The sequence below is a fragment of the Rhodococcus sp. P4_F5 genome (assembly GCF_056401315.1).
Genome location: NZ_JBFUJP010000012.1, coordinates 1 through 88144, shown reverse-complemented (window position 1 = coordinate 88144; position 88144 = coordinate 1). Strand labels below are relative to the sequence as shown.

83 protein-coding genes are annotated in these 88144 nt (G+C 70.2%); 20 read left to right on the top strand and 63 right to left on the bottom strand.

What is annotated here, in order from left to right:
- The 11 genes from AC1DU4_RS08180 to AC1DU4_RS08130 all read right to left on the bottom strand — a co-directional run.
- Positions 1 to 183: hypothetical protein (locus AC1DU4_RS08180; RefSeq protein WP_477838744.1), on the bottom strand; the 183-nt coding region annotated here is incomplete at its 3' end.
- Positions 184 to 248: 65 nt separating this feature from the next.
- Positions 249 to 1004, bottom strand: a complete 756-nt coding sequence (locus AC1DU4_RS08175; RefSeq protein ID WP_477838742.1) for a FadR/GntR family transcriptional regulator — start codon at positions 1002 to 1004, stop codon at positions 249 to 251.
- An 86-nt stretch (positions 1005 to 1090) separates the two neighbouring features.
- Positions 1091 to 1831 carry an ABC transporter ATP-binding protein gene (locus AC1DU4_RS08170; RefSeq protein ID WP_477838740.1) on the bottom strand — a complete coding sequence of 247 codons (741 nt, stop codon included), beginning with the start codon at positions 1829 to 1831 and terminating at the stop codon, positions 1091 to 1093.
- A complete protein-coding gene (locus AC1DU4_RS08165) occupies positions 1828 to 4680 on the bottom strand; it encodes an ABC transporter permease subunit (RefSeq protein WP_477838738.1) in 2853 nt (950 codons plus the stop codon). The genes AC1DU4_RS08170 and AC1DU4_RS08165 overlap by 4 nt, the downstream gene beginning before the upstream one ends.
- A 28-nt stretch (positions 4681 to 4708) precedes the next feature.
- The gene (locus AC1DU4_RS08160) at positions 4709 to 5941 is read right to left on the bottom strand and encodes an ABC transporter substrate-binding protein (protein ID WP_477838737.1); all 1233 of its coding nucleotides are present in this window, start codon (positions 5939 to 5941) and stop codon (positions 4709 to 4711) included.
- A 205-nt stretch (positions 5942 to 6146) separates the two neighbouring features.
- Entirely contained in the window at positions 6147 to 8126 is a 1980-nt protein-coding gene (locus AC1DU4_RS08155) for an acetoacetate--CoA ligase (protein WP_477838735.1), read from the bottom strand.
- A 36-nt stretch (positions 8127 to 8162) separates the two neighbouring features.
- Entirely contained in the window at positions 8163 to 9011 is an 849-nt protein-coding gene (locus AC1DU4_RS08150) for an HpcH/HpaI aldolase/citrate lyase family protein (protein ID WP_477838733.1), read from the bottom strand.
- Complete coding sequence (locus AC1DU4_RS08145) at positions 9008 to 9526, bottom strand: MaoC family dehydratase (RefSeq protein ID WP_477838731.1); 519 nt, start codon at positions 9524 to 9526, stop codon at positions 9008 to 9010. The genes AC1DU4_RS08150 and AC1DU4_RS08145 overlap by 4 nt, the downstream gene beginning before the upstream one ends.
- Positions 9523 to 10686, bottom strand: coding sequence for an acyl-CoA dehydrogenase family protein (locus tag AC1DU4_RS08140; RefSeq protein ID WP_477838729.1), 1164 nt, complete (start codon positions 10684 to 10686; stop codon positions 9523 to 9525). Before AC1DU4_RS08140 ends, AC1DU4_RS08145 begins: the two co-directional genes overlap by 4 nt.
- Entirely contained in the window at positions 10683 to 12713 is a 2031-nt protein-coding gene (locus AC1DU4_RS08135; protein WP_477838727.1) for an acetyl/propionyl/methylcrotonyl-CoA carboxylase subunit alpha, read from the bottom strand. Before AC1DU4_RS08135 ends, AC1DU4_RS08140 begins: the two co-directional genes overlap by 4 nt.
- Before the next feature lie 5 nt (positions 12714 to 12718).
- The gene (locus tag AC1DU4_RS08130) at positions 12719 to 14251 is read right to left on the bottom strand and encodes a carboxyl transferase domain-containing protein (protein WP_072842780.1); all 1533 of its coding nucleotides are present in this window, start codon (positions 14249 to 14251) and stop codon (positions 12719 to 12721) included.
- A 136-nt stretch (positions 14252 to 14387) separates the two neighbouring features.
- Here AC1DU4_RS08130 and AC1DU4_RS08125 point away from each other — a divergent pair, with 136 nt between their 5' ends.
- The 5 genes from AC1DU4_RS08125 to AC1DU4_RS08105 all read left to right on the top strand — a co-directional run bounded on the left by AC1DU4_RS08125 (position 14388) and on the right by AC1DU4_RS08105 (position 19400).
- Positions 14388 to 14996, top strand: coding sequence for an SACE_7040 family transcriptional regulator (locus AC1DU4_RS08125; protein WP_477838725.1), 609 nt, complete (start codon positions 14388 to 14390; stop codon positions 14994 to 14996).
- 60 nt (positions 14997 to 15056) lie between these two features.
- Entirely contained in the window at positions 15057 to 15698 is a 642-nt protein-coding gene (locus AC1DU4_RS08120; protein WP_477838724.1) for a maleylpyruvate isomerase family mycothiol-dependent enzyme, read from the top strand.
- Between the two features lie 154 nt (positions 15699 to 15852).
- Positions 15853 to 16653, top strand: a complete 801-nt coding sequence (locus tag AC1DU4_RS08115) for a CPBP family intramembrane glutamic endopeptidase (RefSeq protein ID WP_477838722.1) — start codon at positions 15853 to 15855, stop codon at positions 16651 to 16653.
- Between the two features lie 229 nt (positions 16654 to 16882).
- Complete coding sequence (locus AC1DU4_RS08110; protein WP_477838721.1) at positions 16883 to 18325, top strand: HNH endonuclease signature motif containing protein; 1443 nt, start codon at positions 16883 to 16885, stop codon at positions 18323 to 18325.
- Positions 18326 to 19070: 745 nt separating this feature from the next.
- A complete protein-coding gene (locus AC1DU4_RS08105; protein ID WP_072842775.1) occupies positions 19071 to 19400 on the top strand; it encodes a YnfA family protein in 330 nt (109 codons plus the stop codon).
- Positions 19401 to 19447: 47 nt separating this feature from the next.
- Here the strand turns inward: AC1DU4_RS08105 and AC1DU4_RS08100 are convergent, their stop codons facing one another.
- The 6 genes from AC1DU4_RS08100 to AC1DU4_RS08075 form a co-directional block, all read right to left on the bottom strand.
- The gene (locus AC1DU4_RS08100; protein ID WP_477838754.1) at positions 19448 to 20089 is read right to left on the bottom strand and encodes a YoaK family protein; all 642 of its coding nucleotides are present in this window, start codon (positions 20087 to 20089) and stop codon (positions 19448 to 19450) included.
- 164 nt (positions 20090 to 20253) lie between these two features.
- Positions 20254 to 21363 (bottom strand): NDMA-dependent alcohol dehydrogenase, encoded by a 1110-nt coding sequence (locus AC1DU4_RS08095; RefSeq protein ID WP_072842773.1) that lies wholly within the window; start codon positions 21361 to 21363, stop codon positions 20254 to 20256.
- A gap of 25 nt (positions 21364 to 21388) precedes the next feature.
- Complete coding sequence (locus tag AC1DU4_RS08090; protein WP_477838719.1) at positions 21389 to 22891, bottom strand: aldehyde dehydrogenase family protein; 1503 nt, start codon at positions 22889 to 22891, stop codon at positions 21389 to 21391.
- 86 nt (positions 22892 to 22977) lie between these two features.
- On the bottom strand, positions 22978 to 24648 hold the full coding sequence (locus AC1DU4_RS08085; protein ID WP_477838717.1) for a sigma-54-dependent Fis family transcriptional regulator: 1671 nt from the start codon (positions 24646 to 24648) through the stop codon (positions 22978 to 22980).
- A gap of 11 nt (positions 24649 to 24659) precedes the next feature.
- Positions 24660 to 26249, bottom strand: coding sequence for an AMP-binding protein (locus tag AC1DU4_RS08080; protein WP_477838751.1), 1590 nt, complete (start codon positions 26247 to 26249; stop codon positions 24660 to 24662).
- Positions 26250 to 26490: 241 nt separating this feature from the next.
- Positions 26491 to 27828, bottom strand: coding sequence for an MFS transporter (locus AC1DU4_RS08075; RefSeq protein ID WP_477838715.1), 1338 nt, complete (start codon positions 27826 to 27828; stop codon positions 26491 to 26493).
- 27 nt (positions 27829 to 27855) lie between these two features.
- Between AC1DU4_RS08075 and AC1DU4_RS08070 the strand changes: the two genes are divergently transcribed.
- A complete protein-coding gene (locus tag AC1DU4_RS08070; protein ID WP_477838712.1) occupies positions 27856 to 28404 on the top strand; it encodes a TetR-type transcription factor C-terminal domain-containing protein in 549 nt (182 codons plus the stop codon).
- Between the two features lie 99 nt (positions 28405 to 28503).
- Here AC1DU4_RS08070 and AC1DU4_RS08065 read toward each other — a convergent pair whose 3' ends face one another.
- The 18 genes from AC1DU4_RS08065 to AC1DU4_RS07980 form a co-directional block, all read right to left on the bottom strand.
- Positions 28504 to 28998, bottom strand: coding sequence for a hypothetical protein (locus tag AC1DU4_RS08065; RefSeq protein ID WP_477838711.1), 495 nt, complete (start codon positions 28996 to 28998; stop codon positions 28504 to 28506).
- Between the two features lie 58 nt (positions 28999 to 29056).
- Positions 29057 to 29938, bottom strand: a complete 882-nt coding sequence (locus AC1DU4_RS08060) for an alpha/beta fold hydrolase (protein ID WP_477838710.1) — start codon at positions 29936 to 29938, stop codon at positions 29057 to 29059.
- Between the two features lie 85 nt (positions 29939 to 30023).
- Positions 30024 to 30869 (bottom strand): mycofactocin-coupled SDR family oxidoreductase, encoded by an 846-nt coding sequence (locus AC1DU4_RS08055; protein WP_477838708.1) that lies wholly within the window; start codon positions 30867 to 30869, stop codon positions 30024 to 30026.
- 112 nt (positions 30870 to 30981) lie between these two features.
- Entirely contained in the window at positions 30982 to 31800 is an 819-nt protein-coding gene (gene eutC / locus AC1DU4_RS08050) for an ethanolamine ammonia-lyase subunit EutC (RefSeq protein ID WP_477838749.1), read from the bottom strand.
- 6 nt (positions 31801 to 31806) lie between these two features.
- A complete protein-coding gene (locus AC1DU4_RS08045; protein ID WP_477838706.1) occupies positions 31807 to 33216 on the bottom strand; it encodes an ethanolamine ammonia-lyase subunit EutB in 1410 nt (469 codons plus the stop codon).
- Entirely contained in the window at positions 33213 to 34646 is a 1434-nt protein-coding gene (eat, locus tag AC1DU4_RS08040; protein ID WP_477838747.1) for an ethanolamine permease, read from the bottom strand. The genes AC1DU4_RS08045 and eat overlap by 4 nt, the downstream gene beginning before the upstream one ends.
- A 155-nt stretch (positions 34647 to 34801) precedes the next feature.
- Complete coding sequence (locus AC1DU4_RS08035) at positions 34802 to 35377, bottom strand: DUF779 domain-containing protein (RefSeq protein ID WP_477838704.1); 576 nt, start codon at positions 35375 to 35377, stop codon at positions 34802 to 34804.
- Positions 35374 to 36399 carry an alcohol dehydrogenase AdhP gene (gene adhP / locus AC1DU4_RS08030; protein ID WP_477838702.1) on the bottom strand — a complete coding sequence of 342 codons (1026 nt, stop codon included), beginning with the start codon at positions 36397 to 36399 and terminating at the stop codon, positions 35374 to 35376. Before adhP ends, AC1DU4_RS08035 begins: the two co-directional genes overlap by 4 nt.
- Before the next feature lie 92 nt (positions 36400 to 36491).
- Positions 36492 to 38015, bottom strand: a complete 1524-nt coding sequence (gene adh, locus AC1DU4_RS08025) for an aldehyde dehydrogenase (RefSeq protein ID WP_477838700.1) — start codon at positions 38013 to 38015, stop codon at positions 36492 to 36494.
- 139 nt (positions 38016 to 38154) lie between these two features.
- Positions 38155 to 39471: a sigma-54-dependent transcriptional regulator family protein gene (locus AC1DU4_RS08020; protein ID WP_477838698.1), complete on the bottom strand. Its 1317-nt coding sequence runs from the start codon at positions 39469 to 39471 to the stop codon at positions 38155 to 38157.
- 87 nt (positions 39472 to 39558) lie between these two features.
- Positions 39559 to 41040: a mycofactocin dehydrogenase MftG gene (gene mftG, locus AC1DU4_RS08015; RefSeq protein WP_477838696.1), complete on the bottom strand. Its 1482-nt coding sequence runs from the start codon at positions 41038 to 41040 to the stop codon at positions 39559 to 39561.
- 5 nt (positions 41041 to 41045) lie between these two features.
- Positions 41046 to 42443: a mycofactocin biosynthesis glycosyltransferase MftF gene (gene mftF, locus AC1DU4_RS08010; RefSeq protein ID WP_477838694.1), complete on the bottom strand. Its 1398-nt coding sequence runs from the start codon at positions 42441 to 42443 to the stop codon at positions 41046 to 41048.
- Between the two features lie 25 nt (positions 42444 to 42468).
- Positions 42469 to 43155, bottom strand: a complete 687-nt coding sequence (gene mftE, locus AC1DU4_RS08005; protein ID WP_477838692.1) for a mycofactocin biosynthesis peptidyl-dipeptidase MftE — start codon at positions 43153 to 43155, stop codon at positions 42469 to 42471.
- A 37-nt stretch (positions 43156 to 43192) separates the two neighbouring features.
- On the bottom strand, positions 43193 to 44668 hold the full coding sequence (locus AC1DU4_RS08000; protein ID WP_477838690.1) for an MFS transporter: 1476 nt from the start codon (positions 44666 to 44668) through the stop codon (positions 43193 to 43195).
- Entirely contained in the window at positions 44665 to 45105 is a 441-nt protein-coding gene (locus AC1DU4_RS07995; RefSeq protein WP_477838746.1) for a MarR family winged helix-turn-helix transcriptional regulator, read from the bottom strand. The genes AC1DU4_RS08000 and AC1DU4_RS07995 overlap by 4 nt, the downstream gene beginning before the upstream one ends.
- 172 nt (positions 45106 to 45277) lie before the next feature.
- Positions 45278 to 46459, bottom strand: a complete 1182-nt coding sequence (locus tag AC1DU4_RS07990; protein WP_477838688.1) for a thiolase family protein — start codon at positions 46457 to 46459, stop codon at positions 45278 to 45280.
- Positions 46460 to 46656: 197 nt separating this feature from the next.
- On the bottom strand, positions 46657 to 47316 hold the full coding sequence (locus tag AC1DU4_RS07985; RefSeq protein ID WP_477838686.1) for a TetR/AcrR family transcriptional regulator: 660 nt from the start codon (positions 47314 to 47316) through the stop codon (positions 46657 to 46659).
- 26 nt (positions 47317 to 47342) lie between these two features.
- Positions 47343 to 48788, bottom strand: a complete 1446-nt coding sequence (locus AC1DU4_RS07980; protein WP_477838684.1) for an MFS transporter — start codon at positions 48786 to 48788, stop codon at positions 47343 to 47345.
- 141 nt (positions 48789 to 48929) lie between these two features.
- On the opposite strand from AC1DU4_RS07980, the gene AC1DU4_RS07975 reads away from it, so the two are divergent.
- Together AC1DU4_RS07975 and AC1DU4_RS07970 are read left to right on the top strand one after the other, a co-directional pair.
- Positions 48930 to 49502 (top strand): hypothetical protein, encoded by a 573-nt coding sequence (locus AC1DU4_RS07975; protein WP_477838682.1) that lies wholly within the window; start codon positions 48930 to 48932, stop codon positions 49500 to 49502.
- 86 nt (positions 49503 to 49588) lie between these two features.
- Entirely contained in the window at positions 49589 to 50176 is a 588-nt protein-coding gene (locus AC1DU4_RS07970) for a hypothetical protein (protein ID WP_477838681.1), read from the top strand.
- Between the two features lie 29 nt (positions 50177 to 50205).
- Here the strand turns inward: AC1DU4_RS07970 and AC1DU4_RS07965 are convergent, their stop codons facing one another.
- The 6 genes from AC1DU4_RS07965 to mftA are packed head-to-tail and all read right to left on the bottom strand — an operon-like array spanning position 50206 to position 56950.
- Positions 50206 to 52176: a mycofactocin system FadH/OYE family oxidoreductase 2 gene (locus AC1DU4_RS07965; RefSeq protein WP_477838679.1), complete on the bottom strand. Its 1971-nt coding sequence runs from the start codon at positions 52174 to 52176 to the stop codon at positions 50206 to 50208.
- Positions 52173 to 54089: a mycofactocin system FadH/OYE family oxidoreductase 1 gene (locus tag AC1DU4_RS07960; protein ID WP_477838677.1), complete on the bottom strand. Its 1917-nt coding sequence runs from the start codon at positions 54087 to 54089 to the stop codon at positions 52173 to 52175. The genes AC1DU4_RS07965 and AC1DU4_RS07960 overlap by 4 nt, the downstream gene beginning before the upstream one ends.
- Before the next feature lie 13 nt (positions 54090 to 54102).
- Positions 54103 to 55278 carry a pre-mycofactocin synthase MftD gene (gene mftD / locus AC1DU4_RS07955; RefSeq protein ID WP_072842755.1) on the bottom strand — a complete coding sequence of 392 codons (1176 nt, stop codon included), beginning with the start codon at positions 55276 to 55278 and terminating at the stop codon, positions 54103 to 54105.
- 12 nt (positions 55279 to 55290) lie between these two features.
- On the bottom strand, positions 55291 to 56508 hold the full coding sequence (gene mftC, locus AC1DU4_RS07950; protein WP_072842754.1) for a mycofactocin radical SAM maturase: 1218 nt from the start codon (positions 56506 to 56508) through the stop codon (positions 55291 to 55293).
- Between the two features lie 56 nt (positions 56509 to 56564).
- The gene (gene mftB / locus AC1DU4_RS07945) at positions 56565 to 56867 is read right to left on the bottom strand and encodes a mycofactocin biosynthesis chaperone MftB (protein ID WP_477838674.1); all 303 of its coding nucleotides are present in this window, start codon (positions 56865 to 56867) and stop codon (positions 56565 to 56567) included.
- Positions 56852 to 56950 (bottom strand): mycofactocin precursor MftA, encoded by a 99-nt coding sequence (gene mftA / locus AC1DU4_RS07940; protein ID WP_072842752.1) that lies wholly within the window; start codon positions 56948 to 56950, stop codon positions 56852 to 56854. The genes mftB and mftA overlap by 16 nt, the downstream gene beginning before the upstream one ends.
- Before the next feature lie 108 nt (positions 56951 to 57058).
- On the opposite strand from mftA, the gene mftR reads away from it, so the two are divergent.
- The 3 genes from mftR to AC1DU4_RS07925 all read left to right on the top strand — a co-directional run bounded on the left by mftR (position 57059) and on the right by AC1DU4_RS07925 (position 59734).
- Positions 57059 to 57694 (top strand): mycofactocin system transcriptional regulator, encoded by a 636-nt coding sequence (gene mftR / locus AC1DU4_RS07935; protein WP_477838672.1) that lies wholly within the window; start codon positions 57059 to 57061, stop codon positions 57692 to 57694.
- A gap of 168 nt (positions 57695 to 57862) precedes the next feature.
- Positions 57863 to 58540 (top strand): mycofactocin system transcriptional regulator MftR2, encoded by a 678-nt coding sequence (gene mftR2 / locus AC1DU4_RS07930; RefSeq protein WP_477838670.1) that lies wholly within the window; start codon positions 57863 to 57865, stop codon positions 58538 to 58540.
- A 138-nt stretch (positions 58541 to 58678) separates the two neighbouring features.
- Positions 58679 to 59734 (top strand): 2Fe-2S iron-sulfur cluster-binding protein, encoded by a 1056-nt coding sequence (locus AC1DU4_RS07925; RefSeq protein WP_477838668.1) that lies wholly within the window; start codon positions 58679 to 58681, stop codon positions 59732 to 59734.
- A gap of 30 nt (positions 59735 to 59764) precedes the next feature.
- Here the strand turns inward: AC1DU4_RS07925 and AC1DU4_RS07920 are convergent, their stop codons facing one another.
- Positions 59765 to 60538, bottom strand: a complete 774-nt coding sequence (locus AC1DU4_RS07920) for a DNA alkylation repair protein (RefSeq protein WP_477838666.1) — start codon at positions 60536 to 60538, stop codon at positions 59765 to 59767.
- Positions 60539 to 60648: 110 nt separating this feature from the next.
- Between AC1DU4_RS07920 and AC1DU4_RS07915 the strand changes: the two genes are divergently transcribed.
- Both AC1DU4_RS07915 and AC1DU4_RS07910 read left to right on the top strand, forming a co-directional pair.
- Positions 60649 to 61017 (top strand): SPW repeat protein, encoded by a 369-nt coding sequence (locus AC1DU4_RS07915; protein ID WP_072842749.1) that lies wholly within the window; start codon positions 60649 to 60651, stop codon positions 61015 to 61017.
- Between the two features lie 88 nt (positions 61018 to 61105).
- On the top strand, positions 61106 to 61732 hold the full coding sequence (locus tag AC1DU4_RS07910; protein WP_072842748.1) for a TetR/AcrR family transcriptional regulator: 627 nt from the start codon (positions 61106 to 61108) through the stop codon (positions 61730 to 61732).
- On the opposite strand, the gene AC1DU4_RS07905 is transcribed toward AC1DU4_RS07910, so the two are convergent.
- The 7 genes from AC1DU4_RS07905 to AC1DU4_RS07875 form a co-directional block, all read right to left on the bottom strand.
- Positions 61713 to 62486: a glutamate racemase gene (locus tag AC1DU4_RS07905; protein ID WP_477838664.1), complete on the bottom strand. Its 774-nt coding sequence runs from the start codon at positions 62484 to 62486 to the stop codon at positions 61713 to 61715. The genes AC1DU4_RS07910 and AC1DU4_RS07905 overlap by 20 nt on opposite strands.
- Entirely contained in the window at positions 62483 to 63040 is a 558-nt protein-coding gene (locus tag AC1DU4_RS07900) for a MarR family winged helix-turn-helix transcriptional regulator (RefSeq protein WP_477838662.1), read from the bottom strand. Before AC1DU4_RS07900 ends, AC1DU4_RS07905 begins: the two co-directional genes overlap by 4 nt.
- Before the next feature lie 108 nt (positions 63041 to 63148).
- Complete coding sequence (locus AC1DU4_RS07895; protein ID WP_477838660.1) at positions 63149 to 64234, bottom strand: thiolase family protein; 1086 nt, start codon at positions 64232 to 64234, stop codon at positions 63149 to 63151.
- 13 nt (positions 64235 to 64247) lie between these two features.
- Positions 64248 to 64688 (bottom strand): Zn-ribbon domain-containing OB-fold protein, encoded by a 441-nt coding sequence (locus AC1DU4_RS07890; RefSeq protein ID WP_477838658.1) that lies wholly within the window; start codon positions 64686 to 64688, stop codon positions 64248 to 64250.
- A gap of 9 nt (positions 64689 to 64697) precedes the next feature.
- Positions 64698 to 65921 (bottom strand): NAD(P)/FAD-dependent oxidoreductase, encoded by a 1224-nt coding sequence (locus AC1DU4_RS07885; protein WP_477838656.1) that lies wholly within the window; start codon positions 65919 to 65921, stop codon positions 64698 to 64700.
- A 135-nt stretch (positions 65922 to 66056) separates the two neighbouring features.
- Positions 66057 to 66566, bottom strand: a complete 510-nt coding sequence (locus AC1DU4_RS07880) for a twin-arginine translocation pathway signal (RefSeq protein ID WP_477838654.1) — start codon at positions 66564 to 66566, stop codon at positions 66057 to 66059.
- Positions 66563 to 67105 (bottom strand): hypothetical protein, encoded by a 543-nt coding sequence (locus tag AC1DU4_RS07875; protein WP_477838652.1) that lies wholly within the window; start codon positions 67103 to 67105, stop codon positions 66563 to 66565. The genes AC1DU4_RS07880 and AC1DU4_RS07875 overlap by 4 nt, the downstream gene beginning before the upstream one ends.
- Positions 67106 to 67200: 95 nt before the next feature.
- On the opposite strand from AC1DU4_RS07875, the gene AC1DU4_RS07870 reads away from it, so the two are divergent.
- From AC1DU4_RS07870 to AC1DU4_RS07850, 5 genes are read left to right on the top strand one after another with little or no spacing between them, the layout of a single operon-like run.
- Positions 67201 to 67689: an Asp23/Gls24 family envelope stress response protein gene (locus tag AC1DU4_RS07870; protein ID WP_477838650.1), complete on the top strand. Its 489-nt coding sequence runs from the start codon at positions 67201 to 67203 to the stop codon at positions 67687 to 67689.
- Entirely contained in the window at positions 67686 to 67982 is a 297-nt protein-coding gene (locus AC1DU4_RS07865) for a hypothetical protein (protein ID WP_477838648.1), read from the top strand. The genes AC1DU4_RS07870 and AC1DU4_RS07865 overlap by 4 nt, the downstream gene beginning before the upstream one ends.
- Positions 67979 to 68158 carry a DUF2273 domain-containing protein gene (locus tag AC1DU4_RS07860; RefSeq protein WP_072842739.1) on the top strand — a complete coding sequence of 60 codons (180 nt, stop codon included), beginning with the start codon at positions 67979 to 67981 and terminating at the stop codon, positions 68156 to 68158. Before AC1DU4_RS07865 ends, AC1DU4_RS07860 begins: the two co-directional genes overlap by 4 nt.
- Entirely contained in the window at positions 68151 to 69158 is a 1008-nt protein-coding gene (locus AC1DU4_RS07855) for a DUF6286 domain-containing Asp23/Gls24 family envelope stress response protein (protein ID WP_477838646.1), read from the top strand. The genes AC1DU4_RS07860 and AC1DU4_RS07855 overlap by 8 nt, the downstream gene beginning before the upstream one ends.
- On the top strand, positions 69155 to 69733 hold the full coding sequence (locus tag AC1DU4_RS07850) for a hypothetical protein (RefSeq protein ID WP_477838644.1): 579 nt from the start codon (positions 69155 to 69157) through the stop codon (positions 69731 to 69733). The genes AC1DU4_RS07855 and AC1DU4_RS07850 overlap by 4 nt, the downstream gene beginning before the upstream one ends.
- 155 nt (positions 69734 to 69888) lie before the next feature.
- Here AC1DU4_RS07850 and tuf read toward each other — a convergent pair whose 3' ends face one another.
- The 5 genes from tuf to AC1DU4_RS07825 all read right to left on the bottom strand — a co-directional run bounded on the left by tuf (position 69889) and on the right by AC1DU4_RS07825 (position 76319).
- Positions 69889 to 71079, bottom strand: coding sequence for an elongation factor Tu (gene tuf / locus AC1DU4_RS07845; RefSeq protein ID WP_477838642.1), 1191 nt, complete (start codon positions 71077 to 71079; stop codon positions 69889 to 69891).
- Between the two features lie 111 nt (positions 71080 to 71190).
- Positions 71191 to 73293 carry an elongation factor G gene (gene fusA / locus AC1DU4_RS07840; protein WP_477838640.1) on the bottom strand — a complete coding sequence of 701 codons (2103 nt, stop codon included), beginning with the start codon at positions 73291 to 73293 and terminating at the stop codon, positions 71191 to 71193.
- Between the two features lie 133 nt (positions 73294 to 73426).
- A complete protein-coding gene (rpsG, locus tag AC1DU4_RS07835) occupies positions 73427 to 73897 on the bottom strand; it encodes a 30S ribosomal protein S7 (protein WP_003941856.1) in 471 nt (156 codons plus the stop codon).
- Positions 73897 to 74271, bottom strand: a complete 375-nt coding sequence (gene rpsL / locus AC1DU4_RS07830; protein ID WP_072842735.1) for a 30S ribosomal protein S12 — start codon at positions 74269 to 74271, stop codon at positions 73897 to 73899. The genes rpsG and rpsL overlap by 1 nt, the downstream gene beginning before the upstream one ends.
- A 335-nt stretch (positions 74272 to 74606) precedes the next feature.
- Positions 74607 to 76319 carry a sulfatase family protein gene (locus AC1DU4_RS07825; protein WP_477838634.1) on the bottom strand — a complete coding sequence of 571 codons (1713 nt, stop codon included), beginning with the start codon at positions 76317 to 76319 and terminating at the stop codon, positions 74607 to 74609.
- 439 nt (positions 76320 to 76758) lie between these two features.
- Between AC1DU4_RS07825 and AC1DU4_RS07820 the strand changes: the two genes are divergently transcribed.
- Positions 76759 to 76887 (top strand): hypothetical protein, encoded by a 129-nt coding sequence (locus AC1DU4_RS07820; protein WP_255312488.1) that lies wholly within the window; start codon positions 76759 to 76761, stop codon positions 76885 to 76887.
- Positions 76888 to 77012: 125 nt separating this feature from the next.
- On the opposite strand, the gene AC1DU4_RS07815 is transcribed toward AC1DU4_RS07820, so the two are convergent.
- The 8 genes from AC1DU4_RS07815 to AC1DU4_RS07780 all read right to left on the bottom strand — a co-directional run bounded on the left by AC1DU4_RS07815 (position 77013) and on the right by AC1DU4_RS07780 (position 87229).
- Complete coding sequence (locus AC1DU4_RS07815; protein WP_477838632.1) at positions 77013 to 77630, bottom strand: TetR/AcrR family transcriptional regulator; 618 nt, start codon at positions 77628 to 77630, stop codon at positions 77013 to 77015.
- A gap of 374 nt (positions 77631 to 78004) precedes the next feature.
- Positions 78005 to 78802 (bottom strand): enoyl-CoA hydratase family protein, encoded by a 798-nt coding sequence (locus AC1DU4_RS07810; protein ID WP_477838630.1) that lies wholly within the window; start codon positions 78800 to 78802, stop codon positions 78005 to 78007.
- A 2-nt stretch (positions 78803 to 78804) separates the two neighbouring features.
- Complete coding sequence (locus AC1DU4_RS07805; protein ID WP_072842732.1) at positions 78805 to 79980, bottom strand: acyl-CoA dehydrogenase family protein; 1176 nt, start codon at positions 79978 to 79980, stop codon at positions 78805 to 78807.
- Entirely contained in the window at positions 79981 to 81972 is a 1992-nt protein-coding gene (locus tag AC1DU4_RS07800) for an ATP-binding protein (protein WP_477838627.1), read from the bottom strand. It lies immediately after the preceding gene.
- Positions 81973 to 81979: 7 nt separating this feature from the next.
- Entirely contained in the window at positions 81980 to 83578 is a 1599-nt protein-coding gene (locus AC1DU4_RS07795) for an acyl-CoA carboxylase subunit beta (RefSeq protein ID WP_072842731.1), read from the bottom strand.
- Positions 83575 to 84723, bottom strand: coding sequence for an acyl-CoA dehydrogenase family protein (locus AC1DU4_RS07790; RefSeq protein ID WP_477838625.1), 1149 nt, complete (start codon positions 84721 to 84723; stop codon positions 83575 to 83577). Before AC1DU4_RS07790 ends, AC1DU4_RS07795 begins: the two co-directional genes overlap by 4 nt.
- Positions 84720 to 86438, bottom strand: coding sequence for an acyclic terpene utilization AtuA family protein (locus AC1DU4_RS07785; protein ID WP_477838623.1), 1719 nt, complete (start codon positions 86436 to 86438; stop codon positions 84720 to 84722). The genes AC1DU4_RS07790 and AC1DU4_RS07785 overlap by 4 nt, the downstream gene beginning before the upstream one ends.
- Positions 86435 to 87229, bottom strand: a complete 795-nt coding sequence (locus AC1DU4_RS07780; RefSeq protein ID WP_477838621.1) for a TIGR03084 family metal-binding protein — start codon at positions 87227 to 87229, stop codon at positions 86435 to 86437. Before AC1DU4_RS07780 ends, AC1DU4_RS07785 begins: the two co-directional genes overlap by 4 nt.
- Before the next feature lie 411 nt (positions 87230 to 87640).
- Between AC1DU4_RS07780 and AC1DU4_RS07775 the strand changes: the two genes are divergently transcribed.
- Positions 87641 to 87784: a hypothetical protein gene (locus AC1DU4_RS07775; RefSeq protein WP_477838619.1), complete on the top strand. Its 144-nt coding sequence runs from the start codon at positions 87641 to 87643 to the stop codon at positions 87782 to 87784.
- A gap of 142 nt (positions 87785 to 87926) precedes the next feature.
- On the opposite strand, the gene AC1DU4_RS07770 is transcribed toward AC1DU4_RS07775, so the two are convergent.
- Positions 87927 to 88144 (bottom strand): hypothetical protein (locus AC1DU4_RS07770; protein ID WP_477838617.1); only part of this gene is annotated, 218 nt, incomplete at its 5' end.

Genomic DNA, 88144 nt, shown 5'->3' with positions numbered 1-88144 from the left:
CGCCGGCGCCGGCGCTGGCCGAGCGGCGCCCACCGGCGCCACCGCCTCCGCCGCCACCGATGCCCCCGCCGCCACCGATGCCCCCGCCACCACCGGAGCCCCCGCCGCCGCCGGAACCCCCGCCGCCGCCACCGGCTCCCGTCGTGGTGCCGGCAGCTCCGCCGCCACCGGCCCCGCCGCCACCGCCCGAGATCCGGGTGGAGATTCCGGGGCTGCCGCCGCTGGTGATCCCGATCCCGTGACCTGGCCTAGGACAGCACCTCGACGAGCGTGGTCTCCGAGTCGCCGATCATGTACTTCTCGATCGCGTCGAGGTGCTTACGCCAGAACTCCTGCGCCGCGGTCGCGTCCCCGTCGCGGATCAGGCCGAGCAGCTTGAGGTAGGCCCGATGCGCGGCGCGGGCGGCGGGCCGCTCGTTGCCGCCCCCGTGCGCGGCGATGAACAGCGCATTGTGTGCGTCGATGATATGCACGAGCATGCCCCCGAGCACCGCGAGCGTCTGGTTGCCGGCCAGGTCGATCAGCGCCTGGTGCACGTCGACGTCGTGCCGCGCGAAGGCCTCCGCGTCGTCGAGCAGGTCCTCCCCGGCCGCGAGCAGGTCGGCGAACGTCTCCAACTCGTTGCCCTGGGTCCCTGCGGCCAGCATCCCGACCGCGGACACCTCGAGCGATGCCCGGGCCCGGTAGACGTCGACCAGCGGCGTGCCCTGGTACTGCAGCAGCAGCCCGGTGTACCGCGCCGCGCTGGACGCGTCGGGCGCGAGCACCCGGGCGCCGCCGTGGGCGCCGCGCAGGACCGTGATGATCGCCTCGGACTCGAGAATCCGGAAGGCCTCGCGTAACGTCGGCCGCGACACCCCGAACTGCTCCATCAGGATGGCTTCGGTGGGCAACGGGTCGCCCACCTCGAGCTCTCCGGTGATGATCCGGCGACGCAGACTGGCAGCGACGAGTTCACCCGCCTTGGGCACCCGAACCACGGACGACTTCGATCCCGCTACCACTGAGCCCCCTTTGTTGCACCCGAGTTGACGCGGCCTGACCAGGCCCGACGATCGCCCAACGGTACAAGAGGGTGCCGCTCCAGCGGCTATCCGCCCTCGATCGGGCCCGACGCCGGTGCCAGGTACGCCCGCTGCACCGCGTCGAGATCGGCGCCGATCTCCGCCGCGGTGCCCGAGAGCATCACCTGCCCKCGGCGCATCACGTACACCCGGTCCGCGACCGCGAGTACCTGCCGCACGTGCTGCTCGACGAGGAGCACACCGAGGTTGCGGCGGTCCGCTGCCTCCCGGACCACGGCGAGCAGTCGCTGCACGATCTGCGGCGCGAGTCCCAGCGACAGTTCGTCGGCCAACAGCAGGCGCGGCTCCCGTGCCAGCGCCCTGGCCAGCGTCAACATCTGCTGTTCGCCACCCGACAGCAGGCCGGCGGGGCGCTTGAGCAGTGCGCGCAGCTCGGGGAAGATCTCGCAGGCGGCGTCGGCGGTGACCCCGGCCAGGCGGAGATTCTCCGCCGTCGTCAGGCCCATGATCACGGACCGTTCCTCGGTCACGTAGCTCATGCCGCGGCGCGCCAGCGCCGACAGCGAGGAACGCTTCGCGGAGCCGAGCACCGAGAGCTCGCCCGCGATCGGGGCCAGTTCGCCGGCCACGGTGAGCATGGTGGTGGACTTGCCGGCGCCGTTGGCGCCGATGAGTGCCACCACCTCGCCCGAACTCACCTTGATGTCGAGGTCGCGGCAGACCACGGCCCCCGCGTAACCCGCGCTCAGTCCGCGGCATTCGAGCACGACGTCGGACGCCACCGTCTTCTCGCTGGTGATGGTCATCGCACTGCTCCCGTTGTCTTCTCGGTCCCAGCCGCGGTCTCGGCCGCGGTCTCGGTCTCGGCCGCAGTCTCGGTCTCGGCCGCAGTCTCGGTCTCGGCCGCAGCCTCGGTCTCGGCCGCAGCCTCGGTCTCAGCCGCAGCCTTGTCCTCGTCCTCGTCCTCGGCGCCCAGGTAGGCATCGCGAACCGCCGGGCTGGCGGCGATCTCCTCGGGCGTGCCGGCCGCGAGCACCCGGCCGGCTGCGAGCACCACGATCCGGTCACAGGTGGACATCACCAGACCCATGTCGTGTTCGATCAGGAGCACCCCGGCCCCGCGTTGCACGGCCAGGTGCCGAATGGCGACCGCGAGTTCTCGACTCTCTGCGTCGTCCAGTCCGGCCGCCGGCTCGTCGAGCAGGATGACGGAAGGAGCGGAGGCAACGGCGCGGGCGATACCCACCAGCCGGCGCTGGCCGTACGACAGCTCGCTCGGCAGCACGTCCAGGTCGTTCTCCAGCTCGAAGTCCCGCACCACCGCCGATGCACTCGGTGAGAGGGGATGGCGGCCCGGGCTGACGAGGTCGGTGAGCCGGGCGAGCCAGGTGGACTCGTCGGCGCCGGCGTGGATGTTCTCGCCGACCGTGACGTCCTCGAACAGCTCGAGCGACTGGAAGGACCGGCGCAGGCCGCCCTTGGAGCGCCGCGCGGTGGACCAGCCGGTGATGTCCTGGTCCCCCAGCGTGAGCTTGCCGGCCGCGGGGCTGACGAATCCGGTGATGGCGTCGATGACGGTGGTCTTGCCGGCGCCGTTGGGCCCGATCAGGCCCACCACCTGTCCGGGCGCGATGTCGAGGTCGACGCCGTCGACGGCGGTCACACCACCGAACCGGACTGTCAGGCCGCGCACCGTCAGTGGCGTCGGGGTGACCGACCCGGTGGGCGCCTCGTCTGACAGCTCATGTCCACGGCGCTTCTTGCGCGCGAGTACCGCAACCAGTGCGGGGTTCTTCCGCACCCCGCGGGAGATCATGTCGGCGATGCCGTTCTGGTTGGTGAGCAGGGTGACGATGAGGATCACGCCGCCGAGCAGCGCGGCGATGGCCAAGCCGGACAGCAGCCGGCTGAAGAGGGCGCCGGGCGCCATCAGCGAGCCGATGAGGCTACCCGTGACAAACCCGAGGCCGCCGGTCACCGCCTGGACCACGGCGTTGATCGACGCGAACACGTTGAACTCTAGGTAGGTGACGGCAGTGTTGCGCAGGCCCAGGAGGATGCCGGCCACTGCGGCCAGGCCGGACGCGAGCGCGAAGGCGTAGATCTTGACCCCGAACACGCTGATGCCGAGGGAGGCCGCGGCCCGCTCGTTGGTGCGCACGGCGATGAGCCGTCGCCCGGTGCGCGAGCGCCGCAGGTTCGCGACAATCAGACCGCAGACGACCAACGCCACGAGGCACACCGTCGCCCACCGCTCAGGATGGACGCTGGGCGTCACATCGAGTCCGAACAGGCTCAGCTGATGGATCTTCACCGAGCCCTCGAGCTTGTCGCCGGTGAAGGTCGGATTGTTGAACACCATCTCTTGGATGGTGAACCCGAGTCCGAGGGTGACCACCGCCAGGTTCACACCCCGCGTCCGCAACGCCGGCAGCGCGAACACCACACCGATCGCGATCACCGCCGCCACGCTCACCAGGGCCGCGGGCACCAGTGGCCAGCCGGCCTCGCCGACGAGTCGCGCGGCGAACAGCGCGCCCAGGCCGCCGACGGTGTACTGGGCGAGCGAGAGTTGGCCGGCGAAGCCTGTCAGCACCACGATCGAGAGCAGGAACACCGCCGCGGCCAGTGTCAGGGTCAACGACCGCAGCCAGTCGCCGCCGCTCAGGATGATGCCCACGGCCACCAGGATCCCGAGGACGACGAGCGGCCAGCGGATCTCGCCGGAACCGAGCTTGGGCAGCCGCTCTGAGACATGGCTGCGCAACGGCAGCCCCTTCCCCCGCACCACCAGCACCACCAGGATCACCAAGAACGGCACCGCCCGGTTGACGCCGGTGAGCGTTTCCATCCCGAGCAGATCCCGAAGGTCGTCCTGGTACAGGACGACCAGGCTCTCACCCACGCCGAGCAGCAGGCCGCCGATCAGGGTCAGGGGGAAGGAACGGAAGCCGCCGAGCAGCGCCGCGGCCAGCGCCGAGACCGTCACGATCACCACGAAGGCCGACGGGGTGAGCCCGGTCAGGGGCGCCACCAGGATGCCGGCGGCACCGGCAAGGGCGCCGCCGACGGTCCAGGTCAGTGTGGCCAGCCGCTGCGGCGACCAGCCGAGCGCGGCGGCAGCTCGCTCGTTCTCGGCGGATGCGGTGATGGCCAGGCCCACCCGAGTGAAGTTGGTCCACGCCCACAGCGCAGCCGTCGACAGGATCGCGATACCCAGCAGGATCATCCGATCCTGCTGCACCACAACGCCTCCCCAGCGATACGCCTCGTCGGGCAGGAAGGTCTTCACCCGGATCGACGTACTGCCGTAGTACTGCTGCACCCCCGCCTGCAGGATCACCATCAGGCCGAGGGTGGCGGCCAGCCGGACGATCGGCGCGGCGTTGGCGAGCCACCGCAACACCAGCAGCTGAAATGCCAGGCCGATCAGTCCGGCCACCACGACCGCCACCAGGAAGGCCGGCAGCAGCCCCCAGTGTTGGTCGTGCCGGAGGGTTTCCAGGCATATGTAGGCCCCCACCATGGCGATCGCGCCCTGGGCGAAGTTCACCACCCCGGATCCGCGGTAGACCAGCACGATGCCCTGCGCCAGGAGCGCGTAGGCAGAGCCAGCTCCCAGGCCGAGAATCGCGAACTGCAAGAACTCAGTCATTCGTCAATCTCCAGGGTGGGGGCGTGGACTAGGCGGTGGGGGTACGCAGGTCGTACTGCGTCGGGTCGGTGACCAGCACGTCACCGTCGAACGTCATCTTGTACATCATCGAGTTCGAGACCCGCTGGAAGATCCCGAAGGGCTCGACCGCACCCGGCGTCCAGGCCGGGATCAGTCCGGCCATGTCGAGGTTCTTGGCGTTCTCGAATCCGCCCCAGACCGTCTTCGCGTTGATCTCGTCGAGGCCCTTGGCGACCTCGCCGAACGCGCGCACCGACAGCCACGGGTTCACCGCGTCGCCGGTGAGGTTCTGCAGCTCGAGTTCCTCCTTGCCGGACTTGTCCATGTCTGCGAGGAAGTCCTTGAGTCCGGGGAAGTCCTCGGTGCTGGACGAGGGCGCGGGAGTCGGGCTGGTGTACGTCGAGGAGGTGGCGAAGGTGCCGAGGTCCTGCAGGTCGGCCTGGGTGAAGCCTGCCGTCCCCAGCGCGAAGGTCAGCTTCGACCCGAGCTGCTCGAACGCCTGCGCGATCGGGTTGGCGTCAGTGGCGCCGAGCGCCATGATCACGCCCTGCGCGCCGTTGCGCTCGGCCGCGGCGATGAACTGGGTGTAGTCGGTCGCGCCCGCGCCCACCGCGACGTCGTTGACGATCTCGGCGCCCTTCGCCTGTACCGCGGGGGTCAGCAGCCCGACCAGCTGCGCGGTGACCGGGAGGTCGGGGCGCATCAGGCTGAGCTTGGTCTTCCCCTGCGCCACCAGGATGTCGATCATCCCGTACAGGTTGAGCAGCGAGCCGGAGAACGGGGTGTAGACGTTCGTGGCGGTGAAGTCCGCCATGTTCACCGGGTTCAACCCGACTCGGGCGATGCCGGCGTCGAACAGGATCTTCGACGACGCCTCGGCCGAGGCCGGCGTGAAGTCCGCGAGGGTCGCGACGGCCCCCTCGGAGACCATCTTGTTCGCGCAGTCGACCTCCGTGTTCGGATCGCCCTTGGAGTCGCACTGCAACAGTTCGAGCGGCCGTCCGTTCACGCCGCCCCGCTCGTTGAACGCGTTGACCGACGCGACCGTGCTCTCCGCGTAGGTGACGGAGCCGAGGCCCGGCGCCTCGATGGGCACGATCTGACCGACCTTGATCGGGTCTCCGGTGGCGGCGGTGGCGCCTCCCCCGGAGTTCGCCTCGCTGTCGCTGCTACAGCCCGCAGCAATCAGGCTCACGGTTGCGAGAGCGGCGATCGCGGGAGCGATTCTCTTCAAGTTCACGGCGCGTCCTTTGCGTGTCGGCGGCTTCATCCCGGACGCCATGCACAGATCCGCTCCCGTTGAGCTGCGGTTACCCGCTCGCCCCCGGTCTCGGAGCCACCCTGTCGCCCGACTTGGCAGCAGCGTATTGGAACGCGAGGCAAATTGTGGCCGACTTCACAAAAATTCAGTTACATGCCGAGACGCAATATCTCATCTGCCCTGGTCAACGCCGTTGAGCCAGGTACCAGTCGATGAGCTCCGGCGCGTCGATCGCGGTCCGATCGAGGATCCGATTTGCGTCGGCGCCCTGGAAGATCCGCTTGATCGGGACCTCGAGCTTCTTGCCGGTCCGGGTGTGCGGAATGCCCGGCGCCTCGACGATCTGGTCCGGCACGTGCCGGGGCGAGGCCTGCTCCCGGATCGCGGACCGAATCCGCTCCCGCAGCGCGTCGTCGAGCACCGCACCCTCGGCCAGCACCACGAACAGCGGCATCCAGTACCCGCCGTCCGGTTGCTCGGCGCCGATCACCAACGCCTCGGCGATCTCCGGCAGCCCCTCGACAGCCTGGTAGATGTCCGCGCTGCCCATCCGGATCCCGTTCCGGTTGAGGGTCGAGTCCGACCGGCCGTGCACCACCACGCTGCCRCGATCGGTGACGGTGATCCAGTCGCCGTGGCGCCACACTCCGGGAAAGGTGTCGAAGTAGGAATCGCGGTAGCGCGCGTCGCCGGGGTCGTTCCAGAACCGCACCGGCATCGACGGCATCGGCCGGGTCACCACCAGCTCGCCGACCTGCCCCCGGACCGGGCGCCCGGTCTCGTCGAAGGCGTCCAGCGCCACCCCGAGATAACGCGCGGACAGCTCGCCCGGCCACACCGGGACCGTCGGCACCCCGCCGACGAAGGCGGACACCACGTCGGTGCCGCCGCTGATCGAGTACACCGGCACCGCGGCCCCGACGTTCTCCGAGAGCCACAGCGAGGACGACGCCRGCAGCGTCGACCCGGTGATGCCCACCGCCCGCAGCGCCGCGAGGTCGTGGTCGCGGCGCGGGACCAGTCCGGCCTTGGCGACGGCCAGGACGTAGCCGGGGCTGGTCCCGAGCAGCGTGGCGCGGTGCCGGGCGGCGAGGGCGAAGAGGGAGTCGGTCGCCGGGTAGGACGGGCTGCCGTCGTAACAGACCACGGTGGCCCCGACCAGCAGCCCCGCCACCTGGAAGTTCCACATCATCCAGCTCGGGCTGGTGTACCAGAAGAGGGTGCTCTCGGGTCCGACGTCGTTCTGCAGGGCGATCGACTTGAGGTGTTCGAGCAGCACCCCGCCGTGACCGTGCACGATGCCCTTCGGCAGTCCCGTTGTGCCGCTGGAGAAGACGACCCACAGCGGGTGATCGAAGTCGACGGCGACCGGCTCGAGCGGAGCGTCGCCCGCGGTGGCGTCCGCCCAGGACATCACGGCCCCCGACGCCCCGGGACCGGAGTCCGCGCCGAACCGGCTCAGCTGCACCGTCAGGTTCAGGCTCGGCAGACCCTCGCGCAGCTGCTCCACCGCCTCGCCGCGGTGGTGCACCTTGCCGCCGAAGCTGTACCCGTCGGCGGTGACCAGGACGACCGGGGCGAGCTGGCCGAGCCGGTCGAGCGCCGCGTGCGCCGAGTAGTCCTGCCCGCAGGCGGACCACACCGCGCCGATGCTGGCGGTCGCGAGGAAGGCGATCACCGCCTCCGGCACGTTCGGCAGGTAGCCGACCACGCGGTCGCCGGGGCCGACGCCGTGGCCGCGCAGCGTCGCGGCGAGCGCCCCGACCTGTCGACGCAGCTCTGCCCAGGACACCTCGACGTCCGACCCGGCCTGCTCCGCCGAGTAGACCAGCGCGGGCCGGTCCGGCCGCTCGTGCCGCAGCACCTGGTCGACGTAGTTGAGCCGGGTGCCGGGGAACCACACCGCGCCGGGCATCTTCTCCTCGGCCAGCGCGGCGCCCACCGGCGTCTGCGACTGCACGTCGAAATAGTCCCAGACGGCGCGCCAGAAGCCGTCGAGGTCGTCGACGGACCACTCCCACAGCGCCCCGTAGTCGGGCAGCGTCACCGCGTGCCGCCGCTCCACCCACCGCGTGAAGTCGGTGATCCTGGCATCGGCGACGTCCGCGGCCGTCGGCACCCACTGCGGCGCCGGCGATCCCTGCTCGGTCGGTGTCACGTCCATCTCCACTCCCTCGGCGAATCCCGGTTCAGTACAGCGTCAGTTGCCGGCCCGGCGCACGATCCGTTCGGCATGTCGAAGCAGCGGTGCATCGACCATCCGACCCTCGAAGGCGAACACCCCGCGCTGGTGCACGGACTCCGCGAGAACCCTCTGGGCCCAGCCGGTCTCGTCCGCGGTCGGCGCGTAGGCATCGCGGATCACCTCGACCTGCCGCGGATGGATCGCCACCTTCGCGTCGAACCCGACCGCGACCGCGTCCAGGGTCTCTTCGCGCAGGCCGTCGAGGTCCTCGAGGTCCAGGTACACCGAGTCCAGAGCGAATCGCCCGTGCGCCTTGGCCGCCAGCAGCGAGGCCGAGCGCACGTGCCGTGCCACGTCCCGGTAACTGCCGTCCGCCCACCTGCTCGAGTTGCCGCCGAGGGCGGCCACCAGGTCCTCGGCGCCCCACATCACCCCGACCGCGTTGGCGACCTGCGCGGCCTCCGCGACCACCAGCGCGCCGAGTGGCGACTCCACCAGCACCACCACCTCGCGGGGTGCCAGCGAGCGGACCTGCTCGGCGGACTCGCACTTGGGCAGCATCACCCGCGGGTAGCGGGTCTGCGACAGCGCCGCCAGATCCAGCGCCTGGTCCGGCGTGCCCGCCGCGTTGACGCGGACCACCGTGCGCTCCGGGTCCAGCGGATTCTCGATCAGCGCCCGCCGGGCGGCCGCCTTGTCGTCGGGCCCGACGCCGTCCTCGAGGTCGAGGATCACCACATCCGCCGCGGCCGCCGCCTTCGCATACCGCTCGGGCCGGTCGGCCGGGCAGAACAGCCACGCCGAGCCGGGCGGGGTCCACGGAGCGGGTCCGTCGGAGCGACCGGAAGATGCCGTCTGCGTCATCGCCCCTCCCCCGTGGGCCGCTTGCGCACCATGGTCTTTCGGACCGCGGTCGCGACGATGTCGCCGTGCTGGTTGCGCGCGGTGTGGGCGAGGGTGACGATGCCCTCGCCCGGCCGGCTCTTCGACTCGCGCTTGTCGACGATCACCGTCTCCGCGTACATGGTGTCGCCGTGGAAGAGCGGCTTGGGGAACGCGATCTCGGAGAACCCGAGGTTGCCGACGATGGTGCCCTGGGTCAGCTGTGCGACCGACAGCCCGACCRGCGTGGAGAGCGTGAACATCGAGTTCACCAGCCGCTGGTTGAACGGCGGCAGCGCGTCGCTGAACGCGGCGTCCAGGTGCAGCGCCTGGGTGTTCATCGTCAGCGTGGTGAACAGGACGTTGTCGGCCTCGGTGACGGTGCGGCCCGGCTGGTGCTCGTAGACGACACCGGTCTCGAACTCCTCGAACCAGAGTCCGCGCTGGACAATTCTCTTCGTGGGTGCCGAGCCGGCCTCCCCCGTCGCCCCGGTCACAGCCCCGCCTCCCGCGCGATCAGCATCAGCTGCACCTCGGTGGTGCCCTCGCCGATCTCGAGGATCTTGCTGTCCCGGTAGTGCCGCGCAACCGGGTACTCGTTCATGAAGCCGTAGCCGCCGAAGATCTGGGTGGCGTCGCGTGCGTTGTCCATCGCGGCCTCGCTGGCCACCAGCTTGGCGATGGAGGCCTGCTTCTTGAAGGGCTTGCCCGCCAACATCAGTGCGGCCGCGTCGTAGTACGCGGTGCGGGCGACATGGGCGCGCACCTCCATCCGGGCGATCTTGAAGGCGATGGCCTGGTTGGCGCCGATCGGCCTGCCGAACGCCTCCCGCTCCTTGGCGTACTTGACGGACTCGTCCACGCAGCCCTGCGCGGCGCCGACGCTGAGCGCGGCGATGGCGATCCGGCCCTCGTCGAGGATCCGCAGGAAGTTCGCGTAGCCGCGGCCGCGCTCGCCGAGCAGGTTCTCCTGGGGGACGCGGACGTCCTGGAAGGTCAGCGGATGGGTGTCCGAGGCGTTCCAGCCGACCTTGTTGTAGGCCGGCTCGGCGGTGAAGCCGGGCGTGGAGGTCGGCACCAGGATGGTGGAGATCTCCTTCGTGCCGTTCTCCCTGACCCCGGTGACCGCGGTGACCGTGACCAGCCTGGTGATGTCGGTGCCGGAGTTGGTGATGAACTGCTTGTTGCCGTTGACGATCCAGTCGGTGCCGTCCAGCTTGGCGGTGGTCTTGGTGCCGCCGGCGTCGCTGCCCGCACCGGGTTCGGTGAGGCCGAAGGCGGCGAGCGACTTACCGCTGGTGAGCTGCGGCAGCCACTCCGCCTTCTGCGCCTCGTTGCCGAAGCGGTACACCGGCATCGCGCCGAGCGAGACGCCGGCCTCGAGTGTGATGGCGACCGACTGGTCAACCTTGCCCAGTTCCTCGAGCGCGAGGCACAGTGCGAAGTAGTCACCGCCCATGCCGCCGTACTCCTCCGGGAACGGCAGGCCGAACAGGCCCATGTCGGCCATCCCGTCGATCACCTTGTACGGGAAGGTGTGGTTGGCGTCGTGCTCGGCGGCGACGGGTGCGACGACGGTCTGCGCGAAGTCCCGGACGGTCTTCGCCAGCTGCTGGTACTCGTCGGGAAGCTGTCCGCTGGAGAGGTAGTCGGTCATGACGCGGCGCCCTTCGTTTCGATGTCGTTGTTGTCGTTCGTGTCGGTGGCGTGCGGGACCACCCGGACCAGCACCTGGTCCACCTTGACCTGGTCGCCCGCGGCGACGAGCAGTTCGACGGTTCCGTCGACCGGCGAACGCATCGCGTGCTCCATCTTCATGGCCTCCACCACCACCAGCACGTCGCCCGCGGCCACGGCGGCGCCGGACTCGGCACCGACCGCGATGACGGATCCCGGCATGGGACTGGTGATCTCGGCCTCGCCGGCGTGCACGTCACCGGTGCGCACGTTCACCTCCGCCGCCTGCCGGAGCACCGTGGTGCCGCGGGGACCGGCCAGYCAGATGTGGCCGTCGTGCTCGGCGACGCGGTAGGTCGTCCGCAGTCCGTCGAGCACGAGGGACAGCAGCGGCCCGTCGAGTGTCGCGGTGAGGCTGCGGCTTTCGCCGTCCTCGAGCGCCACCGTCGCGGCGCCGGGGTGTCCGGCGATCCGGACGTGATCGGTGCGGGCGGGGCCGACCAGCCGGATACTGGTGGGAACCGACTCCCCGACCCGCCAGCCCGAGGGCAGCGCCCAGGGGTCGGCGATCTCGGCCCGCGCCGGCCAGCCGCCGAGCCATCGGTAGGTGCCGGCGGCGATGAACTCCTCGTCCGATGCCTGGGCCGCGACGAAGTCCTCGACCCGGCGGTCGAGCAGGCCGGTGTCCAGCCGGCCGGCGACCACGTCGGGGTCGGCGAGCAGGAAGCGGGCGAACTCGATGTTGGTCACCACGCCGAGCACCGCAGTCTCCCCCAGCGCCCGGTCGAGGCCCCGCAGCGCGGCGGCCCGGTCGGCGCCGTGCACGATCACCTTGGCGAGCATCGGGTCGTAGTCGCTGCCGACCTCGGTGCCCGCCCGCAGCCCGGAGTCGACGCGCACCCCGCGCCCGGTCGGCTCGACCACGTCGACCACCAGCCCGCCGGTGGGCAGGAACCCCCGCGACGGGTCCTCGGCGTACACCCGGGCCTCGATGGCGTGCCCGGTCATGGTCACGTCGCCCTGCCCGAAGCCGAGCTTCTCGCCCGCAGCCACCCGGACCTGCCACTCGACCAGGTCCAGTCCGGTCACCATCTCGGTGACCGGGTGCTCGACCTGCAGCCGGGTGTTCATCTCCATGAAGAAGAACTCGTCGGGGCTGTCCGCGGAGACGATGAACTCCACCGTGCCGGCGCCGGTGTAGTCGACGCTGCGCGCGGTGTTGCAGGCGGCCTCGCCGATCCGCGCCCGCGTCGCCTCGTCGAGCAGGGGCGAGGGCGCCTCCTCGATCACCTTCTGGTGCCGGCGCTGCAGGCTGCACTCGCGCTCGCCGAGGTGCACCACGTTGCCGTGTGTGTCCGCAATGACCTGGACCTCGATGTGCCTGGGACGCAACACGAATCGTTCGAGGAAGAGCGTGTCGTCGCCGAAGGCCGAGGCGGCCTCGCGGCGGGCGCTGGCGAGCGCCTCCGCCAGGGCGCCGGGCTCGGTGACCAGGCGCATGCCCTTGCCGCCACCGCCGGCCGAGGGCTTGACCAGAACCGGGTAGCCGATGTCGTCGGCTGCCGCGATCAGGTCCGCGTCGGTCAGCCCGGGCCGGGCGATGCCGGGGACCACCGGGACGTCGAATGCCGCCACCGCGTTCTTTGCGGTGATCTTGTCGCCCATCACCTCGATGGCACGCGCCGACGGTCCGAGGAAGGCGATGCCCGCCGCCTCGAGCGCGGCCGCGAAGGCCGAGTTCTCGGAGAGGAATCCGTATCCCGGGTGCACGGCCTGCGCCCCGGTGCGGACCGCGGCCGCGACCACCTTGTCGATGTCGAGATAGCTCTCCCGGGCGGCCGCGGGACCGAGCAGGACCGCGGTGTCCGCCTCACGGACGTGGCGCGCGTCGGCGTCGGCCTCGCTGTAGACGGCGACCGATCGGATCCCCATCTCGCGCAGGGTTCGGATGACACGCACCGCGATCTCGCCGCGATTGGCCACCAGGACGGTGTGAAATTCGGTCATGTCGGTCACATCCTGAAGACGCCGTAGGAAACCGGCTCGAGCGGTGCCTGCGCACACACCGAAAGCGCCAGTCCGAGAACAGTTCTGGTGTCGGCGGGATCGATGACTCCATCGTCCCACAGCCGGGCGGTCGAGTAGTAGGGGTTGCCCTGCGCCTCGTACTGGGCACGGATCTCGTCCGGATCGTTGCCCGAGCCGACGGAGCCGAGCACCGAGGCGGCCTGCTCGCCGCCCATCACCGAGATCCGCGCGTTCGGCCACATCCACAGGAACCGCGGCGAGTAGGCGCGTCCGCACATCGAGTAGTTGCCGGCGCCGTAGGACCCGCCGATCACCACGGTGAGCTTGGGGACCCGGGCGCAGGCGACCGCGGTGACCATCTTCGCACCGTGCTTGGCGATGCCGCCGGCCTCGTAGTCCCGACCGACCATGAACCCGGCGATGTTCTGCAGGAACAGCAGCGGGACGCTGCGCTTGTCGCACAGCTCGATGAAGTGCGCGCCCTTCATCGCGGACTCGGCGAACAGGACGCCGTTGTTGGCGACGATGCCGACCGGGTGGCCGTGGATGTGGGCGAAGCCGGTGACCAGGGTCTTGCCGTACTCGGCCTTGAACTCCTGGAACTCTCCACCGTCGACGAGCCGGGTGATCACCTCGTGCACGTCGTACGGGGTGCGCGGGTCAGTGGGCACCACGTCGTAGAGCTCGGTCTGCGGTGCGACCGCGTCGACAACCGGGATCACGTCCCAGGGCCGGTCGGTGCGGGGGCCGAGGGTGGCGACGATCCGCCGGACGATGCGCAGCGCGTCCTGGTCGTCCTCGGCGAGGTGGTCGGTGACGCCGGAGACCTTGGAGTGCAGGTCGCCGCCGCCGAGCTCCTCCGCGGTGACGATCTCGCCGGTCGCGGCCTTCACCAGCGGCGGGCCGCCGAGGAAGATGGTGCCCTGGTTGCGGACGATCACGGCCTCGTCGCTCATCGCCGGGACGTAGGCGCCACCCGCGGTGCACGAGCCCATCACCGCTGCGATCTGGGCGATGCCCTTGGCGCTGAGGTTGGCCTGGTTGTAGAAGATGCGGCCGAAGTGCTCGCGGTCGGGGAACACCTCGTCCTGCCGGGGCAGGAAGGCGCCGCCCGAGTCGACCAGGTAGATGCAGGGCAGGTTGTTCTGCAGCGCGATCTCCTGCGCACGCAGGTGCTTCTTGACCGTCATCGGGTAGTAGGTGCCGCCCTTGACGGTGGCGTCGTTGGCGACGATGACGCACTCGCGACCCGAGACCCGGCCGATCCCGGCGATCATCCCGGCGCCCGGGGACTGGTCGTCGTACATGCCGTTCGCGGCGAGCGGCGAGAACTCGAGGAATGCGCTGCCCGGATCCAGCAGCGTGTCGACGCGCTCACGCGGGAGCAACTTGCCCCGGCTCACGTGCCGCTCCCTGGACGCCTGACTGCCGCCGAGCGCGGCGACGCCGAGCCGCGTACGCAACTCGTCGACCAGCCGCTGATGCTCGGCCCTGTTCCGATCCCCGTCGACCGTCATGCCACCACCCGTCCACTCCGAGGTCCGTCAACCGCTGGAAGCGTCCGCTCCAAGTTCGGTTAACTCCAACTAACTCAATCTAAGATAACTTTGATTAACTGAGATGTCCAGATCCAATGTCAGAAGGAGCGATCGGATGGCACCCACACAGGCCACGGGGCCGGCCCCGACCCGGCGCAGCCAACTCAAGGCCGACCGTCGGCGTCAGCTGCTGCAGGCCGCGGCCCGCCTGATCGCCGAGCGCGGATATGCGGGCGTCCGACTCGAGGACCTCGGCGCCGCCGTTGGCATCAGCGGCCCGGCGGTGTACCGGCACTTCCCCAACAAGGAGTCGCTGCTGGTCGAGCTGCTGGTCGACATCAGCCGCCGCCTCTTCGACGGCGGCACCGAGGTGGCCACGGCCGCCGACACCCCGGAGCAGGCCCTCGCCGACCTGGTCGAGTTCCACCTCGACTTCGCGATCGGCGAGCCGGATCTGATCCGCGTGCAGGACCGCGACCTCGAGTCCCTGCCCGACGCCGCACGGCGGCAGGTGCGCCAGTTCCAGCGGCGGTACGTCGAGATGTGGGTAGGGGTCCTGCGGCAGGTCGATCCCGGACTCGACGAGGCCGACGCCCGGATCAAGGCCCACGCGACCTTCGGGCTGATCAACTCCACCCCGCACAGCGTCAACCCGTCGGCACCCACCCGGACCCGCGCGGTGCTGCGCCGGATGACGGCGGCGGCCCTGGCGCCGGGGGTGTAGGGGCGGCGCGCTGCGGTGGGAGAATTCGTCTCGGGAAGTCCTGGCGCTGGAGGGGCCGTGATGAAGCTGACCCGAGACGAAATCTGGTCATACGTCCACGCCGAACGCCGGGCTCTCGCCGCCGTGCTGGCCGACCTGTCCGACGACGAGTGGGCAACGGATTCGCTCTGCGCGGGGTGGACCGTCAAGGACGTCGCCGGCCACGTGATCGCCCATCCCCAGACCCGGCTTCGCGATTTTCGTGACGCGGTTCCCCTGCTGATCCGCGCGCACGGCAGCTACAGCAAGACCATCTACGCGCAGGGCAAACTGGTCTCCGACCGTCCCACGGCCGAGATCGTTGCCGACTTCGACCGCCTCGACGGCTCGCGTGGCCACCCGCCGGGTACCCCGATCCGGTTCGCGTTGATCGAGATCCTGCTGCACACCCAGGACATCGCCCTCCCGCTCGGGAGGGCGCACGCCATGCCTCCGGTCGCCGCGGCCTGCGCGGCGGGACTGGTCCGGCCGCTTGCCTCGTCGATGGGCGTGCGGCACAAGGTCTCTGGCGTGCGGATGGTCGCCACCGATGTCGAGTGGTCGGCGGGCAAGGGCGCGCTGGTGCAGGGTCCGATGCAGCAGTTGCTGCTCGCGATGGCGGGTCGGCCCGCCGACCGGACCCAACTCGACGGAGCGGGGGTCGCGGTGCTGCCCGGGCCGTGACGGGCCGGCCGGACGCCGCCACCGGACGGACGCGTCGACTGATCCGTGCGACGATGCCCACACCTTCCGGATGGGGCCTGCGTGTGACGGTCGGCCGCCGCGGACGAGTCTCTACGATCAGGCGATGACGCATGAACGTGTAGACGGACCAAGCTTGCGTCGCCCCAGCATCTGGATGGCGATCGCGCTGATCGTGACCTACCTGGTGTTCTACGTGGCGGTGTCGCAGCTGATCGGGTGGATCTTCGCCGACGAGATCGACACGGACAACATCGTGAGTTCCGCGCCCAGCATCCTGTTCGGACTCGCCCTGCCGATCGCGATCGGTGCCATCGCACTGCTTGTTGTCGCTGTCCGACTCGGCATGCTGGGGAAGATCTTCGGGCCCCAACCCATTCGGGGACGCGGCTGGATGTGGATCGGCCCGGCGCTGGTTCTGGCCGCGATCATCGCGCATGTGACCGGGACGGACTGGAGCTCGTGGACCGGCGGGCAGATCGCGGCAATGTTCGTCATGGGTGCCTGCGTCGGCCTCACCGAGGAGCTGGCCACCCGAGGACTGGTAGTCCAGATCCTGCGCGACGCTCGCCACAGCGAGAAGTACGTCGCGGTGGCCTCATCGTTGATGTTCGCACTGATGCACACCGTGAACCTGATCTCGGGCATGAAACTGACCACCGTCGCCGCCACGGTCGTCTACACCTTCGGCTTCGGCATGTGCATGTACCTCACGATGCGAGTCACCGGCACCATCTGGGCGGCAGTCGTTCTCCACGCCCTCACCGACCCGACAACCTTCCTCTCCTCCGGTGGGCTCGACACCGCCGTCGGCACCTCCAGCAGCGGTGGTGTGATCGCGGCACTGGTGACGATCGCGCTCATCGTGTTCGGTGTTGTCGCAGCCTTCTTCGTCCGAGGCCAGGTTCGCGCAACGCAGCCTTTGCCCGCCGTTTGACCTCTCGGCCGGCCGCACTATCTCCGCGGCCGGCCGGTCGGTCTGCTACCGCGAAGCCTTCGGGCCGCCTACCCGCACGCGACGAATCCACCGGTTCGAATACCTGCCGCCAACCCATATGTCGGAGAAGCCGCGGACTGTCACGAAGAGGAATATTTCCGGTTCACATACCTTTTGACCAGCATAAATACACTAGAAATCGAATGTGCGTGCGAGTAGAATTTGGTGTATGAAACTCGACGCCATGCTCACCGACCCCGCCGGGGCCGAGGCATGGCGACTCGACGAAACCGAGATCCTGACTGCGGTGCCGGAACTGGTTCAGGACATCCGCAGGCGCGACGCGCTCCTCGTCCGACTCGTACGCGAGGCAGACCAGCGCTGCCTGCCCGAGCACGCCGGCGCCGCCGACACCACCGCCTGGCTCGCCGGCACCACCCGGATGCACCGCGCCCACGCCGCCCAGATCGTCCGCCTCTCCCGCGAACTGCCCCTGCACCCGCAGGTGGCCGACGTGCTGAACGAGGGACGGATCGAACTCGGCCATGTCCAGGTGATCGTCAACTTCCTCGGCCGACTCGCGAAGCTCACCAGAGACTTCGACATCGACCCGGCACCTGACGGCACGGACTGGGAGCACCCGGACCCGAACAGCGGACGGGCCGACGACTGCGAGGCCTACCTGCTCATCGCCGCCCGCGTCGAGGACCCCGCACAGTTGCGCAAGCGGGCCCGCGAGATGGAGATCCTGTTCGAGCGCGACAGCGATCTCCCCTCGGACGCCGAGAACCCGGAACTCAACGAGTTCCACGCCAGCGCCACCCTGGGCGGGCGGGTGCTCGTGAAGGGGAGCTTCGACGCCGAGTCCGGCGAGGCCCTCCAGACCGCCCTCTCCGGGCTGTCCAAGCCGCACCCGAGCACCGACAACGACGGTCACCCCATCCGGGACGACCGCTCCGCCGCCAAACGCCGCGCCGACGCCCTCGGACAGATCATCCGCGGCCACCTCGACAACGCACGCGGACCGCTCGAAGGAGGCGAGCGACCCCACGTCACGGTGACCATCGACGTCGACGCACTACGGGATGCGGTCGCCGCAACGGCGCCGACACCCGCGACCGGGGCCTGGTCCGGAAACGACTGGGATTACCACTCCGACAACGCAACCGGCCCAGTCGGCGCCGGACGCTACGACGGCTGTTCAGACGTCCGGCCGCCGCGGSACTACCGCCGCAGAAGACACGCCACCATGCCCTGGGCCGGACCCGTCTCCGCTGCCGTCGCCGCGCGCATCTCCTGCGACGCACAGGTCACCGCGGTCTTCGTCGACCGAGAAGGCAACCCCCTCGACGTCGGCGTCACCACCCGCATCATCTCCCCGAAACTACGGAAAGCCCTGGTGGCCAGGGACTGCGGCTGCGCGTTCCCCGGCTGCGGGCGCCCCGCCGCGTGGACCGACGCCCACCACATTTGGCATTGGTCCAAGGGCGGCCCGACCGCGTTGTCGAACCTGGTGCTGCTCTGCAAGAAGCACCACACGATCATCCACAAGAATCACTGGGCGGTGCAGATCGGCGACGACGGCCATCCGTGGTTCACACCCCCAGCGTGGGTAGACCCACTGCGAAGACCGAGGCCGGCCCACAACCGGCGCGCGATCGACACGACCTGAGGCTGTCAGAGTTGCACCGGCGGCTCAGTAGTGTTCACCCATTAGCCACGACTGGTGCGACAAACACCGGCTCCAATCGTCCACTACTTCAAGCAGGTCACCCCCGCCGCAGCCGAGTCGTCGACAATCGGTCGGCCGACAGCGGCAGGGCACCTACACGCACTTCCATAGCGCGCTGACACATGCGAATGATCAAGCAGAGGAGGATCTGTGAACCTGACGCCCGCGGAGCTCAGAGAGGTTGTCCTCACGCTGCCTGCCCATTGCCCGATAACTGACGATTACGAACACCCGCGTACACGTGAGACGTGGTACGACACTCAAAAGCAGCACCTCCTGGGATGGCTGGCCGAATACAACGGGCCAGGCGCGTACGGCCGCAAGTACCACGACCGCGACGCTCGCGCGTTCTACCAACACTTCCGGTGCGTAGCCGGCCTCTTGTGGCTTGCTGAAGCACTCGGAGAGGACACTCATCTCCTTCAATCGGCCGTTCGCGCCGTCGAAGACGCGGGCAGGAATCCGTCATCACAATGTGCGGCCTTCCGCCGAGTAGTCCCATGGGAACGAATCGAGGCGCTCGTCGTGGCATACCAACTCCGACAACGAATGAGAGTGAAAGCACGCCTACGCACAGCGGTCCACAACGCGCGAACACTCGCATCACGCCGCTGACAACAGGTTGGGAGGTCAACAGCGAAGCACCTCCAGCTAGGGTCCCAGGCATGCCCGAGAGCCTCCGCCGATGACCGTCGCGAAGTCCGTCGCCCTGTTCGCCCTCGCCGCGGTCCTCGAAATCGGTGGCGCCTGGCTGATCTGGCAAGGCGTGCGCGAGCACCGCGGCTGGCTGTGGATCGGCCTCGGCGTCATAGGCCTCGGGGCTTACGGCTTCGTCGCGACGATGCAACCGGACGCCAACTTCGGGCGGATCCTCGCGGCGTACGGCGGGGTGTTCGTCGCTGGCTCGCTGATCTGGGGCATGGCGATGGACGGGTTCCGCCCGGACCGTTGGGACGTCACCGGCGCGCTGCTCTGCCTGGTCGGGGTCGCGGTGATCATGTACGCGCCCCGCTGACCTGACCCGGCACACCCCACGGCCCGGAACTCACACCGCCACAGAATTCACACGGCCCTACGCGGCCACGACATCCCGACCGCGAGGAGGGCCGACACCGCGACCGCGAGCCACATCCCGGTCAGCCCGACCCACCGGTGCACCGCGGCGCCGAGGACCACCCCGGCGACCAGCCCCAGCCACAGCACAGCGAAGCGCACCCAGGCCCACCTCGGTCCCCCCGCGAGCGCACCCGCGATCTGCTGGCCGAGCTTGACCAGTGTTCCGGTCATGTAGGTCAGGCTGATCGACGCCTGGTCGCGCCGCTCGAACACCGTGTTCTCCGCCCCCATCGCCAGCGCCATCGACGCGATCACCACCTGGGTGGGCGCCACGTCGTGACCGGCCGCGGACACCGCCAGCAGCAGCGTCACCAACACCAGCACAGCGCTCGCACGCCGCCGGCCCGCCCGGCGGCCGAGCAGCGAACCGGCCACCACACCCAGCACGAACAGGCCGATCACCGACGCGCCCACCAGGGCCGAATGCCCGGCGCCGTCGACGGCCGCCACGGCGGCGCGGGTCGAGTTCCCACTCATGAACGAGACGAAGTACCCGCCGAGGGTGATGTAACCCATCGCGTCCACGAAGCCGGCGAGCGCGGCAAGGAGCACCGCCGTCGCGGCGGTCGTCCGTCCGAGACTGGTGATCACCGCGGCCTCCCTTGCAGTCGACTCCTGCCATCATGCGCCGCGCAGCGCGCGTGTGGACCGCACGCAAACGAGACGCCCCGCCTCTCGACCGGGGCGGGCCGAGAGGCGGGGCGAGGGAACGTGCCGCCGGGCGAGGGACCCGGGCCACGTTGGTCAGTAGGTCACTTGTGCATGATCACGCCGCGGATGTTCTTGCCGTCCCGCAGATCCTGGTAGCCCTTGTTGACGTCCTCGAGGCTGTACCGCGTGGTCACCAGCTCGTCGAGCTTGAGCTGACCCGCGTCGTAGAGGCGCAGCAGGCGGACGATGTCGTACTGCGGGTTCATCGACCCGAACAGCGAGCCCTTGATCGTCTTCTGGTTCAGCGTCAGGTCGCAGCCCGAGACGTGCACGGTGAGCTTCGCCGGGTCCGCGAGGCCGGTGATGACCACGGTGCCGCCCTTGCCGATTACCGCGGTCGCCGCCGAGACCACCTCCTCGTCCACCGTGCCGACCAGGATCAGCGCCGCATCCGCGCCCTGCCCCCAGGTCAGTTCGTTGACCTTCTCGGCCGCGCTGGCCGCATCGGCAAAGGCATGCGTCGCACCGAACTTCAGTGCCTGGTCCCGCTTCATCGCGACCGGATCGACCACCACGACGTACTTGCAGCCGGCGCTGACCGCGCCCTGCACGGCGTTGATGCCGAGACCGCCGATGCCGTAGACGACGGCGGTGTCACCGGCCCGCAGGTTGCCCGCATTGACCGCAGTGCCCCAACCCGACGGCACCCCGCAGCCGACCAGCACGGCGGTCTCGAGCGGCAGCCAGTCGTCGACCTTGACCACCGAGTGCTGCGAGATCGTGGCCCGCTCGGCGAACGTGCCGAGCATGCACATGGCACCGAAATCGGTTCCCTTGGAGTGGAACCGGAAGGTCCCGTCGGGCATGGAGCCTTCCAGGATGGTGGCGCCCATGTCGCACAGGTTCTGCCGCCCGGTCGAGCAGTAGCGGCAGGTGCCGCAGTTCGGGATGAAGCTGCACACCACATGGTCACCGGGCTTGACCTTGGTGACGCCCGGGCCGACCTCCTCGATGATCCCGGAACCCTCGTGACCGCCGACGATCGGATACCGCGGGGGCAGGTCACCGTCGGTCAGGTGCAGGTCCGAGTGACACAGACCGGCGGCGGTGTACTTGATCAGCACCTCCCCGGGGCCGGGGCCGTCCAGGTCGAGCTCCATCAGCTCGAAGGGCTTGCCGGGCTCGAGCAGCACTGCAGCGGTGGTCTTCATGTTGACTCCCTCGTGAATGTTGCGGTCAGAGTGCGACGTTGACGGACTTGGTGATGGTGTAGGCGTCGAGGCCGGACGCACCCAGTTCGCGTCCCCAGCCCGACTGCTTGTAGCCGCCGAAGGGCATGGCGGTGTCGAAGCCGTTGTACTGGTTGATCCAGACCGAGCCGGCCTTGATCTGCTTTGCGGTGCGGTGCGCCTTCGAGATGTCGCGGGTCCAGATGCCGGCCGCGAGGCCGTAGATCGAGTCGTTCGCGGCGGCCGCGACGCCGGACTCCGCGTCGAACGGCATCGCCGCGACGACCGGACCGAAGATCTCCTCGCGCACGATGCTGAACTCGGGCTTGACGTCGACGAAGACGGTCGGCTCGACGAAGTAGCCGCTCTCGCCCCAGCGCTTGCCGCCGGTGAGCGCCCGGGCGCCGTCGGCCAGACCGGCGGCGAGGTACCCGGTGACCTTGTCGAACTGCTCCTGGGAGACCAGGGGGCCGAGCTGGGTGGTGGGGTCGAGGCCCGGCCCGATCTTCACCTGGCTCGCCGCGTCGGCGACGGCCTGGGTGAACTCGTCGAAGATCTTGTCCTCCACGAACAGTCGGGTGCCGGCGACGCAGCACTGACCGTGGTTGAACAGCCAGGCGTTGAGCGAACCCTCCACCGCCGCATCGAAGTCCGCGTCCGCGAAGACGATGTTCGGGCTCTTGCCACCGAGCTCGAGCGAGACCTTCTTCAGGTTCCCCTTCGCGGCCTCGACGATCTTCTTGCCCACCTCGGTGGATCCGGTGAAGGCGATCTTGTCGACGTCCTCGTGCGCGGACAACGCGGCACCGGCGTCGCCGAACCCGCTGACGATGTTCACCACGCCGGGCGGGAAACCGGCCTCCTGGAACACCTCACCGAGCAGCAGCGCGGTCAGCGGCGTCTGCTCGGCCGGCTTGAGGACCACGGTGTTGCCGGCGGCCAGCGCCGGGGCCAGCTTCCAGGACGCCATCAGCAGCGGGAAGTTCCACGGCACGATCAGCCCGCACACGCCCACCGGCTCGCGCAGCGTGTACGCGTGGAACTCGCGACCGGGCGCGAACGGCATCGACACGTTGACCGTACTGCCCTCGATCTTCGTCGCCCAGCCCGCGTAGTAGCGGAAAACGTCTGCGGCCCAGGCCACGTCGACTGCACTGGCGATGCCGACCGACTTGCCGTTGTCGAGCGCCTCGAGCTGACCGAACTCCTCGGCCCGCTCACTGAGGATGTCGCCGACCCGCCAGATCAGGCGCTCACGCTCGTTGGGCTTCATCGACGCCCACGCGCCGTCGTCGAACGCCGCGCGGGCGGCCCGGACCGCCCGGTCGATGTCCTCCGCCTGTCCGTGGGCGACCTCGACGAGGGCGTTGCCGGTGGCCGGATCGTAGGTCGGGAAGGTGCGGCCCGAGGCCGCGTCGATCCACTCCCCGTCGATCAGGAGCTGCTTCGGTCGCCCGCCCAGGAAGCCCTGCACCCGGGCGGCGAGCGGGAAATCGGCGATCGCGGTCATCGTTACTCCTTCGCATGTGAACGTGTGATGCACGCCATACTCCGACGGAAAGGGTCCCGCTAACTGTGCGACTTCCGGACAGTCCCCTAGGTCGTGATGTCGAGCGCCCGGATGCGGGAATACAGTGTGCTGCGGCTGATTCCGAGACGGACCGACGCGTGCACCTTGTTGCCGCCGCACTCCCGCAGCGCGTCGACGATCGCCTGACGCTCGGCGCGTTCGCGGCCGGCGAGCCGGGACACCCGCGAGCTCGTCCGGTACGCCTCGGGCAGGTCGGCGAGTCCGAGCCTGTTGCTGGACCGCGCCTCGACCGCCCTGGTCAGCACCACCCTGAGCTCGGTCAGGTTGCCCGGCCACTCCCCCGCGACCAGCGCCTCCAGCGCGCTGGACGTGAGGACGACCCCCGGCGCCAGCTCGTCGAGCATCGCCTGCGCGATCTCCGGGAGCTCACCGAGGCGTTGCCGCAACTGCGGGACGGTGATCCGTTCCGGACACCGTGCGACCAGGGCCGCGACCGCCGCGGGCAGGTCGTCGACCGGGCCGCTCGTGAGCACGATCCGGGGGCCAGACTCGGCGAGGATCAGCTCGGTGACCAGCGGCAGTACCGCGGCGGGGAGCAACTGCGCGTGCTCGATCGCCAGCACACCACCCGACGAGGCCGCATTCTCGAGCACCGCGGCGAGCCATTGTTCGACTCCCACGATCGGCACCCGGGTCGCATCCATCCAGTGCACATGCTCGGTGCCCGCGAGGTCGCGGATCGCGGTGGTCCGACCGGATCCGGGCTCCCCGACGATCGCGACGGCGCTCCGGTTGCCACGTACCCGCCGCAGCTGGGCCCGCGCCCGATCGCCCGCGGACCCCGGCGCGGCACCCCGGCGTCGGATCGGCGCACTCGTACGGTGCACCGGCTGGACCAGAAACAGGGTGCCGCCATTGGTTCCGGAGATCCGGTCGGCCCGGACCGTGGCCAGTTCACCGGATGCCAGTTCCATGTCGATGGTGCGGGTCTGGTCCGGAAGCAGGTCCACGGCGAGGCCGCGCAGGGCCGCATGGTCGGCCACGTCGAGCAGGTCCAGCGCGGTTCGATTGGTGAGCAGGATGTCCTCGCCGATGGCGGCGACGGCGAGGTGACGCTGCGGCGAGACTCGGTGGAAGGCGTCGACCAACCGCTGCTCCGACGCCCGCGAACCCTCCAGCAGACGCCGTTCGATGTCCGACGCGGCCCGCTGCAGGAAGGGCGCGAACAACGAGTTCGCCTGTGGGGCAAACCCGGTCATGTCCAGAACACCCTCCACCCGATGCGTGACCGGATGGATGATCGGATGCCCGTAACAGCTCACGCCCTTGAACTGTTCGAGGTAGTGCTCCCCGCCGTTGATGACGACGCCGCGGCGCACCTCGAGGGGTGTGCCGATCGCGTTCGTCCCCGCGATGTCCTCCCCGAACCGGGAGCCGAGCACCGCGCCGAGTCGATCCATGTGCCGTTCGACCTGCTGGTTGTCGAACGCCCTCGCCACGATTTGGCAGTCGCGGTCGGCCAGCAGGACGCAGAGCCCGGTGCCGGCGATCTGGCCCCGGATCTCGTCCAGGATCGGCTGCGCGGCCCGAATCAACCGGCTCGTGAAGTCCACGTCCGGCGACGGGTCCGCGTCGAACGCGCCTTCCGGGTCGACACCGCTGAGCGCCGACCGCTTCCAGGACAGCGCGATCTCCGGACGGACCGCAGGCCCTCCTGCTGTCTCCTCTGTGTCCACGCCCGCTCCCGCTATCGGTGACCGATCAGTTCGACCGACTGCTCACGCATCTCGATCTTGCGGACCTTCCCGGTCACCGTCATCGGGAACTCGTCGACGACGTGGACGTAGCGCGGAATCTTGTAGTGCGCCAGTTTTCCGTCACAGAAGGCGCGGACGGCGGCGGCGTCCAACGGCGCCGCACCCTCGCGCATTCGGATCCACACCATCAGCTCCTCCCCGTACTTCGCGTCGGGCACGCCGATCACCTGTGCGTCGAGGATGTCGGGGTGCGTGTAGAGGAATTCCTCGATCTCGCGCGGGTAGACGTTCTCCCCGCCGCGGATCACCATGTCCTTGATCCGGCCGGTGATCGCGACGTAGCCGTCGGAGTCCATCACCCCGATGTCGCCGGTGTGCATCCACCGGGCGGCGTCGATCGCCTCGGCCGACTTCTCCGGGTTCTCCCAGTAGCCGAGCATCACCGAGTAGCCGCGGGTGCACAGCTCGCCGGCCTCCCCGCGGGGCACCGTCAGACCGGTTGCGGGATCGACGATCTTCACCTCGAGGTGCGGTCCGACCCTCCCCACCGTGGACACCCGCTGGTCGACCGTGTCGTCGGAGCGGGTCTGCAGCGAGACCGGGGACGTCTCGGTCATGCCGTAGCAGATCGACACCTCGGCCATCCCCATCCGCTCGATGACCTGCTTCATCACCTCCACCGGACAGGGCGAGCCGGCCATGATGCCGGTCCGCAGGCTCGACAGGTCGTAGTCGTCGAAGCCGGGCTCGGCGAGTTCCGCGATGAACATCGTCGGCACACCGTAGAGCGAGGTGCACCGCTCCGCCTGCACCGCCTCCAGGGTGGCCTTCGGGTCGAACGCCGGACCTGGAATCACCATCGCCGCACCGTGACTGGTGCACGCGAGGTTCCCCATCACCATTCCGAAGCAGTGGTAGAACGGCACCGGGATGCACACCCGGTCGGCTTCGGTGTAGTGGCACAGCTCGCCGACGAAGTAGCCGTTGTTGAGGATGTTGTGATGACTCAGCGTGGCCCCCTTCGGGAAACCCGTTGTGCCCGAGGTGTACTGGATGTTGATGGGGTCGTCCGACGAGAGCGCGGCCTGGGCCGATGCCAGCAGGGACGGGTCGGCCGCCTGCGCGGCCAGTCCGTCCGCGACGAGCACGCGCCAGTCCTCACCGCCGAGCAGGACCACCGACTCCAGGTCGGCGCACTGCGGCCGGACCGTCTCGATCATCGCCGCGTAGTCGGAGGTCTTGAAGCTCGTCGCGGCGACCAGCATCTTGATGCCCGCCTGCTCGAGCACGTACTGCAGTTCGTGCGAGCGGTAGGCCGGGTTGATGTTGACCAGGATCGCGCCGATCTTCGCGGTCGCGTACTGGATCATGGTCCACTCCGGGCAGTTCGGGGCCCATATCCCCACCCGGTCGCCCTTGTCGACACCGCGCGCCAGCAGCCCGGCCGCGACCCCGTTGACCTCCGCCGCGAGCTCGGCGTAGGTCCACCGCCGCCCCGAGGCGTGGTCGACGAGGGCATCACGCCCACCGTGGGCCGCGACCGTCCTGTCGAAGTTGTCCCCGATGGTGTCGCCGAGCATCGGGCTGTCCCAGGTGCCCGAGGCGTAGCTGGGCAGGGGTGGATTGCCGGGGGTTCCACCGGGCAGGACCGTGATCATCCGTTTTCCTCTCCGGGCGCCTGTTCCGGCGCCTCCGGGAGGGCCCGCCTCGGCGAGCCCTCCCGTGGTCGAACCTACTCGTTTCGATGTGACCTACGACATAGTCCGCGGTCCGGGGCCGGCATAACTGTGCAAAGTCCGGACACCCGGCACCGGCCGAGCGTCAGAGCGCGTGGTCCTTGGTCTCGACCAGCGCCTTGGTGCAGAAGAAACTCAACACCGCGAGGACCGCCAGCATGACGCCGATCGCGGAGCTGCCGTACGCCGACGCGAGCGGCGCGGCGATCAGCGGCGGGACCGCGCCGCCGAGGACGCCGGCCAGGTTGTAGCCCAGCCCCGCGCCGGTGTAGCGGTAGCGGGTCTGGAACATCTCGGGCAGCAGCGCGCCGCACGGACCGTAGGCGACGCCGAAGATCGCGAGCGTCACGAACATGCCGATCGCGAAGGCCACCGGCGATCCGGTGTCGAGGATCGGGAACAGGGCCAGCGCCCAGACCAGGGCGGCGACGCAGGACGCCATGATCACCTTGCGGCGGCCGATCCGGTCGGAGTAGAGCGCGGAGACGATGATCGCGATCCCGAAGACGACGGCGGAGGCGATGCCGACCATCAGCACGAACGGCCGGCTGAAGCCGAGCGTCTTGGTTCCGTAGCTGGTGAGGAAGGCCGTGCCGAGGTAGAAGAAGGCGAACAGCGTGGCCAGGGCGCCCGCGGAGAGCAGGATCTCCTTGCGCTGGTAGCGCCAGGCGTCGAGGAACGGCAGGGTGCGGGGCCCGGCGTCCGGCCCGTCGAGTTCGCGCTGCGCCTGGTTGGCGCGGAACACCGGGGTCTCCTCGATGGCGAGGCGCATGTACAGGCCGATGCCGACCAGCACGATGGAGAACAGGAACGGAACGCGCCAGCCCCAGTTGAGGAAGGTCTCGTTCGAGTCGCCGAGCACCGCGCCGGTGATGAGGAAGGTGCTGCTGGAGAGGATGAAGGCGATCGCCGGGCCGAGCTGCGGGAACATCGCGTACAGGCCGCGTTTGCCGGGCGGTGCGTACTCGGCCGTCAACAGCGTCGCGCCTGCCCACTCGCCGCCGACCGCGAAGCCCTGCCCGAAGCGGAGCAGCACCAGGATGATCGGGGCCGCGACGCCGATCGTGGAGGCGCTCGGCAGCAGCCCGATGAGCAACGTGGAGATGCCCATCAGCAGCAGCGTGGAGATCAGGGTCTTCTTGCGGCCGATCCGGTCGCCGTAGTGCCCGAACAACATGGCCCCGACCGGTCGCGCGATGAAGGCGACCGCGAAGGTGGCGAACGAGGCGACGGTGCCGGCGGTGGAACCGAGGGCCGGGAAGAACACCTTGGGAAAGACCAGCGCCGCCGCGGTCCCGTAGATGAAGAAGTCGTAGAACTCGATCGTTGTCCCGATACAACTGGCGACCGCTACCCGGCGCACGCTGGTGTGCGTCGCGGGAGGGGCGATCCCGGGTCCAACTGCTGGCGACACTGCCGTCATGGAGGTCCTCTTCTCGCGCCATGCGCGATGCCCGGTCGGGCATCACTGACTGCGAGAAACGTAGTGAGCTGGCTCACCCCCGAACCACCCCCGAAAAGGGGGTGCCGTGRCCCACGTCACCACCGGCATGGTTCCGGCGAGACGGCAGCGCGCGGCACGGGCCCAGGACTACCTCCGGGACCTGCGGGAACGTTCGGCGCGGCCCTGACCGAAGGCCAGGACCCGACCTCGCGGCTCGAGGTGCTGGTTCTCACCGCCCTCACCGCCGCCGAGGCGCATCCGCACGCCACCCGGATCTGGCAGAACGAACTGGACTACATGCAGGAACAGATGGTGGAGGCCGATCTCGGGCCTGCCGCCGCGGAACTCGAGTCGTTCTGGACCGACACCATTGCGGCCGGGGTGGCCGAGGGAACCTTCCGCGCCGATGTCGACCAGCGTGTGTTCCACATGCTGTTGCGCAACGCCGTCTGGATGGCGTCGCAGTGGTACCGCCCCTCCGCGGAGTACCCCGCCGAGAAGATGGCACGCGACGTGGTGACCGTGTTCGTCGACGGATACCGCGAACGGGGCTGACCGGTCCGGGTGATGTCCCCAGGGTGGTGTCCCGAACGCCCGCGAGCGGAGACGGCATCAGCCGTCGGGCACCGCGGCCGTCCGGGACTGCCGAGCGCGCTAGCGGCCGGCGGCGCTGAGGATCTCCTGGCGCAGCTCGGACCACACCACCGTGTAGGCGGCGGCGTCCGCGAGCGAGTCGGCCAGCAGCTCCTGGTAGCGCGAGAGCCGCGGCACGTAGGCCGAGACGTCGTCGAAGACGTCCGATGCCCGGCGGTCCAGGTCGGCGATTGCGGCCGCGTCGCCCGCGACGTCGGCGAACTCCGCATCGAGCGGCTCGAACCGCTCGACGACCTCCGCGAACAGGTCTTCGTCGATGGACACCCGCTCCGCGTCGAGCTGGTCCGTGAGCTCGGCGACACCCGACTCGGTCAGCGCGACCGCGCCGTCACCGGAATCGGCGGCGCGGCCGGCGGCCGACAGCGCGTCGAGTGCGGCCTGCGCGGAGGCAGCCGAGACGCCGAGCTGCGCGGCGAGCAGGTCGGCGGTCACCGCGCCCTTGAGCCGCACCGTCTGGAGCAGGGCGAGTTCGTCGACGTTTCCTGCAAATGCCATTGCGTATCTCCTTGTTTTGTCCCCGGGGGTACCGACTGTGTTGTCCCCGGGGGCCTAACTATTCCGCGAGCGGCACCGACGGTTGCGTCAGGGTGGCCAGGAAGCCCCCGACCTGCTGCACGAAGATCGCATTGTCGTCGCCCGCGACCATGTGCCCCGCCTGTGAGACGTTGACCGCCTGCGCGTGCGGGATCAACGCGAGCAGCTCCTCCACCCCGTCCGCGCTGACGATGTCGGACCGATCGCCGTGCACGAGCAGGGTCGGCACCTCGACGGCCTGGGCCGCGTCCACCATCCGCGGGTAGTTGTCGGCCGGCGTGATGCTGCCTGCGCGCGGATTGGTGAGGGCGGGGTCCCAGTGCCAGTACAGCCGGCCGTCACGCTCGCGGACATTGCGGCGCAGGCCCTCGACGTTCTTCGGGCGGGTCCGGTGCGGCTGGTAAGCGGCGACCGCGTCGGCGACCTCCTCGAGGCTGGCGAACCCGTCCGGGTTCCCGCGCATGAAGTCGCCGATCCGCTGCACACCCTCGGGTTCCACCTTGGGGGTGATGTCCACCAGGACCAGCGCGCGCACGGTGCCGGGGTTCTCGCCCTCCGCCACCAGGCCGGTCATCCCGCCGAGGGAGGCGCCGAAGAGCACCGGCCGGGCGTCGAGCTGGTCGATCACCCCGCGCAGGTCAGCCACCAGTTCGGAGAGCCGGTAGTCGCCCTCCGCCGACCAGTCGCTGTCGCCGTGCCCGCGGGCGTCGAGCGTGTACACGGTCCAGCCCTCCGCGGACAGGTCGGCCGCGGCGCGGTTCCAGGAGTGCCGGGTCTGACCGCCGCCGTGCAGCATCAGCATCACGCCCTGGTCCGCGGCCCCGGCAGCCGGCGGCCACCGGTCGGCCGCGATGGACCCTGCGCCGCCGCGGAACTCGACGGCCTCTCGATTCACGCTCATGACGTACACCATATGAAGCGCGTCGGACGGCGCCCACGCTGGTGGGTCCGCCGCACCCCGGCGCGGGTGCCCGCCGGCGCAGCGCCTATCCGCCGGCGAACTTCTCCGCGGTGCCGAGATCCACCGGCAGGGCGATTCCGGTGATCCCGCGACCGGTGTCGCCGACCAGGAACAGGACGGCGTCGGCGATCACCTCGGCCTCGACCCAGGGCTCGGGCAACAGGTTGAGCTTCTGCATGATCGCCGCGGTGTCCGCGAGCACCGGGTTCTCGAGGTCCGGGCGGAACCCGCGCACCATCGCCTCGTTGTCGATCATGGTGGTCCGCACATTGCCGGGGTGGACCGAGTTCACGCGAATGTTCGCCCACGCCAGTTCGTTCGCCAGGGACTTGGCCATCCCCCGGACCGCGTGCTTGGCGGTGGAGTAGTGCACGATCCCCGGCACCCCGCGAAGGCCCGCCATCGAACTGATCAGCACGACGGACCCGCCGCGGCCGCCCGCCAGCAGGTGCGGGATCGCGACCTTGGTGCTCTGCCAGACCCCGGTGACGTTGATGTCCATCATCTCGCGGAACTCGTCGGCGGTGAGGTCCCAGGACAGTTTCGGGGACGCGGCGATGCCTGCGTTGGCGACGACGATGTCGAGTCGTCCGAAACGCTCCACCCCGGCGTCGACGGCCTTCTGCAGGGCATCGAGGTCGCGGGTGTCGGCCACCGTCGCGGCGATGCCCCGCCCCTGGGCCTCCACCAGCGCGACCGTCTCGGCGAGGTCCGCCTCCGTGGCCATGTCGTACCCGGCGGTCGCGACCGGTGCGCACAGGTCGACCGCGATGATGTCGGCGCCCTCCGATGCCATCTTCACGGCATGCGCGCGTCCCTGACCGCGCGCCGCGCCGGTGATGAACGCGACCTGACCGGTGAGCTTGCCCATGGTTCTCCTCCACGTGTGACGAAGCTGAATCGCGCCCCATCATCCACCGCCCGCGGGGCCGGGGACGTCGTTTCGCCGGACGCGATCGCGAGGTCGGGCCGGAGGACCCTGCTCACTCGATGGTGAGTCCCCCACCCGAGGTCAACGCGTCGGAGCGGGAGGTGTCCTTCAGGTCGACGCCGGAGCGGCCGAGACGCCGTGCCCCGGACACCAGGCCCGCGACCACCCGGGCGGCCTCCGTGTACCCGAGCCCCTCGGGCGGGTGGACGTTGGAGATGCAGTTGCGGTCGGCGTCGGCGCGGCCCGGCCGCGGCCGGTGGGTCAGGTAGATGCCGAGGCTGTCCGCCACCGACAGCCCGGGGCGCTCGCCGATCAGCACGATCACCGTCTGTACGCCCATCGCCTCGGCGATGTGGTCGCCGAGCGCCACCCGGGCCTGCGTCGCGATCACCGGCGGCGCGATCGAGTAGTGCTCGGACAGCTCCGCGACCAGCGCGGCCAGCAGCGGCGCGCCGTGCTCGCTCAACGCCAGTGGCGAAAGCCCGTCGCCCAGGACGAAACCCAGATCCGCACCGCTGTGCGGCACGTCCGCGAGGTCGGCCGGGAGCCGCCCGAGGTCGGGCCGGCGCAGGTACTCCGCCCGGCTCGATGCCCGGCTGGTCACCCGCGCCGCGTGTCCCAGGCCGATCGCCTCGATCCGTTCGGCGAGTCCGTCGACCTCCAGCGGCAGGTGCACCGCGTCGCGGGCGGCCGCATGCGCCGAACGCAGCTCGAGCACCCGGTTCGTCGGCAGCGAGTCACCGGTCCGGCCGAGACCGATCCGGGACTGGGTGCTGCGCCGCAACTGTTCCCAGAAGTCGCCCGTCGGGTCGCCGGGCTGGACCCGGTCGCCCGGTTCGTGGTCTTGCGGTTCGTGGCCCCGCTGTTCGATGTTCACCTATGCCCCCGTCAGTGCGCGCAGCGGCGAGGCGGCCGCGTCCACCGGCAGCACCCGCCCCGACGCGTCGGTCATGCCGAGGCGAGCGAGCCAGGCCTCGAACTCCGGGGCGGGGCGCAGCCCGAGCACCCGGCGCACGTAGAGCACGTCGTGGAAGCTCAGCGACTGGTAGCCGAGCATCACGTCGTCCGCGCCCGGAACCGCGATCACGAAGGCCGCGCCCGCCACACCCAGCAGGGTCAGCAGGTTGTCCATGTCGTCCTGGTCGGCCTCGGCGTGGTTGGTGTAACAGACGTCTACGCCCATCGGCAGGCCGAGCAACTTGCCGCAGAAGTGGTCCTCGAGGCCGGCCCGGACGATCTGTCTGCCGTCGTAGAGGTACTCCGGCCCGATGAAGCCGACGACCGTGTTCACCAGCAGCGGCTGCAGGTCGCGGGCCACCGCGTAGGCCCGGGTCTCGAGGGTCTGCTGGTCCACCGGGCGGCCCCCGGTGCCCAGGTGTGCGCCCGCGCTCAGCGCCGAACCCTGACCCGTCTCGAGGTACATCACGTTGTCGCCGACGGTGCCACGGCCGAGGGAGCGGCCCGCGGCGTTCGCCTCCCGCAGCAACGAGATGTTCACGCCGAAACCGGAATTGGCGCCCTCGGTACCCGCGATCGACTGGAAGACGAGGTCGACGGGTGCACCCTCGGCGATCAGGTCCATCGTCGTGGTCACGTGCGAGAGCACGCAGGACTGAGTGGGGATGTCGAAGCGAGTGCGGATGTCGTCGAGCAGGTGCAGCAGGTCCGAGGTGGCGTGCGGCGAGTCGGTCGCCGGGTTGATCCCGATCACCGCGTCGCCACAGCCGAGCAGCAGCCCGTCGAGGGTGGCGGCCGCGATGCCACGCGGGTTGTCGGTCGGGTGGTTCGGCTGCAGCCGGGTGCTGAGCCGGCCGGGCAGGCCGACGGTGGTGCGGAACGCCGCGGTGACCTCCACCGCCCGCGCCACCGCGATCAGGTCCTGGTTCCGCATGATCTTGCTGACCGCCGCGACCATCTCCGGCGTCAGCCCCGGCGCCAGGGCACGCAGGATCGCCGCGGCCCCGTCGGTGGCGGCCACGGCCAGCAACCAGTCCCGCAGGCCACCGACGGTCAGGTGCGAGATCGCCTGGTACGCAACATGATCGTGCGAGTCGATGATCAGCCGGGTGACCTCGTCGGTCTCGTACGGCACCAGCAGCTCCTGCAGGAACCTCTCGAGCGGGACCTCCGCGAGCGCCCACTGCGCCGCCGCCCGCTCGGCATCCGAAGCCGCCGCGCACCCGGCGAGCTCGTCGCCGCTGCGCAGCGGCGTCGCCTTCGCCATCAGCTCGACGAGCCCGTCGAAGCTGTGGGTCACGCCCCGGATCTGCTGACGGTAGGTCGTCATTCGAGTTCCTCCTCGGCCTTCGCGAGCATCGCGAACTCCTCGTCCGGGGAGTTCGCCACCAGGTGGTGTCGACTGTAGAGGCCGAAGTAGGCCATGAAGGCCGCGAACGCCGCCACCGTCCACATCGCCGCGGTCACGTCGACCAGGAATGTCGCGATCACCGCGCCGACCGCGATCACCAGCGCGAAGGAGGTGGTGACGATGCCGCCGGGGGTGCGGTAGGGCCGCGGCATGTCCGGCTCACGCCTGCGCAACACGATGTGGCTGACCATCATCAGCACGTAGCTGACGGCCGCGCCGAGCACCGCCATGTTCAGCAGCATGGCGCCCTCGCCGGTGAGCGAGAGCACGAAGCCGACGATGCCCGGCACGACCAGTGCCAGGACCGGTGCCTTGCGCGAGTTGGTCACCGAGAGCCGGGTCGGCAGGTAGCCGGCGCGCGAGAGCGCGAAGGTCTGCCGGGAGTACGCGTACATGATGGAGAAGAAGCTGGCGACCAGGCCGGCGAGGCCGATGTAGTTGACGGCCCTGGCCGCTCCCCCGTCGCCGAGCGCCTGAACCAGCGGGTTGCCGGAGGTGGACAGCGCCTCCGCCCCGAGCGCGCCGGTGGCCAGGAACAGCACGACGGCACCGGTCACGATCAGCAGCAGCATGCTGATCCGGATGCCACGGGGCACGTTCTTCTCGGGCTCGCGGGCCTCTTCGGCGGCGAGCGGGACACCCTCGACGGCCAGGAAGAACCAGATCGCGAACGGCACCGCGGCCCAGATACCGAAGGCACCGAACGGCAGGAAGGACGACGCACCGACCGCCGAGGTGTCGACGGGGATGTCGGTGAGGTTGTTCGCGTCGAACAGGCCCCACGCGGACACCGCGAAGACCACCAGGCCGACCAGTGCGATCGCGGTGATCACGAACATCGCCTTGAGCGCCTCGCCGGCACCGGTGAGGTGGATGCCGATGAAGATCGCGTACACCGCCAGGTACACCCACCAGCCGTCGGTGATCCCGAACAGGCCCAGGGACTCCACATAGCCGCCGATGAAGGTGGCGATCGCCGCGGGCGCGATCGAGTACTCGATGAGAATCGCTGTGCCGGTGGCGAATCCGCCCCACGGGCCAAGGGCGCGCCGGGCGAAGGTGTAGCCGCCACCCGCCGCGGGCAGCGCGGAGGACATCTCGGCCATGCCGAGCACCATGGCCAGGTACATCGCGGCGATCACGATGCCGGCGATGAGCAGCCCGCCGAAGCCGCCGTGCGCCAGTCCGTTGTTCCAGCCGGCGTAGTCACCCGAGATCACGTAGCTGACACCGAGTCCGGCCAGCAGCAACCAGCCCGCGGAACCGGACTTCAGCGTGCGTTTCGCGAGGTACTCGCTGCCCTCGTTGTGAAAATCCTCGTGTGAGGGCTTGCTGACGGTGATCGCCATGGCGACCTCCTCCTTCGGGTAGATGGTCACACGACACGGGGAGGCACCACCAGTGGCAGCGGGGCTGCGGCACCGGCGGGGTACGCGTCGAGGGAGAATGGGAGGGCTGGGACAAGAGGTGACCGGCCAGGTCGCGGGCGGTTCGACGCCTCGCCCTACGGCAGGCCGCCGATGACGAGGGTCGACTCCGCGGCAGCACCGCTGGTTCGCGCCGCAGGCACCGGGCAGGCCTCGACCGCCTCCGTCACCACCTGCGGCTCGGCAGGCGGGGCGGGGCGAGCGCCCTGCTCCCACTGCTCGCCGGTGAGGGGCGGGTCCGCCGCGAGCGCCGCGACCTCGTCCGCGGTGAAGGCTCGGGCGCGGCTGAGGAACCGCAGGCCCTCCGGCGCCTCCAGGCTGAACCCGGAGCCGCGGCCCGGGACCACGTCGAGCACAAGTTGGGTGTGCTGCCACACCTCGAACTGGGTACCCGAGATCCACACGGGCACGGCGTCGACGCCGTCGGGCAGCGAGTTCGCGCCCTCCCCGGCGCCGAGCCGGAGATCGAGGAGCCCGACCAGTACGTCACGGTCGCCGACTATGAATTCCCCTGCGGGGTAACACATCGGCGCCGAGCCGTCGCAGCATCCGCCGGACTGGTGCATCATCAGCGCCCCGTGGACGCCGGCCAGCCGGCGCAGGAGCCCGACCGCACCGACGGTCGCCACGATGCGGCCGGGCACCTCGCTCACGCAAAGTCCAGGACGATGCGGCCGTCGACCTTGCCCGCGCGCAACTCGTCGAACACGTCGTTGATCTCCTCGAGTCGACGGACGTGCACGGTCGGCTTGATCGCGCCGCGGGCGTAGAAGTCGAGTGCCTCGGCCATGTCCTGCCGGGTGCCCACGATCGACCCGCGGAGGGTCAGGCCCTTGAGCACCGTGTCGAAGATCGGTGCCGGGAAGTCGCCGGGCGGCAGCCCGTTGAAGGTGATCGTCCCGCCCCGGCGGGCCATGCCGATGGCCTGCCCGAACGCCTCGGGATGCACCGCGGTCACCAGCACCGCGTCGGTGCCGCCGGTCGCCGCCTGGATCGCCTCGACGGGATCCTCCTCGGCCGCGTTGACCAGCACCTCGGCACCGAACTGGCGGGCGAGTTCGAGTTTGTCAGCCGACACGTCGACGGCCGCCACCCGCAGTCCCATCGCCACCGCGTACTGGACCGCGACGTGACCGAGGCCGCCGATACCCGAAATGGTCACCCACTGACCGGGTTCGAGATCGCTGACCTTGAGCCCCTTGTAGACCGTGACGCCTGCGCACAGCACCGGCGCGGCCTCGACCAGGTCGGCCCCGTCCGGAATGCGGGCGGCGAAGCGGGAATCGACCAGCATGTACTCCGCGAACGAACCGTTGACGGAATAGCCTCCGTTGACCTGCTTCTCGCAGAGGGTCTCCCATCCGGTGCGGCAGTACCTGCAGTCCAGGCACGCCGACCAGAGCCAGGCGTTGCCGACTCGCTGCCCGACCTCCAGTTCGGTGACTCCTTCGCCGAGCGCCACCACGGTGCCGGCCCCCTCGTGACCGGGCACGAACGGCGGACTCGGCTTGACCGGCCAGTCGCCGTTCGCGGCGTGCAGGTCGGTGTGGCAGACACCGCTGGTCGCGACCTTCACCAGCGCCTCGTTGCGGCCCGGCACGGGGATCGGCAGGTCCTCGATCGTGAGGGGCTTGCCGAACTCGTGAACCACCGCGGCCTTCATCGTCTCGGACATCAGGTCCTCCTTGCACCACTGGTCGGGGATCCGGGGCGCCCGCCGAGGGGCAGGGACGGCGGGCGCCCCGGTCGTTCACTGCGCCGCAGGGCTCAGAAGAAGCCCTGCGCCTTCGGCGCGTAGCTCACCAGCAGGTTCTTGGTCTGCTGGTAGTGGTCGAGCATCATGTGGTGGTTCTCGCGACCGATGCCGGACTGCTTGTAGCCGCCGAACGCCGCGTGCGCGGGGTACTGGTGGTACGTGTTGGTCCACACCCGCCCGGCCTGGATGTCGCGTCCGGCCCGGTAGGCGACGCCGCCGTCGCGCGACCACACCCCGGCGCCGAGACCGTAGAGCGTGTCGTTGGCGATCTCGATGGCCTCGTCGTAGTCCTTGAACGAGGTCACCGAGACGACGGGTCCGAAGATCTCCTCCTGGAAGATGCGCATCTTGTTGTTTCCGGTGAACACGGTCGGCTGCACGTAGAAGCCGCCGGCCAGGTCGCCGCCGAGGTCGGCCCGCTCGCCGCCGGTGATCAGCTGGGCGCCCTCCGCCTTGCCGATCTCGATGTACGAGAGGATCTTCTCGAGCTGGTCGTTGCTGGCCTGCGCGCCGATCATGGTGTCGGTGTCGAGCGGGTTCCCCTGGCGTACGGCCTTGGTCCGGATCGCGGCCATCGCGAGGAACTCGTCGAAGATGTCGGCCTGGATGACGGCGCGCGACGGGCAGGTGCAGACCTCGCCCTGGTTGAGCGCGAACATCGTGAAGCCCTCGAGCGCCTTGTCCTGGTAGTCGTCGTTGGCGGCGAGGACGTCGGAGAAGAAGATGTTGGGGCTCTTGCCGCCGAGTTCGAGGGTGACCGGGATCAGGTTCTGCGAGGCGTACTGCATGATCAGCCGGCCCGTGGTGGTCTCGCCGGTGAACGCGATCTTCTTGATCCGCGGGCTCGACGCCAGCGGCTTGCCCGCCTCGGTGCCGAAGCCGTTGACGATGTTGAGCACGCCGGCGGGCAGCAGGTCGCCGATGATGCCGATCAGGTGCAGGATCGACGCCGGGGTCTGCTCCGCGGGCTTGAGGACGATCGCGTTTCCGGCGGCCAGCGCGGGCGCCAGCTTCCACACGGCCATCAGGATCGGGAAGTTCCAGGGGATGATCTGGCCGACCACGCCGAGCGGCTCGTGGAAGTGATACGCGACGGTGTCGCTGTTGATCTCCGACAGCGAGCCCTCCTGGGCGCGGATGGCGCCGGCGAAGTACCGGAAGTGGTCGATGGCCAGCGGGATGTCGGCGTTGAGGGTCTCGCGGATCGGCTTGCCGTTGTCCCAGGACTCGGCGAGCGCGATCGACTCGAGGTTCTGCTCCATCCGGTCGGCGATCTTGTTCAGGATGACCGCGCGCTCGGCGACCGAGGTCTTGCCCCAGGCGGGCGCCGCGGCGTGGGCGGCATCGAGGGCGAGCTCGATGTCCTCGGCGGTGCCGCGGGCGATCTCGCAGAAGTTCTCGCCGGTGACCGGCGTCGGGTTCTCGAAGTACTGGCCCTTCACGGGCGCTACCCACTGGCCGCCGATCCAGTTGTCGTAACGGGACTGGAAGGACATCGCTGCATCCGGCGTACCGGGGCGGGCGTACACAGTCATCGATGACTCCTCGTGTGTGTTCGGGGCCAGGCCCGGGCAGGTGCGTCGGACCGCGACCCCTGGGGTTTTGACCAGAACAGGGGCTGTGATCCAGAACACTACGAGTCGGATGGTTGCAACTACGTTGCGTTCGGCGAAGTCATCCGCCGAGCTTGCGGTCGAGCATCTCGACCCGGGCCCTGACCTGCGCATACATCGGCGAGTCCGGCGCAATCGAGGACAGGTAGGCGGTCCAGGAGGCGGCGTCCTCGCGGCCCTCGGGGGTCGCCGTCCAGCGGGCCAGCTGCGCGGCGTCCCCGCCGCGCAGCAGGGCCGCCTGCATTCCGCTGCGCAGCTGCTCACGGATGTCCTCGACRCCGGGCGCGACCGAGCCCGGCAGCACCGGCCCGCGGTAGGCGGCCAGGGCCGCCGCCGCGTCGCCCCGGCCGAGCGCGCGCCGCACCTCCCCGACGTCCGAGACCAGGTCGGTGAGCAGTCGGTACGGCCTCGACCCGAGGCCCTGCGCGCCGAACACCTTGCGCAGCCGGGACATCTCGGCCCGCACGGTCACCGAGTCCAGGTCCGACTCGTCGAGCAGCATCGCCAGCTGGTCGGTGCTCAGGCCCTCCGGCCGGTCGGCGAGCAGCAGCAGGATCTCGGCGTGCCGCCGCGAGAGGGTCACCCGGTCGCCGTCGCGGACGAGTGTGGGCCGATCGGACCCGAGGACCTGCAGGCGCGGGGGTCCCGCGCCGAGCAGTCGGGGTGAGTTCAGCAGGTGCAGTCGCAACTCGGACTCCGCCGCGGCGACCGTGGCGCGGACCAGGGCCAGCACCTCCGGCACCGCGACCCGGGGGCCGCCGGTGATGTCGATCGCGCCGATGATCTGCCCGGTCATCGGGTCGTGCACCGGGGCCGCCGAACAACTCCAGTCGTGCACGGTGCGGCTGAAGTGCTCGGCCCCGAAGATCTGCACGGAGTGGTCGAGCGCGATGGCGGTGCCGGGCGCGTTGGTCCCGACCCGTTCCTCGCTCCAGTCGGCGCCCTCCGCGAAGTTCATCGCCAGGGCACGGTCCTTCGCCGCGGAGTCGCCCTCCACCCACAGCAGCCGGCCGCGGGCGTCGCTGATCGCGACCAGCAGTCCGGTGTCCGCCGTGTCCTCGACCAGCAGCTTGCGCACCACCGGCCGGATCAACGCCATCGGATGCGCGGACCGGTACCGCTCGAGTTCGTCGGCGCCGAGGTCGACGACGGCCTCGCGGCCRTCCGGGTCGACACCCTTGCTCCGGCTGCGCAGCCAGGAGTCGAGCACCACCGAGCGCACACCGGGGCGGTCCGGATCGCCGTCGCCCGCCGCCCCGTCGGCGAACGCGCCGTCCACGAACGAGCTGTGCGCGTTCGAGTTCGTGCGTGCCAACTGCGCGACATCATCACCCGGTCGAACGGCCACCCAGGGGTTGCCGTGCGGCTGTCTGGTCACTCGGTCTCCTCCATGACGTCAGGGCCCACTGTAATGCCAATCACACGGCGGCCGGAGGAGGAACAGCTGGTCAGGCGTCCAGACTGGTCACATTTCAAGCTGGTCACATTCGAGAAAGCCGGCCACCCGCTCCGCGATCATCACGACCGTCGCATGCGGCCCACGGGAGGTGAGCTCCGGCATCACCGAGGTGTCGGCCAGCCAGAGCCCCTGTACCCCCAGCACCCGGCAGCGCTCGTCGACCACGTCACCGGGGTGCGCCCCGCTGCCCATCCGGCAACTGCCCGACAGGTGCATCGAGGTACCGACGCCACCGCGCATGGCCGCGGCCGCCGCGCCGGATTCCGGTGGCTCGAGCAACCCGTCGAACGCATCCGAGCGCAGCAGTCGCTCGGCGAGGTCGAGCCCGGCGCGCATCCCCGCGCGGTCCGCGGCCGTCCGCAGGTACCGGTACCGGACCAGCGGCGCGGCGGCCGGGTCGGCGGAGCGCAGGACCACCTCGCCGCGGCTGTCCGGGCGCATCAACGCCACCCCGAGCCGGCCGAGCGGATCCACCACACCGGGGATCGCCTCACCGAAGGTGGCGGTGTACGGCCGCAACTCCACCGGCCCGGTGTCGAGGTCCGCCTCGAGCACCGTCTCCAGCAGCGGCGTGGTGCTCCGATGCGGCAGYGGCCGACGGCGGTAGCCGACCGTGACCTCCGGGTGGTCGGTGAATCCCCTGCCGACTCCCCGACTGTCCACCAGTACGTCGAGGCCGAGCGCCGAAAGCTCTTGCGCCGGACCGATACCCGAATGCATCAGCAGGTGCGGGGTGGCGACCGCGCCGCAACACACCACCACCCGGTCCGCGTGCAGCGCCCGCCGCCGTCCCTGCTCTTCCACCTCCACCCCCACCACCCGGAGGCCGGCGAACAGCAGCCTGCGCGCGGTGGTTCCGGTGTGCACCCGCAGGTTGGGCCGGGCCGGGCCGGCGCCGAGGTAGGCCTCGGCGGTGCTGACCCGCAGTCCCGACGCGGCATTGCGCGGCACCGGACCCACCCCGACGGCGTCGGGCTCGTTGAGGTCGGCCCGGTACCCGAACCCGGCCGAGGCGCACGCCGCGACGAACGCGCGACTGACCGGGTGCAGGTCCTCGGCTGGTGTGCGGGTGACGGGCATCGGGCCGTCGTCGCCGTGCCAGCGCCGCTCGCCCACCGGGTCGGTCTCGAGCCGCCGGAAGTACGGCAGCACCGCCTGGTACGACCAGCCGGCCGGCCAGCGCGAGAAGTCGGCGGCCGTGCCTCGCACGAAATACCCGCCGTTGACCGCGCCGGACCCGCCGAGCACCCGCCCACGCGCGAGGGTCGTCGGGATCCCCGGTTCGAGTTCGGCGGGGTAGGTCCAGGTGAGTTCGCTCGCGGGGCCCACCGGCAGCGTCCCGACCGGGCCCGGGGCCGGGGCGGGTGGGCCGGCTTCCACCAGAACGACTGTGCGGTCCGGGTTCTCGCTGAGCCTGGCCGCGACCACGCACCCTGCGGACCCACCGCCGACGACGATCACGTCGGCCACCGGCGCCGGGGCCGGCACGCGGGTCAGCCCTTCAGTCGGGGCGTCAGCGCGGCGAGGCTGCGGTCGGACACCGCACCGCGCCAGAGCCCGGTGCCGTAGGCGATGTCGTCGAGCCGCTTGAACAGCACGTGCCGGACCGGGCCCAGCCCGCCCGGCTCTCGATGCGTCCACCAGTCGGCCGCGCCCTCGGCGATCGCGACCGCCAGCACCGCGCGCCGCACCCGCGGGGACACCACGGCCGCGAACACCGTCACCGGCCAGTAGTGCCGGCACATCGCCGAGGCCAACTGCCAGGCCCCGCCGGCCAGCCCCTGTGCCGCCAGCACCAGGGCAATCCGGGTCGGCTTGTCCAGTTCACGGAAGGTGCGGCGCAGCCGGACCACCGTCACCGTCTGGGTCACCAGGGCACCGACCATGCCCGTCCGGGTGCCCGTTGCCAGCAGGACCCAGGACGCCAGCGTCCACCAGGACATCGCGACCGGCGGCACCAGCCCGGCGTGCCGGGAGGCCAGCGGCGCCGCGCTGGTTCCGTAGAACACCTTGCGGCCGAACCAGTTCCGGAACGAGACCCGGTGGTCGTGCGCGACCCGGGCGATCGGCTCGTAGCGCAGGCGCCAGCCCGCGTCGTGCAGGCGCCAGCACAGGTCGACGTCCTCGCCGACGTGCATGGAGGTGTCGAACCCGCCGCAGTCGTCGAGGGCGCAGCGCCGCACCACCATCGCGGCGCTGGGCACGTAGGACACCGCGCCGCCGGCCCGCACCGAGGCCTCCTTTCGGCCCAGGTCCAGGGAGGACCGCGCATGCTCGTAGCGGGCGATCACGCCACCCTCGGGCACCAGCGCGACGATCCGCGGGGCGACCATTGCCACCCCGGGGTCGCTGAAGTGACCGAGCATCGCGTCCAGCCAGCCCGACCGCGGCACCACGTCGGAGTCCAGCAGCGCCACGAATTCGGTTGTCACGGCGTCGATTCCGGTGTTCCGAGCGGCGGCCGGCCCCTGCGAGGTCTCGTGTCGGAGCACCCGCACGCTGCCGCGTCCGTCGGTGACCGGCGGCGGCGTCACCGGGGTGTCGGAGCCGTCGTCGACAACGATGACCTCGAGTCCGCGCAGGGCGGGCAGCAACCGGTTCAGGCCCGCCGCATTGTTACGGAGCGGGATGACCACGGTGACGTCCCGGATCGACGGTGAACTCATCGGCCGCGGATTGGCCACCCCGGAGTCCAGGAGATGCCGCGCGACCGCGGCGGACTGCGAGTCCACCACCTTGAGGTAGCCGTCGCCGATCATCGCGGCGGCGGTGGGCGCGAGCTTGAGCATGCGAGTGGGGGTACCGCCGATGAGGACCTGTCCCCCGGAGAAGGCACGCACTCTCGGGTCGATCCGCACCCCGAATCCGTCGGGTAGCCGGGCTTGACGCATCAGGTGATCGTATTCGGATCTGCTCTCACCGCAACATCCCGTTGGCATCGGGTTTCCAGCGGTCGACGGCGGCCCGGCAACGGGCCGCCATCTGCTCGAACACCAGTGCCCCTTCGGCCGCCGTGGATCCCGTCGGGTCGCCCAGCACCCCGTTGGGGCTGACCGCCGCGACGCCGCCCTCGCGCAGCGCGGGCAGGATCTCCCCGATCGGCCGGCGATCTCCGGGTTCGGCCAGGTCAGGACGCACGACGTCCGGCGAAAGGTGCAGCAGCAGTGACGTTTCGGTGCGTCCGGCATGGGCGTCCGCGCCGGGCACCGAACAGGGCACCCAGGCCACGTCCCGGCCCTCGTAACGCAGCAACGCAACCGCCTCGGCGAGGGCGGGCGCATTGCCGCCGTGGCCGTTGACGAGCAACACGCGCGGGGCCCAGCGACACGCCGAACGGCCGTACTCGACGACCGTCACCTGCAGCGCCGACGTGCCGAGCGAGACCGTGCCCGCGAACCCCTCGTGCTCGCCGCTGGCCCCGTAGGCGATGGCAGGCGCGAGCGCGAACCCCGGCAGGGCGGCCGCGACCGCCGTGGCAATCCGGGTGTCGGTGTCCAACGGCAGATGCGGGCCGTGCTGTTCGAGCGACCCGACCGGCACCGCCAGCGCGGGCCGCCGTGCCCCGACGTCCGGCCAGGTGGCGTCGGCGAGGTGGTTGGGCATGCCCCGAATGCTAGTGCGCAGCCCCGGCGGCCGACCGCTACGCCTCCGACCCGGCCCTCACCCTCGCGCCGGCGTCGAGCACGGGGGCAGGCATACGCAGTGTGCGCGAGCCGATCACACCCACCAGCAGCACCACGCCGATCACCGCGATCACCGCCCCGAGGCGGTGCAGGCCCTCGTCCCCGACCACCCCGCGGGTGGTCAGTTCGATCACCACGGCGGCCAGGTTGGCGCCGATGTACTGGACCGTGCGGTACATCCCGAGCGCGGTGCCGACCTCGCGCACACCGGTGACCGCGTTGATCACGTTCTGGTTGCCCATGTTGTTGAACCCGTTGGGGATTCCGAGCACGCAGGCGACCAGCACGAGCACGACCACCGGGGTCGAGGTGCTCCCGAGGAAGACCAGCGCCAGGCCGCCCACGGTGAGGCCGAGGGTGCCGACGAACAGAACGGGTCGCGCACCTCGCGCCCCGTACAGTCGCGTCGCGAGGATGGTCGCGCCGATGCCGACGCCGGCGATCGGCAACATCAGCAGACCGGCGGTGCCGGCGGAGAACCCACGGGCGCCCTGCAGCCACTGCGGCAGACCGAAGAAGACGCAGTAGAAGGCCGTGTAGGTGAGCAGCGTCCGGCCGAGGGTGAGGCACAGCGCGCGATTTCGCGCGACCGTGCGGACGTCGATGAACGGCGCCGGGACCCGCAGCTCCCAGCGGACGAACGCGGCGGTCAGCCCGGCGAGCACCGGCACCAGCGGCCAGAGCGGATCGGTGGTCAGCGAGAGCAGGAAGAACATCGTGGCGGTGATGACCCCGAGGAAGGCGAGCATGCCGACCGGATCCAGGGACCGAAGGAAGTCCCGACGTGCCCGCGCGGACCGTAGACCGCCGGCGCCGGACGCTCCCACCGGATCCTTCGGCACCACCGAAAGGACCCAGACCGCGGTCATCAGCACCAGGGGCAGGTTCACCCACATGATCGACTGCCACCCGAACAGCCCGACCAGCACACCGCCGACGGTCGGACCCAAGGCGACCATCGCCTGCGAGCAGACGTTGAGCACCGCCAGCGCCGACCCGGTCTGACCGCCCCGGCGGTCGGCGATCATCCGGACGATCGTTATCGCGGCCGGGTACTGACTGGAAGTGCCGATCCCGAGCAGGATCCGCGCGAAGATCAACCACCCGAGCGTGGGCGCCATCGCCCCGAGCACGGCCCCCACCGCGATGAGGACCAGTCCCGCGAGGTAGACCTTCCGCGGGCCGATCCGGGCCGCCAGGGTGCCCGCGACGGGCGAGGTCACCGCGGTCGCGATGTAGAGACCGGAGATCACCCACGCGATTCCCGAGGTGGACCCGAAGTGCGCCGCGATGCCCACGATGGCCACCGCGATCATCGACGAGTTGAGTGCCTGCAGCATCGCGCCGGAGCCCAGTCCGAACGAGATGGACCGCGGCACCGCCCGCGCCGCGACCGGCGCGGCGGCCACGGTGGTCGCGGTCGTCGTGCTCACCCGCGCCCGCCGGACGCCGGGCCGGATACGCCGAGGTCGCGCAGGATCCGCCCGGCCAGGAAGAGAAGCTCGCGTTCGTGCGTGGTGCATTCGCTCTCGAGCACCTCGGCCAGCCACAGCGAGCGGCGTTCCCGGTCCTCGATGAGCATCCGCCGGCCGGACTCGGTCAGCGAGACCAGGCTGGCGCGGGCATCCGCGGGATCCGGACCGCGGGTCACCATCGCGCCGTCCTCGAGCAGGGCCAGGGTGCGGGCGATCGACTGCGGGGTCACCTGCTCGAAGTCGGCCAGCACCCGGGCCGTCATCGGGCCCTCCCGTTCGAGGTGCGCGAGCGCCTGCAACTGCGAGGGGGTGAGCTTGTGGTCGGCGCGCTCCTTGCGCAGTCTCCGGAAGAACGTCGTGATGTCGTCCCGGAGAGCAAGGACCTCGGGGGACACCGGAATGTCCGCGCCGTGGGCACCCGTGCTCTCCGGGACCGAACCTGTCGTGCCGTCGCCCATTACGCCAACCCTTCGTACGAACCTTTTAGGCAGCCTAATTGACTAAAGTTCGATACTCAAGCCTCGCGAAGTGGACTTCTTCACACGATCAACACAGCTTTGCTGTCAATTAGATCCGACGGAAGAGCGCCGCCAGAGCCTGACCGCCACCGATGCACATGGTGACGATGCCCAGCTCGAGATCGCGCCGGACCATGTCCTTGGCCACCCGCAGGCTGAGGATTGCGCCGGTGGCACCGACCGCATGCCCCAGCGCGATCGCGCCGCCGTACGGGTTGGTCTTCTCCGGGTCCAGGCCCGCGTCGCGGATGGTCGCAATCGCCTGCGAGGCGAAGGCCTCGTTCAGTTCCACGACGCCGATGTCGGCCGGGGTGGTGCCGGTCTGCTCGAACAGGTTCCGCAGCGCCAGCACCGGGGCGTAGCCCATCAGCTCCGGCTCCAGCGCACCGGTCGCGACCGCCTCGATGGTGACCAGGCCGGTGAGCCCCTTCTCCTGCGCGGCGGACTGGGTGGCCAGCACCAGGGCGCCGGCGCCGTCGTTGATGCCCGACGCGTTGCCTGCGGTGACGGTGCCGTCCTTCACGAACGCCGCGCGCAGCTTGCCGAGTGTCTCGACGGTGGTGCCCGGCTTGGGGTGCTCGTCGGTGTCGACGGTGACCGGCTTGCGGCCACCGATCTCGACCGGGGTGATCTCCTCCGCGAAGGCCGCCTTGGCGGCCTCGGTGGCGGCGCGCCGCTGCGACTCGACGGCGAACTCGTCCTGCTCGATCCGGCTGACCCCGTACTTGGTGGCGACGTTCTCGGCGGTCACGCCCATGTGCACGTTGTGGAACGGGTCGGTGAGCATGCCGACCGTGCCGTCGACCAGCGTGCGGTCGCCGAGCTTGTAGCCGTTACGGGCGCCGAAGTCGTAGAACGGCATCCGCGACATGTTCTCGTCGCCGCCGGCGAGCGCGAAATCGACGCCGCCCCAGCGCATCTGCATCGCCGCGGACCACACGGCCTGCAGGCCCGAACCGCACAGCCGGTTGACGGTGTAGGCCGGGGTGGAGACCGGCAGTCCGGCGGCCAGCGCGACCCGTCGGGCGTTGTAGGCGTCGGGCCCGACCTGCCCGATGCAGCCCATGACCACCTCGTCGATGTCCTCCGGCGCCACGCCGGCGCGCGCGAGTGCGGCCTTCGCCGCGGTCGCGCCCAGCTCGTGCGCGGGCACGTCCTTGAACACACCGCCGAAGCTACCGACCGGGGTGCGCGCCCCGTCCACAACGACAATCGGCTCGGGAGAACTCATGACCAACTCCATCCTTCGTCCGGCGACCACGTGTCACCTGGTTCCACGACAGACCCGACACTCGAACGTCGGATCTCGGCCTCCTGGCCGAGGACAGCTTTACCCGGCAGTCGTTCGCGTCGCAAATGACCGATCCGCGTCCGGCCTCCGGAGGTCGGCGAGGCACCACACCGGACTCGACCGCACGAGCGCCCCGGTCACTTGCTGATCTTCCGCATCTGCGCGACGGTGAGCGGCCGCTCCTGCAACTGCGCGCTGAAGGCTCCGCCCTCCACCGGCCTCATCCCGGCGAACGCGATCTCCAGGTGCCGGCGCCACGCATTCGGTGCGACGGCATACGAGGATTCGGTGACGCCCCGCAACGCCCAGAACAGTGTCGTGATGTCCGAGTGGGTGACGTCCTCTCGGATCCGCCCGCACCGCTGCGCCTGCCCGAGCAGTTCGGCGAGGTGGGTCCGGAACTCCTCGATGGCCTCCGGTTCCGCGTCGGAGTGGTTCCACAGCCGTGGCAGGCAACCCGACTTCCCTACCTGCAGTTCGCCGGTGGCGCGCACCAACTCTTCGAGACCCGTCCCGTCCGGGTTGTCGGCCGCCGCTCGGGCGATCTGTACGAGTTCCCTGCGGTGCTGCCCGACGAGTTCGTCGATCAGCGCCTGCTTGCTGGGGAACCGCCGGTACAGCGTGCCCACTCCGACACCCGCGACGCGGGCGACCTCCTCCACCCCGGCTTCGACGCCGCAGGTGGCGAAGACGCGACCAGCGGCCTCGAGGATGCGCGTCCGGTTCTCCGCGGCGTCCTTCCGAAGCGGCCTGTCCGTGGCCGCTCCGCCCGGCGTCGTCTCACTGTGCGTTGTCATCTCGGTTGCCATGGTAGGTCCGCCGGTCAGGCCGCCGCTGGGACCTTCGCCGGGACGTGGCTGACCAGGACCTCGTCCGGGGCACGGCGCGGCGGCATCAGCAGGGCCGCGAGCCCGCCGAGGAGCACCGCCACCGCCATCACCGCGAAGGCGGCGGTGTAGCCGGATTCGGCGGGGACACCGCTCGGCTGGACATGGGCGGTGACCACGCTGGCCGTCAGCGCGGACCCGAGGGCGCCGCCGATCGTCCGGATGTTGGCGTTGGTGCCGCTGGCCGCACCGGTCTGGTGAGTCGGCACCGCGTGCACGATGATGCTCGACATCGACGAGAAGGCGAGCCCGAATCCCGTCCCCATCAACACCATCGAGACCACTACGCCCCCCATCGCCGACCCCGAGAACACCAGGACCAGGAAGGCTCCGCCGGCCGTGGCCGCGCCCGTGACCAGCACGGCCTTGGCCCCGAAGCGGTGCGACAGGCGGCCCGAGCAGATGCCGGCCAGGAGGAAGGTCAGCGACAGCGGCAGCACGATCAGCCCCGACTCGACGATGCTCGAGCCGAAGCCGTAGCCGGCACCCGGGTCGGTCTGCAGGAACGCGGGCAGGAAGGCGAAGACCGGGTACATCCCGATACCGATGAACAGCGCGGCGAGATTTGTCGTCCACACCGCCGGGATGCGCATCATCTCCATGTCGATCAGCGGGCTGGCGTCGCGTCGTTCCACCGCGGACCAGGCGGCGGCGAGCACCACCGCCGATGCGAGCAGGCCGAGGACCGCGCCGGACGTCCATCCCCACCGGGATCCCTCGCTCACCGCGACGAGCAGTGCGACCAGCCACCCGGAGAGCAGCACGGCCGCGAGCCAGCTGACCCGGCCCGGCGTCCGAACCGGCGACTCGGGCACGGCAACCACCGTGCCGACCGCCGACACGGCCAACGCGATCGCGGGGATCCAGAACAGCCAACTGGTCCCGAGAGCGTCCACGATCGGGCCGCCCAGGACCAGACCCAGTCCGCCCCCGACCCCGACCAACGCCGAGACCACGCCCACGGCGCCGGAGACCTTCTCGCGCGGGAACTCGTCACGGACGATGCCGAACGCGAGCGGGATGACGCCGCCGGCTATCCCCTGGACCGCCCGGGCCACGAGCATCACCCCGATCGACTCCGCCACCGCGCCGAAAACGGAGCCGAGGCACGCGACGAGCAGGACCGATGCGAGCACCTTCTTCTTGCCCACCATGTCGCCGACCCGGCCGAGGATCGGGGTGGCCACCGCCGCGGACAGCAGGTACGCGGTCAGCATCCAGGTCACCGCGTTCTGGTCGGTGTGCAACTCCACCTGCAGCAGCGGCAGCACCGGCGCGACCAGCGACTGCAACAGCGAGTAGGCCGTGATCGCCACGGCGAGGACCAGATAGGTCACCTGGTACGGCGTGCCCGCACGCCGTCCGGAGGTCGCCTTGCGCATCGGAACCCTGACTCCCATCGAGGACAAGCGGAACCAATATTCCGCATGCCGCACAGTAGCAGCCTAACCGGAACCAGCATTCCGCTACCGCGGCCGGCGACGGCAGCTCCGGAAGCCCGTCCCCGGGTGGACAATGGCGCCATGGCCAAGGACCGGACCGTCCCGACGACGACGATCATGCTCGTGCGGCACGCCGAACGACCCGACGAGGACGCCGGTTCCGAGCCCGGCATCGACGCCGACGGCGCCCGGTGCGACGAGTCCCTCACCGCGACCGGGTGGCGGCGGGCCGCCGCACTCACCGACCTGTTCGCCGCGGGCGCGGGTGAGCCCGGATCGCCGCTCGTGCGGCCGCGCGCACTGTTCGCCTCGACGCCGAGCACGAAGAAGGGCAGCAAGCGGTCGCTGCAGACGATCTCGCCGCTGGCGCAGCGACTCGACCTCGACGTGGACACCCGGTTCGGGCGTGACGACGTGACGGACCTCGCCGAGGAGGTCACCCGAACCGGCGGCCCTGTCCTGATCTCCTGGCAGCGCGAGTACATCCCCGACATCGTCGACGCACTCGGCGGCGCGGATCGTCCGGTTCCCGACCCCTGGCCCGAGGACCGTTACGACGTCGTGTGGGTGCTGACCCCCGCCTCGGACGGCGGGTGGATCTTCACGCAGACGCCGCAGCGGGTGCTGCCCGGGGATGCCGACACCGGAATCTGACTCACCCCCTTGTACCCCGACGTCGCAGCACCCCGACGTCAGAGTGTTACCCAATTGCGTTGTTCCCCAATGTCACAGGAGGGCAGATGATTCTGGAACGTATGCCCCTGGCGGGTTTCGGTGTCGTCAACTTCGAGTTGATGCTGCTGCGACGGATGGACGACCATCAGCCGTCCCTCGTCGGGTCGGCGTTGAAGAACCTCGGCAAGAGCGGTACCGACGCCCGCGCCGCGCACGCACAGTGGCAACGTGGACTACGCGGCAACTTCCCGGACGGCGCCRGCCGCTACCGGATGGCGCTCGGCCGCCCGGACGTGACCGGGACCCGGCCCACCGCTCTCGGCGGCGACCTGGCAGTCGAGGGCTGGACCATGCCGCTGTGGCCGGGCCTGCAGTTCCAGATCACCTTCGGCCCCGGCGGCGAGGTGGTCGACGAGCGCCTCGTCCGGGGCGCGGACTCTGTCGCGCCGACCATCACCGAACCGGCGGACCTGCGACCGTGGCTGGTGACCATCGACGATCTCGAACGTGCCTGCGGACCCGTCCGCTTCCGGATGTCGGGCGGCACGGTGCCGAGCCACGCCACCGCCGAGTTCACCGTCGCGGACGGCACCGCCTGCGAGGCACGGTTCAGTTGGGGCCTGCTCCAGACGGCCTCGGCCAAGCCCGAGTGAGTGGTGGGTCCCCACGACCACCGGCGGGACTACAGGGCGACGGCGACCCGATGGCCCTCGACCACCGCGGCATTCGCCCGCCGCGGCGCCAGCGCGTCGCCGATCCGGTGCACCTCGAAGTCGCTGCCGGACAGCGTCTTCCACAGCTCATCCACCGGCTCCTGGTGCACCGAGCACACCACCGCATCGACGACGTGCTCGCGGGTCCGGCCGGTCGGGTGGTGCAGCAGGCTCACCCGCACTCCCCCGCCCTCGGCCGTCGCCGCCATCGGGACCACGTCGGTCAGCGTGTCGACGCCGAGCCGGTGCGCCCGTGCGCGCCAGCCCTCCATGTCCAGCGTCAGTCCCAGGTCCTGCCCCACCACCATCGCGTTGGTGGCGAGGGTGACCTCGCAGCCGCGCTGCGCCAGGAGCTCCGCGGTCGAGGTGCCCTGGTGAAACCCCAGTTCGTCGATCAGCAGCACCCGGCCGGCGGGCGTGACGCGACCCTCGAGCACGTCCCGGACGTCCACCACCGCGGCCAGGTCGCCCGCCCACACGGGCCGCCGCGGCCGGGCGCCGGTGGCCAGCAGCACCACGTCGGGGCCTTCCTCGCGCAGCACCTCGGCGCTCGCCTCGCACCCGGTCCGGATCTCCACACCGTGCCGGGCGCACTGCGCGGCGAGACCGCGCACCATCTCCAACAGTTCCGACCGCCCCGCCCCCACCGCGGCGGTGCGCACCTGACCGCCGAGCAGCGCGCCGCGCTCGAAGACCGTCACCCGGTGGCCGCGTTCGGCCGCGGTCGCCGCCGCCTGCAGCCCGGCCGGGCCGCCGCCGACCACGCACACCCGCAGGCCCCGTCGCCGCGGCATCGGCAGCGGCACCGATTCCCTGCCGGCCCGCGGGTTCTCGACGCACCCCAGCCACCGGTTCAGCCCCACCCGGCCCACGCACTCCTGGTTGCAGGACAGGCAGGTCCGGATCTCCGCCGCGGCACCGGCCGTCGCCTTCGCCGCGAAGTCCGGGTCGGCGATCTGCCCGCGGACCACCCCGACGAGGTCGCAGTGCCCCTCTTCGAGCGCCCGCTCCGCCTGCTCCGGCCCGGTGAAGCGGCCGACGCCGACCACCGGGAGCTGCACGCGCCGCCGGATCGCGCTGGGGATGAACAGCGAGTAGCCGCGCGGCACCGCCATCGACGCCTCGATCAGGTGCAGGCTCTCGGTGGCCATGCCGATCGACGTGTTGAGGTAGTCCACCATCCCCGTCGCCTCGACCATTGCGGCGACCGCCACCGCCTCGTCGAGGTGAATGCCCCGGGCGATCCCCTCCTCCCCGGTCAGGCGCACGCCGAGCACCAGATCCGGGCCGAGCGCGGCGCGCACCGACTTCACCACGGCGAGCAGGAACCTTGCCCGGTTGGCGAGCGACCCGCCGTACCGGTCGGTGCGCCGGTTCGCGTCGGGCGAGAGGAAGGCCCGCAGGATCGAGGACTGCGAGCACTGGATCTCGACGCCGTCGAAGCCGCCGCTGCGGCAGTGCGCCGCGACCAGCGCGTAGCCCGCGACCAGTTCCGCGATCTCGGACTCGTCGACGGCCTTGGGCACCTCCCGGAACAGCGGGTCCGGGATCGGGCTCGGCGCCCACACCGGCAGCCGGGTGTACATCCCGGTGCCCTGGCCCCCGTTGTGGTTGAGCTGCGCGAGGATCACCGTGCCGTGCGCGTGGACGGCGTCGGTGATCCGCCGGTACCCGTCGACGACCTCCGGTCGGTACCCGGCGATCAGCTTCTCGTACGGCCGGTCGGTCGGGTGCACGCAGTGCTCCTCGGTGACGACCAGGCCGGCGCCGCCGCGGGCCCGCGCCGCGTAGTAGGCGGCGTGCTGGGCGGTGGGCAGGCCGTCGACCGCGCTGTTGGTCAGGTGCGCGGCGAACACCACCCGGTTGCGCAGGGTCACCGGCCCCAGCGACAGCGGGCTGAGCAGCCTCGGACAGTCGCCGCCCCGCCCCGTCCCGGTCATCGGGCACCGATCCCGACGGCGGCGGCACGGCCCTCGCGCACGGCCTCGGCGACGGTGCGCGGCGCGACGGCGTCCCCGGCCGACAACGTGACGCCGGGGCGGTGCAGCGCGTCGTCGGGCAGGCCGGGCGAGCAGTCGACGACGGCCACCGCCGGCACCGACCGCCGGACCCCGGTGTGCACGTCCTCGATTACCACGGCCGCCGCGCCGACCGCGCAGATCCGCGAGTACAGGTGCCGGGCCACCCCGGCGCGCTGCAGCCGGACGTTGGCCGGCGCGAGGTCGCCCGTGCGGCCCAGCTGGGTGCCGACCACCGGGTCGCGGGTCAGCAGCGCGACGCTGCGACCCGGCGCGGCAAGCCATTCCGCGACCGCGACCGCGGCCGGCCCGCCGACCGGGTCGAACACCAGCACCGGCCCGTCGGGCAACCCGCACCCGCCGAGCACCGCCGCGGCGGGGACGATCACCGCGTCGTCCTCACGGTCGCCGTCCCAGGGCCGGGTGGTGCTGCCGGTCGCGAGCACCACCCGCTCGCCGGCACGGGCGGCCGCGTCCAGGTCCGCCGCCGACGCGGCCCGGCCGGTCTCGAACCGGACACCGAGCTGTCGGCACCGCGCCGCGAGCCAGTCGGTGAGCTCGGTGAGCCGTTCGCGGCCGACGCCGACCGCGACCGTGGACACCATGCCGCCCGGTCGCTCGAACCGCTCGACCAGTCGCACGCGGTGGCCGCGTCCGGCCAGGACCCGGGCCGCCTCCAGGCCCGCAGGACCGCCGCCGACCACCAGCACCGGTGCGGGGTCCGCTTGCGGCGCAGCGACTTCGGCGCCCTCCTGACCGGCCTCGGGGTTGCCGATGCAACCCACCAGCGGGTTCATCGGGTCCAGGACCAGACAGGCCTGGTTGCAGAGCACGCAGGGTCGCGGCCGCTCCCCCGCCCGGACGGTCGCCACCAGGTCCGGGTCGGCGATCTGCGCGCGGGTCATCTCCACCGCGTCCGCGACCCCGGCGTCGAGCGCCTGCCGGGCCTGTTCGGCGTCGACGACGCTGCCCTGCAGGACGATCGGGACGGCGCCGCCGACCGCCGACCGGATCTGCTCGCAGAGTTTCACGTTGAACATCGGGGCCGTGTGGGCGTCCGGACGGTAGTCCGGCACGGACATCGGGCCGCCCCGCACCACCACCAGCAGGTCGAGCGAATTCGCAAGGGCCCGAGCCTGTCCCGCCGCGATCTCGGGGGTGACGCCGGCCCACGGCGCCGACTCGTCGCAGCTCAGCCGCAACGAGAGGACCCGGTCCGGGCCAAGTTCGGCGCGGACCGCGGCGAGCACCTCCCGGGTGAGCCGCAGTCGGTCCGTGCCGTACTCGTCGGCCCGGGTGTTGGTCAGGCCGGAGTGGAACTGGCGCAGCAGCGCGCGCGGGCCTGCGTCGATCTCGACGCCGTCCACCCCCGCGGCGCGGGCGGTGCGGGCGGCGGCGGCGAATCCCGCGACCACCGCGTCGATCTCGGCCTGTTCCAACTGGGCCGGGAGCTCGCGGGTGACCACGTCGGCGACGGGCGAGGGGCCCCACAGCACCGACTGGGAGTAGGCACTCGAGCCCTGCCCCCCGGTGTGGCCGAGACCGGCGAGCACGAGCGTCCCGTGCGGGCGGCAGGCGTCCACGACGGCCCGCCAGCCCGGTCCGCAGTCGGCGGCCAGCGGGGCCCGCTCGTACGGCCAGTCGCCGGAGTGCACGGACGCCACCTCGGTGACCACGACGCCTGCCCCGCCCCGGGCGCGCCGGCCGTAGTACGCGACGTGCGCGGAGGAAAGTGACCGGCCGACACCGAGATTCGTCTCGTGCGGACCGAAGATCACCCTGGCCGGTGCGGTACGCCCGGCCAGGGTGATCGGTTCGGTGAGCCGTATCGTCACGGCCCGCGGCGTCCTAGACGCCGAGGTCGCGGCGGAAGTCGGCCGGGATCACCAGGTCGGACGGGGACAGCTCCGCGATCGACGAGTGCCCGAGACCCAGCACGGCCGAGTCGATGCCGCTGCGCAGGATGTCCAGGACGTTCTCGACGCCGGCCTGGCCGTTCGCCGCGAGACCCCAGAGGTAGCCGCGGCCGATCATCACGGCCTTGGCACCGAGCGCGAGGGCCTTGACGACGTCACTGCCACGACGGATGCCGCCGTCGAGGAGCACCTCGAGCTGGTCGCCCACGGCCTCGGAGATCGCCGGCAGCGCCCGGATCGGGGCGGGGGTGCCGTCGAGGTTGTTACCGCCGTGGTTGGACACGGAGATCGCGGAGCAACCGGCGTCGACGGCGCGCTTCGCGTCGTCGACACGCATGACGCCCTTGAGCATGAACGGCCCGCCCCACTGCTCGCGCAGCCAGGCGACGTCTTCCCAGGTGGGCAGCGGCGTGCCCATCCACTCGCCGTACGCGCCGAAGAAGGTGGGCGCCGGCTGGCCGGGCTTGATCAGGTTCGGCGTCGTCAGGTCCGGGACCTTGCCGGTCTTGGCGAAGTCCATCAGCCAGCGCGGACGCATGATGGCCTCCGGCGCGTTCTGCATCATCGCCTTGAGGTTCATCTTCTCCGGGATGGCCGGGCTGCCCCAGTCCCGCCCCATCGAGAACGACCAGTCCAGGGTCATGATCAGACCCGTGGCGCCGGCCGCGCGGGCCCGCTCCATGCGCTGGACCAGGGTGTCGCGGTCGCCCACCCAGTACATCTGGAAGAACGTCTGCGGGTTGGCCGCGGCGACGTCCTCGATGGAGCGGCTCGCGAACGAGCTCAGTCCCATCGCGACCCCGCGGGCGGCGGCGGCGCGGGCCACCGCGACCTCGCCCTCCGGGTGGACGGCCTGCACGCCCGTCGGCGAAATCAGCACGGGCATCGAGATGGGCTGCCCCATGACCTCGGTCGCCATCTCCCGCTTGTCGTGCAGTCCCGCGACGTGCGGGGCGAAGCCGAGCTCGCTGAAGGCCGCGATGTTGTCGTCGACCGTCAGTCCCTTCTCGGACCCGGCGACCAGCGCCATGTAGACGGACTTCGGCAGCCGCTTCTGGGCGCGTCGCTGCGCCTCGGCCACGGTTTCGAACCAGGCGTTCTTAGCCATGAAGAGAATCCTCTATTCCATTCCCGCGAGCGGGTTTTCGTCACAGATCTTGGCCGGGGGGCGGACCATCAGCTGCAGCGGCACGGGTGCCCGCGGGGTACGACGCTGTCCGGTGCGCGAGTGGTCCACGTGGGACTTCGGCAGCTCGCCGCGGTCGGCGGCCAGCGCGGCCTCGCCGTTGCCGATGACGCACTCCGGGTCGGGGCCGTCCATCGGCAGGCCGGTGAAGAACTTTGCCGCCATGCAGCCGCCGCGGCAGGCGTCGTAGTGGCTGCACTTGGTGCAGGCACCGCCGGTCTGCGGGGAGCGCAGGTCCGCGAACAGCTCCGAGTGCTGCCAGACGTGCTGGAATCCGCCGTCGCTCACGATGTTCCCGGCCAGGAACTGCTCGTGGATCGCGAAGGGGCACGCGTACACGTCGCCGACGGGGTCGATCAAGCACACCACCCGGCCGGCGCCGCACAGGTTGAGCCCGGGCAGGGCGTCGCCGTACGCGGACAGGTGGAAGAACGAGTCGCCGGTGAGCACCCCGTCACCGTTGGCGACGAGCCAGTCGTAGAGCTCACGCTGCTGGCCGGCGGTGGGGTGCAGGTCGTCCCACACGTCGGCGCCGCGGCCGGACGGGCGCAGCCGGGTGATCCGCAGGGTGGCGCCGTACTTGTCGGCGAGCGCCTTGAAGTCGTCCAGCTGGGACACGTTGTGGCGGGTGACGACGACCGAGATCTTCGCGTCCTTGAACCCGGCCTCGGCGAGGTTCTCCAGCGCGCGGACGGCCATCGCGAAGGACCCGGGGCCGCGGACCGCGTCGTTGACCTCCGCGGTGGCGCCGTCGATGGAGATCTGCACGTCGACGTAGTCGCTGGCGGCCAGGCGGGCGGCGACCTTCTTGTCGATCTTGACGCCGTTGGTGGAAAACTTGACGCCGACCTGGTGGTCGGTCGCGTAGTCGACCAGCTCCCAGAAGTCCGAGCGGACCGTGGGCTCGCCGCCGCCGATGTTGACGTAGAACACCTGCATCCGCTGCAGCTCGTCGATGATCGACTTGCACTGCTCGGTGGACAGCTCACGCGGGTCGCGACGACCGGAGGAGGACAGGCAGTGCACGCACGAGAGGTTGCAGGCGTAGGTGAGTTCCCACGTCAGACAGATCGGGGCGTCGAGGCCGAGTTCGAACTGGTCGACCAGGCGGCCGACGGGGGCCGGCGCGGGGCGATCGAGCATGGAGGTCATGGGCTTGGTGTCCTCGCGAGGGGAGAATGTCGGTGACGTGCGGGGCTGGAGCAGCGTCAGGCTGCGGTCGTCGCGCCGGCCGGAGCCCGCACGATCATCTGCGACTCGGCCAGGGTGGCCAGGGCGCGCGCGTAGGTGTCCACCTGGGCGTCGTCGATCCCGGCGGCCCGGATCGCGGTCCGGGCATCGGGGTGCTCCGCCAGCGAGGTGACGATGCCGACGATGACGGTGTTCTTCAGGAACGAGAGCTTCCTGGTGCCGAAGTGGTAGAGCAACGCCCCGAATGGCTCGGGGCGAAGCGCCACCTGCGGGTGGAGAGACCACCCGGTGTCAAGATCCACGATCAGTACACGCCGCACATGCCGTCGATCGAGACCTCTTCCACGAGCGACTCCTGGACGAGCTCGGTCTCGGCAACGGCATTTTCGCGATGGTCGGCCATCTGGCTTACCTCCTGTGTCAGGGTGATCGACGGTCTCAGCGAGTACCACTGTGACTCGGCTCACGACAATAATGGCATCGAGTGCATAATGAAAGCCCGGAGGCGAAATTGGCGGAAAGTCCCAGCACCACGCGAGGTCGCACGGGTCGGCGACCGTCGACCACGCGCGAACGGATCAGCTCCGTCGGCATCGAACTGTTCGCCGCACACGGATTCGAGGAGACCAGCGTCGACCAGATCGCCGAGGCCGCCGGCATCGCGCGACGGACGTTCTTCCGCTACTTCCCGTCCAAGAACGCCATCCCGTGGGGCGACTTCGACAACCACCTGGCCGACATGCGCTCGCTGCTCGCCGCGCTGCCCGACGACATCCAGCTCGCCGAGGGCCTGACCACCGCGCTGCTGGAGTTCAACCGGTTCCCGCCGGATGTGGCCCCGCTGCATCGGAGCCGGATGGAGATCATCCTGAAAGCTCCTGCGCTGCAGGCCTACTCGATGGTGATGTACAACGGCTGGCGCGACGTGATCGCGGAGTACACGGCCGTCCGGCTCGGCTGCGACGCCACGGACCACCTGCCGCGCACCGTCGGCTGGATGGTCCTCGGCGTCGCACTGTCCGCGTACGAGCAGTGGCTGACCGACGACTCCCTGGACCTGGCCGACCTGTTGCGCGCGGGCGGCGAGACGCTGACCCACGGCGTCGGGTCCCTCACCTCCGTCGGCGTGCCCCGCCCTCCGAGGTGACCGGAATGCCCACGAAGTCGAACCAGTTCCACCGAGCCCACCCCATCGGGGTCTACAGGCCCTAAAATAGGAGAACGGGGCCGACAACCCGTCGATCCCAATGCACAGCGTGCGCTGCCACCGCTCGCTTCCTGCCGATGATCAAGATCGTTGATCACTGAGGACATGATGACGGACAAGTCCGTGATCCTGGGACGGCCGGCCGGCCGCAACACAGCCGGCGGCGCACCGGTGTCCGGCCCCACACACGGGAACCTCTCCGAGGAAGAGATCGTCGCGGCGGCGCTGCGCGTGGTGCACGAGGACGGGCTCGACAAGCTCTCCATGCGCCGCCTCTCCCGCGAGTTGGGCGTCTCGGCGATGGCCCCGTACTACTACGTCTCCGACAAGCGCGAACTGCTGGACCTGGTGGCCACCGCCGCACTCGCCGACATCACCGCACCGGACTCCGGCGGGGACTGGGAGGCCCGGCTGCGGACCCTGATCGACCAGATCGACGACCGCCTCGCCCGCTACCCGGGCCTGGGCGAGGTGCTGCTCGAGCAGATGCTGCGCAAGCAACGGCACCTGATCGAACTCGTGATGGAGATCCTGTTCGACGCGGGGTTCTCGGAGCGCAACGTGCTGCTCGCGTACGTCGCGATCCACACCTACCTGTTCGGCCGCAGCGGGATCGCCGACCAGGAGCCGACGATTCCGGACCGGACCGGCCTGCCGGAGGCCATCGCCCGGGCGGCCCGGCACCTGGACGGGGTGCACGCCCAGGACTTCTACCGCTTCGGCGTCGAGACCCTGATCTCCGGACTCGGCGTGCAGCTGGATCGACAGCGGTCCGCGAACGCGTGAGTGAAGCTTGTCCCGATTATCGGGAATCGGCCGACGCAAATTAGCATCCTGCTGGTTCCATGGTTTCCTGCTAGATTCGAAACTAGAACACGTTCCAGATTCAGCCCAGTTCGAGATTCACCCTGAGAGGATCCACCGATGACCACTGTTGACGTGCCGCACAGCTCCAGGTCGGTTGTGCTCACCGTGTCCGGGGTCATCGAGGAGACCTCCGACGCGCGCTCGCTGGTCTTTGCGGTCGCCGACGAGGTGCGCAGCAAGTTCGACTACAAGCCCGGACAGTTCCTGACCCTGCGCATCCCCAGCGACCGGACCGGTTCCGTCGCCCGCTGCTACTCGCTGGCCAGCTCGCCGTTCACCGACGCCGAGCCCAAGGTCACCGTCAAGCGGACCGCCGACGGCTACGGCTCCAACTGGCTCTGCGACAACGTCAAGGTCGGCGACACCATCGAGGTGCTGCCGCCGTCCGGCGTCTTCACGCCGAAGTCGCTCGACCACGACTTCCTGCTCTGGGGCGCGGGCAGCGGCATCACCCCGGTGATGTCGATCCTGAAGTCGGCGCTCACCCAAGGCTCCGGCAAGGTGGTCCTGGTCTACGCCAACCGCGACGAGAAGTCGGTGATCTTCCGCGACGAGCTGCGCGGCCTCGCCGCCCAGTACCCCACCCGCCTCACCGTCATCCACTGGCTGGAGAGCCTGCAGGGCCTGCCGACGCCGGACCAGTTCGCGACCCTGGCCACGCCGTTCGGCGGCTACGAGTCGTTCATGTGCGGCCCCGGCCCCTTCATGGACACCGTGCACAAGGCGCTCGCCGAGGCCGGCGTCCCGCGCACCCAGGTGCACGCCGAGGTGTTCAACTCGCTCGCCGGCGACCCCTTCCAGGACGCCGTCGTCGAGGAGGTCACCGAGGAGGAGGCCGCCGACGCCGCCACCGTGGAGGTGCAGCTCGACGGCGAGACCCACAAGATGAGCTGGCCGCGCAAGCAGACGCTCGTCGACATCATGCTGTCCAAGGGACTGGACGTGCCCTACTCCTGCCAGGAGGGCGAGTGCGGCTCCTGCGCCTGCACCGTGCTCGAGGGCAACGTGGAGATGGGCAACAGCGAGATCCTCGACCCCGAGGACATCGCCGCTGGCTACATCCTCGGCTGCCAGGCCCGCCCGGTCTCCGACCACGTCAAGATCGAGTTCTGACAGCCCGCTCTACCCGCCCTCCGGGGCACTTCACTTCGAGGCACTGCTCTTCGCAGCCCCGCCTTTCGATGATCCCAGTCGACGCCCGCGCCGGTACCCGGCGCGGGCGTCCGCGTCGAGGTGCTCGGTCGCACCGCTGAGCGCGACGGCGCCCATCTCCGCGGCGTAGCGGTCCAGGAACCCGGTCAGCAGCACCCGGTCCACCCGCTTGCCCACCTCGCGGAGCATCCAGCCGAGCGCCTTCTGAGTGAGGTACCGGCGGTCGCCCAGCAGTCGCGGCGCCAACCCGAGCGTGGTCGACGCGTCGCCCCGCCGGATGAACCCGAAGGTCGTCAGCAGCGCCACCCGACGGCGCCACAGGTCGTCGTCGTCGCCCAGCGTGAACACCAGGTCCCGGGGCCGGTCGTAGAGCCAGCCACCGAGCACCCGCTCGGCGGAGCTGTCGACCAGGTCCCAGTTGTTCACCCGCCCGCGCAGCACCGCGGCCAGGTAGAAGTCGGCGATCCGTTCCCGTTCCGCCTCGTCTCGCGTGCGCACCGCGTCGGCGCGTTCGAATCGCCCGACCAGGATCAGCAGCGCGGCCAGCCGGTGTTCGTGCACCGGGCTGTCGAGCAGCGCGTCGATCTCCGGCAGCGGCAGGTCCGCGAACCGCGCGGCGACCTTCCGGGTGGCAGGCACCCGGACTCCGATGAACAGGTCGCCCTCGCCGTAATCGCCGGGGCCGGTCTTGAAGAACCGTTGCAGGTGCTGCGCGTCGCCCGCGTCCGCCACCTCGCCCAGCGCCCTGACCACCTCGTCGTGCATGCCTCACAGCGTCCCACGACGGCCTGGTCGGCGCCGGATTCCAGGCCATTGACCGGCCGGTCAATCAGGTCTATACCGGAGTCAGGAGTTCCCTCGTCGAGGAGGCAGAAATGAAGGTCGAATGGTCTCGGTGGCAGGACTGGGCCGCCGTGGTGATCGGTGCGGTTGTGGCGCTCTCGCCGATCTGGGTTGACACCAACAGCGCCGCGCGGTGGTCGATGATCGTTCTCGGCGTGCTCGTGGCCGTGACCGGGCTCGCCAACCTGGCGTCCCCCGGTACCGAGATGGTCGTCTGGGCAATGGGTGTGCTCGGCGTCCTGATGTTCATCTCCCCCTGGGTCACCAGCTTCTCGCACCTGACAGGCGCCGCATGGACCTCGTGGGTGGGCGGCGTGCTGACCGCGGTGGTGGCGATGGCCGCGCTCCCGGACAGCTCCCCGATGCACATCGGTCACCGGGGCGGACTGGCGGCGCATTGACCCCCGCCGACGACACAGCGAAAGGACGACAATCCCGTGGGGCGAGCGCCGCCGCTCGCCCCACCCTCACGTTCGGAGGTACCTGACGATGCCGGGTCCGCGGCGGCGCCGGACGGCCAGAGCGGACGGCGACGCGAGGAAGCTGATCCTCGACGCCGCCGAGGAACTCTTCGCAGCACGGGGCTTCGACGCCACCCCCACTGCGGCCGTCGCGGCACAGGCCGGCGTCCCCAAGGGACTGGTCTTCTACTACTTCCCCACCAAGGAGTCGCTGCTGACGACACTGGTCACCGAGCGTCTGCCCGCCGAACCGCTCGCCGACGTGGCCGACCTGGTGGTCACCGGACAACCCGAGTCGACGCTGGTGAACCTCGACGCCGCCCTGAACCTGCGCGATCACCACTCCTCGGTGATGCGGGTGATCATCTGGCGCGAGGCCGACACCCACCCCGCGGTGCGCGAACACCTCCGGCGGCTGCGCAGCTACCTGCACGACGCGACGATCGAGGTTCTCCGGGCCAGCTCCCCGTTCGCCGCGTCTGCCCGGGCGCTCGACTCGAGCGCCACCGCCTGGGTGGCCGCGATGTTCGCCGCCGCCGGCGCCGACCGCCTGCGCGACCTCGACGAACTGGCCCGGGACCGCGCCGAGGACCTGCGCGGCGTCGCACGCCTGGTGGTCGCGGGCCTGGCCCAGCTCAGCGGGGCAGGCGCGTAGGGTCCGCGAGCACCCTGCCCGCGTCGTAGTTCAGTGCGCTCGCAGGCAGATCACCCGGCCTGCCGCTGAGCAGCACCGACACGGCACCGGCCCCGGTGCTGTCGCGGCCGAGGGCCTGGATCCGGCGCACCGTCTGCGCCGCCACAGCCTCCGCGCTGTCGAACAGCGTGACACCGGCCGGCAGCCGGGCGGCGATCTCCGCCTCGACCAGCGGGTAGTGGGTGCAGCCGAGGACCACGGCGTCGCAGCCGGCGGGGGTGTGCGCGACCGCCTCGGCGATCGCGGCGCTCACCCGCCCGGAATCGCCGCGGTCGATCGCGTCGGCCAACCCGTGACAGGCCACCCCGGTGACGACGGCACCGTTCCCGAACCGGGCGATCAGGTCGGCCTGGTAGTCACTCACGGTGGTCGCCGCCGTCGCCCAGATCGCGACGGACCGCGAGACCGCGGCCGCCGGCTTGATCGCGGGCACGGTCCCCACCACCGGGACGCCGGGGCCGAGTCGGTCCCTGATGTGCTCGAGCGCGGTGACACTGGCGGTGTTGCACGGCACCACGACGACCTCGGCGCCCAGGCCCACCGCCCGCTCGGCCGCCCCGACCGCCCGCTCGATCACCCATTCCCGCGGCTTCGGACCCCAGGGCGCCCCGTCCGGGTCGAGGCAGAGCAGCAGATCGAGGTCGGGGCGGAGCCGCCGCAGCCACGCCGAAGTGGGCAGCATCCCCAGGCCGGAGTCGATGAGCGCAACAATCACCCGTCAAACCTATCGCCGCGGCCGCCCCGCCGGTCCGAGCGGTCCGGTTCCGCCGCCAGCGCCCCGTCCATCGCGCCCAGGAAGCGGGCGACCGTGGCACGCTCGTCGGCGTCGAAGTCCGCCATCGCCGCGTCCACCCGCCCCACCAGCGGGGCGAAGAACGACCACCCCAGGTACCGCGCCTGCTCCTGGACCCGTAGCAGCACCCGGCGCCGGTCGCCGGGGTCGGCCGACCGCACCAGGTGCCCGGCCCGCTCCAACCGGTCCAGCAGGGCCGTCGTCGCGGCCGAACCCAGTCCGAGCTGGGCGGCCAGCCATCCGGGGGTCGCGGCCAGTTGCGCACGGTCGGCGTCCAGCAGCAACACCAGCGCACGAAGATCCGTGGCGTGCAACGAGTTTCGCTCGGCAAAGGTGGCACCGAGCTGGTCCAGATCCGACGCCAGCCCGCGCAACCGGTGGACGAGCGCCAGCGCGGCATCGGCGCCGTCCGACTCCACCGAGCCCGCCACCCGTTCGCCCGCGGCGCGCCGTCCCGTCGCCTGCCTGCCCACCACGCGCCCTCCTCGTTCGCCGACCGCGTTCAACCCGACGACCCCAACTCTCTCGACCAAGAACTATCTCGACTGTCGAGATTAACGTAACTCGAGACAAGCGGACCGCGGTCAGCGCGTCAGCAGCAGGCAGCCGGCCACGGTGCCCTCGCCGAGTCCCACCGCCGCCACCTGGGGGCCCGCGGTGGCGGGAGCCCCGCCGCGCAGCTGCGCCACCGCCTCCACCACGAGGTCCAGGCCGGCCGACCCGCCGGTGCCGAGCTGGCCGCCGTGCGGATTGACCGCCACCTCGAGGCCACGCGAAGTCTGTTTCCTCCCAAGAAGATACCGGGCTTCACCGGTCCCGCAGAAGCCGAGCGCCTCCAGCCAGAGCACCGTCAGGAAGGACAGTTCGTCGCCGAGTACCGCCACGTCGACGTCGGCGGGGGCGAGTCCGGTGCTGCGCCACATCCGCTCGGCCGCCCGGTGGATCGCGGTCGCGTCGGGTTCGGGCTGCTGTTCCCACAGCGGAACCGAGGACCTGGCGGACCCGAGGCCCACCACCGCCACGGCCTCGCCTGCCAGGTCCGACGCGAGGTCCGCGTCACTGAGCACGATCGCCGCGGCGCCCGCGACCGGGGTGGCGCGGTCGTACCGGCACAGCGGGTCCGCCAGCATCGGCGCCGCCAGGTACTCGGCCAACCCGAGCGGGTCACCCACATGGGCGTGGGCTGCGAGCGCCACCTGCGCCAGCTCGGCGCGGGTCAGGCCGAACCGCTCGACGTACGCCCGGGCGGCCAGTGCCACCTCGACCAACACCGAGTCCGCGCCGTAGGGCGCATGCCACTGCGCCCACCCCGACGCTGTGCCACGGCCACCGATCCGGTACTCCGGGGCGCCGCCGGACCCCGCGCCGAGAAATCGCACCGGCGCGGCCGCGTCCACACACACCACGTGCGCGGCCAACCCCGCCGACACCACCGCAGCCGCGGACGCGACCCCGGCGACCACCGCGAATCGATTCGGTTCTGCTGCCGCCCAGGACAATTCGAAGCCCAGGTCGAGTCCCTCCACCGCCGGGACTCCACACACCAGCACGCCCTCGACCGCCGAACCGGCAAGTCCGGCGTCGGTCAGCGCACCCAACACCGCGGCCACCGCGCCGTCGGTGCCCGCGACCGGCACCCGGGCCACCCCGCTGACCACGGCGCCCGTCATCGGCCGACGCCGCTCACGACACCGCCTCGAGACGGTCCTCCGGCTGCTCCCACTCCTCGAGTTCGGCCAGCGGCAACCAGACCCCCTCGCCGATCGGCTCGAAGACCAGCCGGGTCGGCGCACCGACCCGCAGGGCATCCCGCGAGGCGTCGGTCAGGCCGAGCAACAGCCGGATCCCCTCCTCGAGTTCCACCACCGCGACGAGGTACGGCGGCTGCGGGGCAGACGCGACGGACTCGAACACCTCGGTCCAGCTGAGCAGTGCGCCCTTGCCGGTGACCGGCTCGTAGGTGAAGTCGTCACGCCAGCAGTGCCGGCAGTGTGACACCGGCGGGAACGACCATCGGAGACAGTGCGCGCACCGCTGCACGGACAGCCGCCCGCTCTCCCCCGACGTCCAGTGCGCCGCGGTGAGTTCCGTGAGCTCCGGCAGGGCCCGACGGCCGCGCATCATCCCCTCACGTTAGACGCCCGCGGGCTCGAGCACCTCCGCGATCGGCACCCCGGCGGCGATCTTCGCCCGCATCTTCATCACCGGGCCGGCGAGGCCGCAGCCGACCACCGCGGCCAGTGCGCCGTCCCGTTCGTAGTAGGCCAGGAACTTGCGGCCGTCGTCGCGCACCACGTGCACGGTGTCCGTCGCCGACGGCTCACCCAGCGCCTGCACCTTGAGGTCGTACTGGTCGCTCCAGAAGTACGGCACCTGCGCGGCAACCTCGCTGTCGCTGCCGAGCAACGCGAGGGCGACGGCCTTGGCCTGTTCACCCGCGTTGCTCCAGTGCTCGACGCGCCGCCGGCTTCCGTCACGGTGCAGCCACGCGGCGACGTCGCCGACCGCCCACACCTGCGGGTCGCTGGTGCGTCCCGTCTCGTCCGTCAGCACCCCGCCGCCGTCGGCGCGCTCCGCGAGCCGCACCCCGGAGTCCGCCAGCCAGTCGGTGACCGGAACCGAGCCGATCCCGATGACCACCAGGTCGGCGGCGACCTCGGTGCCGTCCGAGAGCACCGCGCCGCGCACCCGGCCCTCGCCCAGCAGCGCGGTCAGCCCGGTGTCGGTGCGCACGTCGACGCCCTCGGCGGTGTGCAACCGGCCGACCAGCGCGCCGACCTCCGGCCCCAGCACCGACGCCAGCGGCGCCGGCTGCGGCTCGACGAGGATCACCTCGAGGCCGGACTTGCGCATGCTGGCCGCGAGCTCGCAGCCGATGAAACCGGCGCCGACGACGAGCGCGGTCCGGCCGGGGACGAGGTCCGCACGCAGGCCGAGCGAGTCCTCGAGCGTGCGCAGCACGTGCACGCCGTCGAGGTCCGGCAGCCCGGGGATCCGCCGCGGCAGCAGTCCGGTAGCGATCACCAGGTGGTCGTAGTCCACGGAGGTGCCGTCGGCCAGCGCGACGGTGCGGGCGGCGGGGTCCAGCGCGACCGCGCCGGAGCCCAGTCGCAGCTCGATGGCCTGCTCGTCGAAGAACTCCGTCGGCCGCAGGGTCACGTCGTCGCGTTCGCCGCGGACGACCTCCTTGGACAGCGGCGGGCGGTCGTACGGCAGGTGCGTCTCGGCGCCGACGAGCACCACTTCGCCCTCGTGCCCGGCCCGCCGAAGCTCCTCCGCGGTCCGCAGACCCGCCAGTCCGGCACCCACCACGACGACGCGAGCGTCACCCGCTGCACCGACTCGTCCGTTGCTCATCCGCTCAACCTCTCACGCCTGATCTTCTCCCGCGACCTACGAGGGCACCAGTAAACCAAACTGACACACGTTCTAGTAGTGCGCGCGCCGGGAGACCGCCTCCGGTCGCCTCCACAGACGGCGGGCCGGAGACCGTCAGCCGACGTCGAAACGGGAGATCAGCCAGTCGCCGTCGACCCGGCTGAGCTCGACCACCGCCCCGGCGGTGTTCGCGACCGGCTGCGGCCGGTCCGCCGAGGTGGACGTCTGGGACAGGAACACCAGCACCTGCGCCGAATCCGCGTCGAACGAACTGACCCCGGTACCGGTGACGGTGGCGTGGGAGCTGATCTTCTGGTCCCGGGCCGTCGGCACGATCACCGAGTCCACGATCCGGCCGTAGTAGTCCTTGTACTCACCCGTGAGCCGCTCCGTGGCGGCCGACAGGTCCGCCGCCACGCTGTCCGGGGTGTAGGTCAGCAGGGCCGCGGCGCCGTCGGCGGCGGCCTGCGCGGCCTCTGCCCTGGCCCGGTCGTCGACCCGCTGACCGGGCAGGTACCAGCCCAGGTACAGCGCGCCGGCGAGGATCGCGAGAACGGCGGCGACGGCCGTCAGGATCCGCGTCCACGGCCGGCGACGGACCGGGTGGGTCGAGGCGCCCCTCATGCCACGAACTCCAGGTCCGACATCTTGAACCGTCCGTCGGTCTTGTCCACCGTGATCCGCAGTCGCACCGGGCGGGTCTGGTCCTGCACCCCGGCGGTGTTGCTGACCGTGGAGGTGAGCTGCACGAGGACCGTCGCGCGGTCGGCATCCTGCGACTCGATGCCCGCCAACGCCTCCGCGCCCGTGGTGCTCACCTCGGCGCGCTGCACCACCGAGACGTAGGCCTCGGAGCGCTCCTGGAAGTCGTCCCGGAACTGACCGGTGGACAGGTCCAGGACGCGTTGCACGTCCGCCTCCGCATGGTCGTGGTCGATCGTTGAGACCGCGATCGCGCCGTCGCGGGCGGCCCGCAGGAACGCCTCTCGGTCCGCCTCCCGGTCGGTGGCCGTGCGGTGCTGCCACAACATCGCCCCGCTGAGCCCGGCCAGCACCAGGCACGCCAACACGAGCAGCGCCGTCACCACTTTGCCCCGTCCGTGACCGCTCGCCGATGCCTCCGGCGCGGCCGGTGTCGCGGCCTGCGACTGGGTCTGACCCATCTTCGAACTTCCTTACCTCTCGCCGGTCGGCTCCACGGTAGGTGATTCCGCCTCAGGGGCGTCGTGGCGCTCCCGCACTCACTACAGTTGACACTGTGACCACCGATCCGAGCAGAGCCGAATCACCATCCCAGCCAACGCAGTACAGCCCGGTACAGTTCGGTACCGCCGGCTCCACCGAGTTGGTGAGTTCGCAGGGCCGCACGATCATCGCGGACGCGGTGGTCGCGAAGATCGCCGGCATCGCAACCCGTGAGATCAGCGGGGTGTTCGACGTCGGCGGCGGCACGGCCCGCGCGGTGGGCGCCCTGCGGGACCGGATCCCCGGGGCCCGCGTCAACCACGGCCAGGGCGTGGCCGTGGAGGTCGGCGCCAAGCAGGCCGCCATCGACATCGGCATCGTCGCCGAGTACGGCGTGGCGCTGCACGAACTGGCGGCCGGGATCCGCCGCAACGTGATCGCGGCGGTGGAACGGATGACCGGCCTCGAGGTCACCGAGGTCAACATCACCGTCTACGACGTGGTGCTCTTCGACGAGAACGCGCCCGCCTCGGAAGCCGAAAGCCGGCCGAGGGTTCAGTGACCTCCGCGCCGGAACCCGATCGCGCCGAGCGGCTGGCCGCACTGGTGTTGGCCGTTCCCGACGTCGCCGACCTGCACGGCGGCCAGTTCGGCGAGGTGGCCACCTACCTGCCCGGCCGACGCGTCACGGGCATCTCGTTGACCGAGGACGCCTGCGCGGTACACATCAGCGTCCGCTACCCCGCGAACGTCGTCGAGGTCGCGGCCCGGGTGCGGGCCGCGCTCGCCGCCGAGCTGGCCGTACCGGTGCACGTCACGGTCGAGGACGTACGAAGCGAAGGACACCCGCGATGAACAACACTGTCATCGGCCTGGTCACGGGCCTACTGCTGGCGCTGGCCGGCATCATCGGCGGCTTCGGCGGCTTCGTCTTCGCGGTGCTGCTCGGCGGGCTCGGCCTGGCGATCGGCGCCCACCGGGACGGCCACGTGGACCTCGGCGCCCTGCTGCGGGGCCGGGGCCGTGGCTGACGCCCCGAGCGCCGGCGACGCCGCACTCGACGCCGCCACCGGGCACCAGCCGGACGAACCCAGCGCACTCGACCGGGAGCGTGGCGCCCGCGGCCGGCTCATCGTCAAGGACAAGGCGATCGCGAAGATCGCCGTGGCCGCCGCGCTGCAGGTGCCCGGCGTGGTCCGGCACAGCGGCGGACTCTTCCTGCTCGGCGGCCGGGACCTGCCGCGCGCCGAGATCGCCATGGGCGCCGACTCGGTGGCCGTCGCCCTGTACGTCGCGGTGACCTGGCCCTGCCCCGTCGCGGTGCTCTCGCGTGAGGTCCACCGGCAGGTGGGCGAGCAGATCCGGACGCTCGGCGGCATTCCGATGGAATCCCTGCACATCGTGGTCGCGGCGGCGGTGCCCGGCGGCCCGCAGTCGCCCGCCGAGGTCGACGCCCGCCAACTGGTCGCGGACGGCCACGTCGACGCGCTCCCGCCCGCCGCACGTCCTCCCGTCAGCCGGCCCGCCGCGGCATTCGTCACGCTGCTGGTGGCGGCCCTGCTGCTGGCGCTCGCGGGCCTGACTGGCCGCGAGTTCCTGATCGCGCAGGAGGTCATCGCGCCCGCCGCCTGGCTGCGGAACTCGGCGACCTGGCTGGCCGGGCTGCACTGGCAGGGTTGGATGCTGCCGGCCGGTGTGGCCGCGGCGATCTGTGGGCTGGTGCTGGTCTACCTCGCGCTCGCCCCCACGGCCCGCACCCACCTGGCGCTGGGCCGCCCCGACCTCCCGGTGGTGTGGCTGCGGCCGACCGACGTGGCCCGGATGTGCAGTGCGCACGCGGGCACGGTCGCCGGTGTGCACTCGGTTCACACCACCGTCGACCGGCGCCGCGCCACCGTGCACGTCGTCCCGAACGGCGACGTCGACGATGCCTCGCTGCAGGCCGACGTACGGGACGCGGTCGCGCCGCGCCTGGCGACGCTGACCGCGACGCCCGAGCTACGCGTCCGGATCGGCCGGGTGCGCCCGTGAAGCGGCGGACCGTCCTCGTGGACCGGCTCGTGGTGCTGACCACGGGGTGCCTGCTGCTCGCCGGCGGCGTACTGGCGGTGACCTGGAGGGCCGGGCTCGACGCGTCCGTCGAACTGGTGCGCCGGTTCGACCGGGCTCGCGTCGCCGCCGCGCCCGACGCCGACTGGTGGCCGACGGCTCTGGCCGTCACCTGCGTCGTGTGCGTGCTGGTCGGGGTGAGCCTGCTGACGATCAACCTTCGCCGCGGACGCACCTCGACCGTGCAGGTCCGCACCGCTGCGCTCGGTGTCGACAACGCGGGCTCGGAGCTGTCGGTGGACCTGAGCCCGATGTCCGTCGGGCTCGCCGCCGAGCTCTCCGCGCTGCCCGGGGTGCGCTCGGTACGCTCCGCGGCCGTCGACGACCGCGGCCGCCCGACCCTGCGCGTCACGGTGACCGCGGACCCCACCGTCGACCTGGTGGAGTTCAACAGGGACGCCGAGGCCATGGCGCTGTCCATGGCCGCCGCCCTGCCCGGTGCGCCGGTCGCGACCCAGGTGCTGCTGCACCTCGACCCGGCCGACTCACCCGCCTGAGTCGGCCGGGCCGGGCCGGGCCGAACCGGCCGCCCGGCCGGCCGGCAACCGTGCCTGACACACCTGCGCTCACCCACCTGCGCTGGCAAACACTGAAACGCCGAACGGCGCCCACCCCTTGCGGAGTGAGCGCCGTTCGGCGTTGTGGAGCTAGATCACTTGATGATCTTGGTGACGCGACCGGCGCCAACGGTGCGGCCACCCTCACGGATGGCGTAGCGCAGGCCCTCGTCCATCGCGATCGGCTGGATCAGCACGACGGACATCTCGGTGTTGTCACCGGGCATGACCATCTCGGTGCCCTCGGGCAGGGTCACGACGCCCGTAACGTCCGTGGTACGGAAGTAGAACTGCGGGCGGTAGTTGTTGAAGAACGGCGTGTGGCGGCCGCCCTCGTCCTTGGACAGGATGTAGGCSTKGCCCTCGAACTCGGTGTGCGGGGTGGTGGTGCCGGGCTTGACSACAACCTGGCCACGCTCGACGTCCTCGCGCTTGATGCCACGGACCAGCAGACCGACGTTGTCTCCGGCCTGACCCTGGTCGAGCAGCTTGCGGAACATCTCGATGCCGGTGACCGTGGTCTTGGTGGAGGTCTCCTTGATGCCGACGATCTCCACCTCCTCGTTCACGTTCACGACGCCGCGCTCGATACGACCGGTGACGACGGTGCCACGACCGGTGATGGTGAAGACGTCCTCGACGGGCATGAGGAACGGCTTGTCGGTCTCACGGACCGGGTCCGGGATGGACTCGTCGACGGCCTTCATGAGGTCGACGATGCTCTGGACCCACTTCGGGTCGCCCTCGAGCGCCTTCAGTGCCGAGATCGGGATGACCGGCGCTTCCTCGTCGAACTCCTGGGCGGCCAGCAGTTCGCGGACCTCCATCTCGACGAGCTCGAGGATTTCCTCGTCGTCGACCATGTCGGCCTTGTTCAGCGCAACGAGGATGTACGGCACGCCGACCTGGCGGGCGAGCAGCACGTGCTCACGCGTCTGGGGCATCGGGCCGTCGGTGGCCGCCACGACCAGGATCGCGCCGTCCATCTGCGCAGCACCGGTGATCATGTTCTTGATGTAGTCGGCGTGGCCCGGGGCATCGACGTGCGCGTAGTGGCGCTTCTCCGTCTGGTACTCAACATGCGAGATGTTGATCGTGATGCCGCGAGCCTTCTCCTCGGGCGCCTTGTCGATCTGATCGAAGGCCGAGGCCTCGTTCAGGTCGGGGTAGGCATCGGCAAGCACCTTGGTGATAGCTGCGGTGGTGGTGGTCTTGCCGTGGTCAACGTGACCGATGGTCCCGATGTTGACGTGCGGCTTCGTCCGCTCGAACTTCGCCTTCGCCACTTGATGGCCTCCTGTTGTGTTGCTTGCGATATGCAGCAGTGGTGGGTTGGTTGGTACTTCTGTCGTGCTCAGCTGGTGAAAACTCTCCAGCGGTCTTGCTCCCAGCTGGTGTTACTCGCCGGTTGCCTTGGCGATGATTTCCTTCGAGACGTTCGCGGGAACCTCTGCGTAGGAATCAAACACCATGGAGAAGTTCGCTCGACCCTGGGTCCTGGACCGCAGGTCACCGATGTAGCCGAACATCTCCGAGAGCGGAACCAGCGCCTTCACGACACGGGCACCACTGCGTTCCTCCATGGCCTGGATCTGGCCACGGCGGGAGTTGAGGTCGCCGATCACGTCGCCCATGTACTCCTCGGGCGTGGTCACCTCGACAGCCATGAGCGGCTCGAGGATGACCGGACCGGCCTTGCGGGCGGCTTCCTTCAGTGCCTGCGAACCGGCAACCTTGAAGGCCATTTCGGACGAGTCGACGTCGTGGTACGCACCGTCGAGCAGCGTCAGCTTGAGGTTCACGAGCGGGTAGCCGGCGAGGACGCCGTACTGCATCGCGTCGCGCGCACCGTGGTCGACGGAGGGGATGTACTCGCGAGGAACGCGGCCACCGGAGACCTTGTTCTCGAACGTGTACGACTCGCCCTCTTCGCCGATGAAGGGCTCGAGCGCGATGATCACCTTTGCGAACTGACCCGAACCACCGGTCTGCTTCTTGTGGGTGAACTCGTGCTTCTCGACCTTCTTGGTGATGGTCTCGCGGTACGCCACCTGCGGCTTGCCGACGTTGGCCTCGACCTTGAACTCGCGACGCATGCGGTCGACGAGGATGTCGAGGTGGAGCTCGCCCATGCCGCCGATGACGGTCTGGCCGGTCTCCTCGTCGAGCTCGACCGAGAAGGTCGGGTCCTCTTCGGCCAGCTTCTGGATCGCGGTGCCCAGCTTCTCCTGGTCGGACTTGGTCTTGGGCTCGATCGAGACCTGGATGACCGGGTCCGGGAAGCTCATCGACTCGAGCACGATCGGGTTCGCCTGGTCGCACAGGGTGTCACCGGTGGTGGTGTCCTTCAGGCCGATCATCGCGTAGATGTGGCCCGCGACGGCCTCGTCGACCGGGTTCTCCTTGTTGGCGTGCATCTGGAAGAGCTTTCCGATGCGCTCCTTCTTGCCCTTGGTGGCGTTGAGCACCTGCTGGCCCGGATCGAGACGACCCGAGTAGACGCGCACGAAGGTCAGCTTGCCGAAGAACGGGTGCGCAGCGATCTTGAAGGCCAGCGCCGAGAACGGCTCGTCCTTGCTCGGCTTGCGCGTGAGGATCTCGTCCTCGTTGTTGAGGGCGTGTCCCTCGACCTCGCCGATGTCCAGCGGCGTCGGCAGGTAGTCGATGACCGCGTCGAGCATGGGCTGCACGCCCTTGTTCTTGAACGCGGAGCCACAGAGGACCGGGTACAGCTCGGAGTTGACCGTCATCTTGCGGATGGCGCCCTTGATCTCCTCGACCGTGAGCTCCTCACCGCCGAAGTACTTCTCCATGAGAGCGTCGTCGGACTCGGCGACCGTCTCGAGCAGCATGGTGCGGTACTCCGCGGCCTTCTCGACCAGATCCGCGGGGATCTCCTCGACGGTCACGGGGGCACCGGTGGGCACCACGCCGCGCCAGGTCAGGGCGCGCATCTCGACCAGGTCGACGACGCCGTCGAAGGCATCCTCGGCGCCGATCGGCAGCTGCAGGACCAACGGCTTCGCACCGAGACGGTCGATGATCGTCTGCACGGTGAAGTAGAAGTCCGCGCCCATCTTGTCCATCTTGTTGACGAAACAGATGCGCGGAACGTCGTACTTGGCGGCCTGACGCCAGACCTGCTCGGACTGGGGCTCGACGCCCTCCTTGCCGTCGAACACTGCGACGGCGCCGTCGAGGACGCGCAGCGAGCGCTCGACCTCGACGGTGAAGTCGACGTGGCCCGGGGTGTCGATGATGTTGATCTGGTTGTCGTTCCAGAAGCAGGTCACGGCGGCAGACGTGATCGTGATGCCGCGCTCCTTCTCCTGCTCCATCCAGTCAGTCGTCGAGGCGCCGTCGTGCGTCTCACCGATCTTGTAGTTCACACCGGTGTAGAAGAGGATGCGCTCGGTGGTGGTGGTCTTGCCGGCATCGATGTGCGCCATGATGCCGATGTTGCGGACCTTGTTCAGGTCGGTCAGCACTTCCTGTGCCACAGGACTCTTCCCCGCTCGTTGCTCGTGTCGGCCCCTTCGGGACCAATGCTATTTGTGTTGTCAGCCGGCCCTGGAGGAACCGACACATAGTGGCAACGCCGGAGCGGCACATTACGTGCCGCCCGGCGTCGATTCACCAGCGGTAGTGCGCGAACGCCTTGTTGGCTTCGGCCATCTTGTGAGTGTCCTCGCGACGCTTCACAGCCGCACCCAGACCATTGCTGGCATCCAGGAGCTCGTTGGCCAGGCGCTCGACCATCGTCTTCTCACGACGTGCGCGAGAGAACGTCACCAGCCAACGCAGCGCGAGGGTCGTGGAGCGGCCGGGGCGAACCTCGACCGGGACCTGGTAGGTCGCGCCACCGACACGGCGGCTGCGAACCTCGAGGGCGGGCTTGACGTTGTCGAGCGCACGCTTGAGGGTGACGACCGGATCGGTGCCGGTCTTCTCGCGCGCCTGCTCGAGCGCCTGGTACACGATCCGCTCAGCGGTCGACTTCTTGCCGTCGAGCAGGATCTTGTTGACCAGCTGCGTGACCAGAGGCGACCCGTAGACCGGGTCGTTGATCAACGGACGCTTGGGTGCGGGGCCCTTGCGTGGCATTAGCTCTTCTCCTTCTTGGCGCCGTAGCGGCTACGAGCCTGCTTGCGGTTCTTGACACCCTGGGTGTCGAGCGAGCCGCGGATGATCTTGTAGCGCACACCCGGGAGGTCCTTCACTCGACCACCGCGGACGAGCACCATCGAGTGCTCCTGCAGGTTGTGACCCTCGCCGGGGATGTAGGCCGTGACCTCGACCGAGCTGGTCAGGCGAACACGCGCGACCTTACGCAGCGCGGAGTTCGGCTTCTTGGGCGTGGTGGTGTACACGCGGGTGCACACACCGCGACGCTGGGGGCTGCCCTTCAGGGCCGCGGTCTTCTGCTTCGCGGGCTTGTCGCGGCGACCCTTGCGGACCAGCTGGTTGATGGTTGGCATAGACCGGCTTTCCTCGTGTTGTTACTAAAAACGTCTTGTAGTCGAGCTCTGCGTCCCGCCTCTATGACCCGAGGAGGGGCTGTCGCATGCCGGTGAGCGGCCATTTTCAGGGCACGCCGACTCGCATCGGCCGCTTTCGCTGGCCTTCACCTTGCACACAATCTGCCCGCATGCTCCGGGCACAGCGTTCCACGGTACCCGCCAGCGGGGTTCGCGGTCAAAGCGGACCGCCCTTCGCCGCCGCCAGGACGGACCCCCCGTCAGACAATTCACGCAGGTCGGAAGCCAGTTGTCCACCCTCGCAGCCGATCCCGTCGCCCGCGACGCCGTCGCCATCAGACCAGTCCCCGCGCCGGGGCGGTCCCCTTCTCCGCCATCACCCGCAGCAACGTCGCGTGCATCGTCGCCGTCTGCAACGGCGCGAAGTAGCCGAGATTGCGCGGATCCGCCAGGTTGTGCAGCTCCAGCGGGTCGCCGCGCAGGTCGTAGAGCTCGGCCTGCTGCGGCGCCACGCCGGCCGGGTCGAAGTAGACGGTGTACTTCCACCGGGCATCGCGGACCGTCCGCAGGTGGTTCGGCTGGGTGACGATGCCCTGCCCGTCGGGAGTGGCGCAGTTCTGGTCGTCGTAGGTGAAGTGGACGACGTCCTGCACCTGCGCGCCCGGGTCGGTGAGGACCGGGGTCAGGTCGGTGCCGAGGAACCGCCACGCCGCGCGGTCGGGTACCCGCGCGAGAGTCGCCAGGGTGGGCATCACGTCGATGAGCGTCGCCAGCGAGTTGGTCTCGACCGGAGCCGGGAACAACACCGGGTTGCTGATCACCAGCGGCACCCGCAGGGTCTCCTCGTACGCGTTGAACACCTTCTGGCGCAGTCCCCCGTGCGAGAGTCCCATCTCGCCGTGGTCCGACATCCGGATCACGACGGTCTCGTCGCGCCGCCCGGGCCGGGCCTCCAACGCATCGAGCACCGCTCCGACGTGTTCGTCGACCACCTTGTGCATGTAGGCGTAGAAGTTCACGTAGTTCTTCGCCGCCTGCGGTCCCACCAGCGGCCCCAGGCCCGCCGCCAGCAGCAGCTCGGACTGGACCTGCGCGGTCGGCTTGAAGTTGAGCGCCAGGTCCTCGTCGACGGTCGGCGGCAGCTCGATGCCCTGTCGGAACGAGCCGGGGGCCGCGRACCCGTAGTTGTCGCACGCGCCGTCCTGCTCGTCCCAGGTCTGCGGGTAGGCGAGCACGTCGTGCGGGTTGACGAACGAGACGATCAGCGCGAAGGGGGTGTCGTCGTTCGGGTCCAGTCCGTCGAGGAACTCCACCGCTTCGGCCGCGACGCGCCGGTCGTGGTCCGCGCAGCCGCCGCCGAAGTGGTCCGGATTGGTGTCCTGCCCCGCTTCCGGCGGTATCCATCCCCGGAAACCGAAGGCCGCGATGTCCGCGCTGGACGGGTCGCCGCCGTCGGCACCCTTGCTCATGTGCCACTTGCCGCGGTAGTGGACGTTGTACCCCGCCGACGCCAGCAGCTTCGCCATGCTCTGCTCCCCGGCCTGCAGCTGCGGTTCCGTGGGCGAGACGGTGCCGCCCTCGGTCAGGGTGGCCGTCACGCCGTGCTGAGCGGGATACAGACCGGTGAAGAAGGTGCTGCGGCTGGGCGAACACATCGCGCTGTTGCAGAACGCCTGCGTGAAGCTCAGCCCCTGATTCACCAGCCGCTGCCGGTTGGGAAGGTTCTGCTCCGCCCAGCCCGGCGGCCAGTGCATCGACGGCCGCTCCTGGTCGGTGACGACGAGCACGATGTTCGGGCGGTCCGGGAGGACCGGGGAGGCCCCCGCGGGAGCCGCACGCGAGGTCGTCGCCGCCGAGGCTGCCAGGCCGGCCACCACCAGCGCTCCCGCGCCGCCGAGGAAGGTCCGTCGTGGGAACGGATGTCCGGGACCGTGCACATGGGCTGGGCCCCGTACGCCGGCGAGGCCGCTCGTCTGGTGGGGGCCGCACGTGCACACCACCGAGGGCGTGGTCACGATCTCCGATGTCACCAGTTCTTCAGGGGCCATGCCTGGCCACCCCCCGCGGATGGGTTCGAGCGAGGGAGCGAGCTGACCTCGCTCATTCTGGCCCCCTGCGACCGCCCACATCCCGATTCGGCGCAAGTCGGTCGAACCGCCGGCTCAGCGCTGAGGCACCTGGATTGCCGGCGGTCGCCGGACCGGATCCGCGACATCCGTGTGCAGATCCACCGGCAACACCGAGGCCTGGTTTCCGGACCGACTCTCCCGAAGGTCGCGCTCATCCGTTCGGCACGCCGCCGACCGTCAAGTTAACTGGCGCTAATTCCACGTAAATTCCGTGTACTTCCTCGTAAATTCCAGCGACATTCGCGTTGCCTGCGCCACAATTCCATTGCGGTGGAGGCGGATTCGCCGGTACGAAAGGACCGCGGCGCACCCCGGTGCGCCCTTACCGGAATCACCGATCACCACAAAGGAGCACATCATGGGTTCTGCTGAGTTCGCTTCCGCCTTCGACGCCATCAGCACCTTCGCCGGCGCCATTGGCGACCTCACCGGCGGGCTGGGAACCCTCGTTGGTTCCGTCGACGGGCTCGTCAACCCCGAGGCCTGATCACCTCTCCACCGAAACGCGACAGGGCCCGCACCTACTTCAGGTGCGGGCCCTGTCGCAATTCGGTCGGGCGAAGTGTCACCAACCAGCACACATCGCCTGTCTGCCACAGCCATTCGCGAATGTCATGACCGTTGCGTCGCCCCCAGGGCAGGTTGCTCGAGCACCATCTCGAGCGTTGCCGCCCACTGCCGCACGATCTCGGCCCGCCGGACCGAGTCGTCGGTGAGCACGTCGGCCAGGCCCAGGCCGCGAGCCAGGTCGAGGGTCAACTGGACCCAGCGGTGCGCAACCGGGTCACCCTCGTCGACTCCGAGCAGCGCCACCGTGGTGCGGTGGGCGACCCGCCCGAACTTGTCCTCGAGCGGCAGCACCCGAGCCCGCAGGACGGGGTCCGCGGCGGCCGCCGTCCACACCTGCAGGGCCGCCTTGAACAGCGTTCCGGTGTAGTGGTCGACGAGCCGGCTCACCACCGCCTCGGTTCGGCCCGGACCCGGCGGCAGCCCGGTCGCCTCGAGTCGCACGCTCTCCATCCGGCTGTCGAACATGTAGTCCAACGACGCGGTGATCAGGTCTTCGCGGGTCGGGAAATGGTGCTGAGTGGCGCCGCGAGAGACCCCGGCGCGCTTGGCGACCACGGCCACCGTCGTGGCCGACCAGCCGAGTTCGGCGAGGCAGTCGACGGCGGCTTCCAGCAGTCGCCGGCGCGTCAGACGACTTCGGTCCTGCTGCGGCTCGCGCACTCGCCTCACCGGTCCCCTCTTGTCAGCGTCACGAAAGAGCGACGTTGTTAGCTCACTCACCTTGGTTTGTCACGGCCTCTGCCCGCCGGTAGGAAGGTTAGCGGCGGTAAGGGAATTCCCTTCCGTCGATCCGCCAGAGATCACTGCCGCAAGACACAACAGGAGTATTCACATGGGTTCCTCGGACATCTTCGACTTCGCCAGCGACTTCACCGGCGCATTCTCCGACCTGTTCAGCGCGCTGAGCTTCTTCTCCGGCTCGGCCGACGCCCTCCCCACCCCGAAGGCCTGATCGACAGTCGATCTCGTTGAGCGGGGCCCCTTCCACACGGAGCGGGCCCCGTTCGCCGCATCTCGGCCCGAGACAGCCGCGATCAGCCCGTCACCGCCCAGTTCGCCGGCCGTTTCTGCAGAAACGCCATCATGCCCTCCATCGCCTCGGGGGTGCCGAAGAGCCGGGCGGACTGTGCGGCCATCCGGTCTGCCGACTCGTCGAAGTCGGCCAGCACCGCGGCGTTGACCATCGCCTTCGACTCCGCCAGGCCCTGCGGCGACCCCTTCCGGAGTTCGGCCAGCAGTTCCGCGGTCGAGGCGGCGGCGTCCTGCGCGGCCACCGTGATCAGCCCGACCCGCGCGGCTTCCTCCGTACCGAACTTCTCGCCGGTCAGGAAGTACCGGCTGACCGACCGCGGGTCCATCCGCGGCAGCAACGTCAACGAGATGATCGACGCGGCCAGGCCGAGACGGACCTCGGTCAACGCGAACGTCGACCGGGGCCCCGCGACCACCAGGTCGCAGGCGCCGACGATGCCCATGCCCCCCGCCCGCACGTGCCCGTCGATGCGCGCGACGATCGGCTTGGGCAGTTCCAGGAAGGCCCGCAGCAGGTCGACCATGCCCTGGGTCCGCTGGGACGCCGCCACCGCCGGGTCGGTCGCGCTTGCCGATGCCTCGGAAAGGTCCGCGCCGGCGCAGAACGTGTTGCCGGTGTGGGTGAGCACCACCGCCCGGACGCCGTCGTCGGCCGCCGCGTCGGCCAGCGCCTGCCGGAGTTCTCCGACCAACCGCAACGAGATCGCGTTGCGGTTGTGCGGCGAGTCGAGGGTCACGGTGGCGAATCCGCCCGCGACCTCGTAGCGGACGTACGGCGCGCTCGTCTCCGGAATCGTCATGGTCAGTACGACCTCGGCAGACCGAGCGAGTGCTGGGAGACGAAGTTGAGGATCATCTCCCGGCTGACCGGCGCCACCCGGGCGATCCGCGCCGCGCCGAGCATCGCGGCGAGGCCGTACTCCTTGGTCAGTCCGGCGCCGCCGTGCGTCTGGATCGCCTGGTCGAGCGCCTTGATGCTGGCCTCCGCTGCCGCGTACTTGGCCATGTTGGCCGCCTCGGCGGCGCCGAAGTCGTCGCCGCTGTCGTAGAGGGCCGCGGCCTTCTGCATCATCAACTTGGCCAGCTCGAGCTCGATCTTCACCTGCGCGAGCGGGTGCGCGATGCCCTGGTGGGCGCCGATCGGCGTCTTCCACACCGTGCGTTCCTTCGCATAGGCGACGGCGGCGTTCACCGCGTACCGGCCCATGCCGATCGCCATCGCCGCGCCGAGAATCCGTTCCGGGTTGAGACCCGAGAACAGCTGCATCAGCGCCGCGTCCTCCGAGCCGACCAGGGCCTCGGCGGGAAGCCGCACGTCGTCGAGGAACAGCGTGAACTGGTGGTCGGGCTCGACGATGTCCATCTCCATCGGCTGCTTGACGAAGCCCTCCGCATCGGCGGGGACGATGAACAACGCCGGCTTGAGCCGGCCGGTCTTGTGGTCCTCGGTGCGCGCGACGATGAGCACCGCGTCCGCCTGGTCCACACCGGAGATGAAGATCTTGTTGCCACGCAGGATCCAGTCCGCACCGTCGCGACGCGCGGTGGTGCCGATCTGATGCGAGTTCGAGCCGGCGTCCGCCTCGGTGATCCCGAAGGCCATGATCTTGGAGCCGTCGGCCAGGCCGGGGATCCACTCGGCCTTCTGCTCCTCGGTGCCGTACTTGCCGATGATGGTGCCGCAGATGGCCGGGGAGACCACCACCAGCAGCAGACCGGCGCCCTGGGCCGCCAGCTCCTCCTGGACCAGCGCCAGTTCGTAGATCCCTGCGCCCCCGCCGCCGTACTCCTCCGGCAGGTTGACCCCGAGGAAGCCGAGCTTGCCCGCCTCGTTCCACAGCTCGGTCAGCGGCTCGCCCCGGCGCGCCTTCGGCAGCACGTAGTCGACGTAGCTGTACCGCTCGCCGAGCTTGGACACCGCGGCGCGCAGTTCCTTCTGCTCGTCGGTCTCGATGAAGCTGCTCGCGTTCACACTCATCTACTCGTCCTCCTCTGTTGCTTCGACAACTGCCAGAACCGAACCGACCTCGACCTGTTGACCCACGACGACCGGCAGCTCGGCGAGCACACCTGCCACGGGCGCGGTGACCGTGTGTTCCATCTTCATCGCCTCGAGCCACAGGATCGGCTGACCCGCGACGACGGTGTCGCCCTGGGCCGCACCGAGCCGGATCACCGCACCGGGCATCGGGGCGAGCAACGAGCCCGCCGCCACCTCGGTCGAGGGGTCGACGAACCGCGGCGTCACCGTCAGTGCGACCGGGCCGAGGGCTGAGTCGACGAACACCTCGTCGCCGTGACGGGCGACCTCGTAGGTACGCCGCAGCCCGCCGCGCTCGAGCACGACGGTGTCCGGCGTGGCCGACACCAGGGCGACGCCGTCGAAGCCGTCGGCCCGCAGCCCGCCGCGGGTCAGCAGGTACCGGACGTCGTGCTCACCGGAGGTGCCGGTGTACTGCTTGCGGTGCGGTTGGGAGGGCAGGTTCCGCCAGCCGCTGGGCAGCCCGCCGACCACCCGTGCCGCGGCGCGGTTCGCCGCGGCGTCGGCGAGCGCGGCCGCGAGCGCGGACAGCGCCTCGGTCTCCGGATCGGCGAGCGGGCGCGCCAGGGTGTCCAGGCCGTGGGTGGCGAAGAACGCGGTGTCGGTGTCCCCGGCGAGGAACGCGGGGTGCCGCAGGATGGCGACCAGCAGGTCGCGGTTGGTCCGCAGGCCGTGAATCCTGGTGCGCGCCAAGGTCGAGGCCAGCAACTGCGCCGCCTGGCCACGGGTCGGGGCCAACGAGATGACCTTCGCCAGCATCGGGTCGTAGTGCACGCCGACCACCGAGCCGTCGACGACGCCGGAGTCCAGCCGGACCCCGACACGGTCCAGGACCGTGAACTCCTCCACCGCCCCGGGCAGCTCGAGACGGTGCACCACGCCGCTCTGCGGCTGCCAGTCCTGGGCCGGGTCCTCCGCGTAGAGCCGGACCTCGATCGAGTGTCCGCGCAGCTCGGGCGGGTCGGCCGCCAGCGCGGCCCCGTTCGCCACCTGCAGCTGCAGGTCCACCAGGTCCAGACCGGTGGTGCACTCGGTGACCGGGTGCTCCACCTGGAGCCGGGTGTTCATCTCCAGGAAGAAGAACTCGCCCTGCTCGTCGGCCAGGAACTCCACCGTGCCGGCGCCCTCGTAGCCGATGGCGTCGGCGGCCAGGCGCGCCGCCTCGAACAGCCTGGGGCGCATGGCCGGGAGCCGCTCGACGAGCGGCGACGGCGCCTCCTCCACGACCTTCTGGTGGCGACGCTGGATGGAGCACTCGCGCTCCCCCACCGCCCACACCGTGCCGTGCCGGTCGGCCATCACCTGCACCTCGATGTGGCGGCCGGTCTCGAGATAGCGCTCGCAGAACACCGTCGGGTCGCCGAAGGCGGACTGCGCCTCGCGCCTGGCCGCCTCCAGCTCACCGGGCAGTGCGGACAGTTCGCGCACCACACGCATGCCACGTCCGCCGCCACCCGCGGACGCCTTGATCAGCACCGGGAGCTGCGCCTGCGTGACCGAGTCGGGATCGAGTTCGGTCAGCACCGGCACTCCGGCCGCGTCCATGATCTTCTTGGACTCGACCTTCGAGCCCATCAGCTCGATCGACTTGGCGGGCGGGCCGATCCAGGTCAGGCCCGCGTCCACCACGGCCCGCGCGAAGTCCGCGTTCTCCGAGAGGAAACCGTAGCCGGGGTGGATGGCGTCGGCGCCGGCCGCCTTGGCAGCGGCGATGATCGCCTCGCCCCGCAGGTAGGTCTCCGCCGGGGTGTTGCCGGGCAACCGGATCGCGGCGTCCGCCTCCGCCACGTGTGGGCTGGCGGCGTCGGCGTCGGAGAACACGGCGACGGTGCCGACCCCGGCGCGACGGCAGGTGGCGAACACCCGGCGGGCGATCTCGCCCCGGTTGGCCACCAGGACGCTGGTGATGGTCCCGCTGTCGATGGTCACTGCTGCCTCACATCCGGAAGACACCGAAGTTCTCGGTGCCTTCGATCGGGGCGGTGGCGATGGCCGACAGGCACATTCCCACCACGGTTCGGGTGTCTCGCGGGTCGATGACGCCGTCGTCGTACAGCCGGCCGGAGAGGAACATCGGCAACGACTCGGCCTCGATCTGGTTCTCGATCATGGCGCGCATCCCGGCGTCGGCGGCCTCGTCGAAGGCCTGCCCCCGGGCCTGCGCGGAGGCGCGGCCGACGATGGAGATGACGCCCGCCAGCTGGGCGCCGCCCATCACGGCGGACTTCGAACTCGGCCAGGCGAACAGGAAACGCGGGTCGAAGGCGCGGCCGCACATGCCGTAGTGGCCGGCCCCGTAGGACGCACCGAGCAGGATCGAGATGTGCGGAACCTTGGAGTTGGCAACGGCATTGATCATCATCGAGCCGTGCTTGATCATGCCTCCCTCCTCGTACTCCTTGCCCACCATGTACCCGGTGGTGTTGTGCAGGAACAGCAACGGGGTGTTGGAACGATTGGCCAGCTGGATGAACTGGGTGGCCTTCTGCGACTCCTCGCTGAAGAGCACACCGCGGGCGTTGGCGAGGATGCCGATCGGGTAGCCGTGCAGCTCGGCCCAGCCGGTCACCAGCGACGAGCCGTAGAGCGGCTTGAACTCGTCGAAGTCGGAGCCGTCGACGATCCGGGCGATGACCTCGCGGGGGTCGAACGGGATCTTCAGGTCGGCCGGCACGATGCCGAGCAGTTCCTCGGGATCCTCCAGCGGCTCGATCACCTCGGCCCGCGGCGCGGGCCCCTTCTTCGTCCAGTTGAGCCGCTTGACGATGCTGCGGCCGATGCGGATGGCGTCCTGCTCGTCGGCGGCGAAGTAGTCCGCCAGACCCGATGTGCGGGCATGCATCTCGGCACCGCCGAGCGCCTCGTCGTCGGACTCCTCACCGGTGGCCATCTTGACCAGGGGCGGCCCCGCGAGGAACACCTTGGAGCGTTCCTTGATCATCACCACGTGGTCGGACATGCCGGGGATGTACGCGCCGCCCGCGGTCGAGTTGCCGAAGACCAGTGCGATGGTGGGGATCCCTGCTGCCGAGAGCTGAGTGAGGTCGCGGAACATCCGCCCACCGGGGATGAAGACCTCCTTCTGGGTGGGCAGGTCCGCGCCGCCCGACTCCACCAGCGAGATCACCGGAAGCCGGTTCTGCATTGCGATGTCGTTGGCGCGGAACCCCTTCCGCAAGGTCCAGGGGTTGCTGGTGCCGCCGCGGACGGTCGGGTCGTTGGCGACGATGAGGCACTCGACCCCCTCGACCACGCCGATGCCCACCACGGTGCTGGCACCGACCGGGAAGTCGCTGCCCCAGGCCGCCAGCGGGCACAGCTCGAGGAAGGGCGAGTCCGGGTCGACCAGCAGCTCGATGCGCTCACGGGCGAGCAGCTTGCCCCGCTCGTGGTGCCGCGCCACGTACTTCTCGCCGCCACCGCCGAGCGCCTTCGCATGCTCGACGTCGAGCTCGGCGAGCTTGGTGTTCATCGTCTCGACCGCGGTCGCGTACACCTCCGACCGGGTGTCGAGCGTGGACCTGATGACCGTCATGACTGATACCCCAATCGCTTTGCCGCCAACCCGGTCAGGATCTCGGTGGTCCCGCCGCCGATGCCCAGGATCCGCATGTCGCGGTACTGTCGTTCCACTTCGCTTTCCTGCATGTAGCCGAGGCCGCCGAAGAGTTGCACCGCCTGGTTCGCCACCCACTCGCCCGCCTCGACGGCCGTGTTCTTGGCGAAGCAGACCTCGGCGATCAGGTCGCCGTCGCCGGCCTGGTGCCGTTCGACCACCGAGCGGGTGTAGACGCGCGCGACGTCGATCTTGCGTGCCATCTCGGTCACCGTGTTCTGCACGGCCTGACGGGTGATCAGCGGGCGTCCGAAGGTCTCGCGGTCGCGGCACCACTGCAGCGTCAGGTCGAGACACCGCTGGGCGCTCGAGTACGCCTGCGCCGCAAGGGCGACCCGCTCGCTGACGAAGGCCTGCGCGATCTGCTGGAAGCCCGTGTTCTCGGCGCCGACCAGGTTCGCCGCCGGCACCCGGGCGTCGACGAACGACAACTCCGCGGTGTCCGAGGCCCGCCAGCCCATCTTCTCCAGTCGGCGCGAGACCTCGAAGCCCGGCGTGTCCCTCTCGACGACGAGCAACGAGACGCCGCCGGCCCCCGGACCACCGGTGCGCACCGCGGTGACCACGAAGTCGGCCCGGACGCCGGAGGTGATGAACGTCTTGGACCCGTTGACGATGTAGTGGTCGCCGTCCCGCACGGCGGTGGTCCGCAGGTGGCCGACGTCCGACCCGCCGCCGGGTTCCGTGATGGCGAGCGAACCGATCATCTCGCCGCGCAGTGTCGGCCGCACCCACTTGTCGATCTGTTCGCGGTCGCCCGCGGCGATCAGGTGCGGCACGGAGATTCCACAGGTGAACAGCGAAGCGAACAACCCGCCGGAGGCACCCGCCTGGTGCATCTCCTCGCAGATGACGATGGCGTCGACCGCGTCCCCACCCTCGCCGCCGGCACTCTCCGGCGCACCGGCGCCGAGCAGGCCCAGCGCGCCCGCCTTGCGGTGCAACTCCCGAGGGATCTGTCCCTCCCGCTCCCAGTCGCCGAGGTAGGGCAGCACCTCCTGGTCGACGAATCCGCGGACCGTCTCGCGCAGGGCGAGCCGTTCCGGTGTGGTCCACACGCTCACAGTCGGGAACCTTCCTGTTCTGCTTCGGGGAGAAGGGAGTTCGGGATCTCGATGTACCGGGCCCGCAACCACTCACCGATCCCCTTGGCCTGCGGGTCGAACCGCGCCTGCGAGGCCACCCCCTGGCCGAGGATGCCCTCGATCACGAAGTTCACGGCGCGCAGGTGCGGGAACAGGTGCCGGGTGACGGTCAGGGGTGCCGCCTCGGGCAGCAACCGCTTGAGCTCGTCGACGGTGAGCGCGTGCGCCAGCCAACGCCACTGGTCGTCGGTGCGCACCCAGACCCCGACGTTGGCGTTGCCCCCCTTGTCGCCGCTGCGGGCGCCCGCGATGCGGCCGAGCGGCACCCGGCTGCCCGGCTGCGACGGCAGTGGCTTCGGCAGTTCCGGGTCGGCGGCCGGGGCCAGGTCCAGGGTGAGCTCGGACGGCGCCACGTCCACCCGGGTCCCGTCGGGCAGCACCGCGACATGCGGCACCGCGGCGGCGTCTACGTAGCCAGGGGTGAAGACGCCGTACGGCTGGCCGTTGCTCGGCGGCGCCGTGAGCGCGAACCCGGGGTAGCTGGCCAGCGCCATCTCGACGGCGACCGAGGAGAACGGCCGGCCGATCACCGCGGCATCCGGATCGCGAACCACGCAGCGCAGCAACGCCGTTGCCGCCTCCTCGGTGTCGGCGTCGGGATGGTCGGTGCGCGCGAGGGTCCACTCGAGCTCGGCGGGCCGGGTCGGCAGCCAGGCCTCGAGCTGCCGCTTGGCCAGATCGGCCTTCGCCTCCACGTCCAGGCCGGTCAGCAGGAACGTCGCCTCGTTGCGGAAGCCGGTGAGCGTGTTGAGCGAGACCTTGAGCTGCGGCGGCGGCGCTTCGCCGGTCACTCCGCTGATGAGGACGCGGTCGGGGCCGAGCTGGGTGAGCGTCGCGGTGTCGATGCGCGTCGTCACGTCCGGGCCGGCATACCGGGCGCCCGTGATCTCGTAGAGCAGTTGCGCGGTGACGGTGCCGACGCTGACCTCGCCGCCCGTGCCATCGTGCTTGGTGATCACCGACGAGCCGTCCTCGCGGATCTCCGCGATCGGGAATCCGGGGCGGTCCAGGTTCGCCACCTCGGTGAAGAACGCGTAGTTGCCACCGGTCGCCTGGGTACCGCACTCGATGACGTGCCCGGCGGCCACCGCACCGGCGAGCTGGTCGAAATCGTCGGGGCGCCAGCCGAAGTGGTACGCGGCCGGGGCCACGATCACGGAGGCGTCGGTGACCCGGCCGGTGACGACGACGTCCGCACCGGAGGCCAGGCACTCGACTATCCCCCACCCGCCGAGGTAGGCGTTCGCGGTCAGCGGGCTGCCGAGCCCGAGTTCCGCGGCCCGGGCGACCAGGTCGTCACCCTCGACGTGCGCGACGGTGGCGCCGAGCCCGAGTTTGTCGTTGACCCGGCGCAGCGCGGCGGCCAGGCCGGCCGGGTTGAGCCCGCCGGCGTTCGCGACGATCTTGACGCCCTTGTCCATCGCGAGGCCGAGGGTGTCCTCGACCTGCCGCAGGAAGGTCTTGGCGTACCCGAGCGACGGGTCCTTCATCCGGTCCCGGCCGAGGATCAGCATCGTCAGTTCGGCCAGGTAGTCGCCGGTGAGGTAGTCGAGCTCGCCGCCCTCGAGCATCTCGCGCATCGCGGAGATGCGGTCGCCGTAGAAGCCGGAGCAGTTGCCGATCCGGACGCTCATGCGTCGGCCTTTCGTTCACGGCCGCCGCCGGACGGACCGGCGAAGACCTGCGCGATGCCGAGCCAGGTGGCGGCGTCCGGGCCGACCGCCACCAGGGCGAGGTCGTCGGGGTGCGCGCGCTGGGTCACCAGCAGGCAGAAGTCGTGGGCAGGTCCGGTCACCCGCTGGGCCGCGTCCTCGGGCCCCCAGGTCCAGAGCTCGTCGCCCTCGGGTGCGGTCAACTCGAACCGGAACTCCTCCGCGGGCGGGGCGAGAGAGTTGACGGCATAGGCGAAGTCGCGGGTCCGGACGCCGAGGTGCGCGATCGCCCGGAGCCGGTTGGTGGGCGCGGACGCGGCGCCGAGCGCCTGCGCGACGTCCTGCCCGTGCGCCCAGGTCTCCATCAGCCTGGCCGTGGCCATCGACATCGCGCTCATCGGCGGCCCGTACCACGGGATCTTCGTGCCGGCGGGCACCGCGGCGAGCACCTCGGCCAGCCGGTCCCGGCCGTCGCGCCAGTCCGCGAGCAGTTCGGCGGGCGGCCGGCCAGCCTCCACCTCGGCGGCCGCGTCGACAAATCCGGCCGGGTTCTGCCAGGCCTCGACCAGGCCCTCCGCGAAGGCGTCGGGGTCGGTGACCGCCGTCAGGGCGGCGCGGTCGGTCCACGCCAGGTGTCCCACCTGGTGCGCGACGGTCCACCGGTCGGCAGGGGTGGGCAACGACCACTGTTCGGGCGGCAGGGCCGCAACCAGCGCGTCCAGCGCGTCACCCTCGGCGCGCAGGTCATCGATGACGGTGCTCAGATCGGCCATGCATACTCCCTCGACTGGACTGAGAGCAGCATCACACCGTCGGACAAAAAAAGCAAGCACGAATGCTTGTTATTTGGCGGGCCCAGCCGCCGGCAGTCGAGACGGCGTACCCACGAACAGGGAAATCCTCCGTCCGAACGAAGAGCCCCGACCCACCCACCGAGGCCCCGCATGACAGACCCCTGCACCACCGAGCCTCCGACCCGGTCGCCGCACGGACCTGCCCACCATCACTACCAAGCACCGCAAATCACCCATTGGCGTTAATCACTACGGGCACAAATTATGCTGCGCTACAACATTTTCAGAGGTTTGCCCGAGATCGGAGATTCGACCCCGCGGTGCGGTAGAACTGGTCCGGCGTCCAGCCCGGGCGCCACAGCCCGAGCTCACGACAACACAGGAGTGCGCATGCCCCCGTTCGACGCACTGTTCGCCGCATGGACCAACCTCATCAACACCTTTGGCACCTTCAATTTCGGCGCAAGCCCCGACGCCAACGTCGGCAGCAGTCTCGGCATCCCCTTCTTCCCCACCATCACCATCGGCAGCTGACCCGCGGAGCCCGATCGCGCCCACGCAGCGCCGGTTGCGTTCCAGCCGCTCGCGATGTGACATATGTCACAGATTGCAAGCCCCCGCGAACTGTCGGCAAATCAGGTACAAATAACGAACGCATGTCCAGGCGTATCACGAATCAGTAAAGAATCCGCAGCAGTAAAGTAACCACAGGAGCGCACATGTCGTCTGATTTCTCTGACCTGTTCGGCGGACTGAGCACGGTCTTCGCAGCTCTCGACAACCTCTCGTCGGGYAGYAGCGACGGCGGCAGCAGCAGCACCGGTTCGCTGTCCTCGATGTCGGCTTCGGGCCAGTAGCAGCCGAAGACCCATCGCACTGTGGGGGTCACCGACA

Excerpts from the sequence above, each read along its gene's own strand:
- AC1DU4_RS08165 (WP_477838738.1), bottom strand. The coding sequence starts at position 4,680 with ATGACTGAGTTCTTGCAGTTCGCGATTCTCGGCCTGGGAGCTGGCTCT.
- AC1DU4_RS08150 (WP_477838733.1), bottom strand. The coding sequence starts at position 9,011 with ATGACGCAGACGGCATCTTCCGGTCGCTCCGACGGACCCGCTCCGTGG.
- AC1DU4_RS08140 (WP_477838729.1), bottom strand. The coding sequence starts at position 10,686 with ATGACCGACTACCTCTCCAGCGGACAGCTTCCCGACGAGTACCAGCAG.
- AC1DU4_RS08130 (WP_072842780.1), bottom strand. The coding sequence starts at position 14,251 with ATGACGGTCGACGGGGATCGGAACAGGGCCGAGCATCAGCGGCTGGTC.
- AC1DU4_RS08125 (WP_477838725.1), top strand. The coding sequence starts at position 14,388 with ATGGCACCCACACAGGCCACGGGGCCGGCCCCGACCCGGCGCAGCCAA.
- AC1DU4_RS08120 (WP_477838724.1), top strand. The coding sequence starts at position 15,057 with ATGAAGCTGACCCGAGACGAAATCTGGTCATACGTCCACGCCGAACGC.
- AC1DU4_RS08105 (WP_072842775.1), top strand. The coding sequence starts at position 19,071 with ATGACCGTCGCGAAGTCCGTCGCCCTGTTCGCCCTCGCCGCGGTCCTC.
- AC1DU4_RS08095 (WP_072842773.1), bottom strand. The coding sequence starts at position 21,363 with ATGAAGACCACCGCTGCAGTGCTGCTCGAGCCCGGCAAGCCCTTCGAG.
- AC1DU4_RS08090 (WP_477838719.1), bottom strand. The coding sequence starts at position 22,891 with ATGACCGCGATCGCCGATTTCCCGCTCGCCGCCCGGGTGCAGGGCTTC.
- AC1DU4_RS08080 (WP_477838751.1), bottom strand. The coding sequence starts at position 26,249 with ATGCTCGGCGACACCATCGGGGACAACTTCGACAGGACGGTCGCGGCC.
- AC1DU4_RS08075 (WP_477838715.1), bottom strand. The coding sequence starts at position 27,828 with ATGACGGCAGTGTCGCCAGCAGTTGGACCCGGGATCGCCCCTCCCGCG.
- AC1DU4_RS08065 (WP_477838711.1), bottom strand. The coding sequence starts at position 28,998 with ATGGCATTTGCAGGAAACGTCGACGAACTCGCCCTGCTCCAGACGGTG.
- AC1DU4_RS08060 (WP_477838710.1), bottom strand. The coding sequence starts at position 29,938 with ATGAGCGTGAATCGAGAGGCCGTCGAGTTCCGCGGCGGCGCAGGGTCC.
- AC1DU4_RS08055 (WP_477838708.1), bottom strand. The coding sequence starts at position 30,869 with ATGGGCAAGCTCACCGGTCAGGTCGCGTTCATCACCGGCGCGGCGCGC.
- AC1DU4_RS08045 (WP_477838706.1), bottom strand. The coding sequence starts at position 33,216 with ATGACGACCTACCGTCAGCAGATCCGGGGCGTGACCCACAGCTTCGAC.
- eat (WP_477838747.1), bottom strand. The coding sequence starts at position 34,646 with ATGGCGATCACCGTCAGCAAGCCCTCACACGAGGATTTTCACAACGAG.
- adhP (WP_477838702.1), bottom strand. The coding sequence starts at position 36,399 with ATGTCCGAGACGATGAAGGCCGCGGTGGTTCACGAGTTCGGCAAGCCC.
- adh (WP_477838700.1), bottom strand. The coding sequence starts at position 38,015 with ATGACTGTGTACGCCCGCCCCGGTACGCCGGATGCAGCGATGTCCTTC.
- mftF (WP_477838694.1), bottom strand. The coding sequence starts at position 42,443 with ATGCGTCAAGCCCGGCTACCCGACGGATTCGGGGTGCGGATCGACCCG.
- mftE (WP_477838692.1), bottom strand. The coding sequence starts at position 43,155 with ATGCCCAACCACCTCGCCGACGCCACCTGGCCGGACGTCGGGGCACGG.
- AC1DU4_RS07990 (WP_477838688.1), bottom strand. The coding sequence starts at position 46,459 with ATGAGTTCTCCCGAGCCGATTGTCGTTGTGGACGGGGCGCGCACCCCG.
- AC1DU4_RS07985 (WP_477838686.1), bottom strand. The coding sequence starts at position 47,316 with ATGACAACGCACAGTGAGACGACGCCGGGCGGAGCGGCCACGGACAGG.
- AC1DU4_RS07980 (WP_477838684.1), bottom strand. The coding sequence starts at position 48,788 with ATGCGCAAGGCGACCTCCGGACGGCGTGCGGGCACGCCGTACCAGGTG.
- AC1DU4_RS07975 (WP_477838682.1), top strand. The coding sequence starts at position 48,930 with ATGGCCAAGGACCGGACCGTCCCGACGACGACGATCATGCTCGTGCGG.
- AC1DU4_RS07965 (WP_477838679.1), bottom strand. The coding sequence starts at position 52,176 with ATGACCGGGACGGGGCGGGGCGGCGACTGTCCGAGGCTGCTCAGCCCG.
- mftD (WP_072842755.1), bottom strand. The coding sequence starts at position 55,278 with ATGGCTAAGAACGCCTGGTTCGAAACCGTGGCCGAGGCGCAGCGACGC.
- mftC (WP_072842754.1), bottom strand. The coding sequence starts at position 56,508 with ATGACCTCCATGCTCGATCGCCCCGCGCCGGCCCCCGTCGGCCGCCTG.
- mftA (WP_072842752.1), bottom strand. The coding sequence starts at position 56,950 with ATGGCCGACCATCGCGAAAATGCCGTTGCCGAGACCGAGCTCGTCCAG.
- mftR2 (WP_477838670.1), top strand. The coding sequence starts at position 57,863 with ATGACGGACAAGTCCGTGATCCTGGGACGGCCGGCCGGCCGCAACACA.
- AC1DU4_RS07925 (WP_477838668.1), top strand. The coding sequence starts at position 58,679 with ATGACCACTGTTGACGTGCCGCACAGCTCCAGGTCGGTTGTGCTCACC.
- AC1DU4_RS07920 (WP_477838666.1), bottom strand. The coding sequence starts at position 60,538 with ATGCACGACGAGGTGGTCAGGGCGCTGGGCGAGGTGGCGGACGCGGGC.
- AC1DU4_RS07915 (WP_072842749.1), top strand. The coding sequence starts at position 60,649 with ATGAAGGTCGAATGGTCTCGGTGGCAGGACTGGGCCGCCGTGGTGATC.
- AC1DU4_RS07910 (WP_072842748.1), top strand. The coding sequence starts at position 61,106 with ATGCCGGGTCCGCGGCGGCGCCGGACGGCCAGAGCGGACGGCGACGCG.
- AC1DU4_RS07895 (WP_477838660.1), bottom strand. The coding sequence starts at position 64,234 with ATGACGGGCGCCGTGGTCAGCGGGGTGGCCCGGGTGCCGGTCGCGGGC.
- AC1DU4_RS07890 (WP_477838658.1), bottom strand. The coding sequence starts at position 64,688 with ATGATGCGCGGCCGTCGGGCCCTGCCGGAGCTCACGGAACTCACCGCG.
- AC1DU4_RS07885 (WP_477838656.1), bottom strand. The coding sequence starts at position 65,921 with ATGAGCAACGGACGAGTCGGTGCAGCGGGTGACGCTCGCGTCGTCGTG.
- AC1DU4_RS07880 (WP_477838654.1), bottom strand. The coding sequence starts at position 66,566 with ATGAGGGGCGCCTCGACCCACCCGGTCCGTCGCCGGCCGTGGACGCGG.
- AC1DU4_RS07875 (WP_477838652.1), bottom strand. The coding sequence starts at position 67,105 with ATGGGTCAGACCCAGTCGCAGGCCGCGACACCGGCCGCGCCGGAGGCA.
- AC1DU4_RS07860 (WP_072842739.1), top strand. The coding sequence starts at position 67,979 with ATGAACAACACTGTCATCGGCCTGGTCACGGGCCTACTGCTGGCGCTG.
- rpsG (WP_003941856.1), bottom strand. The coding sequence starts at position 73,897 with ATGCCACGCAAGGGCCCCGCACCCAAGCGTCCGTTGATCAACGACCCG.
- rpsL (WP_072842735.1), bottom strand. The coding sequence starts at position 74,271 with ATGCCAACCATCAACCAGCTGGTCCGCAAGGGTCGCCGCGACAAGCCC.
- AC1DU4_RS07820 (WP_255312488.1), top strand. The coding sequence starts at position 76,759 with ATGGGTTCTGCTGAGTTCGCTTCCGCCTTCGACGCCATCAGCACCTTC.
- AC1DU4_RS07810 (WP_477838630.1), bottom strand. The coding sequence starts at position 78,802 with ATGACGATTCCGGAGACGAGCGCGCCGTACGTCCGCTACGAGGTCGCG.
- AC1DU4_RS07805 (WP_072842732.1), bottom strand. The coding sequence starts at position 79,980 with ATGAGTGTGAACGCGAGCAGCTTCATCGAGACCGACGAGCAGAAGGAA.
- AC1DU4_RS07795 (WP_072842731.1), bottom strand. The coding sequence starts at position 83,578 with ATGACGGTCATCAGGTCCACGCTCGACACCCGGTCGGAGGTGTACGCG.
- AC1DU4_RS07785 (WP_477838623.1), bottom strand. The coding sequence starts at position 86,438 with ATGAGCGTCCGGATCGGCAACTGCTCCGGCTTCTACGGCGACCGCATC.
- AC1DU4_RS07780 (WP_477838621.1), bottom strand. The coding sequence starts at position 87,229 with ATGGCCGATCTGAGCACCGTCATCGATGACCTGCGCGCCGAGGGTGAC.
- AC1DU4_RS07775 (WP_477838619.1), top strand. The coding sequence starts at position 87,641 with ATGCCCCCGTTCGACGCACTGTTCGCCGCATGGACCAACCTCATCAAC.